General features: G+C 59.6%; 108 protein-coding genes and 1 tRNA gene. 42 read left to right on the top strand and 67 right to left on the bottom strand.

Annotation, left to right across the window (positions count from 1 at the left end):
* The first annotated feature begins 108 nt into the window (after positions 1-108).
* Together HH303_RS18885 and HH303_RS18880 are read left to right on the top strand one after the other, a co-directional pair.
* Positions 109-366 carry a hypothetical protein gene (locus HH303_RS18885; protein WP_169626960.1) on the top strand — a complete coding sequence of 86 codons (258 nt, stop codon included), beginning with the start codon at positions 109-111 and terminating at the stop codon, positions 364-366.
* A 40-nt stretch (positions 367-406) separates the two neighbouring features.
* Complete coding sequence (locus HH303_RS18880) at positions 407-1,150, top strand: DNA/RNA non-specific endonuclease (protein ID WP_169626959.1); 744 nt, start codon at positions 407-409, stop codon at positions 1,148-1,150.
* Positions 1,151-1,160: 10 nt separating this feature from the next.
* On the opposite strand, the gene HH303_RS18875 is transcribed toward HH303_RS18880, so the two are convergent.
* The gene (locus HH303_RS18875) at positions 1,161-1,409 is read right to left on the bottom strand and encodes a hypothetical protein (protein ID WP_169626958.1); all 249 of its coding nucleotides are present in this window, start codon (positions 1,407-1,409) and stop codon (positions 1,161-1,163) included.
* 115 nt (positions 1,410-1,524) lie between these two features.
* Here HH303_RS18875 and HH303_RS18870 point away from each other — a divergent pair, with 115 nt between their 5' ends.
* From HH303_RS18870 to HH303_RS18855, 4 genes are all read left to right on the top strand, one after another.
* Positions 1,525-1,713, top strand: coding sequence for a hypothetical protein (locus tag HH303_RS18870; protein ID WP_169626957.1), 189 nt, complete (start codon positions 1,525-1,527; stop codon positions 1,711-1,713).
* Positions 1,714-2,156: 443 nt separating this feature from the next.
* The gene (locus HH303_RS18865) at positions 2,157-2,393 is read left to right on the top strand and encodes a hypothetical protein (protein WP_169626956.1); all 237 of its coding nucleotides are present in this window, start codon (positions 2,157-2,159) and stop codon (positions 2,391-2,393) included.
* An 89-nt stretch (positions 2,394-2,482) separates the two neighbouring features.
* On the top strand, positions 2,483-3,709 hold the full coding sequence (locus HH303_RS18860; RefSeq protein ID WP_169626955.1) for a tyrosine-type recombinase/integrase: 1,227 nt from the start codon (positions 2,483-2,485) through the stop codon (positions 3,707-3,709).
* A gap of 253 nt (positions 3,710-3,962) precedes the next feature.
* Positions 3,963-5,009: a hypothetical protein gene (locus HH303_RS18855; RefSeq protein WP_169626954.1), complete on the top strand. Its 1,047-nt coding sequence runs from the start codon at positions 3,963-3,965 to the stop codon at positions 5,007-5,009.
* Positions 5,010-5,399: 390 nt separating this feature from the next.
* Here HH303_RS18855 and HH303_RS20370 read toward each other — a convergent pair whose 3' ends face one another.
* Positions 5,400-5,744, bottom strand: a complete 345-nt coding sequence (locus HH303_RS20370; protein WP_227421945.1) for a GIY-YIG nuclease family protein — start codon at positions 5,742-5,744, stop codon at positions 5,400-5,402.
* A gap of 401 nt (positions 5,745-6,145) precedes the next feature.
* Positions 6,146-6,892, bottom strand: coding sequence for a FadR/GntR family transcriptional regulator (locus HH303_RS18845; RefSeq protein WP_169626952.1), 747 nt, complete (start codon positions 6,890-6,892; stop codon positions 6,146-6,148).
* Positions 6,893-7,166: 274 nt separating this feature from the next.
* Between HH303_RS18845 and HH303_RS18840 the strand changes: the two genes are divergently transcribed.
* Both HH303_RS18840 and HH303_RS18835 read left to right on the top strand, forming a co-directional pair.
* Positions 7,167-8,270, top strand: coding sequence for a dimethylsulfoniopropionate demethylase (locus HH303_RS18840; protein ID WP_169626951.1), 1,104 nt, complete (start codon positions 7,167-7,169; stop codon positions 8,268-8,270).
* Between the two features lie 161 nt (positions 8,271-8,431).
* Positions 8,432-9,682, top strand: a complete 1,251-nt coding sequence (locus HH303_RS18835) for an Hsp70 family protein (protein ID WP_169626950.1) — start codon at positions 8,432-8,434, stop codon at positions 9,680-9,682.
* On the opposite strand, the gene HH303_RS18830 is transcribed toward HH303_RS18835, so the two are convergent.
* Complete coding sequence (locus HH303_RS18830; protein ID WP_169626949.1) at positions 9,679-10,590, bottom strand: LysR family transcriptional regulator; 912 nt, start codon at positions 10,588-10,590, stop codon at positions 9,679-9,681. The genes HH303_RS18835 and HH303_RS18830 overlap by 4 nt on opposite strands.
* Before the next feature lie 87 nt (positions 10,591-10,677).
* Between HH303_RS18830 and HH303_RS18825 the strand changes: the two genes are divergently transcribed.
* Entirely contained in the window at positions 10,678-11,460 is a 783-nt protein-coding gene (locus HH303_RS18825; RefSeq protein ID WP_169626948.1) for an aspartate/glutamate racemase family protein, read from the top strand.
* Between the two features lie 11 nt (positions 11,461-11,471).
* Here HH303_RS18825 and HH303_RS18820 read toward each other — a convergent pair whose 3' ends face one another.
* From HH303_RS18820 to atpD, 9 genes are read right to left on the bottom strand one after another with little or no spacing between them, the layout of a single operon-like run.
* Positions 11,472-12,323, bottom strand: a complete 852-nt coding sequence (locus HH303_RS18820; protein ID WP_169626947.1) for a F0F1 ATP synthase subunit gamma — start codon at positions 12,321-12,323, stop codon at positions 11,472-11,474.
* 1 nt (position 12,324) lies between these two features.
* Positions 12,325-13,857 carry a F0F1 ATP synthase subunit alpha gene (locus HH303_RS18815; RefSeq protein WP_319637470.1) on the bottom strand — a complete coding sequence of 511 codons (1,533 nt, stop codon included), beginning with the start codon at positions 13,855-13,857 and terminating at the stop codon, positions 12,325-12,327.
* Positions 13,838-14,581 (bottom strand): F0F1 ATP synthase subunit B, encoded by a 744-nt coding sequence (gene atpF / locus HH303_RS18810; RefSeq protein WP_169626946.1) that lies wholly within the window; start codon positions 14,579-14,581, stop codon positions 13,838-13,840. Before atpF ends, HH303_RS18815 begins: the two co-directional genes overlap by 20 nt.
* On the bottom strand, positions 14,581-14,829 hold the full coding sequence (locus HH303_RS18805; protein ID WP_169626945.1) for a F0F1 ATP synthase subunit C: 249 nt from the start codon (positions 14,827-14,829) through the stop codon (positions 14,581-14,583). Before HH303_RS18805 ends, atpF begins: the two co-directional genes overlap by 1 nt.
* Positions 14,830-14,848: 19 nt before the next feature.
* On the bottom strand, positions 14,849-15,517 hold the full coding sequence (atpB, locus tag HH303_RS18800) for a F0F1 ATP synthase subunit A (protein WP_169626944.1): 669 nt from the start codon (positions 15,515-15,517) through the stop codon (positions 14,849-14,851).
* Positions 15,517-15,816: an ATP synthase subunit I gene (locus HH303_RS18795; RefSeq protein WP_169626943.1), complete on the bottom strand. Its 300-nt coding sequence runs from the start codon at positions 15,814-15,816 to the stop codon at positions 15,517-15,519. The genes atpB and HH303_RS18795 overlap by 1 nt, the downstream gene beginning before the upstream one ends.
* On the bottom strand, positions 15,813-16,118 hold the full coding sequence (locus HH303_RS18790) for an AtpZ/AtpI family protein (RefSeq protein WP_169626942.1): 306 nt from the start codon (positions 16,116-16,118) through the stop codon (positions 15,813-15,815). Before HH303_RS18790 ends, HH303_RS18795 begins: the two co-directional genes overlap by 4 nt.
* A complete protein-coding gene (locus HH303_RS18785) occupies positions 16,115-16,558 on the bottom strand; it encodes a F0F1 ATP synthase subunit epsilon (protein ID WP_169626941.1) in 444 nt (147 codons plus the stop codon). Before HH303_RS18785 ends, HH303_RS18790 begins: the two co-directional genes overlap by 4 nt.
* Positions 16,555-18,009: a F0F1 ATP synthase subunit beta gene (atpD, locus tag HH303_RS18780; protein ID WP_169626940.1), complete on the bottom strand. Its 1,455-nt coding sequence runs from the start codon at positions 18,007-18,009 to the stop codon at positions 16,555-16,557. The genes HH303_RS18785 and atpD overlap by 4 nt, the downstream gene beginning before the upstream one ends.
* 199 nt (positions 18,010-18,208) lie before the next feature.
* Here atpD and HH303_RS18775 point away from each other — a divergent pair, with 199 nt between their 5' ends.
* Positions 18,209-19,948, top strand: a complete 1,740-nt coding sequence (locus HH303_RS18775; RefSeq protein ID WP_169626939.1) for a PHA/PHB synthase family protein — start codon at positions 18,209-18,211, stop codon at positions 19,946-19,948.
* On the opposite strand, the gene HH303_RS18770 is transcribed toward HH303_RS18775, so the two are convergent.
* On the bottom strand, positions 19,930-20,751 hold the full coding sequence (locus HH303_RS18770) for an AraC family transcriptional regulator (RefSeq protein ID WP_227421943.1): 822 nt from the start codon (positions 20,749-20,751) through the stop codon (positions 19,930-19,932). The two genes, HH303_RS18775 and HH303_RS18770, sit on opposite strands and share 19 nt — an antisense overlap.
* Positions 20,752-21,004: 253 nt before the next feature.
* Here HH303_RS18770 and HH303_RS18765 point away from each other — a divergent pair, with 253 nt between their 5' ends.
* The 4 genes from HH303_RS18765 to HH303_RS18750 are packed head-to-tail and all read left to right on the top strand — an operon-like array spanning position 21,005 to position 25,017.
* Positions 21,005-22,483: a glutamine synthetase family protein gene (locus HH303_RS18765; RefSeq protein ID WP_169626937.1), complete on the top strand. Its 1,479-nt coding sequence runs from the start codon at positions 21,005-21,007 to the stop codon at positions 22,481-22,483.
* 12 nt (positions 22,484-22,495) lie between these two features.
* Positions 22,496-23,830: an aromatic ring-hydroxylating oxygenase subunit alpha gene (locus HH303_RS18760; RefSeq protein ID WP_169626936.1), complete on the top strand. Its 1,335-nt coding sequence runs from the start codon at positions 22,496-22,498 to the stop codon at positions 23,828-23,830.
* Positions 23,831-23,833: 3 nt separating this feature from the next.
* Positions 23,834-24,427 (top strand): aromatic-ring-hydroxylating dioxygenase subunit beta, encoded by a 594-nt coding sequence (locus tag HH303_RS18755; RefSeq protein ID WP_169626935.1) that lies wholly within the window; start codon positions 23,834-23,836, stop codon positions 24,425-24,427.
* Positions 24,428-24,474: 47 nt separating this feature from the next.
* On the top strand, positions 24,475-25,017 hold the full coding sequence (locus HH303_RS18750; RefSeq protein ID WP_169626934.1) for a DUF2478 domain-containing protein: 543 nt from the start codon (positions 24,475-24,477) through the stop codon (positions 25,015-25,017).
* On the opposite strand, the gene HH303_RS18745 is transcribed toward HH303_RS18750, so the two are convergent.
* Together HH303_RS18745 and HH303_RS18740 are read right to left on the bottom strand one after the other, a co-directional pair.
* On the bottom strand, positions 25,003-26,100 hold the full coding sequence (locus HH303_RS18745) for an arginase family protein (protein WP_169626933.1): 1,098 nt from the start codon (positions 26,098-26,100) through the stop codon (positions 25,003-25,005). The two genes, HH303_RS18750 and HH303_RS18745, sit on opposite strands and share 15 nt — an antisense overlap.
* Positions 26,100-27,308, bottom strand: a complete 1,209-nt coding sequence (locus tag HH303_RS18740; protein WP_169626932.1) for a M24 family metallopeptidase — start codon at positions 27,306-27,308, stop codon at positions 26,100-26,102. Before HH303_RS18740 ends, HH303_RS18745 begins: the two co-directional genes overlap by 1 nt.
* Before the next feature lie 116 nt (positions 27,309-27,424).
* Between HH303_RS18740 and HH303_RS18735 the strand changes: the two genes are divergently transcribed.
* Positions 27,425-28,333: a LysR family transcriptional regulator gene (locus HH303_RS18735; RefSeq protein ID WP_169626931.1), complete on the top strand. Its 909-nt coding sequence runs from the start codon at positions 27,425-27,427 to the stop codon at positions 28,331-28,333.
* A gap of 129 nt (positions 28,334-28,462) precedes the next feature.
* Entirely contained in the window at positions 28,463-29,470 is a 1,008-nt protein-coding gene (sbmA, locus tag HH303_RS18730; protein WP_169626930.1) for a peptide antibiotic transporter SbmA, read from the top strand.
* A gap of 42 nt (positions 29,471-29,512) precedes the next feature.
* On the opposite strand, the gene HH303_RS18725 is transcribed toward sbmA, so the two are convergent.
* From HH303_RS18725 to HH303_RS18690, 8 genes are all read right to left on the bottom strand, one after another.
* Positions 29,513-30,337 carry an acyl-ACP desaturase gene (locus HH303_RS18725; RefSeq protein WP_169626929.1) on the bottom strand — a complete coding sequence of 275 codons (825 nt, stop codon included), beginning with the start codon at positions 30,335-30,337 and terminating at the stop codon, positions 29,513-29,515.
* 160 nt (positions 30,338-30,497) lie between these two features.
* Positions 30,498-31,688 (bottom strand): ABC transporter substrate-binding protein, encoded by a 1,191-nt coding sequence (locus tag HH303_RS18720; protein WP_169626928.1) that lies wholly within the window; start codon positions 31,686-31,688, stop codon positions 30,498-30,500.
* An 87-nt stretch (positions 31,689-31,775) separates the two neighbouring features.
* Positions 31,776-33,146 (bottom strand): branched-chain amino acid ABC transporter permease, encoded by a 1,371-nt coding sequence (locus HH303_RS18715; protein WP_169626927.1) that lies wholly within the window; start codon positions 33,144-33,146, stop codon positions 31,776-31,778.
* Positions 33,146-34,171: a branched-chain amino acid ABC transporter permease gene (locus tag HH303_RS18710; RefSeq protein ID WP_169626926.1), complete on the bottom strand. Its 1,026-nt coding sequence runs from the start codon at positions 34,169-34,171 to the stop codon at positions 33,146-33,148. Before HH303_RS18710 ends, HH303_RS18715 begins: the two co-directional genes overlap by 1 nt.
* 3 nt (positions 34,172-34,174) lie before the next feature.
* A complete protein-coding gene (locus HH303_RS18705) occupies positions 34,175-34,879 on the bottom strand; it encodes an ABC transporter ATP-binding protein (RefSeq protein ID WP_169626925.1) in 705 nt (234 codons plus the stop codon).
* Positions 34,876-35,685 (bottom strand): ABC transporter ATP-binding protein, encoded by an 810-nt coding sequence (locus HH303_RS18700; protein ID WP_169626924.1) that lies wholly within the window; start codon positions 35,683-35,685, stop codon positions 34,876-34,878. The genes HH303_RS18705 and HH303_RS18700 overlap by 4 nt, the downstream gene beginning before the upstream one ends.
* Positions 35,686-35,845: 160 nt before the next feature.
* Positions 35,846-36,370 carry a hypothetical protein gene (locus HH303_RS18695; protein WP_169626923.1) on the bottom strand — a complete coding sequence of 175 codons (525 nt, stop codon included), beginning with the start codon at positions 36,368-36,370 and terminating at the stop codon, positions 35,846-35,848.
* A 30-nt stretch (positions 36,371-36,400) separates the two neighbouring features.
* Entirely contained in the window at positions 36,401-37,687 is a 1,287-nt protein-coding gene (locus tag HH303_RS18690) for an MFS transporter (RefSeq protein WP_169626922.1), read from the bottom strand.
* 163 nt (positions 37,688-37,850) lie between these two features.
* Between HH303_RS18690 and HH303_RS18685 the strand changes: the two genes are divergently transcribed.
* Positions 37,851-38,297 (top strand): GNAT family N-acetyltransferase, encoded by a 447-nt coding sequence (locus HH303_RS18685; RefSeq protein WP_169626921.1) that lies wholly within the window; start codon positions 37,851-37,853, stop codon positions 38,295-38,297.
* A 40-nt stretch (positions 38,298-38,337) separates the two neighbouring features.
* On the opposite strand, the gene HH303_RS18680 is transcribed toward HH303_RS18685, so the two are convergent.
* From HH303_RS18680 to HH303_RS18655, 6 genes are all read right to left on the bottom strand, one after another.
* Entirely contained in the window at positions 38,338-38,727 is a 390-nt protein-coding gene (locus HH303_RS18680) for a tautomerase family protein (protein ID WP_169626920.1), read from the bottom strand.
* A 52-nt stretch (positions 38,728-38,779) separates the two neighbouring features.
* On the bottom strand, positions 38,780-39,196 hold the full coding sequence (locus tag HH303_RS18675; protein ID WP_169626919.1) for a MarR family winged helix-turn-helix transcriptional regulator: 417 nt from the start codon (positions 39,194-39,196) through the stop codon (positions 38,780-38,782).
* A 78-nt stretch (positions 39,197-39,274) separates the two neighbouring features.
* A complete protein-coding gene (glmS, locus tag HH303_RS18670; protein ID WP_169626918.1) occupies positions 39,275-41,104 on the bottom strand; it encodes a glutamine--fructose-6-phosphate transaminase (isomerizing) in 1,830 nt (609 codons plus the stop codon).
* Between the two features lie 21 nt (positions 41,105-41,125).
* Positions 41,126-42,481 carry a bifunctional UDP-N-acetylglucosamine diphosphorylase/glucosamine-1-phosphate N-acetyltransferase GlmU gene (gene glmU, locus HH303_RS18665; RefSeq protein ID WP_169626917.1) on the bottom strand — a complete coding sequence of 452 codons (1,356 nt, stop codon included), beginning with the start codon at positions 42,479-42,481 and terminating at the stop codon, positions 41,126-41,128.
* Between the two features lie 156 nt (positions 42,482-42,637).
* On the bottom strand, positions 42,638-42,853 hold the full coding sequence (locus tag HH303_RS18660) for a hypothetical protein (protein WP_169626916.1): 216 nt from the start codon (positions 42,851-42,853) through the stop codon (positions 42,638-42,640).
* Between the two features lie 95 nt (positions 42,854-42,948).
* Positions 42,949-43,842 (bottom strand): DUF3108 domain-containing protein, encoded by an 894-nt coding sequence (locus HH303_RS18655; protein ID WP_169626915.1) that lies wholly within the window; start codon positions 43,840-43,842, stop codon positions 42,949-42,951.
* A 216-nt stretch (positions 43,843-44,058) separates the two neighbouring features.
* Here HH303_RS18655 and HH303_RS18650 point away from each other — a divergent pair, with 216 nt between their 5' ends.
* The 4 genes from HH303_RS18650 to HH303_RS18635 all read left to right on the top strand — a co-directional run bounded on the left by HH303_RS18650 (position 44,059) and on the right by HH303_RS18635 (position 50,063).
* Complete coding sequence (locus HH303_RS18650) at positions 44,059-44,442, top strand: hypothetical protein (protein ID WP_169626857.1); 384 nt, start codon at positions 44,059-44,061, stop codon at positions 44,440-44,442.
* A gap of 86 nt (positions 44,443-44,528) precedes the next feature.
* Positions 44,529-44,603, top strand: a tRNA-Val gene (locus HH303_RS18645).
* A 309-nt stretch (positions 44,604-44,912) separates the two neighbouring features.
* Entirely contained in the window at positions 44,913-46,109 is a 1,197-nt protein-coding gene (locus tag HH303_RS18640; RefSeq protein WP_169626914.1) for a hypothetical protein, read from the top strand.
* 144 nt (positions 46,110-46,253) lie between these two features.
* Positions 46,254-50,063: a hypothetical protein gene (locus HH303_RS18635; RefSeq protein WP_169626913.1), complete on the top strand. Its 3,810-nt coding sequence runs from the start codon at positions 46,254-46,256 to the stop codon at positions 50,061-50,063.
* A 307-nt stretch (positions 50,064-50,370) separates the two neighbouring features.
* On the opposite strand, the gene HH303_RS18630 is transcribed toward HH303_RS18635, so the two are convergent.
* A complete protein-coding gene (locus HH303_RS18630; protein WP_169626912.1) occupies positions 50,371-51,033 on the bottom strand; it encodes a hypothetical protein in 663 nt (220 codons plus the stop codon).
* A 76-nt stretch (positions 51,034-51,109) separates the two neighbouring features.
* On the opposite strand from HH303_RS18630, the gene HH303_RS18625 reads away from it, so the two are divergent.
* From HH303_RS18625 to HH303_RS18615, 3 genes are read left to right on the top strand one after another with little or no spacing between them, the layout of a single operon-like run.
* Entirely contained in the window at positions 51,110-52,330 is a 1,221-nt protein-coding gene (locus HH303_RS18625) for a CBASS cGAMP synthase (RefSeq protein WP_169626911.1), read from the top strand.
* Positions 52,327-54,018: a ThiF family adenylyltransferase gene (locus HH303_RS18620; RefSeq protein WP_169626910.1), complete on the top strand. Its 1,692-nt coding sequence runs from the start codon at positions 52,327-52,329 to the stop codon at positions 54,016-54,018. Before HH303_RS18625 ends, HH303_RS18620 begins: the two co-directional genes overlap by 4 nt.
* Entirely contained in the window at positions 53,954-54,493 is a 540-nt protein-coding gene (locus HH303_RS18615; RefSeq protein WP_227421939.1) for a Mov34/MPN/PAD-1 family protein, read from the top strand. Before HH303_RS18620 ends, HH303_RS18615 begins: the two co-directional genes overlap by 65 nt.
* A gap of 72 nt (positions 54,494-54,565) precedes the next feature.
* Here HH303_RS18615 and HH303_RS18610 read toward each other — a convergent pair whose 3' ends face one another.
* Together HH303_RS18610 and HH303_RS18605 are read right to left on the bottom strand one after the other, a co-directional pair.
* Positions 54,566-56,167 carry a recombinase family protein gene (locus HH303_RS18610; protein ID WP_169626908.1) on the bottom strand — a complete coding sequence of 534 codons (1,602 nt, stop codon included), beginning with the start codon at positions 56,165-56,167 and terminating at the stop codon, positions 54,566-54,568.
* A 949-nt stretch (positions 56,168-57,116) separates the two neighbouring features.
* Complete coding sequence (locus HH303_RS18605) at positions 57,117-60,494, bottom strand: CHASE domain-containing protein (RefSeq protein ID WP_169626907.1); 3,378 nt, start codon at positions 60,492-60,494, stop codon at positions 57,117-57,119.
* Positions 60,495-60,631: 137 nt separating this feature from the next.
* Between HH303_RS18605 and HH303_RS18600 the strand changes: the two genes are divergently transcribed.
* From HH303_RS18600 to HH303_RS18590, 3 genes are all read left to right on the top strand, one after another.
* The gene (locus tag HH303_RS18600) at positions 60,632-61,045 is read left to right on the top strand and encodes a response regulator transcription factor (protein WP_169626906.1); all 414 of its coding nucleotides are present in this window, start codon (positions 60,632-60,634) and stop codon (positions 61,043-61,045) included.
* Between the two features lie 178 nt (positions 61,046-61,223).
* On the top strand, positions 61,224-61,643 hold the full coding sequence (locus tag HH303_RS18595) for a response regulator (RefSeq protein WP_169626905.1): 420 nt from the start codon (positions 61,224-61,226) through the stop codon (positions 61,641-61,643).
* A gap of 122 nt (positions 61,644-61,765) precedes the next feature.
* Positions 61,766-64,348 (top strand): hybrid sensor histidine kinase/response regulator, encoded by a 2,583-nt coding sequence (locus HH303_RS18590; protein WP_169626904.1) that lies wholly within the window; start codon positions 61,766-61,768, stop codon positions 64,346-64,348.
* 3 nt (positions 64,349-64,351) lie between these two features.
* Here HH303_RS18590 and HH303_RS18585 read toward each other — a convergent pair whose 3' ends face one another.
* The 6 genes from HH303_RS18585 to HH303_RS18560 all read right to left on the bottom strand — a co-directional run bounded on the left by HH303_RS18585 (position 64,352) and on the right by HH303_RS18560 (position 69,552).
* Positions 64,352-64,735 carry a response regulator gene (locus HH303_RS18585; RefSeq protein WP_169626903.1) on the bottom strand — a complete coding sequence of 128 codons (384 nt, stop codon included), beginning with the start codon at positions 64,733-64,735 and terminating at the stop codon, positions 64,352-64,354.
* A 221-nt stretch (positions 64,736-64,956) separates the two neighbouring features.
* Positions 64,957-65,334, bottom strand: coding sequence for a response regulator transcription factor (locus tag HH303_RS18580; protein ID WP_169626902.1), 378 nt, complete (start codon positions 65,332-65,334; stop codon positions 64,957-64,959).
* 154 nt (positions 65,335-65,488) lie between these two features.
* Positions 65,489-66,928 (bottom strand): TraI/MobA(P) family conjugative relaxase, encoded by a 1,440-nt coding sequence (gene traI / locus HH303_RS18575; protein WP_169626901.1) that lies wholly within the window; start codon positions 66,926-66,928, stop codon positions 65,489-65,491.
* Between the two features lie 3 nt (positions 66,929-66,931).
* Positions 66,932-67,264 carry a plasmid mobilization protein gene (locus tag HH303_RS18570; protein WP_169626900.1) on the bottom strand — a complete coding sequence of 111 codons (333 nt, stop codon included), beginning with the start codon at positions 67,262-67,264 and terminating at the stop codon, positions 66,932-66,934.
* A gap of 7 nt (positions 67,265-67,271) precedes the next feature.
* Complete coding sequence (locus HH303_RS18565) at positions 67,272-69,395, bottom strand: zincin-like metallopeptidase domain-containing protein (RefSeq protein ID WP_169626899.1); 2,124 nt, start codon at positions 69,393-69,395, stop codon at positions 67,272-67,274.
* Complete coding sequence (locus tag HH303_RS18560) at positions 69,385-69,552, bottom strand: hypothetical protein (protein WP_169626898.1); 168 nt, start codon at positions 69,550-69,552, stop codon at positions 69,385-69,387. Before HH303_RS18560 ends, HH303_RS18565 begins: the two co-directional genes overlap by 11 nt.
* A gap of 42 nt (positions 69,553-69,594) precedes the next feature.
* Here HH303_RS18560 and HH303_RS18555 point away from each other — a divergent pair, with 42 nt between their 5' ends.
* Positions 69,595-70,095 carry a hypothetical protein gene (locus HH303_RS18555; protein WP_169626897.1) on the top strand — a complete coding sequence of 167 codons (501 nt, stop codon included), beginning with the start codon at positions 69,595-69,597 and terminating at the stop codon, positions 70,093-70,095.
* An 80-nt stretch (positions 70,096-70,175) separates the two neighbouring features.
* Here HH303_RS18555 and HH303_RS18550 read toward each other — a convergent pair whose 3' ends face one another.
* From HH303_RS18550 to HH303_RS18510, 9 genes are read right to left on the bottom strand one after another with little or no spacing between them, the layout of a single operon-like run.
* Positions 70,176-70,442: a helix-turn-helix domain-containing protein gene (locus tag HH303_RS18550; RefSeq protein WP_169626896.1), complete on the bottom strand. Its 267-nt coding sequence runs from the start codon at positions 70,440-70,442 to the stop codon at positions 70,176-70,178.
* Entirely contained in the window at positions 70,439-72,313 is a 1,875-nt protein-coding gene (locus HH303_RS18545) for a type IV secretory system conjugative DNA transfer family protein (RefSeq protein ID WP_169626895.1), read from the bottom strand. Before HH303_RS18545 ends, HH303_RS18550 begins: the two co-directional genes overlap by 4 nt.
* Entirely contained in the window at positions 72,310-73,272 is a 963-nt protein-coding gene (locus HH303_RS18540) for an ATPase, T2SS/T4P/T4SS family (protein ID WP_169626971.1), read from the bottom strand. The genes HH303_RS18545 and HH303_RS18540 overlap by 4 nt, the downstream gene beginning before the upstream one ends.
* A complete protein-coding gene (locus HH303_RS18535) occupies positions 73,272-75,419 on the bottom strand; it encodes a hypothetical protein (protein ID WP_169626894.1) in 2,148 nt (715 codons plus the stop codon). The genes HH303_RS18540 and HH303_RS18535 overlap by 1 nt, the downstream gene beginning before the upstream one ends.
* Positions 75,420-75,421: 2 nt before the next feature.
* Positions 75,422-76,495: a TrbI/VirB10 family protein gene (locus HH303_RS18530; protein WP_169626893.1), complete on the bottom strand. Its 1,074-nt coding sequence runs from the start codon at positions 76,493-76,495 to the stop codon at positions 75,422-75,424.
* Positions 76,495-77,481, bottom strand: a complete 987-nt coding sequence (locus HH303_RS18525) for a TrbG/VirB9 family P-type conjugative transfer protein (RefSeq protein WP_169626892.1) — start codon at positions 77,479-77,481, stop codon at positions 76,495-76,497. The genes HH303_RS18530 and HH303_RS18525 overlap by 1 nt, the downstream gene beginning before the upstream one ends.
* Positions 77,478-78,218, bottom strand: a complete 741-nt coding sequence (locus tag HH303_RS18520; RefSeq protein WP_169626891.1) for a VirB8/TrbF family protein — start codon at positions 78,216-78,218, stop codon at positions 77,478-77,480. The genes HH303_RS18525 and HH303_RS18520 overlap by 4 nt, the downstream gene beginning before the upstream one ends.
* Positions 78,206-78,388, bottom strand: a complete 183-nt coding sequence (locus tag HH303_RS18515) for a hypothetical protein (RefSeq protein ID WP_169626890.1) — start codon at positions 78,386-78,388, stop codon at positions 78,206-78,208. Before HH303_RS18515 ends, HH303_RS18520 begins: the two co-directional genes overlap by 13 nt.
* A gap of 2 nt (positions 78,389-78,390) precedes the next feature.
* Positions 78,391-79,422, bottom strand: coding sequence for a type IV secretion system protein (locus HH303_RS18510; RefSeq protein WP_169626889.1), 1,032 nt, complete (start codon positions 79,420-79,422; stop codon positions 78,391-78,393).
* Between HH303_RS18510 and HH303_RS18505 the strand changes: the two genes are divergently transcribed.
* Entirely contained in the window at positions 79,379-80,062 is a 684-nt protein-coding gene (locus tag HH303_RS18505) for a hypothetical protein (RefSeq protein ID WP_169626888.1), read from the top strand. The genes HH303_RS18510 and HH303_RS18505 overlap by 44 nt on opposite strands.
* 10 nt (positions 80,063-80,072) lie before the next feature.
* Here HH303_RS18505 and HH303_RS18500 read toward each other — a convergent pair whose 3' ends face one another.
* The 8 genes from HH303_RS18500 to HH303_RS18470 all read right to left on the bottom strand — a co-directional run bounded on the left by HH303_RS18500 (position 80,073) and on the right by HH303_RS18470 (position 87,479).
* Positions 80,073-80,804, bottom strand: a complete 732-nt coding sequence (locus tag HH303_RS18500) for a hypothetical protein (RefSeq protein ID WP_169626887.1) — start codon at positions 80,802-80,804, stop codon at positions 80,073-80,075.
* Positions 80,801-81,403, bottom strand: coding sequence for a hypothetical protein (locus HH303_RS18495; protein WP_169626886.1), 603 nt, complete (start codon positions 81,401-81,403; stop codon positions 80,801-80,803). The genes HH303_RS18500 and HH303_RS18495 overlap by 4 nt, the downstream gene beginning before the upstream one ends.
* Positions 81,385-83,751 (bottom strand): VirB4 family type IV secretion system protein, encoded by a 2,367-nt coding sequence (locus HH303_RS18490; RefSeq protein WP_169626885.1) that lies wholly within the window; start codon positions 83,749-83,751, stop codon positions 81,385-81,387. The genes HH303_RS18495 and HH303_RS18490 overlap by 19 nt, the downstream gene beginning before the upstream one ends.
* A gap of 323 nt (positions 83,752-84,074) precedes the next feature.
* The gene (locus tag HH303_RS18485) at positions 84,075-84,260 is read right to left on the bottom strand and encodes a hypothetical protein (RefSeq protein ID WP_169626884.1); all 186 of its coding nucleotides are present in this window, start codon (positions 84,258-84,260) and stop codon (positions 84,075-84,077) included.
* A gap of 143 nt (positions 84,261-84,403) precedes the next feature.
* The gene (locus HH303_RS18480; protein WP_169626883.1) at positions 84,404-84,826 is read right to left on the bottom strand and encodes a hypothetical protein; all 423 of its coding nucleotides are present in this window, start codon (positions 84,824-84,826) and stop codon (positions 84,404-84,406) included.
* Positions 84,823-85,551 (bottom strand): nucleotide-binding protein, encoded by a 729-nt coding sequence (locus tag HH303_RS18475; protein ID WP_169626882.1) that lies wholly within the window; start codon positions 85,549-85,551, stop codon positions 84,823-84,825. The genes HH303_RS18480 and HH303_RS18475 overlap by 4 nt, the downstream gene beginning before the upstream one ends.
* Before the next feature lie 12 nt (positions 85,552-85,563).
* Complete coding sequence (locus HH303_RS20365) at positions 85,564-85,896, bottom strand: TraK family protein (protein ID WP_406611459.1); 333 nt, start codon at positions 85,894-85,896, stop codon at positions 85,564-85,566.
* Between the two features lie 902 nt (positions 85,897-86,798).
* Positions 86,799-87,479 (bottom strand): TetR family transcriptional regulator, encoded by a 681-nt coding sequence (locus HH303_RS18470; RefSeq protein WP_169626881.1) that lies wholly within the window; start codon positions 87,477-87,479, stop codon positions 86,799-86,801.
* Between the two features lie 131 nt (positions 87,480-87,610).
* On the opposite strand from HH303_RS18470, the gene HH303_RS18465 reads away from it, so the two are divergent.
* From HH303_RS18465 to HH303_RS18445, 5 genes are all read left to right on the top strand, one after another.
* Entirely contained in the window at positions 87,611-88,489 is an 879-nt protein-coding gene (locus tag HH303_RS18465; protein ID WP_169626880.1) for a shikimate dehydrogenase, read from the top strand.
* 58 nt (positions 88,490-88,547) lie between these two features.
* Entirely contained in the window at positions 88,548-89,558 is a 1,011-nt protein-coding gene (locus HH303_RS18460; protein ID WP_169626879.1) for a DctP family TRAP transporter solute-binding subunit, read from the top strand.
* 73 nt (positions 89,559-89,631) lie between these two features.
* Positions 89,632-90,153, top strand: coding sequence for a TRAP transporter small permease (locus tag HH303_RS18455; RefSeq protein ID WP_169626878.1), 522 nt, complete (start codon positions 89,632-89,634; stop codon positions 90,151-90,153).
* On the top strand, positions 90,153-91,427 hold the full coding sequence (locus tag HH303_RS18450) for a TRAP transporter large permease (RefSeq protein WP_169626877.1): 1,275 nt from the start codon (positions 90,153-90,155) through the stop codon (positions 91,425-91,427). Before HH303_RS18455 ends, HH303_RS18450 begins: the two co-directional genes overlap by 1 nt.
* Positions 91,428-91,431: 4 nt before the next feature.
* Positions 91,432-93,324: a bifunctional sugar phosphate isomerase/epimerase/4-hydroxyphenylpyruvate dioxygenase family protein gene (locus HH303_RS18445; RefSeq protein WP_169626876.1), complete on the top strand. Its 1,893-nt coding sequence runs from the start codon at positions 91,432-91,434 to the stop codon at positions 93,322-93,324.
* Positions 93,325-93,375: 51 nt separating this feature from the next.
* Here HH303_RS18445 and HH303_RS18440 read toward each other — a convergent pair whose 3' ends face one another.
* Together HH303_RS18440 and HH303_RS18435 are read right to left on the bottom strand one after the other, a co-directional pair.
* Positions 93,376-96,486, bottom strand: a complete 3,111-nt coding sequence (locus tag HH303_RS18440; RefSeq protein ID WP_169626875.1) for an efflux RND transporter permease subunit — start codon at positions 96,484-96,486, stop codon at positions 93,376-93,378.
* The gene (locus HH303_RS18435) at positions 96,486-97,562 is read right to left on the bottom strand and encodes an efflux RND transporter periplasmic adaptor subunit (protein ID WP_227421938.1); all 1,077 of its coding nucleotides are present in this window, start codon (positions 97,560-97,562) and stop codon (positions 96,486-96,488) included. The genes HH303_RS18440 and HH303_RS18435 overlap by 1 nt, the downstream gene beginning before the upstream one ends.
* A 125-nt stretch (positions 97,563-97,687) precedes the next feature.
* Here HH303_RS18435 and HH303_RS18430 point away from each other — a divergent pair, with 125 nt between their 5' ends.
* From HH303_RS18430 to HH303_RS18415, 4 genes are all read left to right on the top strand, one after another.
* Positions 97,688-98,323, top strand: a complete 636-nt coding sequence (locus tag HH303_RS18430; protein ID WP_169626873.1) for a TetR/AcrR family transcriptional regulator — start codon at positions 97,688-97,690, stop codon at positions 98,321-98,323.
* 75 nt (positions 98,324-98,398) lie between these two features.
* Positions 98,399-99,703 (top strand): beta-ketoacyl-ACP synthase II, encoded by a 1,305-nt coding sequence (gene fabF / locus HH303_RS18425; protein ID WP_169626872.1) that lies wholly within the window; start codon positions 98,399-98,401, stop codon positions 99,701-99,703.
* A gap of 299 nt (positions 99,704-100,002) precedes the next feature.
* A complete protein-coding gene (locus HH303_RS18420; protein WP_169626871.1) occupies positions 100,003-100,818 on the top strand; it encodes an oxidoreductase in 816 nt (271 codons plus the stop codon).
* A gap of 74 nt (positions 100,819-100,892) precedes the next feature.
* Positions 100,893-102,299 carry an MATE family efflux transporter gene (locus tag HH303_RS18415; RefSeq protein ID WP_169626870.1) on the top strand — a complete coding sequence of 469 codons (1,407 nt, stop codon included), beginning with the start codon at positions 100,893-100,895 and terminating at the stop codon, positions 102,297-102,299.
* Between the two features lie 35 nt (positions 102,300-102,334).
* On the opposite strand, the gene HH303_RS18410 is transcribed toward HH303_RS18415, so the two are convergent.
* The 6 genes from HH303_RS18410 to dctP form a co-directional block, all read right to left on the bottom strand.
* Positions 102,335-103,060: a ribonuclease activity regulator RraA gene (locus HH303_RS18410; RefSeq protein WP_169626869.1), complete on the bottom strand. Its 726-nt coding sequence runs from the start codon at positions 103,058-103,060 to the stop codon at positions 102,335-102,337.
* 11 nt (positions 103,061-103,071) lie between these two features.
* Complete coding sequence (gene araD / locus HH303_RS18405) at positions 103,072-104,805, bottom strand: L-arabinonate dehydratase (protein ID WP_169626868.1); 1,734 nt, start codon at positions 104,803-104,805, stop codon at positions 103,072-103,074.
* A gap of 11 nt (positions 104,806-104,816) precedes the next feature.
* A complete protein-coding gene (locus HH303_RS18400; RefSeq protein ID WP_169626867.1) occupies positions 104,817-104,984 on the bottom strand; it encodes a hypothetical protein in 168 nt (55 codons plus the stop codon).
* A gap of 11 nt (positions 104,985-104,995) precedes the next feature.
* Positions 104,996-106,312 (bottom strand): TRAP transporter large permease, encoded by a 1,317-nt coding sequence (locus HH303_RS18395; RefSeq protein ID WP_169626866.1) that lies wholly within the window; start codon positions 106,310-106,312, stop codon positions 104,996-104,998.
* Entirely contained in the window at positions 106,302-106,823 is a 522-nt protein-coding gene (locus HH303_RS18390; RefSeq protein WP_169626865.1) for a TRAP transporter small permease subunit, read from the bottom strand. The genes HH303_RS18395 and HH303_RS18390 overlap by 11 nt, the downstream gene beginning before the upstream one ends.
* Before the next feature lie 87 nt (positions 106,824-106,910).
* Positions 106,911-107,948, bottom strand: coding sequence for a TRAP transporter substrate-binding protein DctP (dctP, locus tag HH303_RS18385; protein WP_169626864.1), 1,038 nt, complete (start codon positions 107,946-107,948; stop codon positions 106,911-106,913).
* 163 nt (positions 107,949-108,111) lie between these two features.
* Between dctP and HH303_RS18380 the strand changes: the two genes are divergently transcribed.
* Both HH303_RS18380 and HH303_RS18375 read left to right on the top strand, forming a co-directional pair.
* On the top strand, positions 108,112-108,843 hold the full coding sequence (locus HH303_RS18380; protein WP_227421936.1) for a GntR family transcriptional regulator: 732 nt from the start codon (positions 108,112-108,114) through the stop codon (positions 108,841-108,843).
* A 370-nt stretch (positions 108,844-109,213) separates the two neighbouring features.
* A complete protein-coding gene (locus HH303_RS18375; RefSeq protein WP_169626863.1) occupies positions 109,214-109,636 on the top strand; it encodes an SbtR family transcriptional regulator in 423 nt (140 codons plus the stop codon).
* On the opposite strand, the gene HH303_RS18370 is transcribed toward HH303_RS18375, so the two are convergent.
* The 3 genes from HH303_RS18370 to HH303_RS18360 form a co-directional block, all read right to left on the bottom strand.
* Positions 109,633-110,460 (bottom strand): transglutaminase-like domain-containing protein, encoded by an 828-nt coding sequence (locus tag HH303_RS18370; protein WP_227421935.1) that lies wholly within the window; start codon positions 110,458-110,460, stop codon positions 109,633-109,635. The genes HH303_RS18375 and HH303_RS18370 overlap by 4 nt on opposite strands.
* 591 nt (positions 110,461-111,051) lie before the next feature.
* On the bottom strand, positions 111,052-111,405 hold the full coding sequence (locus HH303_RS18365) for a hypothetical protein (RefSeq protein ID WP_169626861.1): 354 nt from the start codon (positions 111,403-111,405) through the stop codon (positions 111,052-111,054).
* 273 nt (positions 111,406-111,678) lie between these two features.
* Complete coding sequence (locus HH303_RS18360; protein ID WP_227421934.1) at positions 111,679-112,359, bottom strand: Crp/Fnr family transcriptional regulator; 681 nt, start codon at positions 112,357-112,359, stop codon at positions 111,679-111,681.
* Positions 112,360-112,555: 196 nt separating this feature from the next.
* On the opposite strand from HH303_RS18360, the gene HH303_RS18355 reads away from it, so the two are divergent.
* Together HH303_RS18355 and HH303_RS18350 are read left to right on the top strand one after the other, a co-directional pair.
* Positions 112,556-112,789 (top strand): hypothetical protein, encoded by a 234-nt coding sequence (locus tag HH303_RS18355; protein WP_169626859.1) that lies wholly within the window; start codon positions 112,556-112,558, stop codon positions 112,787-112,789.
* A gap of 195 nt (positions 112,790-112,984) precedes the next feature.
* Positions 112,985-113,968, top strand: coding sequence for an aldo/keto reductase (locus HH303_RS18350; RefSeq protein ID WP_169626858.1), 984 nt, complete (start codon positions 112,985-112,987; stop codon positions 113,966-113,968).
* Positions 113,969-114,162 lie beyond the last annotated feature (194 nt).

Genomic DNA, 114,162 nt, shown 5'->3' with positions numbered 1-114,162 from the left:
GAATGGACGAGTGGCGAGCAAAGCAAGTGCTGGGCTTCACCAAGGCAGAACAGCGCCGGACAATTTGCAAAACTACAGTCTACCTTAAGGAAAAGGAAAGCCGCCCCTATGACCCGTATCGTGCTCCTCGCGTTTGTTGCCCTCACCCTTGTCGGTTGCGACAAGAGAATCGCAACGCAAATGAATGACGGAACTATCGAATTGAAATTCATGGATCCAGTCTTAACCGGCGCGAACGTCGCTATGCAGAACCTCCACCAGGACGCTTTGGAACGGTGCCCAAACGGATATGAAAAGCTATCCGATAGGACTGAGAAGGACGCGGCCAACAAGACATGGTTCGTCTGGACCGTGCGCTGCAACTGAACCTCGATCCTAACGCCACCATTCAATGAAGGGAAAGCCGATGCGACATATGGTTATGGGGGCACTAGTCGGGCTTGCCTCGATTGTAACGGTACCGGCACGGGCGGACACGATCCTCCTAGAGTATCCCGGATTCACACTCTGGTACGATTGCGCGCTCGGTGGAGCCGTTGCGGCGCGGTACGAGATTGGACCCGATACCGGCTCGCTTGAGCGCGACCACGCATTTTTCCTAGACGAAAATCTGCCGGATGACTGCAAGGGCCAAATCAGCACAGACACTTATGCTTCGGTCCCGAACGCCCCCGACGATTACGACCTGGGCCACCTTGTACCGGCCAACCACCTGGACGACAGGAAGGACGCCATAGCCGCGTCCAACGTGATGACGAACATAACGCCGCAACAGTCGTCGTTTAATCGGACAGGCGCTTGGCGGAAAACCGAGAAGTTAATCGAGTGTTGGCGGGACGAAGCGGACAAAGGACCGCTGGTGATCTGGATCGCCGTAGTTTGGGGAAGCGACGAGGACAACGATTATTTCGTCAATTCGCATGGCATCGTCACTCCTGACCGCTTCATGAAACTGGTCCACAGGCCCGTGACCGGCGAGGCAGTCGCTTGGAACTTTCCGAACGCTAAAATCCGATCCGGCGACGCGTCCACTTACCTGACCACGCCTGCCGAGGTGATCCAGGCGCTAGGTGTGCCGCTGCACCTGCGCGGCATCGACATCGACAAGAAAACGACGGCTTGGCCAGATCCAGGATGCGACCAAGGTTGATGCGTATCGCTTAGGTCTGATCAACTAAGACGACTTCATTCAAACCGTATGCCTCTGCGAACTCCGTAGCGGCCTGTATGGCGTCGGCTTCTATATCGTACCGGCCAAATTCTGGTTGAAGAAAGACAACCTTTCCGTCACGCGCTACGCTACCTGTTAGGTAATGCGTTACACGTTGATCTGACGGCGCGATGTATTTCACAACAGTTGCATGATCAGTGTCATCGCTTGGAATTTCCGTTGCGCGCCTGATATCCATTTTCTGCCCCTTTCAGTACGCATTGTGATCGTTACTGATACGACCATTTTAAAATTGCTGCCCTTCGGATACCTGATTCGTTGGAGGGCTTCGGCTTTTCCGATATTGAATATCAATGGATACGAAAGACATTTACCGAACCGCAAAGCTCTTGATCGATCAGCACGGCGAAAACGCCAGCGTCGAGGCAGCATTGAACGCGGACCGCTTGCTCGACGGGGGCGATTTCGAGGGGGCCGCAGTCTGGCGAAGGATTGTCAAAGCCATTGCCGATCTACAAGCCGAGACCGGGACGATCCATTAGGATCACTTAACCTACCATAGAGCACCCGCCTTCTAAGCGGACGGTCACGAAACGTCACTGACCGTCACTGGCATTGATCGCCACGCCTCATTTGTTCTATCTTAGTTCCGAATTAGCGCTTGGACGAGCGCACCCTATCGGACAAGCAAAATGATCAACTTGGGCGACATCATGGATCGAGGCATGTCGGTTCTCATAATTTGCGTGAATTGCAAGAAGCCGACCGGATTCGATCCGGAGAAATGGGTTGGGCATCGGCGAATCCACCGGGGCACGACCCTGGCCGCACTTCAGAAGCGGTTGCGCTGTCAGACCTGTGGCCGATCTTACCCACTCGTCAAGCCGTCGCTTAGGTACGACGCCGACGGCCGGATTCTCACAGACCTTGCTCAGTTTGAGCGACTGAACTTTTTGGAACTTCATGAAGGAACGGAACTATAGCGATGCGCTCCAACGACAGCCTCCCAGAACTCACAGACCGGCACATCGGCATTCTCAAGATCGTGCGGGGCGATGGGCAGTGCCCGATTTGCCACGAGGATCAGATCAGGGATGTGTCGTTCTTCGATCGGAAAGCAATGCTCGAAGCGGGATGGATCGTCCGCGTTCGCGCGGGCAATTTCCGGGGGTGGAAGATTACCGGCAAGGGGTTGGAAATCTTGTCGCACACTAACGAATGAAGTCGGCAGTCGCGCCGCTCGACCGCAACAATATTGACGCATGGATTTTTTGCAACATATACTGATGCAACACATCAGGAGCAAAGAACATGGCGTCGATACGGAAGCGCAGTTGGGAAACCCGAAAGGGGGAAACCAAGGAGGCGTGGGTGGTCGATTACTTCGATCAGCACGGCAAGCGGCACCTGAAAACCTTCACGCGCAAAAAAGACGCGGAGGCGTGGTCTATCGAGGCCCGCCATGAAGTGAAGCAGGGAACGCACACCGCTGCGTCTGAATCTGTGACCGTCCGCAAGGCGGGGGAACTATGGTTTGAGACCTGCGAGGAATCGAGGCTAGAGCGCTCCACCCTTCACCAATACCGGACCCACCTCGATTACCATATTTATGAGCGTCTGGCCGACACAAAGCTGTCCGACCTCAACACGCAAACAGTCAGAGAGTTTGAAACGTGGCTTCACAAGAATGGCCGTAGCGATGCGCTGGTACGCAAGGCGCTTTCCAGTCTCGGCAGCATCTTGGCGGACGCCCAAGACCGTGGCCTAGTGTCCCGCAATGTCGTCAGGGAACGCCGCCGCCGGAAGAGAAACGGCGACAGGCAACACGAAAAAATCTTGGCCGGAAAGCACTTCCCGACACAAGAAGAGGCGCGCCTTATTCTGGCGGCTGCGAGCGGGCGCTGGAGGCCCCTGATAATTGCGGCGATCTTCACAGGGATGCGCGCAAGCGAGCTTCGCGGCCTAACATGGGACGACGTAGACTTTGACGCTAGCGTGATCCATGTACGGCAGCGAGCAAGCCTGTATAACGAATTGGGCGCACCGAAATCGAAGGCCGGACGACGATCTATCCCGATGGGTAGCTATCTCGCGAACACCTTACGGGAATGGAAACTGGTATGCCCCCGGCGAAACGTGAAGAAAGACGCCGACGGAAACGTGACCGATCCGGGGCAACTGTTCCTCGTTTTCCCGAACGGTGCGGGTAACGTCGAAAACCATTCGAACGTCTACCGGCGCGGCTTCGCGGCAACGCAAATCGAGGCCGGAGTGTCGGTATCCAAGGTAGACGACGACGGCGCGCCGATCCTGGATGACGACGGACAGCCGGTCATGGAGGCGAAGTACGGCATTCACGCATTTCGCCACTACGCCATATCGACTTGGATCGATCTAGGCTATCCGCACAAACGAATTCAGGATATCGCGGGACACGCCACTCTATCGATGACTATGGACACCTACGGGCACCTGTTCCCCAACCCGGAAGCCGACGCGGACCTAGCGCACCGAGCGGAAACACGGTTGATCGGATGATTGCGACACAGATGCAACACATCACTAATAAACTGCTGTTTTTATTATATATATAATTGCATCATAATCCATGTGTCCGGGGTTCGAGTCCCTGATCCGCCACCATCCTCCCCCTAAATCATTGATATTGACGGAAATGCCCTGATACCCAAGCGTTTCCGGCCTCCTTGCCTCAAATTTAGGGAAGAAGGCGTCCAGAAATATAGGGGCTATTCACTTCTCGCAGACGAAGGCGGGCGACGCACAGATCGAAATGAAAGCACTTTTCCGACTTTACGAGTCAGATGGTTTTGCAAACACGGCAACAGTCTTCGATCTTATTGCAGGATCAGGCAGGGAGCCGCGCCAGACAAAAGCGCTTGGCTATGTTTTGAGCAAGTCGCCGGCATTGCTAAGAGCACTGCTGCGGATCTCGAGTGTGGCACGTGTAGTCAAAGGAATTGTCGGACAGAAGAATCCAAAGTTCGATCAGATCATTGTCGATGCAGAAATGATCGGATTAGACAACACGGGCAAAATCAGAGCGGATCTCGTTGTCCGCTTCCTGCGTGGACATGCTCCGGTTTTTGCACTCGTCATCGAAGCAAAGACAGCTAAGGGATCCAACGCGTCTGACGACTCGATTATTAATCAGGTCCGAAGATACGTAACGCCAGGCGTTCTTACGGCCGTAAAAGCCTTCCCGGTCGTTCCAATTGCCCTGACAAGAACGAAACGAATTCTCCCGGATATCGCCTCGGTGACTTGGAACGATATACGCCTGATTGCTCATCAACATGCGCCCAAAGACCAATTGGTCGGCGAGTTTTTACGGTTTTTGCAGAGGATGGGAAATGACATGCAATTCTATGAACGCGAAATTCTTAGCGTCCCAGCCGGTGGCACTGCGAAGGCCATTGAGGAAACCTGTATTCATGCGTGCCCAGATACGCCGAGCTTTAGCTATAAAACACCGCTAAGGATCGCTTTTCGCGAAAAAGGCGGAGGAGCAATGAGCAAACTATATCGAGTGCTCGACATTATCTCGTTCGATCCGCTTGATCCGGTCGCACGTAGCTCCGTGTTCGAAAGTTCTTTGTCAAACGACGAGAAGGAAAGACTAGCTCATTACCTGGAGGCGCGTGATGTTGAGTTTGGCTGGGGAGATCGAGGGGCTCCATTCCGCTTTTACATCCTTTCGACTGACGACATCATTCATCTGCCTCATTCGCCGCGGCCCGTGAAAAACATCCAGGGGCATATGTACTTTCGACTGTGCGATGTCCTGGATTCAGAGAAACCCGTCGTTCAGAGTGCTTGAAGGCTACAAGTTCAGTTGAGGAAATGGCTACAAAATGGAGAACTTTCACAGACAGAAAATTATAATAAATCATTTTTTATCAAATATTTATTATTTACCCTGTTCGAGTCCCTGATCCGCCACCATCCTCTTCTAAAGTCAGTAGTTTAGCGCGGAACCACGCGATTGCTGTGTCGTTGTTACTCGCATCCGTATGTTTCCAGCTCCTTGCGGGCGTTTCCGCCGGATTACATCGACTTCCCAATACGATTGCGCTATCTATCCGAAGCAAGTGTTGATGTGGCCGCGTCCTTAGCGTCACCACTGGGCGGCACGGTCGGCGCGGAGTCTGGAAGCCCCCCAAGATAGTTTGCCCCTTACCGCCGAGAAGGCCTTCCAAGGACGCAACATTCAGGTTCTGATCCCCATTCTGTTGCCACACGGCTGCAACTTCTCAATCAGGTATTCCTCGAGACTGGGCGCTTCATACGCATGGTCGAGGGCAACCGTCAGAACATAGTGCGCTTTAGGAGACCACGCCTCGGTAGTCTTCGGAAGACCGCGTTTACGGGTTGGGTCTGTTGGGTCCACCTTGAAATGCTCACCTAAACGTTTCCCAAAATTTATCGTTTTACCGATGTATAATAGTTTGAGATCACGGTCGAATATTGCATAGCAACCAGGGCGACCATTGTTAGGCCATGTCTGATCAAAATTGCATTGGATGTCCCAAGGCTCGCTCCAACGCAAATTCATGTTTCCGTATCGTGTCGAATATTCGTTAACGCGGAAACGAAAGTCGCGAATTGTAGCCACTATCCGGGTCATTTGCGATGAATACTCTTCGATCTCTAAATAGGCGTTCACCAAGTTAACGTTTCGCAGGCACTAAACATTTCTGGACGCTGACGAGCGAAACAGCCCCTTAGTGGCAATAATAACACGTACTGACCACCAAGGTACGACGGCACCGTGGCGAGTGGCACGATAAGCGCAGTGTAAGACACTCCCCGCTGCCCGAACGTCCGCTACCCGACTTGATGAGGTTACCCCCCCTCGGAACGCTCACCAGCACATGCCGTCGCGTGAAGGTTATAGCATGAAGAGGCTAGCGGTGAGTAGCTTAGTTGGATTTTCTACCAGTGCCGCTACGCCGTCTATCGCCCCGCCGCCGCGCGTTTCGCCAAGGCGTCGCGGCCGAGCTCCAGCGTGTAGGACTGCAAGGCGTCCAGGGCGGATTCCGCCGCCATCGCGTCGGCGGCTTCCAGGGCGTCGGTCAGGGCCGTGTGCAGAGCGACGATGCGGCTGCGCGACCTTGTGGAGAAGGTTATCATATTCATCAGCGGCTGCATCGCCTCCACCGAGCCCGCGAGGTGATAGGACAGGACCGGATTGCCCGCCCCGTCGACCAGGGCCCGGTGCAAGGCGACGTCGGAGGCGCAGAAATCCTCGTCCGTCAGGGTCGGGTCCTTCTGGCGGTCGATTTCGGCGCGCATGGCGGCAAGGTGGGTCGCGTCCCGGCGTTGCGCCGCCAGCGCGATACAGGCCCGTTCCATGGCGAAGCGGGCCTCGCAGGCCACGTCGAAGCGTATATCGTTGATGGTCAACAGCAGGGTGGAGGCGGTGACGTTCTGGGCCTGCGCTTCCTTATAGGACAGACGCCGCACAAAGGCGCCGCCAAAGGCGCCGCGTTCCGTGCGGATCAGGGATTGCGCCGCCAGCCGTTTCAACGCCTCCCGCACCGTCGGACGGGACACGGAAAACTGCTCCGCCAGTTCCGCTTCGGACGGCAGGCGTTCATCCGCACTCAGGTCACCGGACAGGATTGCATCGCGGATCGACTTCGCGATCTGCGCCGACAGATCGGTCGTTTTCGCACGTGCTGATTTTTCATTGTCAGGCATTTAAATCTCTGTCACTTAATTGTCTGGCATTTAAATGTCAGGCATTTACAAAATCCTTACACGGCCAACCGTGCAGGATCAAGCTGGGGAGGTGCAGCGCACAATGACATACCGCGAAATCGGCGTTCCCTGCGCCTGTACTCCAGGGGCCTGTACCCCGGGCACCTAACGGCCCAGCCCCGTCTTCCCGAACACCCGAAACTCCCGCAACCGCATCGGTCCCTGTGCGGCGCCCGTCGTGCCCGGCCCGTGCCAACGAATGGATTGAACCGCCATGCAGGCTCTCTCTCCGTCCCGCCGTCTTCGCCGCACCCCGTTCAGCGACGGGGTCGAAGCCGCCGGGGTCTCTGCCTATACCGTCTACAACCACATGCTGCTGCCCACCGTGTTTCGGTCGGTGGAGGAAGACTATCGCCACCTGAAGGACGCCGTTCAGGTCTGGGACGTCGCCTGCGAACGCCAGATTGAGCTGCGCGGCCCCGATGCCGGTCGGTTGATGCAGATGCTGACGCCGCGTGACCTGCGCGGCATGCTGCCGGGGCAGTGCTATTACGTGCCCATCGTCGACGAAACCGGCGGCATGCTGAACGATCCCGTCGCGGTGAAGATCGCGGAAGACCGCTGGTGGATTTCCATCGCGGACAGCGACCTGCTGTATTGGGTGAAGGGCATCGCCTATGGCTATCGCCTCGATGTGTTGGTCGATGAACCCGACGTTTCGCCCCTCGCCGTGCAGGGGCCGAAAGCGGAAGACCTGATGGCAGCCGTGTTCGGCGACGCGATCCGGTCCGTCCGCTTCTTCCGGTTCGGCAAGTTCCCGTTCCAGGGGCGCGATCTCGTCATCGCCCGGTCCGGCTATTCCAAACAGGGCGGCTTCGAAATCTATGTCGAAGGCGGCGATATCGGCATGCCGCTGTGGCACGCCCTGTTCGAGGCGGGCGCGGCCATGGATGTCCGTGCCGGATGCCCGAATCTGATCGAACGCGTGGAAAGCGGGCTGTTGTCCTATGGCAACGACATGACGGACGACAACACGCCGCATGAATGCGGGTTGGGCAAGTTCTGCGACACCTGGACGGCCATCGGCTGCATCGGCCGCGACGCCCTGCTGCGCGTGGCCAAGGAAGGCCCGGTGCAACAGATCCGCGCGATTTCCATCGACGGACCGAAGGTTCCCATCTGCGACCGGCATTGGCCGCTGATGGCGAATGACAAGCCGGTCGGGCGGGTTTCCTCCGCCGCGTGGTCGCCGGATTTCAACACCAATGTCGCCATCGGCATGGTCCGCATGACCCATTGGGACCCGGATACGAAACTGACCGTCCTGACGCCGGAAGGGCAGCGGGACGCGACGGTCCGGGAGTCCTTCTGGAACTGATCCCGCATAATCTGGATGAACGAGCGGCGGCAGGGAAACCGGCCGCCGCTTTTCTTTTGCCGAAAATTTCAAAAATAGGTGGCCATCTTGGTGTCGATTACGTCATAAGGGCGCCCCTCGCCCCTCCATGCCGTCCATACCGTCCAGGGATGCCACCCGCCATGACCTCTTTTGTTGCCGGATTGGATTTCGGAACGTCGAACTCCGCCATCGGGATCGCGACCGCGACGTCTCAAGAACTGCATCGCTTCGCCGGCGGCGCTCAGGCGGTTCCGACCGCCCTGTTCCACGACGACGAGGAGATGGTCCTGGTCTGCGGCCGGGAGGCGGAGGAACGCTTCCTGGAAGGCTATGAAGGCCGCTATCTGCGGGCGCTGAAGAGCATTCTGGGCACCAGTCTGGCATCGGAATCCACCCGCATGGGCCGGAAATCATGGCCCTTCAAGGCGCTGCTGGTCCGCTTCATCAAGGAACTGAAGGACAGCCTCGAAAAAGCGACGGGGCAGGAAGTCACGCACCTCGTCGCGGGCCGTCCCGTCCGCTTCGTCGACGAAAGCGACGAAAGGGATGCGGAGGCGGAATCCCAGTTGCGAGAGGTTCTGACGGAATCCGGCTTCACCGACATCGAATTCGTCTACGAACCCGTCGCCGCCCTGATCGACGCGGAAGACCTGATGGACAGCCCCGAAATCGTGCTGGTCGCGGATATCGGCGGCGGCACGTCCGACTTCACGCTGGCCCGCCGCGAACCCGATGGGCGGTTCGAGGTTTTGGCCAATCACGGTGTGCATATCGGCGGGACCGACCTGGACCGGCAGCTATCCCTGAAAGCCGTGATGCCGCATTTCGGCTATGGCACGGAAATGCGGTCCGTGACCTCCGACACCATCCTGCCGGTGCCGCCCGGATACTATTCCGACCTCGCGACATGGCAGAAAATCCACTTCTGCTACGCCCCCGCCATTGTGCGGGAGGTCCGGACCGTCCAGCGCCAGGCACTGGAACCGGAAAAACTGGGCCACCTGCTCACCATCCTGGACCAGCAACTGGGCCATCGTCTCGCCAACGCCGTGGAACGCGTGAAGATCGCCTTGAGCGACGCGCCCACCGCTCGGCTCGGCTTTACAGATATACGCGCCATACCGGCCATCGACGTGGATCAGGCGGCGCTATCGCAATATTTCCAAACGCCCCTGTCGCGCGTGGCGCAGGCCGCCCGCGAAACCCTGGCCATGGCGGATATCGACCCGGACAGTGTCGGGCATATCGTCCTGACCGGCGGATCGACGCTGCTGCCCGATATTCGAAACGCCCTGACCGCCTGCGTCCCGAAGGCGCAAATCGTGCCGTCGGACCCGTTCATTGCCGTCGCCAGCGGCCTGACCAAGGCGGCGCGCCGGTCCTTCCTTTAATTTCCCCTGCCGCGCAACCCGTCGATCAATCGACGTTCGAAATCCGACGGTACGTGGCTTTCGTTCAACACCATGCCGAATGTCCGCACCAAGCTCCGGTCGGCGAAAGGCACGGCGACGAGGCCGGGCAGCAGGCAGGCGCGGGCCGCATCCTCCGGCACCAGGGTAACGCCCAGCCCCTGCCGGACAAGCTGGAAACCGGTGACGAGTTGGCGAACCTCCGCAACGACATCCGGCAGGCGCCCCACCGTCTCCGCCACGGCGGACAGCCAATCATCCGACGTCGTGCCGATGGGGAAGCGCACGACCGGGGTCGCGATCAGGGTTTCCGCATCGATCGCCGCCGACCGGGACAGCGGATCGTCCGCCGACACGACGACGCAGGCCCCGTCCTGACGCAGCGGCTCGAACGTTAGGCCCGGCGACGGGGTGAAGACGCTGGAAATGCCCAGGTCGATATCCCCGGCCCGAATTTTCAAAAAGGCCTCCGCGTCGTCGATTTCCGACACGTCGAGGATGTGATCGAGAAAGTCCGTCCGCAGCGCCTTGAAGACCGGCGCGATATGAAGCGCGGCAAAGCTGGCCGGACTGGCCACCCGAACGATCCGCCGCGTCCCCTGATTGATCGACGCCAGATGATCCAGGATCGCCTCGTTCCCGGCCAGAAAGCGGCGCAGCGCGGGCAGTAGAGCCGCCCCGCCCGAGGTCAGACGGATGCCTTCCGCATCCCGGGCCAGGAGAGGCAGGCCCAGTTGATCTTCAAGCTGCTTCACATGTTGGGAGACGGCAGGCTGCGTCAGCCCCAATTCCTGCGCCGCGGCGGAAAACGACCCCTGCCCGACGACGGCCAGAACACTGCGCACCCGCCGAACCGACAATTCTTCGCGCCGGGACCGTCCGATAAGCATTTAGGCCACCTCATAACAAAACATGATTTTTCTTAATTTATCTTACTAATCATTATGCGCCTAGGCCATAATTTGAGGAGTTAACCGATGCCCCTGCACGACCCCGCCATTCGCGACATCATCGCCCGCAAGGACCGGCGGTGCTACGGCATGGGCCTCGGCATCATCATATTGGACGATGTCTATCCGGGATTTCCGGGCGATGTCCGCAATGCCAGCGCTTATCCCTTCCCCATCCAGTACGAAGTCGCGGAAGGCGTGGATATCAAGGGGCTCGTCCGTGGCGAGGAGAAGGAAGCCTTCCTGGAGCCGGTGCTGAAGGCCGCCCGCAAGCTGGAGCGCATGGGCTGCCGCGCCATCGCCGCCGAATGCGGCTATTTCGCCTGGTTCCAGGAACAAATCGCCGAAGCCGTCGATATCCCCGTTTTCGCGTCGAGCCTGCTGCAGGTACCGCTGGCCCAGACACTCATCGGGCATAAGAAAACGGTCGGCATTCTGGTGGCGGAAGGCGACCGCCTGCGGGACCGCCACCTGACATCGGTCGGCGTCGCGCTGGACTCGAACTATGTCGTGCGCGGGGCGAAGGATGACGGGAAATGTCCCGAATTCGATAATCTGTGGACCAAGGATCTGCGCCCCGATCTGCCCACCGCGAATTACGACATGGCCGAGGCCGACATCGTCGCCGTCGCCCGGAACTTTGCCGACGCTCATCCCAATATGGGCGCGATGGTTCTGGAATGCACAGGATTCCAGCCGTTCGGCCGTGCGATCCAACGCGCCATCGACATGCCGGTATTCAGTTGGTCCACGCTATTGGACTATGCCTATTCCATCGCCGTCCACCGTGACTTTTACGGCCACGTCTAAAAGGTGCGGACTTAACGTCGACCGGGGCCGGACACCGCCTCGCTTCCCACAACGACGTCGAGAAGTTCGGACGTAATCGCCTCCTGCCGCAAGACACGCTCATCGCGATGCAGGCCGTTCAATTTATCACCGATACTGCGGTCCGCCGATTCCATGACGCGTAATCGCGCACCGTTCTCGCTGGCCAGTGATTGCATGACGGCGCGTGTGATTTCCGAAAAAAGGTATTCGTCCGCAAGCCGCTCCAACAACAGGTCCGGGGCCAGATGGTGCATCGGCGCGCCGCTCGCGCCCGCGCGCGTCAGAACCGCCGGGTCAATTGGCAGGATCGTTTTCACAACGACTTCGTAATTCCCGCCGGGCCGATATTCGGCATAGGCGATGCGGGCATGGGCGGCATCGCTCAAAACCCGGGCTGTATGCCGGGTGACGCCCAGGACGCTGGCGACATCGATCGCCATGGGGAACGACCATTCGGGGGCGATCCCGCGTTCTTCCGCCAGCATGGCGCCGCGACGCCCGACAATGGCCAGACGCGCATTCGGCCGGTCCGCAAGTTCCGCCGCCGCCCGGTCCAAAAGACGTTCATTGAACGCCCCGACGAAGCCGTGTTCGGCGCAGATGACGATAACGACATCCGCCGCCCCCTGACCCGACGGCATATCGCGCCCGGATAGACCGGGGGAAAGCGCCAGTGCCTCCGCAATCGCGCCTTCCACCGCCTCGACATACTTGACGATGCCGGGTAAGGCGCCTTGGGCCTCCTGCACATGGGATGCGGACATCGCGCGCAAGGCACGGATCAAGCCGCCCAGGTCTTCCAGGCTGCCGATCCGGTCCTTGATGCGCGACAATTGCTCCATGTCAGGTCCCGCCTGCCCTGGGCCGATCAGCCAGAAACGCCTTCAACGCGGCAGTAAGGTCCGTTCGGTCCTGATCCGTCAATTCGCCGCTTTCTTCGATCCGCGCGCGAATATGCGGACAATGATCCGTCAGCCACGGGTCCAGGTCGGCCTTCACGCCCGGCACCGACGTCACGGGCAAATCGTCCAACAGGCCTTCGTTTAACGCCAACAAGGCCGCCACCTGCACCGATAGCGGGATCGGCTTGTATTCCGGCTGGGCCAGCACCGCACGGATGCGCCGACCATGGCCGATTGTCTTCCTGGTTCGCTCGTCCATCATCGCGCCGAACCGCGTAAAGACCTCCAATTCCAGGAACTGCGCATATTCCAGACGTAGTTTTTCCGCCATCTTCTTCATGGCCCTGGATTGGGTTTGACCGCCGACTCGCGATACGCTCATCCCCACACTGACGGCAGGTTTCTGTCCTTCGTAAAACAGCTTCGGTTCCAGATAAATCTGACCGTCGGTGATGGAAATCAGGTTGGTCGGGATATAGGCGGTCAGGTTTTCCGCCTGTGTTTCCGCGATGGGCAGGGCCGTCAGCGACCCACCCCCCAATTCTTTGGACAGTTTCGCCGCACGTTCCAGCAACCGTGCATGGGCATAGAACACATCGCCGGGATAGGCCTCCCGCCCCGGCGGCTTGCGCAGCAACAGGGACAGTTGGCGATAGATGATCGCATGCTTCGTTAGGTCGTCCACAATCAGCAGCGCATCCTGCCCCTTGTCCCGGAAATATTCCGCCATGGAGCAGGCCGCATAGGGTGTGATCCATTGCGCACCAGGGGGCGCATCCGCCGCGCCGACTACGAAGATGCAGCGATCGATCGCGCCGTGACGGCGCACGGCATCGACAATCTGGTTCACCGTCGATGCCTTCTGCCCGATACAGGCATAGACACAGATCACGCCGGTATCGCGCTGATTGATCACGGTATCGACGGCAATCGCGGTTTTGCCTGTCTTACGGTCGCCGATGATCAATTCGCGCTGTCCCCGGCCCAGCGGGATCATCGCATCCACCACGGTCAACCCGGTCATCAGCGGCTGCGTCACCAATTCGCGGTCAACGACGCCCGGTGCCGGCCGTTCAATGGGATCGTAGCGCGCGGCCTCAATCGCCGCACCACCGTCCAACGGCTGCCCGGTCGGGTCGACCATGCGCCCCAGCAGTCCCTCCCCAACCGGCACGCGGATAATCTCCCCCGTACCCCAGACCTTGTGACCGGCACTAATCGCCTCCGACCCGCCCAGCAGGACACAGCCGACGCTGCCGTCCTCCACCTTGAAAGCCAGCCCCAGCGTCCCGTCTTCGAAACGCAGAACCTCGTCCAGTTTCGTACGCGGCAGGCCCGATACGGTCGCAACACCGTCACCGATATGTTCAACCACGCCGACATGTTCCAGCACGGCACGACCTTCCAACCGGCTCATCCGGTCCTGTGCCTGCGGCAACCAGTCGCTCAGGGAGTCACGAAACGGCGTCGTCACCTTGCAGAATCCTTCCGGCCTGATCCAAATGGTCGGCCCAGCTGAATTTCAGGGTCGTATGCGGGAAGCGCAGTTCCGCCCCACCGATCAACGACGGGTCGGTGTCGAAATCGATCCGGCCATCCGGCCCGAGCGCCGCTGCGATCATCGCGGTCCAGGCTCCCGTATCCGCCACCGGGACCGCCGTCACCACCGTCACGCCCTTCGTCAACGCGGCGCGCATCTGATCGCGTTCCTCCGCGGGCAGCGCTTCCAATTGTGTCTTCATGTGATCCAAACAGGCATTGGCCAGCGCCGCCGCATCGGACTGAGCCAGGATTCCGGCAGCGAGATTCGCCGCCAGCTGCCCGATTTCCCGTTTCATGCCGGACAGCGTTTCTTGCCGTTCCCGATCTATCGCCGCCTCTGCAGCCGCCACAATCCTAGAGGCCTCCGCCCGTGCCTTATCCAAAATCTCCGCACGGTCAGCCTCGGTCTGCTTTTGCGCGGCTTTCAGCACTTCGTGCCGTTCGCGTGCCAGAGCGTCCCGTTCGGCGGTCAAACGGTCTTTTTCCGCGTCGGCCTCGGCCTCCTTCGCGGCGGCCTTCGCCAGCGCGTCTTCTGCAAGGGCCCGGCGTTTGGCGATGACATCCTTCACGGGCCGGTACAGAAACCGCTTCAGCAGCCAGACCAGCACCAGGAAATTGATCGCCTGTAGGGCAAGCGTCCACCAATCGATCTGCATCAGCCGACAAAGGGATTGGCGTAGAGAAGCAGCAAGGCGACAACCAAGCAGTAGATCGCCATGGTTTCGATCATCGCCAGCCCGACGAACAACGTGCGGGACACGGTGCCTGCCGCTTCCGGCTGCCGTGCGATGGCATCCATCGCGGCGGCAACCGCCCGCCCCTCGCCCAGCGCCGGGCCGATCGCGCCGAAGGCGACGGCAAGCGCGGCGCCCAGGACACTGAACACTTCAACCATATTTTCCATGATGGATCGGACTCCTTCGTCAGTCTGCCTCGCCCGACACGGCGGCGCCGATGAACACGGTTGCGAGGATGGTAAAAATATAGGCCTGGATGACGCCGATCAGGATGCCCAGCAGCATGAACGGCACCGGCAGCAACAAGCCCGCAAGGAAGACGACGATGGCCAGCACGAATTCATGGCTCATCATATTACCGAACAGCCGGATCATCAGCGAGAACGTACGCGTGAATTCCGCCAGGATATTCAGCGGCAGCAGGATCGGGTTCGGCTTTACATAGCGTTTCAGGTAATTGACCGGCCCCAGGCTACGCAGCCCGAAGGCATGGGCCGACAGGAAAACGATAATGGCCAGGGCCGCCGGTGTTTCCAGATGCGCTGTCGGCGGCTTCAGCCCCGGTATCACGGCGGACAGATTGGCGACGACGATGAACAGAAACAGGCTGCCCAATATCGGCAGATAGGGCCATGGGTCACGGCGCAAGACGTCGCGGATCTGGGTTTCCAATGCTTCCACCGCGATTTCCAGCACCGCCTGCAAACCGCCGGCATGCACCGTAGCGCGGCGCGTCCCCAGCCAGGACAGAAGCGTCAACAGCGCCATGATCGCCCAGGTCGTCACAACGGCGCGGTCGATCGGCACGGGGCCGATATGGAACAGGATATCCGGGGCCAGTGGGTTGATATCCATCACGCCCCCGTTCCACGTTCCAAACGGCGAATGAAACCCTGCACGGCAAAGCGCGCGATCATGAATCCGACCAGCGCGGCCAGCAACGGTCCCGCCCCGATCCGCGCAAAGGGATAGAAGACCGCCAAAGCCAGCGCGACACGCAGCAGGAACAATCCGATCATCCGCCCGGCAGACGCATCCGCCGTATGCAGTCGGACGCTTTTGTACAAAACCAGGAAATAGACCACGCCCAAGGCAAGTCCCGCCCCTAGATAGGGCAGAAAACCGAGGATAGCCGCCAAGGTCGTGTCCGTCATTTCGATTGCATCCTGTGCCAGGCAAGATAGCCACCGAAAGCCGCGCCCAAAAAGATCAACGCCCCGGTAAAGGTGATCCCCGTTCCGAAGGCATCATCCAGCCAACGCCCCGCCGCGACACCGATCAAGGTCGGCACGACGATCAGCCAGCCCAGCGCGCCGATCATGGATATATTCTGCCATATGGACCGCTCGCCATCCCGTTCCCATTGTTCCGACCGCACCGCGCGCCGTTTGACCGCGTCCTGCAATTCCGTGCGCCCGCCATTGGTGGCGTGATCCTTTTTGGGCTGTTGCGTCATTCCGCGTCGCCCCCCGGATGCAGCGCGCCAGGTCCAATTGGCCCTCGGTTCGCGGTTAGGTAATGCTGCACCTGACGAATCGCAGCGAGATGCATTCGGGTCGTGGAGGTACGGCTGCGTTCTTCCGCCTCGTCCTCTTCGCGAAAACGTTTCAGAATGCTGACATCCAGACGATCCAGGGACACGTCGCCAACCGCATCCCGCGTCGCGATTTCCACAGTATCGCCGTCACGCACGGTCATGATACCGCCGCGCACTGCAATGAAGTGATCGGTATCGGTCCCATTACGCCAGACGACGACGGACACGGACAAAACGGTCAGGAAATCCGCATGCCCCGGCAGGATGCCGAAAGCCCCGGTTTCGTCCTCTGCGCGAATATAGGTTACGTCGTCCCGGTCGAGGATCACAGACATCGGCGTGGTGACCAGCAGCTTCATGATGCGGCCTTCACCGTATCACCGACACCGCCGTCGGGCAGTGCCCCGATCATATAAAGATCGCTTTCCGGCATTGCATCGGCATCGCCGCGCAAGATGGCTTGGCAGTCTTTCAGTGTATCGTCCAGCGATACCGACACGCCTTGCATTCCGGTAAACTGGGCCGTTACCGCGAAAGGCTGCGTCAGGAAACGGATCAGGCGGCGTGCCCGACCGACCGCTGTACGGTCGGCGGCGCTCAATTCCTCCATCCCCAGCAGGGAGATGATTTCCTGAAGCTCCCGATAGTGTTCGATAAGCCGCCGAACCTCTTCCGCCGTGTCGTAATGTTCCGCACCGATCAGGCTGGGATCCAGCAGCACGGACGACGACCCCAACGGATCGATGGCCGGGTAAAGCCCCTGGGCCGCCATATCGCGGCTGAGCACGATCGAAGAGTCGAGATGGGTGAAGGTTTCCGCCACCGCCGGATCGGTGAAATCATCTGCCGGGACATAGACGGCCTGGATGGACGTGACCGATGCATTCCGGACGGAGGCGATGCGTTCCTGAAGTTCCGCGATTTCGGTGGAGAGCGTCGGTTGATACCCGACACGCGACGGCAGCCTGCCCAACAGGCCGGAAACCTCACTTCCCGCCTGCACGAAACGGAAAACATTGTCGATCAGCAGCAGGACGTTCTGATCCAACTGATCCCGGAAATATTCGGCGATGGTCAGGGCCGACATGCCGACCCGCCAACGCGCGCCCGGTGGTTCATTCATCTGGCCGAAGACAAGGGCCGTCCGCGCCAAAACGCCGGACCGTTTCAGGTCCTGCCACAATTCGTGTCCTTCCCGCGACCGTTCCCCGATCCCGGCGAAAACGGAAATGCCGGAATGGTGTTCGACCGTGGATCGGATCAATTCCATGATCAGCACCGTCTTGCCGACACCGGCCCCGCCGAACATCGCCGCCTTGCCGCCCTTCACCAGCGGGGCAAGCAGGTCGATCACCTTGATACCGGTCAGGAACATGTCCCGCCCGGCGGTCCGATCCCCGATCTTGGGGGCCTTACGGTGGATCGGTAGGCGCGGCACATCGGCGGCGAAGGCAGGGCCATGGTCAATCGGGTCGCCGACGACATTCAAAAGACGGCCCAACACGGACTCCCCCGCCGGAACCCGGATAGGGCTGCCGGTATCGCGGGCAATCATGCCGCCGCCGAGGCCCGCGGTTTCCTGCATCGCGACCCCGCGGATACGGGTCGGGTCAACATGCTGCTGCACCTCGATCGTCAGGCGGCGGTCGCCGTCCATGTCGATTTCAACTGCATTTTCGATGGCGGGGAGCCGCCCCGCGGGAAACACGATATCCACGACGGACCCGCTGACCGCGACGACATGCCCCACCCCGTCAACCGCGTCGGCATGATCGTCCGGCACATCGCCAGACCCTTGATTTTCCGGCATTTCACCCATTGCATCCGACCAAAACGGAATATACCGACCGTACAAGCCCAAGCTGCACGCAACCCGAACCGTTGACCCGTATCCGGGTCGTGACGATATACCTTAACGTACCGGTATTAGACTGCGTAGCGCAAACCCCGTCGATCAGAGGACATACTGTCGCGGGGTGCATCCCACCGGGTTCGGATTGGAAACCACCATGGACGACGACACTTCCGACGCGCATCAAATTTATCCGTTCGATCGCTTCCTGCACGCGGCGGAAGCCCGTGCCACGTCGGGGATTTCCCCGGCCTCCGTCATGTCGGCCTATCTGGATTGGGCGGTGCATCTGGCCAATTCGCCGGGCAAACAGGCCCGGCTTATGGAAAAGGCCCTGCGCAAATCGGTGAAGTTTTCCGCCTATCTGCAACGCGCGCTGACGCGTCGCCAGGAAGGCCCCTGCATCGATCCACTACCGCAGGACCGGCGCTTCCAAGCCGACGATTGGCAGCAGATGCCGTTCTGTGCACTGTATCAAGGGTTCCTGCTAACCCAGCAATGGTGGGATAACGCCACCCATGGCGTCGCCGGGGTGACGCCGCATCACGAAGATGTCGTCTCCTTCGCCGCTCGTCAGATGCTGGATGTCTTCGCACCGTCCAATTTCCTGGCCACCAATCCCACGGTCCTGCGCCGAACGATGGAAGAAGGCGGCATGAACCTTGTCCGGGGCACACAAAACTTCCTGGAAGATTGGGAACGTACGGTCCTGCACCAGCCGCCGGCCGGCACGGAAAAATTCAAGGTCGGCGAGAACGTTGCCGTCACCCCCGGCAAGGTGGTCTACCGGAACCGCCTGATAGAGGTGATCCAATACGAGCCGACGACCAAGAAGGTCGGCGCCGAACCGGTCCTGATCGTGCCGGCCTGGATCATGAAATATTACATCCTGGACCTGTCGCCCGAAAATTCGATGGTGAAATATCTGGTGGATCAGGGCCACACGGTCTTCATGATTTCCTGGAAGAACCCAACGGAGGCGGATCGCGACCTGGGATTCCACGACTATATAGACTTGGGCGTGATGCGGGCCCTGGACGCGGTGCGCGGCGTGACGGGCGGCGTCCCCATCCACACCGTCGGCTATTGCATCGGCGGGACCTTGCTGACGATCGCCGTTGCGGCCCTGTGTCGCGACGGGTCCGACTGGATCAAGTCGATGACCCTGTTCGCCGCCCAGACGGATTTCACCGAAGCAGGCGAATTGATGCTGTTCATCGACGACAGTCAGGTCGCCTATCTGGAAGACCTGATGTGGGATCGCGGCTATCTGGATGCCCGGCAGATGGCGGGCGCTTTCCAGATTTTAAGGTCGAACGATCTGATCTGGTCGAAGGTCATCAACGAATACCTGATGGGCGAACGCGCGCCGATGTCCGATCTGATGGCCTGGAACGCGGATGCCACACGCATGCCCTATCGCATGCATTCCGAATATCTGCGGTCCCTGTTCCTGAAAAACGATTTCGCGGAAGGCCGCTACTATGTCGGGGAAAAGCCCGTGGCGCTGACCGATATCCATGTGCCGGTCTTCATCGTCGGGGCGGAACGCGACCATGTCGCCCCCTGGAAATCCGTGTACAAGTTCAACCTGCTGGCGGATACGGACATCACCTTCCTGCTGACCAGCGGCGGTCACAATGCCGGGATCATCAGCGAACCCGGCCATCCACACCGACATTTCCGAATATCGGAAAAAAAGGAACACGAACCTTACGTGACGCCGGACCAATGGTTCGAAAACGTGCCGGTATCGGACGGGTCCTGGTGGCCGACCTGGGACGCGTGGCTGACCCAACAATCAAGCGGTTCCGTCGATGCGCGACCCGTCGGCAACGCGGATGCCGGATTCGCCCCCGTCTGCGACGCGCCGGGCCGTTATGTGATGGAATCCTGACGCGTTTCCGCGAGGCCGGTTTCGATCGGAATCGAACTGCGGCGGAAAGCGTGGGGCGACAGCCCGATTTGCGCCCGGAAGAACCGCGTGAAGTTTCCCGGCGTCGCGAAATGCAGGCTTTCGGACAGGTCGCCCAACGGCATCGCGCTGTCCGTCAGCAAGGCAATGGCGCGTTCCATCCGCGCCGCGCTGCTGACCCGTGTGGGGGTCATGCCCGTGCAGTGCTTGAACAATTCAAAGAAGCGCGGACGGGACAGCCCGACCTCTCGCGCCACGGCATCGACCTGTAGCGGGCCGTCATAATGATACAACATGCCCATGGCGCGCCGAATGCGGTAATCGAAGGCCGGACCGTCGCGTGCGTCGCGCACGGCCCCCGCCGCACATCGACGCAATTCGCCGACAAGGGTAATCAAAACGTCGGAAATCGCATCGACCGACGGCAAGCCCGTGCCGTCCCGCGCCGTCGCCAAGGTCAGCCGATACAGCTCGCTAACGGCTGTCCGAACCTCTGTGGAACGCCGAATGACGGATGCGCCGAAGAATGCACCCGGTCCGCTTTCGGCTGACCCGACGCCAACCCGCGACAGCCATTCCGGTTCAAGATAGAGCGTCAGAAAACGGGTTGGTCCGTCCGCCCGGCGATAGGTCCAGGAATGCGGTTCCCAGGCATTGACCAGCACCGCTGTATCGTCGGTCACCGGGCAACGTCTATTCCGAACATGAAACGCAGTGTCCGCGCCATCCAGTTTTAAAATGACGTGCAAATGCGGATGAACATGGGTGGTCAGCGACGAATCCATTTCGGTTACGCCGATCCGTCCGAATGCGCCAAACACCGTCGTTATGGGATGGGACATCCCGAACCGCCCTTTTCATTTTCGACCGTCGAGACGGTACCACGCCCCTGTCACACAGCAAGTTTCCCCACCGAATTGCCGGGCTGTTCATTTGAAAAACAGACTTTCGGCTAAAAAATCGGGCCTTCGGCTATCGGTCGCGGCCCATCGCGGGGCTATGCTTTTCGATAACGGAAGCCCATCGGGAAGGATCATCATGCAGGACGGTTTCATCGCGCGTCATGGCTTATGGAGCGACGCGCAGCAAGCAGCGGCGGAATTGGCGCTCGCCCGGATCCGGGATGCCGATATCCGGCTGATCCGTCTTGTCTGGTGCGATACCCATGGCTGGACCCGTGCGCGCACCGTCACGCCCTCCGCCTTCCGGGCCGCCCTTGCGGACGGTTACAGCATCGGCGCGGGCAGTTGGAGCCTCGACGCCGCCGGCGGTCGCGTCTTTCAGACCTTCACCAAGGGCGGCGGCATGGGATTGCCGGAAATGACCGGATCCCCCAACCTGATCCTGGTGCCCGACCCGGAAACCTTCCGTCCCCTGCCCTGGGCACCCGGCGTGGCGATGATCTTGTGCGACGACTATTTCCGGGATGGTCGGCCCTTCTTTTTCTCACCCCGGCACCTGTTGCGACGGGTATTGACGTCGGCGGCTGATCGGGGCGTCGCCCCCGTCATCGGGTTGGAGGTCGAATGGACCCTGATGCGGCGCATGAACGGCGACGGAGACGACGCCGTCAACCAGCCGGGACGGCGCGGCGCGCCGCCGGCAACGGCCCCGGTGGAACCCGGATTTTCCTATGATTCCGAAACCTATCTGGATCGCGTCCAACCGTTGATCTCCACGCTTGCCGATCACTATTCGGCGTTGGACTTGGGGTTACGGTCCTTCGATAACGAATTGGGCGCGGGCCAGTTGGAATGCACCTTCGACCCCAAACCGGCCTGGAACGCAGCAGCGGATTTCCTGATCTTCCGCAGCGCCACGCGCCAAATCGCCCGCCGAGAAGGTTATTTGGCGAGCTTCATGACCTTCCCCGACGGTCCGGGCCTATTCCCCAGCGGATGGCATTTGCATTTGTCGCTGACCGATGCGGAAACCGGCCGGAACCTGTTCACGCCCGACGGTGACGCCGCGCTGTCCCCGACGGGCATGTCCTTCCTGGCCGGACAATTGGCACACGCCCGCAACGGAATCGCGTTTTCCGCCCCCACGGTGAACGGATATCGGCGGTTCAGGGCGAATTCACTGGCACCGGACCGGGTCGCCTGGAATGTCGAACATCGAGGCGTGATGCTGCGGGTTCTGGGCGGCGCGGGCAGCACCGCGACCCGCATCGAAAACCGCGTGGGCGAACCGGCGGCGAACCCGTATCTAGCCATGGCGGCTCAGATCGCTGCCGGTTTGGATGGGATCGCGCGCGCCCTTCAACCCTTCCCGCCCGATGACGAACCCTACCAGTCCGACCGCGAGATGCTGCCGACGAGCCTGTCGGACGCATTGGACCTACTGGAAGGGTCAGACTTTTTCCGGGATGCCTTCGGCGACACCTACCTGACCTATTTCCTCCGCATGAAGCGCGCGGAAATCTCCCGCTATCAGGCATTCCTGTCGGAAACCGGCACGGACCCGGATGCCGGTGTCACCGACTGGGAAACCAACGAATATTTCGACGCGTTTTAAGGACTCGACGCCATGATGGAACTCGATTTCGACACCCTGATCCACGAGAACAAGGTACACCGATCCCTGTATACCGACCCGGCGATATTCGACCGCGAATTGACCCGCGTGTTCGGCGGAACCTGGGTCTATCTGGCCCATGAAAGCCAGGTACCGGACAGAAACAGCTTTTTCCGCACCAAATTGGGTCTGCGCCCCATCATCGTCGTGCGCGATTCCAAGGGGACGATCCGCGCACTGTACAATCGATGCACCCACCGGGGTGCCACGATCTGTCGCGCAAAACAGGGGAAGGCCCGAAATTTCAGTTGCCCCTATCACGGCTGGTCCTTCAACAATTCAGGCGCGCTTCTGGGCGTGCCGTGGAACGACGGATATGCCCATGACCACAAGGCGGAAGATCGGTTCAATCTTGCCCAGGTGCCCCGTGTCGCCGTCTATCGGGGGTTTATCTTCGGCACGCTGAACCCCGACGCGCCCAGCCTTGAAGAGCATCTGGGGCCGGTCCGGAAACCGATCGACGATTGGTTGGACCGCAATCCCGGCGGCAAGGTCGTCCTGTGCGAAGCGAACCGGATGCGGTTCAAGGGCAATTGGAAACTCGCCTACGACAACAGCGCCGACGGCTATCACGTCGTGTTTTCGCATCGCTCGCTGCTGATGATGGAAAACCGGTTCGGCGACGACGACCCGAAGGGCATGTCCTTCTACAAGCAGCGCCCGGACGACGGGCCGGTGCGGGTCCACTATTTCGGCAATGGCCATCATTTCAAGGACAAGCGCCCCGCCCTGCCCGACCGGCCCGGCGCGGTATGGGAAGTCGAGGGCAAACACCCCGGCATGGAAGGGTACGAGGCCGAAATCCGACAGCGCTACGGCGACAAGGCGGATGGTTATCTGGACCTCGCGGCGGGTATTCCTATGAATATCAACGTCTTCCCGAACTTGCTGATTCTGGGCAATCATATCCAGGTTCTGGAACCGCTATCCCATGATGAAACCGCCACGACATGGTACGGTACCGCCGTTGTCGACGAGGACGGATCCCTGGATGGCGCGGATAGGATGATCAACGCCTTGCGCATGCGCACGCAGGAACAGTTCCCCCTGTTCGGGGAGGTCGACGACCTGACCAATTTCGAGGAAATCCAGGCCGGTCTGGCGGCGGAAGAAGACCCCTGGGTCTATATGGATCGTGGCTTGGGCTTGCCCGACCGATTCACCGTGGAAGACGGCGTCATTTCAGGCCCCGCCACGGACGAGGTGTTCATGCGCGAATATATGAAGCACTACAAATCGCTGATGAAGGCCGACCCGACTTTGACGATCTCACGGGGGGAGGCATAAGCGATGACCAATCAGAACACCGACCCGTCCACCTCCTCCTACTACGTCACGGATGCCTTTTACGAAGGCTTGATGCGCGATTTCGACAGTTGGGACGACGACGCCCTGCGCATCGACGAAGGGCCGAACCACGTCCGCGCCAGCGCAATGCTGAAGCGAGAGGCCCGCTATCTGGACCAGGGACGCTATCAGGACTGGCTGTCCCTCTTCGCCGCCGAATGTGCCTATTGGATTCCCGGTACATGGCATCGCGGCGACCCGCGCCGGGAGATCGCCTTTGCCTTTCATGATCGCCGGCAATTGGAAGACCGGGTCTACCGCCTGGAAACCGGTTTCGCCTGGTCGCAGACGCCCGCCAGCCGGACCAGCCGTATGGTATCGAATATCGAGGTCTTCAGCACCCGAACGCCCGGCATCTTCATGGTCCGTTCGAACTTCCACACCACCGAGTTCTGGAACGGGGAGATGCGTTTCTGGATCGGCAATGCCGTCCATCGCCTGTACACCCATCAGGACGGCACCATGAAAATCCTGGCGAAACAGGTCAATCTACTGAACTGCGACGAGAATATCCGGAATCCCAGCATTACCCTGTGACGCCGCTGAAACTTGCCCGTGACCGCAGGGACGCCTAATTAGGGGGCATGACGAACCACACTATCGACACGCCCATTCTCGCCGGGGTCGTCTTCCGGACCAAGCAGCCGGTGGACGCAGCGATTGAGGCCGCCCGCATCGCGTTGACGGATCGCGGTGTCCGGGTCGATGGCGTGCGTCAGGACCGTGTCCACGATCCGGAAACCGGACGGCAGACGCTGATCGTGCGCGACCTGCGCGATACCTGGTCCCTGCCGATCCTGGAACCCAGGGGCGACGCGGCGACCGGATGCCGCCTGGACCCGCACGCCATTGCCGACCTATCGGTCCGACTGGACACGCTGTTCGACCCGTCGCCGGACCTCTTGCTCGTCAACCGCTTCGGGCGCGCGGAATCCGAAGAACGCGGCTTGCGCGATGTGTTCGAAAAAGCCGCGCTGAACCACATCCCGCTGCTTGTCGCGGTGCGGGAGGATTACGTCGAAAGCTGGCAATCCTTCCACGGTGGCATGGGCACGGAATTGCCCATGGATTGCGACGCCATCCTGGCATGGTGGGACCGCCTTTCGATCGCATCAGCCGCCGAATAGGGGATGCCGCCCGATCAGGTCGGCCACCGTATCCAGCGCCCGTTGCCCGTCCGGCGGATAGTAGGACAGCGGATCGCCCAGGTCCAAATCTACCCCGATAAATCCAAGGGCTGAGGCATAGGCGCAAAATCCGACATGGCCGATATTGTAGCCGCCTTCCTGCACCGCCAGCAGCTTGCCGTCGCACAGTTCCCCCGCCGCCTGCGCCGCCAGGGAGGCAAGGCCATGGAACCCGGCCATGCTGATCAGTTGACGCCCGTTCGGGTCGAACTGCCCCGCATCGTGACCGTTCGACACGATGATCAAATCCGGCTGAAAGTCCCGCAGTTTCGGCAGGACACAATCGCGCATGACGGCAAGATAGGTTTCGTCGCCGCTGCCCATCGGCAGGGGCAGGTTGACGTTGTACCCCTGCCCTGCGCCGGTGCCGGTTTCATCGACCTCCCCCGTTTGCGGATGGGTCGGCCCCCAGGCGCCGTGGTTCATATGCAGGGAAATCGTCAGAACATCGTCCCGGTCATAGAAGCCGGATTGCGTCCCATTGCCGTGATGGACGTCCCAATCCAAAACGCCGACCCGCGCACAGCCTGCCGCCCTTGCGTGCTCTACCGCGATCCCGACGCAGTTCAGGAAACAATAACCGTCGGCCACATCCCGGTCCGCATGATGCGACGGCGGTCGAACCAAGGCATAGGCTTTGCTCGCTTTCCCTGACAGAACGGCATCCAAGCCTTCCAGAACCGTCCCGGCGGCGGCGCGCATTGTGACCATGCCGCCCTTCGGGAAATAGGTCGTGCCGCTGGCCCAAACACCGTCCGCGTCCCATTCGATCAGGCGGTCCAAATAGGCCTGTGTGTGATAGGTCAGAATCTCCGCATCGGTCGCCTTGCGTCCCGGATACCAGGCGAACCGATCCGCCGACGGTCCCCGTTCCAGCACCGATTTAATGTTTTCGATCCGCTGCGGACTTTCGGTGAAGAGAGTCTGGTTCGCCAGCAGGGGCGACGGCGCGCGTTCGAACAGTCCCATCGGCGGGCTGGTCGACAGGACATCCTCGTCAAAGAAGACCGCCAGATTTTCCATCACACGGTCTCCAACGTACGCGGCAGGCGGGACATAACCTCAAGCCCCGTTTCCGTGACGATCAGAGTGTCGATATAGGCGACGCCCGTCCCGCCGGCCCAGCCTTCGGTGTCGTCGAACTGCCCTTCCATGTTGAAGACCATGCCCGGCACCAGTTCCAGGTCGGGAATGCCGTGGCGTGGGCCGACCCAGAATTCGCCGACCCAGTCGGGCGGCATGGCGATCCCCTGAGTATAGCCGCCGACGAACCAGATGCCCTCTGTAATCCCTTGGGCGGCGGTGTTGCGGTTACCGACGTCCTGGACCTTCGACCACATGTCGCCCGGCTTCACCTCCGCCACGATGGCATCGATCGTCGTCGCCGACCGAGCCATCAGATCGTGCCAGCGCGGATCGACCGTCCCAACCGCGAAGGTCCGGTTCAGGTTGACGTGATAGCGATGCAGCGACGCACAGAAATCGATGAATACCAACTCGTCCTGCCCAACGCGGCGATGCTGGGCGGGGCTGTGATGGGTCCCTGCCCGCACGCCCGACCCGATCATCGTGCGCAAGGCCGGTTCGGATGCCCCGGCCTTCAACATGGCATAGGACAGGGCCGCGTGGATTTCGGTTTCCATGACGCCCGGCGCCAGGATATCGCGCGCCGCCGTCATGCCGATATCGGCGATTTCCGCGGACCGCCGCATGACGGCCACTTCCAACGGCGATTTGTACAGGCGTTCCTGTTCCACGATCAGCGATCCGTCGCCCGTATCGATCCCGGCATCGTTCAGGATACCGACCAGTTCCGCCATCACGTCGCCATGCGGCACATAACTCCATGGCTGAACGGCCAGTTTCTTGCCCTTCAATCCGGCCTTCAACGCGCCGTCCCGGATCAACCCGCCGTCAGCCTGCACGCTTTCGCGGGTCATCCAGGTGATGTTGCGGATTTCCGGCGTCGTCTCCACCAATGTGCGATGCCCCGGATAATCGAAAAAGGCGACGTCGCCGCCATCCGCCGTCAGGATGCAACTGGTCAGGAACCGCAGATGAAACCAAACCATGTCATAACCGGTCAGATAGAAGATATCGGCGGGCTTGGTTACCAGGATTGCGTCATACCCTTCCGTCGATAGGCGTGCCGCGACTCGGCGGCGGCGATCTGCGTATTCTTCCGGCGGAAAAGGCTGTTCCCAATCGGCGACAGGCGTCGGACGCGGCATTACGGTTTCCTTCTTCAAGAATGCGGTGATTTCCGGAAAACGATATCCAAACGGGATTTGCGGTAAAGCGCGTAATATTCCAGATTTCCACAAATAAAATTTGCAGGAATATCAGCATGCGCCGACGAATGCCGCCCCTGACCAGTCTCGCAACCTTCGAAGCCGTCGGCCGGAACGGCAGTCTGACCCTGGCGGCGGAGGAATTGGGCGTCACGCACAGCGCGGTCAGCCACCAAATCCGCAATCTGGAATCCCGGATGGCGGTGCCGCTGTTCCTTGAGAAAGGAAAGCGCCTGTCCCTGACAGCGGAAGGCAAGCGCCTGCTGGACACCCTGTCCGGGTCTCTGGACGAATGGCAATCGGTGATCGAAGATTTTCAGCGGCGCGGTAAGGGCCACGGCCTGAAAGTCGCCACATCCACCGCCATCGCCAGCGCCTCCATTCCCGAATACGCGGCGGAATTCATTCAGGCGCATCACCTGGACGAATTCACCTGGGTCCCAATCGACCAAATCGACGACAGCGTCGATCTGATCATTTCCTGGCGGGATATTCGAATGGCAGGCGATTTGGACGTTACCCATATCCATACGAATTATTTCATGATCTGCAGTCCTAAACTGATGCACGGATCGCCCCCGCCCCGGTCCCTGCGCGACCTGTCCGATCATGTCCTGCTGCACGGCGATTACGATCAGGCGGACTGGCGGCATTTCCTGTCGAACCTGGATCAGGGGCGGTTGCAGCCCAAGGCCAACATGTTTCTGGGCAATACATTCGTCGCGCATCAGGCGGCGCGGAACGGCTGCGGCATCGCCATCGGGGACGAGATCATGGTGGACCGAGACCTGCGGGACGGGTCGCTGATCTGCCCCCTGCCGCTATTCGTCCCGGCGCCCGCGCCGATCCGGGTCATCACACCCTTTCACAGCCGAAACAACCCTATCGCCCAGGGCTTCAAATCCTGGTTCATCCGCAAGGTGTCGCAGTTGAAAATGGATTTGCGGATCAACGCGACCACCTGATCGCGACGCCCGTCGCCGGATTGTGAACGCCGCCACGCAATCGCCTTCTTCTGATACCTTGAATTCGGTGGGTTTTCCGCCAAACTCCCACCCAGCTTCCCAATTCATTCCGAAGAAAGCGCAATCCCTATGTTTCGATCCTTTTTCCTTAACCGGGCCTGGGCGGTTTGGTCCTGGCTCGGCATGGCCGTCATTGTCGGCGGCACCTGGTATCAGGTCGAAGTCGACGTTCAGATCAACGAATGGTTCGGCGGCTTCTACGACATGGTGCAGAAAGCCTTGGGAGAACCCGGGTCGATCAGCCTCGACGAATTCTACGGGTTCCTGTTCACCTTCGCGCGGATTGCCGGGATATATATCGTCATCGCCGTTTTGTTGAGCTTCTTCACGAAGCACTGGGTCTTCCGCTGGCGTCAGGCGATGAACAACTTCTACATGGAAAACTGGCAGAAGCTGCGCCATATCGAAGGCGCCAGTCAGCGCGTTCAGGAAGACACGCGGCGATTCGCCACCATCATGGAGAGCTTGGGCAGCAGTCTGCTCGACTCCCTAATGACGCTGATCGCTTTCCTGCCGATCCTCTGGGAATTGTCGAAGCCGATCAAGGAATTGCCCGGCATAGGCGAGGTCGAACATGCCCTGGTCTATGTCGCCGTCATCTTCGCCCTGTTCGGAACGGCGGTTCTGGCGGCGGTCGGCATCAAGTTGCCGGGTCTGGAATTCAATAACCAGAAGGTCGAAGCCTCCTATCGCAAGGAACTGGTCTATGGCGAAGACGACGCGGCCCGCGCCGACCCACCGACGGTTCAGGAATTGTTCCATCACGTTCGGAAGAACTATTTCCGGCTGTTTTTCCACTACATGTATTTCGACGTTGCGAAATGGTCCTACCTGCAATTCGGGGTTCTCGTCCCCTATATCGCGTTGGCCCCGACCATCGTCGCGGGGGCGCTGACGCTGGGCGTCATGCAGCAGATCGTCCGGGCCTTCGGGCGGGTCGAAAGCTCGTTCCAATTTCTGGTGCGAAGCTGGGGGACGATCGTTGAGTTGATCTCCGTCTATAAGCGCCTGCGCGCCTTCGAGGCGGAAATCTACAAGGACGATCCTCGGGATGAACTGGCCCGGCAGCAGGTCTGATCGGATAGGAACCCCCTTCCCGGAAACGGGAAGGGGGTTTGATTAGGCCGCTTCCTGCTGCTGCGTCGCGCGGGCGCGTTTGTCGACGAACCAATAGACGCCGTTCGTCACCACGCGGTTGATCCAGCCATTCGGTTTCACACCGACGGCCTTGAGGATCATCGAACTGCCGCGTCGCAGGATTTCCCGGTCCATATAGGGATAGACCTGGGCGAAATAGGCGTCCGCGCAGGCCTTACGGTCATAGGGCACGCTTTCGTCGACATTCGCGGCATAGAAGGCATAGGACAATTCGTCGTCCGCCACTTCGGTAAACCGGCCCACGCCGACCTTCAGGCGCGCCAGACGGCCGACATTTTCCTTTTCCAGATAAGGCCGCATCGTGTCGTAGAAAAGGCGATAGTGCCGGAACTCATCGGCGGCGATATTACGGCTGATCTGCTTCAGGACAGGTTCGTCGCAGGCCTTGGACAGGGCCGTGTAGAAAGTGGACGTACCGGTTTCCACGATGCAACGGGCGATCAATTCCCCCGCGCAGCTACCGCGCACGGAGGCTTCGACGTCGACCGGGACGGCATAGCCATCCGTGAAGCGTTTGAAGGCATGTTGGAAATCGAAACTGGAATCCGCCATATGCGCCCATTTGGCTAGGGCCTCGCCATGGCGCACTTCCTCCACGCCCCATTGCGTGGCCTTTTCCTGAAAATCGGGATCGCCCGCGAAGACGTTGTGCAGATATTTCGTGTAGGTGGACCCATTAAATTCCACCAGCGCGGCGGCCTTCGCGATGCGCACAAGGCGCGGGTCGACCCGATCCGGGTCGAAAGCGTTCCAATCAATATCGTCGAGAGTCCAAGAAGCAGGCATTCCGTACCACCATCTATTTACCCTCCCCGACCGCAATATGTAGATTCGGTCCGTAGCCTGCAAGTCATTACCATGACATAAGAAAAAGGCCCGGATACGATATCCGGGCCTTCCCCCAATTCAATACGGCCCCCCTAAACGGAGGGAACCCCCGTCGGTCTTAGCGGATCTGAACGGTCGTGTACTTGCCGCCTTCGACCAGCAGTTCCTTGTAGGAACCGGCTGCTTCGCCCGGTCCGATCAGTTCGACAGCCGTCGCGCCGACATAGTCAACGTCGCCGCCGCTGGCGATGATTTCCAGCGCCTTGGCCAGTTCACCCGGATAAATCGGTTCACCCGGCGCATTGGCGACGTCCAGCATCTTGTCCTTCAGCGCGGCGCTGTCGGTGGACCCGGCGGCCTGCATGGCCAGCAGGATCAGCGCGGCAGCGTCGTAGCTTTCGGCGCGGAACGGACCGTCGCCGTCGACACCCATGGATTTGGCGACTTCCAGGAACTTCGCCGCACCCGGAGAATCGGTGCCCGGCAGCGTGCCGACGGTGCCGTCGATGCTGTCGCCGAAGTTTTCCAGCAGCGATTCGGCGGTCATGCCGTCCGCAATCAGGAAGGAGCCGAAGGCGCCCGTGTCGAGGGAGCTTTGAATGATCCCGCGACCGCCCTGGTCGACATAGCCGAACACGGCAAGGACTTCGGAACCGGACGCGGCCAGCGCGCCGACCTCCGCCGAATAATCGGCCTTGCCGTCTTCATGCGGAACGACGATCGACACCTTGCCGCCGGCGGCTTCGTAGGCCGCCTGGAAGGAATCGGCCAGACCCTTGCCATAGTCGTTGTTCGTGTAGGTAACGGCGATTTCCTTGATACCGCGATCCATCGCGATGTCGGACAGAACCTGCCCCTGACGCGCATCGGACGGGGCCGTGCGGAAGAAGTAGCCGTTGTCTTCGATGGTCGACAATGCCGGGGACGTCGCCGACGGGGAAACCATGACGATGCCCTTCGGCACGGCGACGTTGTTCGCGATGGCGCCGGTCACGCCGGAGCAATCCGCGCCCATGATCGCGGCGATGCCTTCAGAGGTGATGAGGCGTTCGGCGGCGGCCTGTGCGGCGGCGGAATCGACGCAGGTCGAATCGCCCCGGACGGACACGACGGTCTCACCGCCCAGCAGCTTACCGCTGTCCGAAACTTCCTTCATCGCCAGTTCGGCAGCATCGGCCATGCCCGGCGTCACGGATTCGATCGGGCCGGTGAAGCCCAGGATCACACCCAATTTCACTTCCGCCTGGGCCGCACCGGAAAGACCGGCGCTCAGCGCGAGAATGCTGGAAGCAAGCAACACCTTTTTCATACTCTCTACTCCCTGTTTCGGCGGTCCCACCATGAGCCCGCCAGCACCTGTTTATTCCACCGTTTTTATACCGGGATGGGCACGGGGCTAACGCCCGACGCGCACCGGTTCCGGCAGAATGCCTTTCGGACTGAACCGCATCACGAGCAACAGCACAAGTCCCATTAAGAACGGACGCATATGGGCGGCGGAGTCGAGGAGATGCAGCCTGACCGGGTTGTCCTCCGCCAGCGGCGAGGTCACCAAATCCAGGAACCATGCGCCCGCCGGTTCCGCCTGCACCCAGGCGAACCAGATCAGGAACGCGCCAATGACCGATCCATGATTGTTGCCGGATCCGCCGACAATAACCATCACCCAAATCAGAAACGTATAGCGCAATGGGTTGTACGTACCCGGGGTCAACTGTCCGTCCAGCGTGGTCAGCATCGCCCCCGCGATCCCCACCACGGCGGCGCCCAGGATGAAGGTCTGCAGATGGCGTTTGGTGACGTTCTTGCCCATGGCTTCCGCCGCGACCTCGTTATCGCGGATGGCACGCATCATCCGGCCCCAGGGAGAATTCAGCGACCGTTGCGCCAGCCAGAACAGGATCAGCAGGACGACGGCAAACAGCGCCATGAAGCACAATTTCACGAAGATTCCGGAATCGTACTGCACGAAGTCGCGCAGGGCCTGCGCCCGTTCGTCCCCGGTCAGAGCCTCCAGCGCGCCGGAATGGATGCGTTCGACCCAAGAAATGAATTCCGGCGATTCCTGCAGATCGATTTCCCGCGGCACCGGACGATCCAGCCCGGCGACATTCTTCACGCCGCGGCTCAACCAATCTTCGTTCTTGATGACGGCGATCACGATTTCGCCGATGCCCAGGGTGGCGATGGCCAGATAGTCGGCGCGCAGCCCCAATGACACCTTACCGATACCCCAGGCGACCAGCGCCGCCAGCAAACCACCGACCGGCCAGGACAGCAGGATCGGCAGGCCCAGCCCGCCCAGGAATCCGGCGCTCGCCGGATCGACCTTTTCGATGGCGTCCGTCGCTTCATCGAAGAACAGGCGGATCAGGAAATACCCGATCAGCACCGTCCCGGTCAGGACCCAGCGCCGTTTCCATCCCGGCGTCATCAGCGTCATGACACCGAAAATCGTCGCGACCAGGGTGACCAGCAAGGCGACAGTGATCGCGAGGCCGGTCCCGCCGACGCCCCAGGCTTCATAGATGGGTGCTTCGGATATCAGCACCCCGGCCAGCCCGCCGACTGCCGTGAACCCGACGGTACCCGCGCTGAACAGCCCGGCATATCCCCATTGGATATTCACGCCCAACGCCATGATCGCGGAAATCAGGCACAGATTGATCATCACCAGCGTGACCGACCAGGATTGCAGGAACCCGGTCAGAATCAGCAGCAGCGCCACGGCGGCATAGGACAGGATCGTGCGGTTCTTGAGGGACATCACGTGATCACTTTCCCACGGAAGATACCCGTCGGCCGCACCAGCAGCACGACAACCAGGATGAGGAAGGAAATAGCGAATTTGTATTCGGTGGACAGGATTTGCAGCAGCCCTTCCGGTTCCCATCCGCCATGGGTGAGATACAGCGCCACCTTCTTATAGGCGTAGGTCAGCATGACCTCCGAAAAGGCGACGATGAATCCGCCGACGATGGCTCCGACGGGCTGCCCTATACCGCCGACGATGGCCGCCGCGAACATCGGCAAGATCAGTTGGAAATAGGTGAACGGCTTGAAGCTCTTGTCCAGGCCGTACATGGTCCCGGCAATGGTCGCCAGGGTGGCGGCGATGATCCAGGTGACGGCGACGACCTTTTCCGGATTGATGCCGGACAGCAGCGCCAAATCCTCGTTGTCGGAATAGGCACGCATCGCCTTGCCCATCCGCGTTTTCTGCAGGAACCAGAACAGCGCGATCACGACGATGATGGAAATCAGCACCGTCAGTCCCTGGGACACCTTGATCGTGATCCCTTCCGCCAGACCGGTCATTTCCTTGAATTCGCGGGCGTTGATCAGGAACCGCGCCCCATCGGCAAAGCGCTGATCGTCCGGCCCGATGACGAAGCGAGTCAGCCCGTTCAGCAGATACATGACCCCGACGGAAGCCACGACATAAATCACCGGTGCGACCCTGCGTTTGCGATAGAATCGATAGACGGTCCGATCGATGCCCAGGCTCATCAGGATGGCGACGGCAATCCCGATCGGCAGGGCCAGGAACGCCGTGGGGACCGGATCGATACTGACCCCCATCGCTTGCAGCCAGAAGGTCACCAGCACCACAACCATGGTGCCGAAGGCCATCTGGTCGCCATGGGCGAAATTCGCAAACCGCAGGATGCCGAAAACCAGGGTGATGCCCAACGCGCCCAAGGCCAATTGCGCGCCATAGGACAGCGCGGGCACGAAGACGAAATTCGACATCAGGGCCAGGGCGTTCAGAATATCGACGAAATCCGGCATGGCTCAGCCTCCCAGGAAGGCGCGGCGGACTTCCGGGTCCGCCAGCAGCGCCGCGCCGCTGTCGGTATACCGGTTCTCGCCGGAAACGAGGACATAGCCGATATCGGCGATTTCAAGGGCCTGGCGCGCGTTCTGTTCAACGATAAGAACGGCAATGCCGGTCCGTTTGATCGCGATCATACGATCAAACAATTCGTCCATCACGATGGGCGACACACCCGCCGTCGGTTCGTCCAGCATCAGCACGCTGGGCTGCATCATCATCGCGCGGCCGACGGCGACCTGCTGCCGCTGCCCGCCGGACAGTTCGCCCGCATATTGTTTGCGCTTTTCGGCAAGGATGGGGAAAAGATCGAAAATCTCCTCCATCGTGCCGGTGAAATCGTCGTGTCGCAGATAGGCACCCATTTCAAGGTTTTCCTCGACCGTCATGCCGGCGAAGACGTTGTTCGTCTGCGGGACGAAGGCCATTTCCTTGGCGACGCGGTCCTGGGGGCTCAACGCCGTGATATCTTCCCCGCCCAGGGTTACAGCCCCTTCGCGCAGGTTCAGCATGCCGAACAGTGCCTTCATCGCGGTCGACTTGCCCGCGCCGTTCGGCCCGACGACGACCGCGATCTGGCCCTTGTCGACCTCGATCGTGCATCCGTTCAAAATGTCCGCGCCGCCGTATCCGCCGCGCATATCCTTCCCGACGAGATGACTCATGCGCCGGCCTCCTCACGCGCCGCGTGGGCGGCTCGCTCGGCCTCCCGATCGCGCCCAGCGCCAAGATAGGCTTCGATCACCGCATCGTCGGCCATGATCTGATCCGCCGTGCCGGAGGCCAGGAACTTCCCTTCCGCCATGACGATGATGGGATCGCAGAGCCGCGCGATGAAATCCATATCGTGTTCGATCATGCAGAATGTGTAACCCCGTTCCTGGTTCAGCCGCAGGATCGCGTCGCCGATCTCGCGCAGCAGGCTGCGGTTCACGCCCGCGCCCACTTCGTCCAGCAACACCACCTTCGCATCGACCATCATGGTGCGGCCCAGTTCGACCAGTTTCTTCTGCCCGCCGGACAGGTTGCCCGCCAGTTCCTCGGCAACGCGGCCCAGATTCAGGAATGCGATAACCTCGTCCGCCTTGGCGCGGATTTCCTCTTCCTGCTGCTTGACCAGTCCGGGACGGAACCAGGCGTTCCACAGGGTTTCGCCCGCCTGATCCGGCGGCACCATCATCAGGTTCTCCCGCACCGTCAGATGGGTGAATTCGTGAGCAATCTGAAAGGTGCGCAGCAGTCCCTTGGAAAACAGGTCATGCGCGGTCAGGCCGGTGACGTCTTCGCCATCCAGAAAAATCTTGCCGGAAGTGGGGGGAAATCGACCTGCGATCAGGTTGAAGAAGGTGGTTTTCCCGGCCCCGTTGGGACCGACCAGTCCGGTAATGCTGCCTTTGGCGATTTCCAGACTAACGCCGTCTACAGCGGTCAGCCCCCCGAACCGCTTAACAACGTTTTCAGTTTTTATCATTCAGCCCCGACCATTGGATTGGTTCGATTTTTCGTGCGGTCTCCTAAGCCACGCCGTCCCCTATTGCAACGCGCGGAGCCGAAAGGACCGATCCGGTACCGTATTGTTTTGTAACCGGCAGAACAAGAATATTGATCGCGCGTCACGCCGGATCGACAGATCAGTTCAAAAGTTGCTTCGGCGCGGAGCCCCTGGTGGCGATTTCCGCCTGCATCCCGGCATGGGCCGACAGCGCCCATTGCGCCTTGTCCGCCGTCTGCCGCAGCATATGGACGACGGCGTGCAGTTCCTTCTCCCCCAGCTTCAGGCGCACCCCGTCGGGACCACCGCCCGTCAGGGTCAGCAGCACCCCGCCATCCTTCAGCGCGGATACATTCACCTTCTTCACCAGCAAAGGCCCGTCGGCGGGAAACGGTTCCAGTCCTTCCTCGTTATACGGCGTCTTGAAATTCGCTTGGGCAACGGCGGCGTCGCGTCGGAATTCGGTCACGGCCTTGCGCTGATCGACCGGCTGCGCCTCGATCCCGTTCAGATGTTCGAAAATCTTGCCTATGGATGCCAGGAATTGCAGCGACATGCGCCGCGTGAACCACATCCGCGCGTCCTTGTCCGTCAACCGCGCGCGCATGAGGATTCGATCCTCATCGGGTTGATAGGTACAGGAAATCTGAACATTCGATGCCATTGGGGAAGCCTAGCCCAGTGAACCGCCCGGTCAACCGGTGATTTCGGGGCGCGGCGCGTCCTCAGCACCATCCCCCGACTCTTCCTCTTCTTCGTCATCCGTCTCCAACGTATAGACGGATTGGGTCGATCGCGGGACGGGCGCGAAATGCACCCGCGTGTCTTCGCCCGCGACACGGTGCAACATCGCCCGGTACAGCGCGAACAGGGCCAGGACGCCCAGCGTTCCAGCGATCATCACGAACAGGCTGCCTGCCCCCCAATGTTCCATCACCGGCCCCAGAATGATCGGCCCCAGCGCCGCGCCCCCGCCATACAGCAACAGCAATCCGCTGGACACCTCGACCATTTCCCCGTTCGGTGCGAAATCGTTCGAATGCGCGATACAGAGGGCATAGATCGGGAACATGACACCGCCATGCAGAATCGCCAAGGCGAAGCCCAGACTCGGATGCGGCGCGTCCCAAAAGGCGAGCCCCAATCCTGACCCCACAGACAGTGCGGCGCACAGCGCGATGACGAAGCGCCGATCCGTTCGGTCGGACAACCAGCCCACCGGCCATTGCAGAACCGTTCCCCCTGCCATGAATGCGCCCATGAACAGCGCGATATCCGCAACCGACAGACCGCGTTCATGGGCGAAGACCGGCCCGAATGTCCAAAATGCCCCATCCGCCAGCCCGAATAGAATGCATCCGACAAAGCCCGTCGGCGATAGGCCGTAGAGCCGCGCGATGCGCAGCTTCGCCGTCGGTATCGGGTCCGGTTCCTTAACCGGGGTCAGCGACACCGGCACCAACGATACGGCGACAAGGATCGCGACCAGTGAGAATACCGCCAGACCGTTTTCGGGATAAATCACCAGCATTTGCTGCCCGGCGATCGTCGTCAGGTTGCCGATGATGACATAGAGCGATAGGACTTTGCCGCGAATCTTGTTCGTCGACTGTTCGTTCAACCAACTTTCGACGACCATGTATACGACGGAGGTACACACGCCCCCGACGGCGCGCAGCACCACCCACAGCCAGGCATCGACCAGTAGCGGAAACAACAAGGTCAGCGCCGCGATCATGGCGGCGAACCCGGCAAAGGCGCGGGCATGGCCGACGCCCTTCACGACGCGCGGCCCGACCAGACATCCCACCGTGAAGCCGAAGAAATAAGCCGACCCCATGAATCCGATGGTCGTTTCGGTGAAGCCTTCAAGCTGCGCGCGAACGGGCAGCACGGTGAGCATCAGACCGTAACCGAGGAACAGCAGCCCCGCCCCCAGCAGAATGGTGGCGATCGACCGCGCCCGTGCATCGAACAACATGACCAGAACTCCCCCGTCAGGACCGGCAGGGTAGAGATATTCGGTCTCTCCGGGAACTGAATTCCCTTCAACCGCCCCTCAACCGTCTCATGGGTCGTTTTGTTTGACGGTACGACGGGCGATCGGTTCTATGGCCGCGATCGCAGTTGGAAAGAACGGAAACATGCTGACCATTCGACGTGCGGAATTGGCGGACGTCCCTGCCCTCGCCCGCCTCTACACCGCCTTTTATCGCGAAGATGCAATCCCGACACCGGTCGACGACATTACGGAAAACCTGACCGTCATGGTTCAGGACGACCGTGCCGGGATCTGGGTCGCCGAAGCAGACGACGTGCCTGTTGGAATGAGTTCCGCGACCGTCACTTTCGGCGTGGAATTCGGCTGGGCCTGTGAATTGGAAGACCTCTATGTTGTTCCGTCCTATCGCGGGTTGGGCGTGTCGCGGAAGCTGCTGGACGCCGCCCAAGACTGGGCAAAATCGCGCGGTGTCCGGACGGTGATTCTGGTTATCACCCCGGATGCGGAAAACGATCAGGGCCTGACAGAGTATTACCGGAAGCTGGGCTATGTGGATTCAAAGCGGATCACGATGTACCGGGAAATCTGAACGGGCGACGCGCCGGGTTGCCCATCGCCCGCTCAACGTCTCAATGATGGAACCGATATTCCTGGGTTTCGCCGCCATACCCGTATGATGTCGCGCGGACGTCATGAATTTGAATATAGCTCTTGTCATTCAAGTTCCCGAGCAGCCGATTGAACCCGTCGAAAACCTGCCGGATATAGGCCGCCTTTTCCGCCTTTGTGTTGGTTTCATCCGTTATCCGAATATCCATGAAGAAGCTGGCTTGCCGTGTCTCTGACAACGGACGCCCCGCCACATACCAGTCTTCCGCATCAACGAAGTCGATCGCAATCGCCGTATCGTCAGGTTTCTTCTTCAACACGTCCCGCGTCGCGTCCATCAGCAAGGACACGATCGCGTCACTGATGGTCCGGGATTTGGGGACGCTCACTTTAACGGTCAGGATCGGCATCTTTCATCTCCATTAGTTAGGTATGCAACTATCTACTCAAAAAAAGGGACCGTCAGTCGATGGCCGCATTGATCCCCTTAATGTTGGTGACGGTCGTTTCAAACGCCTCATTTCCCACAAGGTGCTTCAGTTTCTTCGTTACCGCTGCGCTTGTTTCGTTCAGCTCGGCATTGAGGGCCTGAGCCTTTTCCGTCGATACCAATTCGAAACTGCGGCCGTCCGCGGACGTTTGCTTTCGGTCAACCAGCCCCAGCTTCTGCAAACCATCCACCGACCGCGAGCAGGTCGCCTTGGATATGTTCATGCGATCCGCAAGGTGCGTATGCGTGATCGGACCTTCCGCCAAGACGACCCGCAGCATAAATGCCTGTGACGGGGTCAGCCCGAACGGTTTGAACGCCCGGGTCCAAATTCGGTCGACCTTTCGGGCAAGCGATGTCGTGTTGAAGTAGAGGCAATGTTCAAACATGGGCGCACTATGCGTCCATTTAGTTCGCTATGCAACTAATTTCGTTCGCGGGAACCACAAGCCGATGCGTCACCGGCGTTATTCTACCGTGACGGCTTTCGCCAGATTGCGCGGCTGGTCGACATCGGTGCCCTTCCAGACCGCCGTGTGATACGCCAGCATCTGCACCGGAATCGTATAAAGGATCGGGGCGACGAAGGGATCGACCTTCGGCAATTCGATACTGGCAAAGGGTTTCGCCATCTTGTTCATCTTGGCGATCCCGTCCCCATCGGACAGGAAAATCACCTTCCCGCCACGGCTGATCATTTCCTGCACGTTGGATGCGGTCTTTTCGAACAGCGGCCCGGACGGGGCGATCATGACGATCGGCACGTCTTCCTCAATCAGGGCCAGGGGCCCGTGCTTCATTTCACCCGCCGCATATCCTTCGGCATGAATATAGGAGATTTCCTTGAGCTTCAGCGCGCCTTCCATGGCGATCGGATAGGCCGACCCGCGGCCCATGAAGAAGACGTCGCGGGCTTCGGCCACGGTCTGCGCGATTTCGCGGATATAGTCGTCGTGGTTCAGCACCTCCGCCGCGCGGCCCGGCACTTCCGACAGCGCGGCGGCCAGCGTCGCCTCCCGCGTGCGGTCCAGATGACCGCGCGCCTTCGCCGCCGCGATGGCAAGGCAGGCCAGAATGGTCAATTGGGTCGTAAACGCCTTGGTCGATGCCACGCCGATTTCCGGGCCCGCCTGGGTCAACAGCACCGCATCGGATGCCCGCGCGATTGTCGATTCCGGCACGTTGACGACGGACAGGATGCGCTGCCCTTCGGATTTGCAGTAGCGCAGAGCTTCCAGCGTATCCATGGTTTCGCCGGACTGGCTGACGAATAGGGCCAGACCGTTTTTCGGCAGCGGCGGGCTGCGGTAGCGCAGTTCCGACCCGACATCCACTTCCACCGGCAGCCGCGCCAGGCCCTCAAACCAATATTTCGCCACCATCCCGGCATAGGACGCCGTGCCGCAGGCCCCGATCGTGATCTTCGGCACGTCGGTCCAGTCGAAGGGCAGGTCCGGCAGGGTGATCGTCTGGGTCGCCGGGTTCAGCACGGAATGCAGCGTGTCGCCGATCACGGCGGGCTGTTCGTAAATTTCCTTCAGCATGAAGTGGCGATAGTTGCCCTTCCCGATCAGCGCCCCGGAAACGGCAGTTTCCACGACCTTGCGCTCGACTGGATTGCCGGCAGTATCGAACACTTCCGCGCCCGTCCGGGTAATAACCGCCCAGTCACCTTCCTCAAGATAGCTGATGCGGCGCGTCATCGGCGCCAGCGCCAGGGCGTCGGACCCGAAAAACATCTCGCCGTCGCCGTAGCCGATGGCAAGCGGGCTGCCGCGCCGTGCCCCGACCATCAAATCCGGGTATCCGGCAAAAACCATCACGAAGCCAAAGGCCCCTTCCAGCATCGGCATCGTCTTGGCGACCGCTTCCTTCGGCGTCATGCCCTGTTCCAGGAAATCGGAGACGAGATGGGCGACCACCTCCGTATCGGTTTGACTGGAAAAGGTAATGCCTTTGCCGGACAGGCTGTCGCGCAGTTCCTGATAGTTTTCAATGATACCGTTATGGACGATGGCGACGCGGTCGGTGGCATGCGGATGGGCATTTTCTTCCGACGGCACCCCATGTGTCGCCCAGCGGGTGTGCCCAATCCCGGTATTGCCGGACAATGGAGATTTTTCTAGAACATCGGCCAGATTGGATAGCTTCCCTTGCGCCCGACGACGGTCGATCCGACCGTCCACCAGCGTCGCGATCCCGGCCGAATCATAGCCCCTGTATTCCAGGCGCTTCAATCCGTCGATCAGCAGGCGCGCGGCATCCGCAATGCCCAATATTCCGATAATTCCGCACATAAACCTGTTTCTCCGCTTGGATCAGCTTTTCTTCAACGCGGCCTTCGCCGCCTTCAGGCGTGCCCGCAATTTCGCGGCGACACCTTCCAGGACACGTTGCTCGCCACGCGCGACCGCCAGGGCGTCCGCCGCCACGTCTTTGGTAATCGTCGATCCGGCCCCGACATTCGCCCGGTCGCCGATGCTGACCGGCGCAACCAGGGAAGAATTGGACCCGATAAAGGCCTCCTCCCCGATCTTGGTGCGATGTTTCAGATAGCCGTCATAATTACAGGTGATCGTTCCCGCGCCGATATTCGCCGCCGCCCCGACATCGGCATCGCCGATATAGCTGAGGTGATTGGCCTTCGCCCCCTTCGCGAAGACGGCGTTTTTGACCTCGACGAAGTTCCCGATCTTCGCCCCTTCACCGATATCGGCACCGGGCCGAATCCGGGCAAAGGGACCGACCGTCGCGCCCGCGCGCAAGATGCAGCCTTCGAAATGACTGAACGCCTTGATCGTCACGCCGTCTTCAACCGTGACGCCAGGGCCGAAAACGACATTGGGTTCCACCACGACATCGCGCCCCAGAACCGTATCCCAGGAAAAGAAGGTGGATGCCGGGTCGCGCAAGGTCGCGCCGCCGTCCATCGCGGCACGGCGCGCCCGGTCCTGCCAAAAAGCCTCCGCCGCCGCCAGGTCGGTCCGGGAATTGATCCCCATCAGCTCCGATTCCTCGGCCAGGATATAGCGGCAGGTCAGGCCGTCGCCGCGCGCCACCGCGACGATATCGGTCAGGTAATATTCGCCTTTCGCATTGTCGTTGCCGATGCGGTCGACCAGCGCGAACAGATGCGCCGCCGAAATCGCCATGACGCCGGAATTGCACAGACGGATCGCCCGTGTCGCGGCATCCGCATCCTTGAACTCGACAATGGCTTCCAGCCCGCCATCCGCATCCGTGACCAAACGGCCATAAGCGGCGGGGTCTTCCGGTTCGAAGCCCAATACGACGACATGCGCGCCCTCTTCCCGCGCCGCGACCATACGGGCCACCGTCTCCGTCCGGATGAACGGCGAGTCGCCGAAGGACACGACGACGGTCCCCTCGTCGAACCCGACAAGGAGATCCCGCGCCTGCTTCAGCGCATCGGCGGTGCCCAGCCGGTCGACCTGCACCGTGGTCGGAACGGGCGCCACGGCCTTCGCGACGGCATCGGTTTCCGGTCCGACGACGACGGCGATCCGCTGCGGGTCCAGCCCCTGAACGGATGCCAGCGCATGACCGACCAGCGGCTTACCGCCGACTTCGTGCAAGACTTTGGGAAGATCGGACTTCATCCGCGTTCCCATGCCAGCGGCAAGGATCACGGCGGCGACCGGTTGTTTGGGCATGAATTCGACCGATTGATTGTGGATTCGTCTATGGCCGGGAAACTGCCACACAGCGCCCGAACGGCCAAGTCACAAGGTGTTACCGGAAATTACCAAATGTTGCGATGCGTTACGCTTCGTTTCAAAGCGTTTCAACGGGCGCCGACAAAGGGGACGTCAATTTCGACCCATCAACCCGTCGATCATCGCCAGGGCTTCCAGCCGCTTGTCCTGCGGCAACCCCTGCAAGCCGTCATTGATGGCCAATTGCATATCAAGATCGAATTCCCCACGCTTCCGACCCGCCCGAACAAGGCTGTCGGCCAAATCCCGCCCAACGATATCGGCCAGGACGCCGCGCAGATGATTCAATCGATCGTTCGTCGTTTCCATACTCTCTCTCCACACACCCTCTCTAGGTAAAACCGATTCCTTTCGAAAATCTTACCAATTGGTCGGTGTGTGTTCCCCGTGCCCAGAATGCCCGATCATTCCCCTTCGTCATAGAGAGAAATCGTCTCTTCCCCCATCCGCGCCTCTGTCAGATGAAGCAGGATACGACCGGATTTCGTCTGCACCTCGACCCGGACCGGCACCGGCGGGAAACCGGGCGACGGGCGGCCGACCCAGACCACACGATCGGGTTCGGACTCGCCAGCTTCCGGCTCCGTCTTGATGCTCGGATCGGTTCGAAAACCGCCGATCCGGTCGACCGACAGGCGGCAACCCACGGCCTCCCCGGCGAAGATGGAATAGCTGCTTTCCTTGAAGAACTGCGCGGCTTCCGGTTCGACCGCGACGTCATAGCGCCGACTGCCGTCGAAAATCGGGAAGGCGCCCTTACAATCGCCGCCCGTGGACAGGGTTTCGGAGAGCGAAAGGGCGACGGAAATCGGATCGACGCTGCCGTCGATCATACCGATGGGAATGGGTGTGACCTCATCCGGTTCGGGCGGTGCGGTACGCTGCACCCGGATCGTACCGTCGGGCCGGAATCCCAAATCGGTGCTGCGCTCCGTGCCACGCCAAACACCACTATTGTTATGTCGTACAGGGCGAAAGAAGCCGGTCGCGTCCACCGCGCCTTCCGACCGGGCTTGACCGCGCCAGCCGGTGAACCAGTCAAAGATACCGCGCGCCTCGGCGCTGCTCTTCACGGTGTAGCTTTCGGGGGCGCGTTGGATAAACGCGGTGCCGGACGCAACGTGAAACCCGCTGTAGTAGGCTTCATACCTCAGGGAGAGATCATAGGTCGGCCCAGACGTTTCCGATGACGCGGCGACCGCCCCCTCTCCTGAAACCGCGACGAAAAATCCCACCAGCCCAAAGACAAGAGCGAAACGACGGTAATGGGGATTATGCCGGTCACTGTAGCGCAACACTGCCCCCTCCTCCTTACATCCGAAACCTTGATAGGGTCGGAATCCTGCCCACATATCATCCTACGTTAAATGAATGTGGATGGGCTGGGCATCAGATCAAGGATGGTACGCATGCAAATGCAAAATCTAGGCTTACGCTCCCTCACAGCACTCTGTGCGCTCTCCCTCATGATTTGCGGACTCATTTTGGCTGAGCCTGCCCTCGCGAAATCGGACATGGCGAAAGATGGCGACAACAAACCCGCCCAAGCGTCGGCGCAACAGTCCGATTCCGATAATGGAACAGGAAACGAGGTTTTGGACACAGTGGTCGACGCGACCAGCCGTGCATTGATGGAAGACTATTTCCAAGACCATCCACAACCGCCGAACGCCCTGCCGCCAGGGATCGCCAAGAATTTGAAACGCGGCAAGCCGCTGCCGCCCGGAATCGCCAAACGGAACCTTCCGGCGGATTTGTCCGACCGTCTGAAAAAGAACGGCAGCACGATCGGCGACGTGTTGAATGCCGTAATCGTCGGAGACGATGTCGCCGTGATCGACGCCGCATCCGGCGTTATCGTGGAAATCCTGAAAGACCTCGCCCGCGGCCGACAATAGGAAAAACTTCCAGGGTGGGGACATATGCGGAGAGCCGCTTGACAGTCCCCGGCCCACGGAGTATCCGACGGCTCCCCATTCGGGACGGGCGGTTAGCTCAGCGGGAGAGCACTCGCTTCACACGCGAGGGGTCACTGGTTCAATCCCAGTACCGCCCACCACTACCTTTTCCTGATTCGCTGTGGGATCGATTCTATGGTCCCACGGGTGGCGGCGCAACCCCCTAACGAGAGGGGATTGCGGATATACGCTTAGGACGCGAATAAAATCCGGATAAAAAAGAGCCGAAAGCCCTGCAAGGCCCCGGCTCTCTTTTCGTCAGCGATCAGAAGCCCAAAGCCCCAGCTCACTGCGAAATCTCAACAATTTCGACGCTAAGGGGCTTCTGACCGCCTGTCAACGGGAAACGGCTGTTTCCCGAACGGATTTGCCTTGCCTAAATGCGCTCTCCGCGCCCCGGGAGGATATGAATGTATCACCCGGCGCTGTCCCGCATTCAGCGGCTCCATGCCGCTATGGATGCACGGGAAATCAACACGCTTGTCGCCTGCCGCGAGATCGCCGGCTTGGCGAAGGAATTGCAGGAAACTGATCCAGAGGCCTTCTCCCGATACGAGACATTGGCGGAAGAACGACGGGCCAGACAGTATCGCGACTACGAATTACACCCGGCCAACAACGGCCAAGATCTCCTGAAGCCGGCCGGCAAAGCTGCGAAATCGGCAATCAAGCCGCTACGCAACATCTACAGTGATGCTTCCGAACGCCGGCGTTCGAGCGCCGATGCCCGACGCTGGTGCATCGAATCGGGGATTTGGACGATCCGCGATCTGACCGATACGCAATCCCGCGTCTTGGTCGAACTCCTAAGGGAATGCCTAAAGGCTAAGCGCAAGGCAACATACCTGACCCATGATCAACTCGCGGATCGGGCCGGCTGCTCCCGCAGCTCCGTGAAAACGACGATTCGTCTGCTGGTCGAACGCAGCCTTATCTTCGTCCGTCGTGAGCGGATCTCAGCACGCAAAAACGCACCAAACCTTTATCTACCCTGCCGTCAGATCGTTCAGGCGCTCGGCCCATATGTGTCGCCGACGATGAGTATAGGGGGTCAAGAAGCCGCCCCCCTTGGTTTAAGAGATAATAAATCTCTTAATCCTACAGAGAATCCTACGCCATCGCAGAAAGCCAATAACCGTAGGATGGTTAACGGCAAGAAAGAGGGCAGTTACAAATCGCCACCCAGACCTTCCTTCAACGCCGTGGATCGCGATATCATCATCCAAGCCATCCCCCTACTCGACGGCAAACCGATCTCCACAATCACTGCCGACGGTGAACTGCACGCCAGGATCGACATGATCCGCGCCGTATTGCTGCCGAAAATCTCCACGGCGCAATACGCTCAAGCGCTCCGAGAGCGAGGTGCCGGCGGCGCGATTGCGCTACTAGCGACGGCTATGAAGTGTTTCACCAGGACAACCGATCCTATTCACTCCCCTGTCGCCTATTTCAGAGGCACCGTGAGCCGGAAACGACCGATATTTAATCCGGCCGAATCCCTTCGATCAACGATCCAGAGCCATCAGGATTGTGACCACAAGAAAGAAATCGCGGCGGTGTTTGTCGAACGAATACAGGCATGGAAAAAGGGACCTCTTCAATGAGGGTACCCACGTCATCAGATCAACCGGCCTCCGGCAATCCCGGCGCTGTTCAGTTATTTATAAATGCGAAACCTGTAATCAAAAGATAGTCTACTTAACAATGCACATTGGCATTTGCGATGTGAATAATTGAGGGAATTGCAAATGGTTTCCGCGTTGAACGTCACTGCCGAGCAGATACATGGAATCAAGTCATCAGAGCAGTTGGTCAGATTGCTGAGAAGACTCCTTCACGCAGAAGCACGCGCCAACAACATTGCTAGAAGGGGAATAAACGTCCCCGCTCAAATTACAGTCTCTGACAAAGGTGAAGATGCTCGGATCGAGTGGAGAGGCGGGCCAAATGATACGGACTACCTACCGGCCCGCGTCAGTATGTTTCAGTCCAAAGCGACCAGAATGACCGACGGGAAATGTAAGTCGGAAGTAAAAAATAAAGATGGAACACTCAAAGAAGCCATTGGTGAATCGCTGGAAGCGAATGGAGCCTACATCATTTTCTGCACTGATAAATATGTGGGTGACACGCTGCGCGAGCGAGTAAATGCCGTACGAGAAGGAATTGCCACTGCATCGGCAAACAAGTACCCGGACGCATTAATTGAATTTTACGACGCGAACAAAATTAGTGATTGGGTCAATTCTCACCCCTCCGTCGCTATTTGGGCATTGGCGGAATTGTTCGGCCGGCCGGTCACAGGACTCCAATCTTGGAAAAGTTGGTGCGAAAATCCTGATCTCGAAGCGAATACCTATGAATTCATTCCTGGTCGTTCAGCAGACGGCTTAGTGGATCTGAACAACGTTATTCGAGATGTACCTTTGCACTTGGCGTCTCCCAGAGCCGTTGCGCGCATCGTCGGTCTTTCCGGCCTGGGCAAAACACGCGTGGCTCTTGAAATGTTCCGCCCTCCTGATGAAGGAACCAACACCATGCGCGAAGCGGAGGTGGCAAGCATTGTGTATGCTTCAACCGATATCGGTGCAGAAAACCTAAGCCTTCTATTCAATCATTTCCGCAATGAGAACGTCGATGGCATCGTTATCGTCGATGATTGCGACATAGAACTTCATCATAATTTGGCCCGAGTTGCCCAACATCCCGACAGTCACTTTTCCCTTCTAACGTTGGATTTTGATCCGAAATCGGTGAGTGGTGACGCACGCGTCGTAGAACTTCGAAGATTTGACAACGATACGATAAAGAGCATTCTCAAGCAGGCGTATCCTGGCCTACGAGACCCTGATATCGATAGGATTTGCGCGTTCGCCCAAGGTTTTCCTCTGATGGCCGTCCTTCTAGGCAAAGCGGCACTTTCGGACATCGACGAAGTTGTTACTCTGAAAGATGACGTCGTTCTAAAACGCATGATCTGGGGCCGTGACGAACCGGACGCCCAAGGGCATAGCGTCATCGCGGCGTGTTCCCTTTTTGACAATCTCGGCGTCTATGGTCCTTCCAAGCGAGAACTGGAGTTTGTCGCACAGTCCATATGCAACACCAGTTTCTCGGACTGCTTTCAGTGGGTTCAACGCTTCGAGCGCCGTCAATTGATTCAGCGTCGTGGCGACTTTGTCCAAGTGCTTCCAAAACCTTTGGCTCTAAGGCTCGCAGGAGAACGATGGGCTGAGATTCACCCTGATGATGCGAAGAGTTGGTTTGGTGGAGCGATGCCCGAGCGCCTGCAAGCGATGCTCTGCGATCAACTTGCAAAGCTCGATTTCCATCCAAGCGCGAAGGCCCTTGTTGAAGAATTGTGCGGGCCGACTGGCCCTTTCTCCGATCCGGAGGTGCTGAACACTGAGGCGGGTTCACGGTGTTTCCGGTCACTAGTTGAGACGAACCCGCAAGCAGCCCTCAATGGAATTGAAATCGCGTATGGCAGTTGGACGCCTGAACAGTTGCTCAATGTAGTAGATGGTCGCCGAAATCTAATTTGGGCGTTGGAGAAGCTCTGCTTCCGCCGAGAAACCTTCCATTCCGCAGCAACACTTCTATTGGCGTTTGCAGCAGCGGAGAACGAATCATGGAGCAATAATGCGACGGGCCAGTTCGTTCATTTGTACCAACTTGTCCTCTCCGGTACTGAAGCGAACGGAGATGAAAAACTGTTAGTGATCGACGAGGCCTTGTCATCCAATGATCCGAGATATCTGGAAATCGCCGTTCAGGCGTTGGGTCACGGCCTCACCCTCTGGCATTATTCGCGCACCGGAGGAGCCGAAGAACAAGGTAGCGGCAAAAGGCTTCAGGACTGGTATCCGACCCGCGACGATGCTGACCGGTACATTCGGAACATCCTATCACGGCTCACAGACATCGCTTGCGGACATACAGATTTTGCCGAGAAAGCGAAAAACGAGATCGCCACGAGAATCCGAGAGCTAGTGAGCCGAGGGTTTGTGGATGAAGTTTCTTCATCTGTTGAGAGTATTGTCGAGCGCCACGGCATACATTGGCCGACAGCTTTGGAACAAACCTATGATGTGCTGCAGTTTGACGCCGAAGGTATGGTGCCCGAATTACGCAAAAAAGCCGAGTCGCTGCACAATCGACTACTTCCCAGGTCCCTAGAAGACCGTCTTCGGTTTTATGTCACCGACTTGCCCTGGGACTTCATACTGGATGACGACGGCCAGAAAGATGTCGACAATGAGATAAAAACTCTTGCTAACGAATGTTCTCAAAACGTCGACCTGACGCTGAAATTGCTTCCTGCTTGGCTCGTAGGCTCTCACAGACAGTTTTTTGCATTTGGACGGCACCTCGGCGAAAATTTTCCTGAGCCGGAGAGGCTTGTCGGCGAAGCCTTAACGTTCTTGGAGAATACTGACGATCAAGAGACATCCGCATCGTTCCTAGGTGCTTTCCTGGCTGGCATCCACCCTATCAATCCGGCTCTTGCGGAGCAAACCCTCGATACGGTGTCCGAGAGCCCAAAGCTACAGCATTTCCTCGTTGACCTGACCCGGTTCATGCCGATCGGAGTCCGCGAGATTCGGCGGATCGTTTCGAAGATTGAATCAGGAGGTGTCTCGCCGTCTGAGGCCCAGCTACTTGCATATGGTTCTGTGCTCGCGGACCTCGCCCCCGAAGAGATCACCCCACTTCTTGAGGCTCTCTCTCAACTTGACGGCGACGGACATTGGACCGCACTTTTTATAGCTACGATGTACTTGCATGGAGATAGGAAGGGACGCTTTCATGCACTCCGAGAGCAAGTCGAAAATCTGTTGCGGCTGCCAGACCTGCTGACAGGAGAGCATCGCTCGACATCTGACGATCACCATTTCGAAGTGCTAGCAACACTTGCGTTAAATGGCGCCCCCTCAACAAAAGATCTGGCCCAATACCTGGCAGCAGAGATTATTCGCCTCTGCAAGCGAAAGAGTTTTTCCTACGGTCGGGATCATCTCGTCGGCAAACTCATGAATTTGCTTTTCGCGAATTATCAAAAAGACGTGTGGCCTTTGTTTAAGGCCGCGATAGCCGAGGACGACCCCCTAGCACACTTCCATTTGGAGCACGTGTTAGGCGCCGGATTCGACAAAGGAGAAGGCAAGATAGGCGTGCTTTTATCCTTGTCTAACGACGTGCTTCTAGAGTGGTGTAGGGAAGAGCCCCAATCCGCTCCGGCATTTCTGGCGAAAATAGCCCCCTTGCTTGAACAGAATGGCGAAGAGTTGGACTTCACACCACTGATGGCAGCAGTTCTCGAAGAGTTCGGTGATCGGAAGGACGTTCTGAGCGCGGTCAGCGGCAACATGTACACGTTTTTTCATGCTGGAAGCCTTGTGCCATATTTCCAACAGTACGTCAGACCGATGGAACAGCTTCTCAGCCACAGGCACAAAGCTGTTCGGGAGTTTGCCAAGAGACAGATAGCTTCGCTACGAAGCAATATAGAATCAGAAAAGAAGCAAGATGAAGCTAATGACTTCGGTATCTTCTAGGCCATCTACGACACTCAACTATCCCCTTTTCTTTTCGGGCGGAATCTATGTGGGATATGAGACTGTTTTTATTTTCCATCCATGTGACACGGAATTCCCGGCATTTTTCGGGAATTCTCATAACTATTTGAAATCACGAGATATTTCTCGGAAGGGCCATGGATAGCAAAAAGCTTCGCCGGATCGGGGCTATTCAGTGCGGCTGATTTTAGCCTGCAATTTAAACTTGATTGCTGTGAAAGAATTCAGCATTCGATCACAGCACCATAACATCTGGCCCAGCTCCGGAACAGTAGGTCAATGTGAACTACACCCGGCACAGTCGAATCCGTCCCGCCGTATTCAAACCCAGATGCCAGTTTCGGTCGGTCCAGTAGTTTCCTTCCAGCACTGTCGGCCTGCGCTCCAATGGGACGATGACGCGGGCCGCGCCAAGGTGACGGTTGCTGTCGGTATTCTTTGGCGCGGGTACTTGGCTTTCATAGATATAAAACAAAACCGGCCGGCGCTCTCCGGTGTTCCGTCGCAGCGAACACGCCACCGTTTCGGAAGTCAGGTAGCCGTCGCCCATCGTCAAGCTCATATCGATACGGGTCAGCCGTGCCGTGATAGTCGCCCTGCCGACCCTGTTAAACAGCGCAACGTCGCCGTCGGACGACGCCTCCGGTTCACGACCCTCGTTGCGAGCCTTGACGACCGACCAGTTCGAGGAAATCTCGATCTCGTATTCGCCGTCGATATTCGGGAACAACCGCCACATACCCGGCAGGCGGCACAGCTTCGTAAATAGCCCGGTCTGGCCGATCACAAATACCAGCGCCGAGACCGCGATCACGGAGATCGAAGCAGCCGAAACATAGGGCATACCTGGCAGCAGGCCGAAAAAATCCGTAGCCAACGCAATCGCCAAGGCTGCGTTGATGTAAAGCATCGCCTTCAAAAATTTAGCTAACCCAATGGAATCAAACATCTCGAATACTATCCTTGAACAAACTGAGAACCCACACTATATATAGTATCATAGTAATTGAAATGGAACCTTTGCAATGCGCGGCACACTTAACGCCCACAAAGTGTTCATGGGCACCGCCCTTCGGCCCGGTTACCTTAAGGCCCTTGACCTTGAAGAGAACCGGGAGCAATTGCTCCGTGAGGCCCGGGACGATATTCGCCAAGCCCTTCGCGAAGGCATGCCCCAATGGCAGGGACTCGCAAAAGCCCAAAGCCTGGTCGAAAGCCGCTACATCGCACACGCTTCACAGCTGCCACCGCTACGGCCACGTTTCCGCATGCAGGGGAGCGCAGTCTACCAGACCCTCAACGACCCGGCCCATAAGCCTCCGCAGGAAGTGGACCACGACGACGGCACTTTTCTGCCGACTTCGTTCGTCGATGGCGGCGGCACGGTCAAACCCTTGCTGGCCGCCAAGGGTTATTTCAAAGTCGTTGAAGCAATTCTTGCGCCCCTTTGCGAACGTAAAGGCTGGAAGCTGGTAAACACTAAGCCGACCTGCGTCCGGGTCCTCATCGACCCCGAATCCCATATCGACCTTCCACTCTACGCCATCCCCGATCAGGAATTTGTGGAACTCGCCGAGGAGAGTGCCCGCGCGATGCTGGCCGAGGGCGTAACCAGCGCGGACAGCGACATCGAACTGGCCAAGCACGTTTACATGAACCTGCCCGAAGACCGCATCATGCTCGCCCACCGTGACAACGGCTGGATCGAGTCTGACCCGCGCGAACTGGAAGACTGGTTTCTCGGCGCCATCCGCGATCATGGTGAGGTGGTCCGTCGGATTTGCCGTTATCTCAAAGGCTGGCGTGATTACCAGTGGCCGAAGGACGGGCCGTCATCCATCACCCTGATGGCCTGCGTGGTTACCGTGTTCGACGACCTCAACGGCACGCTCCCGAAAAACCGTGACGATCTAGCCCTTCAAGCCGTCTCCCACCGGCTCGAAGAACTGTTCTCACAGCCGATCGCCAACCCGGTGCTACCGGACCAGATTCTCGATGAGAGCTGGTCCCCCGAAGAGCGCATCGACTTCAAGTCACATGCCGCCAAGCTCAAGGCGGTGATCGACGGTGTGCTGAACGGCACGTTCCACAAGCAGATAGCTCTTTCTCTGCTTCAGGAAAGGTTCGGCGACCGCATCCCTAACGATGAGCTTCTCATCGAGATCGATTCGGAGGAACGTGAGGTGCTGGCTTACGAGCCCGCCAAGGTTGCCGCGCCATTTGTGCCCCGCACCACGTCGGGATGAGCGACGAAGCCCAGCGCGCCAAAGACCTGCTTCGCACGCTCGCACACAAAGGGTTTAAGCGCGACCGCTCGGAAACGAAGGCTTACCGATACACCGGCGGTCTGAAGGCCGCTGGGCGTGACGTCTCTGTCAGCATCACCTTTCCCGACCTTGAATTCACCCGCCTGCCGGAGTTGATCCTTCTCAATCCCGAGCAGGAAGCCCCGCACGTAGTAGCGCACCTAACGGCTTCCGGCGGCTTTTGTTTTGCACGTAACGAGGACCTGATTTTAGACCGTTACGATGTAGGCGGCACAGCCCTAATGTGCCTGGAACTTGCCCGTCGTGGCCTTGAACGCGCCCTCACCCACAAGCATCTAGAACAGGAGATCGCGCAGGAATTTCCTCAGCACTGGCTCGGTATGCCGTTCTATTACGACATTGCCGCCACCGATCACATCCACGCGACGCTCTATTATGTCCCGCGCAATCGAGAGCCTAATCTCGTCCTGCTGACCGATCGCGTAGACGTGCTGAAGCGCCTTGTTTCGGACGAAGCCGCCCGACGAAACGTCATTGCTTCTTCACGCCCCGCCTTTGTGTTCTGCTCGAACACCGACCTTACCTTTGGCCGCGATCACCGCCAGCCGCTAACGCTCGCGGCATTCATCGCCTGGCTGGAAAGCGTATTGCCGAACACAGGAAAGCGAGCCATCACCGAGTTAGCCGGCCGATTTCCGGACCACCTCGTGTCGCTTTTCGTCAACGCTCCCAACGGCTGCGTCGGTATCTTGGTGGACGCGTCCTTACCGATTCTCAGGGGTGCCCAGCGCCAGCAAGGACTCGAACGTATCGCCATGGCCAATGCCGCGACAATCGGCGTGCAACGCTATAGTGGCACACGGGTCGACCTCCCATTCATCTTCAGGAGGAACTTGAACAGCCACCCTCCCCTCACCGACAAACGCATTGCACTTGTCGGGTGCGGCACGATCGGCAGCCATTTGGCGAAGTTCCTGGTCCAAAGCGGCGCCGGACACGATGACGGCACGCTTCTTCTACTGGACAATCAGACGCTCGAACCCGGCAATGTCGGACGCCACTACCTTGGCACGACCAGTATCGGGGACAGCAAGCCCGGAGCGTTGAAGGCCGAGATATTGCGGCAGTTTCCAGAGACAAACATCCTGCCCATGACCGCCGATGCCGTGGGTTTTCTTGAAACCCTTGCCGGCTACGATCTGATTGTAGATGCCACCGGCGAGGAAGCGCTCTCGATGACGATCAATCACCATTTCGTCGCGCATCGCTACGACCATGAAACGGCCCCCGACGTGCTTCACGTCCGCCTGTTCGGCAATGGTGCGGCAGCGCAGGCGTTGCTTGTGGATGGGCCCAACTTTGCATGCTTCAAATGTCTCAAGCCGGACCACAGCGGCAACTGGCGCTTCAGTCCTCTCAAATCCGGCGTTTCCGCCGCGCAAATGGTGGCGGCCTGCGGCGAAGGTCAATACATCGCATACGGTGTTGCAGCCCCGGTTATGGCAGCGGCGCTCGCGCTTCAGCTTATACTCGATTGGAAAAATGGTACGCCGACGCCAAGAATGAGGACGATCAGGATTGAGAAAAAAGACACCCAGGAGGTTGCCGACAAAAACCCGGACCGGTCGCCACGATGTCCCGTCTGCGGCAATCATCAAGCCGAATGAGGAATTCGAATATGCCTTGTTGCGCTACGAGGTCGGCGACTTCTTCGATTCCATGCGAGCAAGTTGCGCCGCAAAACCGGAACGTGGCGGCATTTTAATCGGCTCCTACCGCGGTCCGCATATTGAAATCACCGAATATACCGAGCCCGGCTCAAAGGATATTGCAGGCCCCTCATCCTTCAAGCGCATCGATGAGCACCATCAGCGCGCGGCAACGAACGCTTGGAAACGGTCAGGCAACACCGCCACTTTTGTAGGAGAGTGGCACAGCCATCCTTCCGGGCCACCCCATCCTTCCGGCCTTGACCGCCAGACCTGGAAAGCCGTCGTCACACGCCTGAACACGCCGTGCCTCTTTGTCATCGTATCGCCGACAGCATGGCAATTGTTTCGTGTCCTCGGAACAAAGCCGTATGCAGACGTAGTCCCTATGACGGAAATTGAGCACGGAACTACGGGTATCGTTTACCGCTAACTCACATGCCCTCTTTGTCTCGATCACAAATAGCCGCCCGACACCAGCTTTCCGCATACCACGTTAAGTCGCTTAACTGCAATCGAACCCCGAGATATCCGGCCAGACCTCCGCAACTTCGTGGAAGAAACTCCCCCAGCCGTACTTCTTGATCCTAATTTGGACATGCTCCCCGTATCGCTGCGTCCGTACAGGCGTCAATGTGATGGCTTCCACTAGAGAGCTAAGAAGTCGCCTCGTTTGCCTCGCGTATTTAAGATTCGAAAACTGAGCCTCTAATCTGTTCAAAGCTGTCATCAATATCCCCCGAAGTGCTGCATCAGAGCTTGGAACGGCCGGCGGCCGAATGATCGTTTCCAACTCGGCGATGCTCTTTTCCAGAAGCACAAGCCGATCGGCCGTACTGTTCGGGTTCACCCCACGTTCGATTGCGTCGAGAAGTCGATTTTGTCGACCTCTCAGTGACTTCAGATTCGATTGCGCGTCCTGATACGCGTTCCAACCCGGCGTCAGTTCGCTTCTGAGTTTTTCAGTCCACGCCCCCTCATCTTGAACTCGTTCGAATAGAAACTGAAAGAGCAGCTCCTTGATTGTCTCTTCCTTGGTTCCTCTGTTGTTGCCGCAACGCCCGTGATCGAAGCGGGCGACATTGCAGACATAGCGGCCGGCATTCGCGACGCCTTTCTTGCCGCCGCATTCGCCGCAAACCACGAGTGACGTGAGAGGGCGTTTATTCGGCCGCAGGCCTGTTTTTCCGATATCGGTGTCTTCGGCTTGCGAAAGGTATCGCTCGTTCCGACGACGCGCAGCACGGTCCCAGAGCTCGTCAGAGATGATCTGAAGTTCCGGAACGAACCGGCGCTCCCATTCCTGTCTCGGTTTAAGAACATGGCGGGATTTTCCCGTCTTCGGATCAACGACCTTTCTCGTTCGATTGTAGACAATCCAACCACGGTACATTTCGTTGTTCAGGATGCCCTGGCCGCGCGAGGGTGCACCGGTGATCGTGTTCACGCGCCACATCTTGCCGGACGGGCTCAGAATGTGATCCCAATTGAGCGACTTAACGATTTGTCCTGTCGGGACGCCGGCGGCGAACTCCTCGAAGATTCTTAGGATGACGGCCGACTCTTCAGGATGAATGGACCGAAGGCCCGTTTCGTAGCTGCCTCGATCGTCCAACACCCCTTTGACGACGCGATAACCGTAACTAACACCGGCTGGCACACGGCCCTGAGCTAGGCGACTGCTATGAGCTCTTCGGACCTTCTCACGCAGATCCTTCAGGTAAACGGCATTCATGGTTCCCTTGAACCCGATATGCAGCTCGCCGATGTCCCCCTCATGCGCCGTGACGATCGCGACATTGTTGTTCTGAAGCGTTCGATAGATCAGCGCGATATCGGCCAAGTCGCGGGACAGGCGGTCCAACCCTTCCGTCACAACAAGATCCAAACGACCGCCCTCCGCTTCCTTGAGCAGCGCCCCAAGGCCTGGCCGCAACATCGTCGCCCCGGAGATCGCCGGATCGGTGAAAACGGCGTGAGCATCATCCAGGCCATATCGATGGGCTAACAGCCCTCTGCAAAGGTGCACCTGGTCGTCAATTGACGACGGATTTTGCAGATCCGATGAGTATCGCGCATAGATCGCGACCCGGAGCGGTCGAGACATATGAACACCTTGTTTCACAAAGGAAAACGAGCCGATAGGATTACCGGCTCGACCGAAGGAAACAACCCTTAGCGTATAGAATCTGACGATGCACTCGCTAAATGGTTGCTTTTATTCCACTTTGTCAGAAATTGTCATTTCTTGCCGAAAATTGCCGGAAAGACTCGGGAATTGTCGTTTGTTGTCCTGTCGTAGGTCGGCAAGATAGGTGAAGTGGTCCCACTTCACGAACCTGCGTATTCGCGGCTTCGCCGCTCAATGCGATCATTGTTGAGTTTTTTAAAAATTTCACTCTAAGGAAAGTTGGTCTGCGAAGATGGAGCGCCCTTCAAAGCCCCCCCATCCGCACGCCAAGAGCTTCTCTAATCAGAGCCTTTCAACACACAGGAGGCCCAAAAAGCGACATATATTAACTCCGCTGCTAGGCTCCACATCCCGAATGCGACTCGATCAAGCTCCGCATCGAGGAACCGCTGTTTTGCCGACTTCTCGCCGACCACGAAGCGAGAACCATGCCGCAAAAAACCAACATCGGCCCGGCAATGAACGCTCGCGACAGGTTGTTCGATAGAACAGCTACAGACACGGCAATTCCAACCAGCGGGACACCCAAATTGAAATCGGACCGCGACACCAGCGGGGGCGAGCTCTGGCATTGGTCAGCGCATGGTGTATGCGCGCCGCAATGCGGCCTCGCAAACAGCGCCCCATTAACGAAGGCGCCTTCAAACTTCGTGCTTAATACTTTTGAAAACTTGCCGGTCGCGGATATCGCAACACCATAGCCGTTCCTTCTTGATGGATCGGCCCATACCCACCTCGATCACAATTCGAGGCTGCGGGTATCCAACAAATAAAAAAAAGCTTTATTGACTGCCGAGTTTCGTCCCCCTCTTCCACCATACACTTACCAGGGAAATTTTGTTGGTCGCAGCTTCGGCCGAGGTCGCTAACTACCCACGAAGCCACTCGCCCTACGCCTCATCTCTTCCTCATGCTGCATCAAGATCGATTGCAGTTGCTCAAATCGGAAAGGCTTCGGCATATAGGCGTCAAATCCAGCTGACATTCCCTTTTCGGCGTCACCTTCCATTGCATTCGCCGAAACCGCTATGACTCGAATGTCCTTGAGCTGCTCGTCGTCGCGAATTTCCTCCAAGATATCAAAGCCGCTCATACCAGGGAGGTTGATATCCAAGAAAATCAGATCTGGAATTTCCCGACGTGCAATTTCAAGCCCTTCTATTCCGTTGCGCGCCTGGAAAAAGTCGACGCGGTCGCCGCCGGCCACGATGATGTAGTTCTCGAAGAGCATGCGATTGACTTCGTTATCCTCAACGTAAAGAATCTTCATCGGAAGTTCGAGCCTTTGTGGTGCCTCTTCGGCGTCGGCACGGTGGGCATTGCCGTATAGCTCCTCGTCGATCGATGCGGTTTGCAAGTCGACCCAGAAGGTGGAGCCCGTTCCCTCCTCGCTCTCGAAATCGATCGTCCCGCCCATCAATTCGACATAGTTCTTTACAAGCGCCAGCCCAATTCCGCTGCCCTCAATGGCGCCCTGCTCCGCTCCCATTCTGTTGAACGGTTGGAACGCCCCGGCTTGCCGGTCCGCCGGTATACCACGGCCATTGTCCGTAACGGTAATTCTCGTGATTCCGTCGTCGCCTTTCGTGAAGGAGAATTCAACGCGCCCACCCCTCTTGTTGTACTTGATAGCGTTGGAGCCCAAATTGAGCAGCACCTGCATAAGTCGGGTCTTGTCCGCGAGAACATAGCCCGACGCATCCGTTATATTGCGCTCGGACACCTCGACGCCGTTACGTTCAGCCAGCGGCGTCAGGGAGGCGATCACGGACCTCACCGCCGACGTGACATTGACGGGCTCGGTCGATACCGAAACGCGACCAGCCTCGATCTTGCTCAACTCCAGAACGCCGTCCATCAGCTTGAGCAGATGTTCCCCGCTTCTGTGAATCAGCCCGACATACTCGGATTGTTTCTTGTTGAGCACGCCGAAATGATTGGATCGTAGGAGATCCGAAAAACCCAAAATCGAATTCATGGGCGTTCGTAGCTCGTGGCTCATGGATGTCAGAAATGCGGATTTTGCCCGCGTAGCATCTTCGGCCACGATCCGAGCCTGTCGCTGCGCCTCCTCGGTAGCCTTCAGCACCGTTACATCGAACACGAGGGAATAAAATCCGAAAACCTGATCACCATCCGTATCTGGCAGGAAGTGCAGCAAGACATTGCGGTGCCCCAACGTCTTGTGGAGCAACTCCGTCTCCACAACGCTCTTGTTCCCTTTGAACGCGTCTTCGATATAGGGCCGGTAAATCTCAAGGCGCTCCTCGGGCATCATTTCCGACAGCAGTTTCCCTTGAACCTCCCCGGTGGCCATACCTATCCAGTCTTCGAACGCTTTGTTTGCAAACCGGTTTCTTAGGTTTCGATCCCAGTATGAAATCAGTGTCGGCATGGCATCGACGATGTTCCGGAGATCTCTCAGGGCGGAATTGAGTTCCCCTGTCCGTTGAACAACACGCGCTTCCATTTCGGACAGCAGTTCTCGATTTCTCTCTTCGGCGCGATGACGGTCTTCGATATCCGTGTTGGATCCGATCCAACGACCGACGTTTCCGTCCGAATCCAGGATCGGTTCCGCACGTGTGTAGAACAGTCGATAATCGCCATTTTTATCGCGAATACGAAACTCAACGATGAATGACGATTTAGCCTCGACCGCCTTATTCCAGGCCACGATCGTGCGCTCGCGGTCATCGGGATGAACCTGTTCCAGCCACTGGAACCCGATCTGCTCCTCCGATGTCCGCCCCGTATATTCCAGCCATCGGTGACTCAAGAAGTCGCATTCCCCTGTCGCGGTGCATGTCCAAACAAACTGCGGCAACGAATTCGCCAGTTCTTGCCAACGTTGCTGACTCTCCGAGAGGATCTCCATCGCCTTATGTTCGGCGGATACGTCGGTGACACTCGCAACCAGTGAGTTCTTGCTACCAAGTCTGATCGTCGAAAGACTTATTGCTCCCATAAATGACGTTCCATCCGCTCGGGTGATGCTCGATACGATGCGCCGTCCCGGTTGCCCCTCCGAGGGTTTTGAAAGCGGCGCCCTCAGGATGGATTCCAGCTGTTGAAACGTGTCCCTTGTGAAAATTCTGCTCGCGCGCATGCCTTGAAGAGTTCGTCTCTCTCTGGCGATTAGCGAATCCGCATAAGGGGAAGACCGGACGATGACTCCGGAAGCATCGATCGCGATCAATGCCTGAGGTGCCGCATCGAATATCGTATTTGCAAGCTTTTCGTTTTCTTCCTCTATTTCGCGATCTCGCTGCTTCACGCGTAGAAATGTATATGCGGCGAATATCGAAATTGCGCCGATAGACAGAATTAAAACGAAGAGGACGGCAGGATCATGCTTCGTATAGGCCGCACTAAACCCGGGTAGAGTGTGGAAACGCACGTCCCATTCGCGACCAAAGACCGAGATGGTTCTGGATACAATCGATTTGCCGGACTCAAACCCTGGACTGGCGAAGAACTCTCCCTCAAAGCCAACGTCAGAAATCGAAAAGGCCATTTCGTCACGACGCGGTCCGAGGTTCTTTAGAACTTCGCTGACCACCAAGGGCGAGTATGTCCAGCCGACGACAGTCTCTTCTCGCTCGTCCGGTTCTACATCCGGTCGTTCGTAAACCGGCAGCAACAGCAGGAACCCCTGCTTTTTCTCGCCGGTGGCCTGCACCAAGGTGATCGGGGCAGTCAACTTCGGCTGCCCGGTCTTTACGGCTTCCCAAGCCGCCGTGCGCCTATTGGTTTCGGAGCCGATATCGAGTCCGGTTGCGCCCTCGTTACCCTTCAATGGATAGATATATTTAATTAGGAAGCGCATTTCGGAGTTCGGCGAAAGCTCGCGAATGCTAAAATCGACAAAGCCGTCTCGTCGCGCACGCTCGACAAAACCTGCCGCCTGATCTTGGTCGACAATTTCGATATAGCCGATCCCGCGAGCGCCGGGAAACTCGTCCTCCATATCGCGCGATTTCACATAGTCGACGAATACGGAACGAGAAATGTTCCTATATCCGCCAGCCTGAATGACCCCGCGCGCGCCGCGCAAACCATACTGATAAAGCATGAACCGATCCGCAATCAGTTGGCTAAACTCGTTGACGAGTTTGGTAACGCGTTCGCGATCCTCGGCTTCGTTGCTACGCCGAAGCGAAGCGGACGCAACCGAAGCGACGATCAAAAAAAACAAAAGCGACGCCAAGAGGTAAAACCTTTTGGACTCTTGCCCAAACATACGCATCTCCTCCAATCGGGATCGATGATCGTATCAGAGACGGACTTAACAAATCTTCAACACATCCGACGATACCGCTTGGCTCGGTTGAAAATTGACTTATCCGGGATGATCCGCTCTTTTCCCGTTAGAGACGCATGGCATTTCAATCCACCAGAACCGGGTTCATAGTGAAGATACTCTTAGTCGAAGATCTAGAAGCCGATGCAATTCTTTTATCCGACGCCTTGTCGGCGGTTGGCCATTCCGTGGAACACTATGTGAATGGTCGCGAGTTTTGCGACAAGCTGCAGAACCTTGTCTCTGCAAATCCGACGTCTACCGTACTCGTCCTTGATCTGATAATGCCTGAGAAAGACGGCTATGAGGTCATCCGAGAAATCGGGAACGTTGGATTGAAACTACCAACCATACTAATGACGGCGCAAGACGGAGACTATCTTTCAACATTCGAACTTTTGAGCGAAGCCTTCGGCATCCCAATTCTGGCGCATTTCCGGAAACCAGTTAAAATTTCAGAACTGATCGCCGCGATCTCCGACGCGCGGTAAAGGTTAACGGCTCACCTATTCCGCCGACGATTTGGTCACAACCGAATGGGCGGCGCCCAGCCCGAGACGCCTCGCCAATTGTTTCAACCTTTATTGCCGAACCTGTTATGTTTAACGTCCTGGATATGGGCGCTACCGGAGGGGTCTGTGCATCGCCCGAAGAGAAGGAACACATTCCATGCCTCCCGCTTCCTCACTCCACGCCAAACTCAATATCTTGATTGCCGAAGATAACGAACCCTCTCGCCGTCTCTTGCAGGGCATAGTCAACGGCCTCGGCATCCATTCGGTCGTCGCGGTCTCAAACGGCGCTGATGCCTTGCTAGAATTGCAGGAACATCGATACGACATCGCATTCGTCGATGTCAAAATGCCGATCATGGATGGATTTGAACTGGCCGGCCTTGTCAGATCCGGAGCCGCCCCGACGAACACCGATATCCACTTCGTTTTCGTGACCACACAGGCCAATCAAGAGGCGATCAGCCAAGCTCAACGTATTGCCGCATCAGGTTATATCGTTAAGCCGTACACCATCGCCCAGGTTACCGCGAAGCTGAACAGCGTGGCTGAAGCGATCGCCAACACCCGGAATTAACGACATACTTTCCCGTGTTTGGGTGTAAGCTCGGCCGAAGATTGGTTCGGCGTGCACAATTTTCGCCTTCGAAACCGTGCGCAAAGCGACAAATGCCGACCGCATATGCACGGGAGGAAATCGTGCCCTTACATCTCCCCAACGGCAATGTTTTACGCGCCACGGTGCTCGTCGGATTGCTTTGTTTAATATCGATCGCCTGTGTTGCATTTGCCGGGTATCGCGTCTCGACGATTTCAGAGAACGTCGAACACGCGTGGGAGGATTTTATTAATGAATCGGAGAAAATTGATCGATCGCTGCTTAGTATTTCGAACCTTATCGGCTACGGGGGCATCATTCACGACTTCAAAAACTACGTGATCCGACGCGACCCAAAATATGCCGAAAGGCTGCAGGCTAGTTTTACCCAGCTGAACGACGAGTTGTCGAATCTCTCTCATTTGGTCACGACAGAAGAAGAAGAAGGCTATATCCGTCAGGTTCGAACGACCTTTATGGAATACCAAGTTAAATTCGAACTAGCGCAAGCGCATGATACGGATACGGTCGATGAGCTTGACGCCGCCGTCCGGGTATCGGACGAAAATGCCCTATCGTCATTGCAAAAGATGTTTGCGCTCAACTCTCAGCGCCGGCAGGAGAAACTTGCCGAATTGTCGAATGCTCAGGTTAAATTAGATCGTGCTGCCTACCTTAATTACGCCGTTGTCGTTGTTGTATCCGCACTGTCGTTTGTTGTGGTTCTCCTGGTTCAGAGGCGAGAAGATTCGTTGGACCGGGCCAAGCTCGCCCTTCGTCACGCCGACGATCTGTATGACAACTCGCCCGATGCACTGGTTTCCGTTTCAACGGACGGTGTCATCCGACGAATAAACGGTGCCTCCCACCTACTCCTTGGGTATTCTGCGGAGGAACTGGTCGGTGAACATATAGAAATGCTCGTGCCGGCCGAATTGCGAGAGCAGCATGTGGGGCTTCGTAACGCCTTCCTTAATGCTCCCGAGAACAGATGGCTCCGCTCTGCGCGCGATCTAACGGCTGTCAGAAGTGACGGCAGTGAAATCTACGTAGACATAAGTCTTACCAACACAACCGCGCCCGACGGCAAGTTTATTGTGGCGGCTATTCGAGACCGGACAGAAACCCACAACCTGCTGGCCGATCTTCGGCGGATGACGGACGAGGCCGGTAAAGCGAACGCGACGAAATCCGCATTCCTTGCCAGCATGAGCCATGAGATACGCACGCCGTTGAATGGAATTCTCGGCATACTCCAACTTCTAGAAAAGGACCCTCTTGCCCAGCCTGTGGCCGAGAAGTTGAAGATAGCCAAGGACTCCGGACTATTCTTATTGGCTCTGATCAACCAGGTTCTCGATTTCTCTCGTATTGAAGCAGGCGTATTCGAATCGACCGAGGAACCGATCGACCTAACGGCCCTGTTTGACGGCCTGAATTCCATCTTCAAACCGCAATGCGTCAGCAAGGGAATCGATATCGTCCTTGCGATGAAGAGCGATTATCCTCCCCTGCAAGGCGATTTGGTTCACATACAACAGATACTGTTCAACCTGATCGGCAACGCCATAAAGTTCACCGATGAGGGCTCGGTCACAATTTGCCCACACCTTTCCGACCTAAAAGACGGGAAACACCTGCTATCCATCGACGTAACCGATACGGGGTCTGGCATTCGTAAGGAGTCGCAAGCCCGCATCTTCGAACGTTTTGGTCAAACAGCGGAAGGCAAGGCGAAGGGAGGAACCGGCCTTGGGTTAGCCATCTCCCATGAACTGGCAACGACATTGGGGGGAACCCTCACTGTCCGGTCTGAACTTGGGGCGGGTTCAACCTTCACGCTTACATTACCCTTGGCGGCCGGATCTATGGATGATTTGATCGCGCAGAGTCATTCTTCGGATAGCTCTATTTCACCGATGAACATTTTGGTCGCCGAAGACAACAAGGTGAACCAGCTCATCATTCAATCGATGCTTGAAGGTGATGGCCATTTGGTCACCTTGGCTAAGGATGGGCAGGCGGCCGTGGAAACAATACTCGGCAACCCTCATACTTTCGATCTCGTCCTGATGGACATCCAAATGCCAAAGATGGACGGCATCGAGGCGACAAGAACCGTGCGTGCCGCAGGTGTTTCGGAAACGCAGCTACCAATCATTGCCCTGACGGCCAACGTCTTCTCGGACCAGGTTGCATTGTATCTCGCTGCCGGAATGCAATCAGTTCTGATGAAACCCCTCAAACATGCGAATCTTGTTAAAGCACTCCATTACATCGCCAGCCCAGAGAAGGCGCCCGATCAGGTGAGGGATCATTCCAGTACAACTGAACACCCGGACCACGACGAATCAGCGCTCGACGTTAGCGAATTTCTGGAAATGATGAAGGATCTGCCAAAAGATCGCATTCCGGGTCTCATCTCCTCTCTTGAATCGGGAACAAGAACCGTGCTCGCCAGTTTGAGAGACCCCCAACGGTCCCAGATCGAGTTCAAGGCCGCCGCACATGAGATGGGAGGGATGATGGCGAATTTCAGATTCAATCGTGCGGCCGAATACGCTAGAGACCTAGAGATGCACGAAATGCCGATGGACGAGCGCATGGAACTTGTCGAGCGGATCGGCGCCGATATCGACACCGGCCTGAAGCAAATTCGCGGGATCATCGGGTCAGACGCGTAGCATTTACTTCATGCTACGCCGATACTCCAGAATCTCTCGCAGATCCGTGCTTCTGATCGGCTTCCCAAAGCCATCCTCAGCGCCCAACAACTGAGCCATCTTTACATAACTTATAGATTTGTCGCCTTGGCCGGCGATGTCACTGATAGCGACGACAGGAATGATCGTATCCGTGCTTCGCATCCAGTGCAGAACCTCGAATCCGTCTTTGTTTGGCAGGATGATGTCCAACAAAACCAAGCTATAGCGTCCGTGCTGGAGCTTGCTGATCGCCTCGACACCATCCTCGGCTTCTTCGTATGCGACGCCCAGCTTTTCCAGGAAAGAACACAGCAACATTCTGGTCGTTTTGTTGTCTTCAACAACGAGAACCGGATGATAATTCATGTCTGCCCTTCGACCCCCCGCCCAATGCACAACGATATCGACGAGAAGAGGCCAACCCTCCCGGCGCTTTCCCACCCTTGTTTGAAGCATCCAATATAACGAAACTATTTGATTTAATCTACTTTAGCACGATCCCCAGGCGAATGAAGGAACTGTACCATTGCAGCACTATTCAGAGATTCCGCCGTATTTGGCAGTTTGGATGATCTCTGCAAGTTAGATCATCGGCTTCTTGACTTGAGAACGGCTTTAACGCGATCGATCAGACGGTCCCGATCCACCGGTTTGGATTCGTAGGCCGTGCACCCCGCGTCAAACGCTTCGTCCCGATCTTGTGCCGAGCCAAATGCCGAGAGAACAAGAATTGGTACGTCACTGCCAACCGATGCGCCTCTAATGGATCGGATGACATCCCAGCCCAGCACATCGCGCATATTCAGGTCCAGGATAAGGGCATCCGGTAGCGGATTGCTCATTGCTCTCTCGATACCGGCCTGACCGTTATCGGTTACATCAACGGCATAGCCCTCTGCCTCAAGTATCGAGGTCAGAAGCTCGAGCATACGAGGGTCGTCTTCCACAATCAAAATGCGTTGCATCAGTTTCCCTCTATCCGTCAGTCGCCATATCGCCTGACATTCATAGCACGAGATCGCCATCAGATCACCGTAACGACCGGCAGCAAACTGCAATGCGCTGTCTTTTGACGATTCTCATATGGAGAACAAACGCCTACGCCTCTATTCTCTCCGACTACCGATCCGCCCCTCGGTCCATTCCCCTAACGGTAACTTTAGAAATCCGCCAAATATTCCGCCCCCTCATTCGTGCTCCAGCTTGGCGGATCGATGTGTCGAACGCAGCCTTTTCTTGATCAAGAGATATTGAGATCGGGTCACCTGGTTTAACTCTCCCTGCTGCAATCGCCCGCGCCAGATCCTTGCCCCAGATCGTTGCCGGCGACTGATCGCCCGTCCGGATCGTGACGAAGTAAGTTTCCGGAGCCCCCTCCTTGTGTCGGTACGGGGCGGTGCCTTGATCTACGAGGATGGTCGTCTCCGACGCTTTGGGCTTTGGCGCCTCTGCAACCGCGTTTGCGGCGGCTCTAGAGGACCTATTTGCAGATCGTTGGGCATCTGTGCCCAGCAACAGATCCAGCATGCCTCTGTGGGTCATGATCAGCGCCATCGCGAGCGGATCGTTCAGTGCGTCGGCGTAGAGAAACGTTTTCCAGTTCCGATAGAGCGTTCCGACCAAGCTTGGCGCCTTCGCCTGGCGACCGCGCATCGTCGCATATTGCCGCCACATCGGCCCCATACCCGGCAGACGCTTCGACGGCCGCAATCGGTCGAACCAGCTCATCTTGGACGGCGACGTGTGTCTGGACGGCTCGAAGGCGCCCAGCTTCTCCTCCAGAGCCTTCCGGGAAAAGTTCCGGCCGAGCGTGCTGGCCTTGATCCCCTTCCCGCCTTTGAGCGTCAATAGCGCTAGACCATTACCGCGCTTGGCGAAGGCGAGACCCTCCTTCGCGGCGAGATCCTGGAGTTGCGCCCAGGTCTTCGCCTTGCCGAAGGTCTCCGCCAGGCGCTCGCGATGTTCGAGGATCTTGCGCTCCGTCGAGGCCTCCCAGGTCGTCGCCTCGTAATCGCGTGCCTTGGGCGTCAGCAGCCGCTCGATCGGGTCCTTGTCCTGTTTGATGCCGGGCTGAAGGCCGTATTTCTTCTCCATCTCCCGACAGGTCCGCGCGAGCGCCTTAAAATCCTGCTTCGGCTCGTGGATCGTCAGCTTCTCCGGGTGAATCTTCGAATAGGCTATATGGATGTGATAGTGATCCGTATTGTCATGCGTGCCAGCAACACACGGATGATCCTCGAAGCCGAGCGCCCGAGCGAAGTTGCGCTCGACATCCTTCAGCGCCTCGAGGCCGGGCTTTTCGCCGGCGGCGAAGCTGACGACGAGGTGGTAGGTCTTGTCGGCCTTCGAGCGGGTGTTGAGGCTATGCGCCGCCATGACCTCCTTCACCGCGAGGTCGAGATCCTCGAGCTCTGTGCCGGCGTTGGCATTGACGATCCAAAGATGATCGAGCTTCTCGTTCCCTTCCTTGGCGGCCGCAATGTAATAGGCGCGTTTGGAGAAGGGCGGCGGTTTGTCCGCCGCCCTCTCCTTCTTCTCCATGACCTTGTGGGCAATCATCGCCTAAAGCAGCCGAACAATGGCTTTCATCTGCTCCTGCATCAGCCGGATTTCTGAGATGAGGCCTTCAACCGAACACTCTTCTGTAGGAGTTTCCACACGCCATCCGTCGTCATCGAGCGCCAGGCGCAGCAGGTTACCCAGCCGCGCCTGGTCCGCGTTCACCTTCAGGAGATCGCGGATCGTGTTCGCCCGTTCCGGCGCCGGCACCGGCATACCGGTGACGATCCGCCGGATATAATCGGAGATCGAGAGGTTGGCGGCGCCGGCCTTGGCGACCAGCTCCGCCTTTTCCTCGGGCTCCAGATAGCACTTGGTTAGTATCTTCTTTCCCATGGCGCCGTCACATCGCCAGGGACTGGGCGCGCCCCGCCGTCTTGCGTTCCCCCGTCTTGCGCTCCGGAGACCGCGAGCGCGGCCGGCCGATTACCGCGTCGAAGATATCCTTCACGACCGCCTTGCCGGCGCTCCGCGCCTTGTCATTGAAGTCGGTCATACCGGCCTCGCGCTCCGCCGGCGTCAGACCCGGATTGACCGAGATCCCGCCGACAGCTTTCGCCGCCTCCTCTCCCTTCCGGAGACCGACGTTGCGGTCGTTGGCGTGGTCGTCATCAGCGGCGACGAAGATCCGCGTTTCAGGGAATATCTCCCGGATCGTCTCGGCGACGGCGCGCAAATTGCCGGCGTCGAAGGCGACGACGACGGGAAGGCCGGTCGCCTCGTGGATCGTTGCCGATGTGGAGTAGCCCTCGCCGATCACGACCGGGCCTTTCTGCTCGATGTCCCCGATCGTGTGAAAGAGTCCCGCCTTGCGGCCGCCCTTCAGGAAGCGCTTTTCGCCATCGGGCGAGATCCTCTGAAAGTTCCACATCACCCCATTCTCGTCTCTCAACGGAACAAGGAGGTCGCCTTTGTCGTCTTGGTGCATCCCATACCAACCGACTTGCTTCGCCATGAGATAGGGATGTGATCGATCCCCCCTCGAGGACTGGTTCCAAATCCCCCGCGCCTCCCGAGCGACCTCCTGCTGCCGGGCCTCCAATTCCTTCTCCCTTTCCTGCCGGCGTTCCTCGGCCGCGCGGCGGGATCGGTCGATCTCCTCTTTCGACAGGGTGTTGCCGGTCGCAACCCATTTGAGGGGTTTCTCGCCGGTCTTGAAGTTCATCGCCTGACCGTTGGGCGCTCCGTCGAGGAAGCCGCGATAGGAGCCGGATTTCTGGCCGGGCTTGTCGCCCTCGACCGGGACACGATGCCACTCGCCGTCCATTTGGGCGGCGCCGTCGACCAGGAGGCCAGCGTCCTGCAGGAAGACGGTGAACTCCTCGATCGGATTGAACTCGGTTCGCGCCTTGTCGGTGGGAGTGTCCCACCGGGCCAGCTTGTCGATATCCACGCCCTCCGGCGCGTACCAGGATTTGGCGCGCTTGTCCCATTTGGCGCCGGCGGCCTTGGCGGCCTCCTTTTCCTCGAAGGGGACCGTCAGGAAGTGACGGGTCTTGGTCTCCGGTTCGGATGTCTGCATGGCTAGCTCCTGTCGCGGGGATTGATCTCGGCCCTGCTGGGCGATGCGCTCCAGCTCCTGCCGGCGATCCGGCTCCATCACCCAGGAGCGGATGATCTCGGCATCCCGGGCCGCGCGGAACAGCACGTTGCGATCGTCCTTGATCGCCTTCAGCCAGGAGCCGACATAGCCGGCATGGCGCTCGGGATAGTGTCCGAGCGAGAGATCGCGGCCGACCATGTAGGCCGACATCTCGGCACGCAGCTCCTCGACCGCGTAGGTCTCGGAGCCGAAGGGACCGAACTCCCGCGCGAGCCGGCTTTCATGCCCGCTGGCATGGCCCAACTCATGCAGCGCCGTCGCGTAATACTCATAGGCACTCGGGAAGGCTGCCTTATGCGGCAGATGGATGCGATCCTCCCGCGCCGTATAAAAGGCGCGGTCGGCCTGGTCGTGACGGATCTCGACGCCGCCGGATGCCAACACCCGCTCCGCCTCCTCGACCGGCTCGAAGCGGATCGGCGGGGCCTGGAACGGCTCGATCCCATCGATCTGGTCGGCGTTGAAGACATTGGCATAGAAGACCTGCGGCCGATCGAGGCGATACTCGACCGTCTGAGGCTTGCCGGTCTCGTCCAGCACCGGCCTGCCGTCGCCGTCGAGGAGAGCGCTGCGCTCCGTCCATTTCCAGTATTCGACGGAGGTGGATTTCTCACCCTTGCGCACCTGAGCGCCCATCTCCTGCGCCTGGCGGTAGGTCAACCAACGCGGATCGACCCAGCCCTGAAGTTCCAGCCACCAGGCATTGATGCCGCGATAGGGCTTGTTCGAGACCGGATTGAACGGCGCCGAGATGCCGATATTGGGCTCCCAGGGTTTCTGCCAGGAGGCCTCGCCCTGCTCGATCAGGCGCGTGAACTCTTCGGCAACCGTCTCACGGAAGGGTTTGCGCGTGTCATTCGCCATCGGACGGCCCCCCGGACTCGCGCGCCGTTTCTTCGTCGAGTGCGTCTTCCTCGAATGCCCCCATGGCGTCCGCCGTCTCCGGATCGACCGCGACCGGCAGGCCTTTCAGCGTCAGCCGCTCGATCGCGGCGATTTCGTCTTTGGGATCTGTCGTCATACCCTCTTCCTTTTCCGTTTTGTTTGTTCTAAATGTGTTCTCATGAGTGATCTAAGAGCCGTCCCGATCGACATCCTGCGCAAGGCACGCATTCTGGTGGCGAAGCCGGACCATCCCGGCAGCGGCGTGCCGGCGCTCCGGCGCGAGGTCCTGGCGGGATTGGACAAGGCTATCTCGGGCGCTGCGCCGCAATTGGCTGGTCCGCTGCCGGCGCATTCCTCCCACCCCCCTCACAGCGCGTCGGACACCGACAACATCACGCTCGGCTTTCTGATCGATAACGTCCTGTCGATCATGGTGATCTGCTCCCGCTGTCGGAAGCCGCACAACATGGACCCGGAAGTCTGGGCGAAAGCTAAGAAGTACAGCCGGAACACCCGGCTCGGACGCCTTAGAGAGGCGCTGTACTGCGATGCTTGCCGCCGTGCCGGCCTCCCTAAATCCGTCCTCGTTCTCCCGGGCGCGAAGTACGACGCGGAAGGGCACATGCTGACCGATTTGGCGCTGTTCACTCGTGGCCAGGAACTCCGAGAGTTGTTCTAGCCGAAGCGGGAAGGCTTGGGCCTTTGCGTTCTGACAGCTCCGATCGCGACCCGAGCCGGTCATCTCATTTCGACCGTCGCTCACGCTTCATCCCTTTCCTGATTAGTGATCGCGGTGAACTTGATCCCGTCGAGGAACCAGCGGATTTCAACACCGAGCCGGTCGGCGAAGGTCCGGAGATCGGCGTTGCGCATCTTCCGGAAGCCGAGCTCGTAATCGCGAAGCGTCTCCACAGCGACGCCGGTTTCCTCGGCAAAGGCCTCGCGGCTCAATCCGGCCTCCTCGCGCCGGAGCCGCAGCCGCGAGCCGACCGCATAGTCGATCTCGCTCATCATGCGTTTGGTCATGCTGTCCCTCCCCCGTTCAACGCCTGTTCGTAGCGATCGACCGGCGACAGGGTCGCAGCCGATGACAGGGGCGCCGGCGGCGCGGCCGGTTCCGACGGCGCCGCCTCCTCGATTTCCACACCCGGCCCGTGCGCCGGCATGCGGGCGCGTCGCAGCAATTCCTTGTCCTGGAAGTAAAGGGTCTGCCGGCCGAGGATCGGCGGCGAGCCGGCCGGGAAGATCAGCATGTCGCCGGCACGTTTGGCGTTGCCCTTGCGATCCTTCTCCAGCCCGCGCAGTTTCATGCATTCGTCGACGGTCAGAAGCGGTCGCGTCGTCTCCTGAAGGCTTTCCGAGACGCTGCCGATCGCGACGCCCGGATTGCCCGACCGGGAGCGCTTGCGCTGCACGACGGTGGTGGTGCCGGCCATTTTGGAGAGGGTCTCGGCTGTCTCGACCTCGTTGGGCGCAGCGGCGATCCGGATATGGCAGTTCGCCGTGATCGACTCGTCCCGGCCGTATTCCTTCCGGAGTTGGCGCAGGTCCTGGATGATGATGAAGGCCTTCAGCCCGTAGCCCGCCATGAAGGCGAGCGCCCGTTCGAAGATCTCCAATTTGCCGATCGAGGTGAACTCGTCGAGCATCAGCAGCAAGCGGTGCTTGTAGCCCTTCAGGCTGCGCCCCTCGCCGAACTCCATTTCCGAAGTGAGGCGTCGAAGGAACTGGTTCATGAGAATACGCGTCAGCGGCCGCAGCCGGTCGATATCGGAGGGCGGGATGACGATATAAAGCGAGGCCGGGTGCTCGCCGTTCATCAGATCGTCGAGCCGGAAGTCGCTTTCCTCGATATTCTTGGAGACGATCGGATCGGCATAGAGCGCCAATTGCACGGCGGCTGAGCTGTGAACGCCGGAACGCTCCGGATGCGCCTTGATCCGCATCTTCGACGCGCCGCGCTGTACCTCGTCGTCGATCCAGTTCGCACCGTGACGGAAGGCGATCATGTCTTCCAGGAATTCCTCAAAATTGTCCTCGCTCGTGCGCTCCGCCGCATCGATCGCCACGGCCGACATGAAGCGGTTCACATCATGGAGATTGGCGCGGCGTCCGGACTCGCGCCGAACCCGGAACAGAACATGCAGGATGACGACGGAGAGCCACTCCCAGCCGGACTGCATCCAAAAATCCTTCAGCCCCTTGCCGTCCGGATCAATGATCATGGAGGCGATGTTCTGGCAGTCCTCAATCACATGGCGGGTATCGGCGCGAACCTCCTGGAGCGGGTTGTAACGCACCGAGCCTTCCGTCGCGGTCGGTTCGAAGCGCAGGACGCGCTGTCCGATCGAGGCGCGGTAGCCGGCGGTCAGCGCATAATTCTCGCCCTTGATATCGAGCACCAGGACCGAGTCCGGCCAGGTCAGCAGCGTCGGGATGACGAGCCCCACCCCCTTGCCCGAGCGCGTCGGCATGAAGGCCATGACATGCTCCGGCCCGTCATGGCGCAAGGTCCGGATCTTGCACCAGGTTTTCCAGCCGCCGACCACGACGCCGCGTGGCGAGAACAGGCCTGCCCTTCGGATATCCCGAAGCTTTGCCCAGGCAGCCGAGCCGTGCAGCGCCTTGGAGTCCCGCCCGCCATGCAAAGTCGCGGCAGAGGCGCGCGACGCGAGGACCAAAACGACAAGAGCACCGAGGATCATGCCGCCACCGGCATAATAGGTTGGATGAAGCAGTTCCGCCGGCAGACCGCCGGTCCGGCGCAACACCTGCCAAAGCCATTGCCACCATCTTGCATCCTGCCATTGGAAGCCGATCGCGACTTGCCACCGCCACAGGATGAAGGCGGCGCCCAACAAAGGCAGGCTCAGGAGAGAGAGACGGATCGCGATCATGCGCCAATCTCCTTCCCGTCCTTCAGGACGAAGCGATCTTCGATCGGCTCGTAGATATCGGTGATGCGACGGAAGCCGGAACTATCGCGTTTGATCTGAACCACCACATCGACCAGTTCGGAGAGGAACTCCGGTACGCGCGGCATGGTCTCTCCGGACCAGGCGATATTCTGATCGAACTTGCGATGGATCGCCTGATGCGGGCTCTCCGCATGGATCGTGCACATGAAGCCGGTCACGCCGCTATTCAGTGCGGCCAGGGCCGCAAAGGCGTTCTGCGTCGAGATTTCACCGAAGACGATGTGATCCGGCGTCGCGCGCATGAGATGGTCATAGAGCTGCCGCCAGGTCTGGAGACCGGTCGAGGTACTGCCGCCCTCCTCCCGGGCCGCGATCAGGCCGACGCCGTCCCAGAAGCGGCCGAGCGACAATTCCGGCGTATCCTCGACCCCGATCACGCGGCGATGATCCGGAAGGCCGGCCAGCAGCATGTTCAACAAGGTCGTCTTGCCGGTATTGGTGGCGCCGGAGACGATCAGGTTCCGCTCCCCTTCGACCGCCTCCGTCAGATAACGAACCACCGCCGCCGACGCGCCGAGCTGTTCCCAGGTCGGCGTGAAGGGATGCTTGCAGCGGATCGCGAGCGACAGGCCGGACTGGACGGACGGGCCGACCAGGCATTCGAAGCGATGCCCGCCCGGCAGCACACAGGAGAGCTTGGGCCGGTCCTCTCCATTAAAGCCCAGGCCGTGAAAGTTGCCGAGGGATCGGGCAAGAGCCTCGACGGCCGCAAGCGTCAGTCCATCGTCGCTGACCGCTTGCTTGCCCATCCCGCGCCGATCGGTGATGACGATACCGGGCTTGGTCATGCGGATCTCGACGGTCGCCGGATCGTCATAATGCGCAGACAGCGGCGCCAGGGTCTCGCGCAGCAGCGGGCTGATCGCGATGTTGCCCATCACCAGCCCTCCGCCTGATTCCAGGATATTTGCTCCGGGCCCGTAAACGGGCTTGAGGGCGCTTCGTTCGCATCCGTCGTTTCCGGAGAGGAATACGCATATTCTGCCGTGGAGTGCTGCTCGACGGTCATCCCGTCATCACGGCTTAGTTTCCGAACGCCGCGATAATAGTGCGTGTGGGTATAGCGCCATTCAGATTGTTCACAGACGGAGTAGGAATGCCCGTCGCCGCCATCGACATAGTTTTTCCAGAAGGTGCAAACCTGGCGTCTCGTATATGTCGACGGATTGCTGGTCGTCCAAACCGGCGTCTGAACGACCGAGGAACAGGAATTCTCTGAGTAGGGCGTGCCGTCACCGATCGGCTTCTTGTAATCCGTTCCGTCCGGACGCTCGTGGATTTCGTAAACGGTTGTCAGCCGCAGCGCATCGCAGCCGGCGTATTCCGTCTGTCCGTTCCATTCCGTCACACTGTTCTGGAAGACATAGGGCTGCTGCACAGCGCCGTTCAGCACCGTGGCCGTCGTGATGTCATAGCGGCCCGAAGCCGGTTCGATATAGACCGTCGTCAGCGGCAGCGCATAGAGCTGATCGTCATGGTTCTGCCAGCCGTTGGTCTCGTGCTGATGCGGCACTGCCGCCGACACAACGGATTCTTGGCACTCCGTCACCGGGACCTGTTTCCCGTCCTGAACGAAGTAATACCGATCCTTCGGATAGGACCAGCCGCCGGCAACGTCATGGCGCCAAAGCGCCGGGTTCGCGCACCCCTCTTCCGTCCGCGTAATCGCCTTATCCGCATCCGGCGTGCAGTCGGTGATGAAGGTCGGAATGTCGCCAACCGTGATCCGGATCTTCTTCTGCGCGGAGATCGGTTGACCGTCTGCATCCGTTACCGGGCTGCACAGGCTCTTTCCGCTGCCATCGACATAGACCGATTGGTGCGGATAGACGGTATCGGTATCAACGCAGCCGCCGTACTGGTATTGAAGGCCGTCCAACTCGTAGGTCCAGGCGGCTTGTTGAACGCTTTCCTTGGCGTCCCAATCCGGGCGTATGCCGCAGACTGTCGTGCTCTTGACCAGATCGACAGGGGCCTTGGTCTCGGAGGCCTGACAGCCCCGCGCTTCGACATCCTTGTTTACGTGATTGACGTAGACGAGCTTCTCTTGAGGCGTCGCCTTCTCGGTACTCACATTAATATCGATCGGACAGGCGACCGGTACGATATCGAAGACCAGATCCGCATCCTTCAGGCAGTCGTCGCCCACGTCCTGGCGGTTCCCGCCGCCATCGACATAATAGGGCTGGTACTGCGCCGTCGCCTTTAGCGTCTCCAGGTCTTCGTCATACGTACAAGCGGCATAGCTGCGCTTGATTGGATAGCTGACACCGCTATCGGAGCATTCCGTCTCGGAACTCACCACGCCGTCAATCAGGGTCAGCCGTTTGTTCTGAACCTTCGCGAGTCCGCTTTCCAGATCGACGTCAATCAAACAGCCTTCCGTCGAAACCATTGTGGTCTCAACCGGATCAGAAGCTTCCGCAACGGTGACCGCAGCCGGCGTTGTGTAAGTGCCCGCTTGATCGTTCTGAGACTTGCTGCCGCCGACCTCCTTTGCACCGTCGTCATTCGCCGAGATGACCTGTTGCGGCTCCTCTTCCGGCGCATCTTCTGAATTCTCCGCCAGTCGGCGCAGGGCCGAGACCAGCTCCGGCCCGTCCCCCTTGATGGTGACGGATTGCGTGTTGAGTTCCGGATCTTCCAAGTCGAATTGCGCTGCAAACTTCTCCGGCGTCAGGGCTTCCTGCTTCTCGCCCTTGGCAACGCCGGTCAGCACCACTTGGGCGATTTTCTGGCCCTCGACATCGACATAGCGCGCAAAGCCTTTGGCCGTGACGCCGGTTGCAAGCCCCGGCTCGGCGCCCGGCACCGAGACCAGGCTTAGATCCACTGCGACCGGTTCCCCCGCCGCCAACGGAACGACCGCCGTCGATCGTGCAACGATATCCACGAGCTGCGTGAGACTGTCTTCCGTCGCCCCATCCGCTGCCGTCACGGATTGATCCGGAACCGTCTGCGCCAGGACCGGCGCCGACAGGTAAAGGGAGGCCAGCACGGCCGCCATGAGATGCCGTTTCATCATTCTCACCCTTCCACTTTCTTGAGATACCAATCGAATTGCGGACGAATGGTCACCCGCGTTCCCTGAGAGACCGTCACGATGGGTTTGAGATCGACCGTCTGTTCCAGGATCGAGGCGGTGATTTCCCCGAGTTTCTGGCTCAACTCCTGCCCGCCGGCATCCGCGATACTGGAAATCGCGTTGCCGTCGTCGGCCGTCGCGGTCGCGGCGCTTGCCAGTCGCACCGCGCCCGAAATGCCGGTCAGGATGAAGGCCGTCCCGTATTTCTCCCAGAACCGGGTATCGACTTCGCCGGTTATGCCGCCATGACCTTGCACGTCGCCGATCCGTGAGTTGATTTCGAAAAGTTCCGCCCGGTGCCCGGCGATCAGAATGCGAAAACAGTTAAGCGCGATCCGGGTTTTGCCGATCTCGTCGGGTCCCTTGAAGCGGCAGATCAGCCGAGAACCCTTGGGGATCAGGATATTCCGGCCGTGATAACCGAATACATCGCGTGTCGTTTGAACGACGACTTCGCCGCCCTCGTCTGAATCCAACTGGCTGTTGATACCCATTTCGAGGTTCCCGGTGATGTATCGATCGACCGCGATCTTCCGGGAATTGTCTACCGGCCCCGTCGAGGTCCGGTGTTCGGCCTGATATTGCTCCTCCGGCTTCGGCGTTGCCGGCGGCGAGATCGACGCCAGGGGGTCGGCTCGAAGCGCTCCAGGTCCGGCGGAGACAGTCGGCGCGGAGATCCGCACCAGGTCCGCGTCGGAACCCTCGCGGCGAGACAGGGCGGTCATCAACGCCAATCGATACGGATTGGGCGCGGGCGCCTCGACCACGACCGGCGCCGGAGCGGGCGGCGGCGGTGGCGCCGGAGGCGGCGCTGCCTCGCGGATGACGATCGGCGGGAAGTTCGGTGCCGGCGCTGGCGCGGGCGGCGGTGGCGGCGGTTCGGGCGGCGGCGGATCGGTGAACCCCCACAAGCCGGCATCGTTCTCCGGCATCGGCACAGTGCCCGCCGCAGGCGGTTCACCGCTGCACATACCGCCCAGGGTCAATCCGAGGGCAAGGGCCGCTTCGCACAGCATCACGAAAGCCCTTCCGGATACCGGACGCACATGAACTTGGTGCCGGATTTCAGTGTGATGAGCCGCTGCGTGCTCTCGATGATGTAGGTGGCGCCCTCGATGCGGGTGTTCACCAGTTCGTCGATGCCATCGACCGTGACATAGGCGGTCGGCAGTTCGACATCCTTCCACTTCGAGCCGAAGCGGATATAGGTGAAATAGTCGTCCCGGAAGACCGTCTCGGGCTTCAGCTCTTCGTCGCCCCACAGCTCGTACTCGCCCCAGCCGCGCAGCTTGTCCGGATCGAACTTGGCCTCCTGGACGTAATCGCCGGGAACCGTCCCGGGATCGGTCTGCTTTAGACCCTGTACGGCGTCCGCGAGGTCCGACGCGCCCGCCGTCGTGGCAATCGACCCGGCTTGCGTCAGCGATGCCGCAGGCCCGACAATATCCGGGCCGTCCTTCTCGATACCGCCGACCAAACGAACGACGAAGTCGGTGATATTCTCCGAGTTGAAGGCCTCGGCCCGCAGATAGAAGGGATAGACCGCGCCCGACGTACCGTAGACGACGAGGTTGGTATCCATCCCCATCGTCAGCGGCTTCACCGCGATCAGTCGAGACGAGCGGGCTTCCACCTTGAACGCCGCACTGTCTCCGAGATCGGCCGCCTTGAACATCTCGCCATCCGGCAGTTCCAGGACAGTGACCATCTGTTCGCGGAGCCGAACCTTGTAGGTGCAGCGCGCACAGGCCTTGTATTCGAAGACGGCGCTACCCTCCTCGCTTCGGCTCCATGCCTCTTGAATCTGACCGCCGATCCGCGCCCGGCGCATCGCGCCGAATTGGCCTTCGGCCTGTTGCTCGGCCTGACGGACCACATCATCGGAAACCGGCATGGGCGGCAGGTCCGAGGCCGGCGGCGGCGTGAACGGCGTTTGCGCCAGGGCCGGGCCAACCGGCAGGCACGACAGAAGGAACGCAGCAGCGAGAAGATCGCGCTTCATGAATTTGCCCTTTCTTTGAGGGAGAGATCGAGGACCGTGATTCCGAGCGGGTTTTCGAAGCGATCCGCTTCGCGCACGGTGTGCGGTCGGGTTGTCATGGCGAGGTAGGCGCGGATCTTCTTCGTCTCTACGACGTCGCCCCGGCGCGTGTCGGTTTGAACGAGATCCACGGCGTATTTTCTTTTGTTGTCGTCGTAGCTCTCAATCAGATCGACGCTTTCCACCGTGATCGACCGCGTGAGGCCGCTGTTGATCGCGTCCTGGATCGCGCCGCTGTCGATCCGCTCTTTCTTGAACGCTTCATAGAATTTGTCGTCCGTCATGACGAAGGCCTGGCGCAGCCGTTCGGTCTGCGTCACGGCATCGATCTCCAGAAGGGCGCGCACGTACCACCGCGCCTTCTGTTCCATCAGCAGCGCGAATCCATCGACATCCTCGGAAATCGGCTCGATCCGGATTAACTGGTTCGAGACGGAATCGTTCCGCACCAGGGCGATTTCCGTCGTCTTCAACGGGAAGAGATGCGAGAGCGCCGTCAATGCCGTGCAGAGCCCGAGGCCCAGCACCACATTTGTCCCGGCGGAGATCCGCAACATCCAGGCAAGGCGGCGATGCGCGACCTCAAAACTGTATGGATCGGCCCGGCGCACGGCTTCATGTCGAGGCGGTTCTTCCGCCGACCGGCGACGGCGCCGGAACAGGCCGGGACGACGACCGGAAAAGGTTAGCTCAGCCATTTGAACCCAGCCCCGTCATAGTCGATCGGCGCGCAGGCGCAGGGCGAGACCCGCATCCGGTCGGCCCCGTCCTGATCGTTTGTCGGCATCTCGGTTTTGGTGGTGGCTTGGCAGCCCGCGATGGCCACCAGGGACAGAGCAACCACGGCAATTCTCAAAAGCCGGTGCATGGTCATTCTCCTTTCAGATTGTTGAAGCCGCTCTTCAATTTGTCGCGGTAGGACTGCGCGATCTCCGCCGCCCGAAGCGCGACCGCGCCCGCAGGCGTTGCGCCGAGCGCCTTTCCGGCGAAGAACGCGGCGTTGGACCCTACGGCCCCGGCAGCGCCGCTTGCCGCACCCATTGCGGCTTGCGATGCCGGCGCACTCTTAATGGCTTTCCCGGCGGCAAGCGCCGAGGCCGAGGCCCCGGCGGTGATGATGCCGGCACCGGTATTGGTGAGAGCGGATTCCGTGATCGAGTTCGCGATCCCGGTTGCCTCGGTCATGAAGGCCGTCCCCATCCATCCGAGCGCCACGGCAAGGATGAAGTCGGGATTGGAGATCGAGGCCCAATCGCCCACATCGGCGCCTTCGGCCCCGACATTGAGGGCGGTGACGCCGTAGAGCATGACGGCAAGAGCGGCCGTCGCGCCGAACAGCACCATGAAGGACGAGATCACCGTCTTGATGCCTTTGACCGCCATCTCGCGGCCCCAGCCGAAGCCGAAACCGAGCATCATGTAGGGCGACAGCGCCGACAGCATCATGATCCGGAAGATCGCGATCACCACATGGCTGAAATACACCACGAGAACGATGCAGTAGGGCAGCAGGAGCAAAAGAGCGGCCAGGATCATCAGCGGATTGGTGATCGACCATTCCCCGGCGACATCCCAGGCCATGTAGATGATTTGCAATAAACCATGCTCGGCGGCCGTTACGAGCGCCTCCATGCCCGCCCCGAGACTTCCACCCGCTTCGATTGAATCGCCATTGGTTTGACCGACGAGCAGCGCGACGCTTGCCGCCGCCCCCATCATCTTCAGAGAGGCTTGATAAATCATATTTACTAGCCCTGGACCCTGGCCTCCGAGGAGCACGGATGCTACAATCACGAAGATAAATTCCTGCGCGATTGCCAGCGGGTTTTCTTTACCGATGGAGAGCTTGATGCCCTTGATGACGACCCACACACCGACGATTGCCGTGAAGAGCAACAGCATCGGCGCGATCAGCGCTTCGCTGAGGTCTTGGGTGAAGGAATTCGCCAGTTCGACGTATTTCGTTACGATCGGGACGAGGAGACCGACGGAACTTCCACTGCTGCCGGGTGCTGCCATTATTCTATTCCTCTTCCTTGGGATGGGCTCTGTCGGCACGGCGCAGGCTGCGACCATCCAACGGACGGATTTTTTTGATTTCAAAGCGACGCAAGAGTTCTGGAACACGGTCAGAGACCGCGATGGTCTGGAGCGCGCTTTTGCACCGCTCGACCCCGCAGAGCGCTATGACGAATGGGAAGCATTGAGAAAGAGTGATCCGGCGGCCGCCCAGCAGTTGCTCGACAACTACGACCACGGAGAGGATCTGCCGAAGCTCCACGACCTGTTCTTGGCATATGAAATGTGGAACAACGCTTACCGGATGTATCAATACGCCCGCGATGGACGAGGCATGTCGTTCAACAACATCCACACAATGCTCGACTGCGCGTCGGTCGCACGAATGGCGCGGCTGTTTACCAACGACTGCAATGATCTGCCGGATTGGCGTGAGCCGCAGAACGTCGCGCGTGACGAGGCCCTGGCGCTCAAAAAACGTAACAGCATGAAGAAGACCGGCCTTTGGAAGTGGGACGACTGACGCCATCGGCTCACTCCTCCTCTTCCACGGCGATGATGCTATCGACCGGGACACCGGCCTTCATGATGAAGGCCGCCTGGAGCTTGAGCATTGTCGCGAGGATCTGATTCTGTTGCGCCAGGCCGCGAGCGATCATCACCTGCCCTTGCGGGATGAGGTTTAGTCTCTCGTTGGACTGCCGCGTGGCCTTGACGTTGCGCTCGTGTTCGTCCGCCGCCTCGTTCAGCTGAAGCGCCGTGTCGGCCGCGATATCGCCCTGCGCGAGCGCCTTCGACGTGATATCGACCAGGATGTTTTCGCGGCGTTGCTCAAGCTCCTTGCGAAGCTTTTGCCGTTCGCTGTACCGCAAGCCACGCTTCGTTTCAGGATCGACCCAAAGCGTTTGCCGGTAGGCCGATGCCGCCTCGCAGATCGACCCGAAATTCACGTCCTCAAAACTGAGGGACGGCATCAGTTTGGACAAATCGGGGACCAGGCATTGCGCGTCTTGGCGCAGCTGGGAGCCGACCTTTGCCATGTTGAAGATCGGCACCGCGATTTGCCCCGCCTCGCCGATCGCGTTGATCTGCGCCTGAAGCTTGTCGTTGAACGCTTGCAGCTCTTCCAACTGCTTCTTCATTTCGCTGAGCTGCTGAGTTGCCTTTTCCAAGGCCGAGGCGTCGATCACCGGATACTCGGCCCCGGCCGGGATCGAGACGGTTAGCAGAGCCGCCACGGAGCCGTATTTCAGGAACCGCCTCACGCCGCACCGCCCTTCCCGAACACGGCTTCCGTCGCGGTCAGGATCGCCGGCGGAACCGCCGACTTGTGGCCGTAGCGCATCAGCGCTTGCACCATCGTCGCAGCCGACCGGCATTTGAGAGGATCGATACCCTGTCGTTCCGCATGGAAGGCCCAAAAATGAACGGCGGCCGCTTCGAAGGCGGAGAGCCAATTGCGGCTCTCCTCGTCCCATTCGGGCATGAGGATGTAGACCGGCATCTCCGGGGTCGCGCGATGCAGGATAGAGCCAGGCGCCCGCAGATCCTCCACTGTCGTCAACCCGGCGACGGATGACAGGCCGCGCGTTTCCCCGGGCCGCGTGTCCGGAAGGTTCCGATCCGGCCAGGCGCGCATGGCCTCCGCCGTCGCTAGCGCACACTCCCGCTTCGTCGCGGCAAGATTGCTGCTGAGATCCGCGTAATAGTCGAGCGCCAACGGTGCCAGGGTATCGGCCGCCATGAGCGCGAAGGCGAAGATATCCGGCGGCGCCTCCGTCAGCGCGCCGCTGTTCAACCAATCCCATGCGGTCGCATGCGGGCGAACGGAATTATCTGACGGCGTCACAGGTAGCGCGCCCATGCTTCACCCCACTTTTCCTTGAGATCGTTGAGACGTTGGACCGAGGACGGTCCGGAATCGTAAAACCGCGTCACGTCGCCGAGCGTGCCTAGATCGACATCGACGATCGCGCTTTCCTCGAACCCGGCAGCGGCGTCCTGTTTGACGACGAGCACGCGGCGTTGCCCCGGCGCCGGCGGTGTCAGGATGAAACCGATCTGCTCGCTGTTCAGATTGAAGCGTTGCAGCGCCGTCAGGTTGGCCTTCGGGTTTGGGGAGAAGATCGTGGTCGCGGTATTCTCGACCACGGCATCGGCCACACCGCTTTCGAACAAAGCGGTAGGGTCCTGGAAGGCAACGCCGATCGCGCCGTTCAGCTTGCGGATCTCGCGATACCATTCCGCGACGAGGGTCTTGAATCCCTCGTTGCGCATCAGGTTCGCGGCCTCGTCAATGAAGACATTGAAGCCGCCGACATCGCCCAACTGGTTATGCGCGGCCATTTCGATGGCGGAGGCAACATGCGTGACGATCGGCGGTCCCAGGACCGGATCGCGCAATGCTTCGTTCATGTTGATGCCGACCAGGAAGGACTGACCGAGGAAGCCGCTCAGACTGTCCCGGGGCGCATTGAAAATATGCGCGTTCAGACCCGCATTCCCCTTCCCGTCCGTCACCCATTTGGACATGGACCGACGCAAGCTCGACCGCTTGCGAAAGGCGAATTCATAGATCGCATCAAGCGTGCGTTCCGGCGGGGCCAGTTTGAAGGCGAGCTGGACGGCATGGGCCAGGTCCGCCTCGTCCTCGTCGTCGGTACTCTCCTCGCCGATCAGGGATTTGAGGGCGAGATAGATCCGCTTCCGGTTCGCGACCGAATCCGCCCCGACATCGAGCGGGTTCAGCGCCAAGGTATCGTAGGACTGATAGACACCGCCGAAGGCCTCGATCATGAACCGCGCGCCTTCCTTGCTGTCGAAGACGTAAGACCGCACATCAGCGAACTTGGCGAGCCCGCCCAGCAGATGCATGATCAGAGTGGACTTGCCCCCGCCGCTTGGCGCGAAGACCAGATAGTTCCCGATCGAGCGGCGCTTCTCCGCGACATGGAACTGAAAGGCATAGGCCTGGCCGGAGGCGGTCTGGAACAGCCGCACCGGCCGATCGCCGTAGGGGCTCTTCTCAAGGCCGATGGCCGCATAGTGGAAGGGCCAAATCGCCGCGATCGGGCTGTCGAGCAGCCGCAACGGCCGCAGCAGATGATCGTTGCCGGGAATGCGGTTGAACCAGACGACCGGCGCCCCCTTCGTCTCCAGGGAGTAGACGACGCGGTACCGGCCGAAGACGCTCGCAATCTCGTGCACCAGGGCGTCAAGGTCTTCCGGCGTGTTCGCGCGAGCGATCACCTGGAACTGAGTGTTCCAAACATTGGCCTCGCCGTTGTTCACAAGTTCGATCGCCGCCCCAAATTCCGCAGAAGCGGACGGATTGCCGATCAGGCCGAGATCCAATTCCCGCTTCTTGCGGCCCATAAACCCCAGTTCGCGAACAGGCGACGCCGGGCGGCCGATTTGCGAAATCTCGATATCGCCGGGGATCGCCAGAATTGCCCCGACGATCCTGCCGCTCACCGCCTCGGGCCAACCGCGCACCGATAGGACTTTGTGGAATTTCTGGGTCGGGACCGCCGTCGAAATTCGTCCTGTGCTCTTGTCCGGATCGAAATCGGATGCCGGCAGCGACCCGGAGAGGCTTTCGGAGATCGACGGGAGGTCGCGGCGCAAGTCGCCGCAGACCAGGAAATTGACGAAGCCGGTAAGAGGGCACGGCGCGTTGTCGCGTTCAGCTCGTTCGACCGGCTGCGGCCGATAGACACCGAGCCCGATCGGAACCTTGCTGCTCCCTTCCAGGAGCTTGCGATATTCCTTCGACCCGATGACGAGGAACCAATCGATGAAGTAGCTTTCCCGATAATGACGCCGCTCCGCCTCGCCGATCTCCGCCAGGGTCTCGGAGGGCCAATCGGACTCGAAGGCAATATTTCTCTGTCGTTTAACCCCGAAGATCCGGACCGACAGGCCGAGTTGTCCCAACTGGTGCAGCATCGCGTTGCGACCCGCCATCAGCACGTCTTGCTGTTCTAGCGTCTGCGCATCGTAACTAACGCCGGTGATCCGGAAGGCTCTGAACAAGTATCCGGACTTGAGGCGCACCGTCACACCGTCGGGCTCGATGCGATCGAGTTCCAACTCGTCGGCGAGCCAGTCATGCTCGACCGAACCAAGAACCAGATTGCGGCCGACGCGCGTTGATAAAGCGCCGGCACCGACCGCCAAAAGGGCGGTTGTCGCGATCTCCTGCCAGATCATCGCTTCCGCCCCCGTCTCTTCTTTGTCGGGACGCCACCGGCCAACAGTGGCCGGCGGTCCTTCCCCTTCCAAAATTGAACGGGTAAAAGCGTGAGCGTTTCGAAGTGGTAGTCCTCCCGATTGCGTTTCCAAACCCACAGGAGCGCAAGCGCCGTTAGACCGAGCCAGGATATGTAGCCGTACACCACCTTGTGCATCAGCACGCTAACCGCCAACACAGGGACAGGCGCCCCAAAGGCCATTGCCCCCATCTTGAAGGGCATGCCGAAGACGGTGAGCGGCTTCTGAAACGATGTCAAAACGGCTGCCGAGGCTTTCATGGATCACCCCAGCAGCGCGCGGATCGCCGAGGGACCGGCGACGATCATCAACCCGCCGATGATCCGGAAGGCCAGTTGCTCGAACTGGAGCTTACCGGTCGCGGTCGCATAGATGCCGTTGGCGATGATGCCGATCCCGACGATCACCGCGCCGATATCGACAAGACCGATTTCCAGATCCCCAAACAAATCCGTCGCCGGCTTAACCCATTCCGAGCTCTGCGCTCGCGCAATGGTGGAACAACCGGCAGAAGCGAGCGTGGATACCGCTCCTGATAGTACGACACGACGTAGTTGAGACGCCGAAGATGAGAACGTCATTGTGAAAACTCCTATTTGACCAATTGCAGGAAGAAGAAGAGGGAAAGCGCGGCGGCACCGCAGGTGACGAGCGACAGCGCGCCGACCGCCCAGACGATCCGGCGCATACCGGCCTTCGCCTGATCGGCAATACGCGCCTGTTCCGAGATCTGCGCGATCTTGTCCCGCAAGCTCTCAGTCAAGGTCTCGGACTGGAACGTCTCGACCGTCTCGGAGAGGGTCGCCGAGAGTTCCCGGATGATCTCGCCGACGCTTGATCGCATCGCCTCGTGATGCCGGTCGAGCATCGCCTGGTAGTCGTCGAGGAAAGCGGAATGGATGGTGTGCAGCACCATCACCGGATCGTCCTCGCCAACTGTCACGCCGTGAACCTCCCAGATCCGCGTGCGCAGATCCGCAAGGCTCATTGGCATATGCGGTGCCGTCCCGCTCACAGCAGCGCCCTTTCCATTTCGGAGAAGACGGCCCGGGACACCGACTTGAGGCGCTGGCGCGCCATCAGCCCGAAATCCGGGTTGGAGACCGCCTCGTCATAGGTAAGCCGGGATTTGAGCATCGCCTCAATGTCGGCGCCGAAGGTCTCCTTGCGGAGCTGAGGCAACCGCACGAGCGCGGTCAGGCGATCGGCGCATTCCTTGTAGAGCTGGAATTTTTCGAAGGTCTTGCCGCCCTTCTCGATGCGACCGAAGAACTCGTTCAGCCAGACCACGATCTCGGCATCGGGGAAGTACGAAAGGATATGTTCGAGGCCGAGCACGGTATCTTCAAGCGCCTGGCCGCCGGTGACGACGGAATGCAGCCGGATCGTATGCCCCTCGGCCTTCAGGAAGGCCGGCACGTCGTTCTCGACCATGTAGGCGACGAGTGGCAGGAATGTCGAAGCGCCGTTGTCCACGACGACCACCGCATCCTCCGGCGCCGTCGCGATCAGTTCGATCAGGGCGTCGAAGTTGCGCGGGTTCACCTCGTCCGCCGTCTCGCCCAGGCGCAGGCTCTCGACGCCGAAGGCCTTGTAGCCGGCGAAGGTCTTGTTCACCGGATCGGTATCGACGCAGAGCGGCGCCCTGCCCTGGCGCAGATAGAACTGCGCCAGATTGGCGGCGACGTAGGATTTGCCGACGCCGCCTTTGCCCTGAAGGGTCATGTTTACGAGTGCCATGGAGGGTTCCTTCTAGATCTTCGCCTTCTTCGCCGGATCGAAATCCGGACGTCGAATGGCAAAAGGCGCCCCGTCCGCCGGTTGCTGCGGCGGGGGCGTGGATTGACGGGAGTGTTGGGGATTGGAAGCAGCGTGGAGACGTGTAGGAGACGCATTCACGCGGACAGGCCGGGCGTCACGCTGGAGGCGCGCCACCTGTCTGTAAAACTGTCTCCAGGAAATTGTTATTATGCCGCGCTCGAACAGTTCGGCGTGGATGTCGACAACGGTACGCCCAGCACCAAGCTGGCTTAGTATCTCCGGAGCAACCGCGAGGACTTCGGATTTCCCCTTGTAGCGTCTCACCGACTCTGATCCCACTTCTACTTGACACCAAGAGCCGTTCCGGCCCAGGGTCTGTTAGAAGCGAATCAGCTATTTCGGTTTCAGCTTGAACGGGTTGTACCGCCCACCACTACCTTTTACTGATTCTCTGTGGGATCGATTCTATGGTCCCACGGGTGGCGGCGCCCCCCTAACAAGTGGGGATTGCGGATATACGCTTAGGACGCGAATAAAATCCGGACAAAAAAAGAGCCGAAAGCCCTGCAAGGCCCCGGCTCTCTTTTCGTCAGCGATCAGAAGCCCAAAGCCCCAGCTCACTGCGAAATCGGCAATCAAACCGCTACGCAACCTCTACAGCGACGCGGCCGAACGCCGTCGCCTAAGTGCGAACGCTCGCCGTTGGTGTATTGAATCCGGGATCTGGGCGATCCGGGACCTGACCGACACGCAGTCCCGAGTCCTGATCGAACTCCTGCGCGAATGCCTGAAGGCGAAACGCAAGGCGACCTACCTCAACCATGATCAACTCGCGGAGCGCGCCGGCTGCTCTCGCAGCTCCGTCAAAACAACGGTTCGCCTGCTCATCGAGCGCAGCCCCATCTACGTGCGCCGCGAGCGGATCGACCCCCACCAAGTTTCGAGTAAATTAGATGGCTCCAAGTAGCCCCGTGGTAGCCCGACAATAAAAAAGACCTAGCGCGTGTGAGGCTAAGCCGTCGATAAAATTGGTTGCGGGGAGAGGATTTGAACCTCTGACCTTCAGATTAAGAGCCTCAGAAACACGTACGGCCTAATCGGGGTCGAAGACTGTTTCCACCGTCTTGACGCAACGCCGGCCGACGATCCCGGTTGAAACGATTCCGAACATTTAGCCCCCGCCCGAGGAATGCGTGCGACAATCGGCTTTTCTCTAGAGCCGATTGTCAGGAGATCGGATTCGAGGGAACGACCATGCGCCGAACGGAGTCCGCGACCCAGGTTTCCAAACCGTCCTGACCGGCGGTGCTGTTCAATGCATCCCCAAAAATAAGGGAGAAGGTTGCGCGGTTGGAGACGTTGAAGAAACTCATGGCGCTGATTTGCCAATGCACGGTCAAGGGATCCGCATCCGGCCGGAATACGCCCTCGGCCTTTCCGCGTGCCAGGATTCGTTCCAACTGGGAGATGGCTCCTCGGTTCAACTCACGGATCGTGTCGGACTGGGCGAGATATGTGCCGTGATGGATGTTTTCAATCATCACCAGACGAATGAAATCGGGGCTTTCGCGATGATGCCGGAAGGTGAAGCGCACGAGCTTTTCCAGCGCCGGCAGAGGGGCCAAATGATCGAGGTCGAGCTCGACTTCCTGCTGCCGCACCTTGCGATACGCCTCCTCCAGGGTGCGGCGGTACAGGCCTTCCTTGTCCCCGAAATAGTAGTAGATCATGCGCTTAGACGTTTCGGTCAGCGAGACGATTTCGTCCACCCGCGCCCCGGACAAGCCATTGCGGGAAAACACTTCCTGCGCCACGCGCAGGATATTTTCCTGAACCGCCTGCGGGTTTTGTTTCCAGCTGCTGCGCCGCGCGTTTTTCTTACTTTCCAGCGTGCCTGTTCTCGGCATTAGCATCCTCCCGTTTGATGCGCAGTGTAACGATTTAACCGATCAGTACAATTCCCCTTGACCTATTTAACCGCCTGGTACAATTTGCTGCCAGGAAACGACGTAAGCCCCGTTAGAGGGTGGGATAGGCAATGCTTCAACACGCGAACACGACGGACGTTTGTGCCGATACGGTGCTGACCGGGCTGATTGGCCGGGGCATCGGGCAGTCGCGTAGCCCCGCCATGCATGAAGCCGAAGGCGCGGCCAACGGCCTGCGCTATGCCTATCGTCTGTTCGACATGGACAAGCCGGACATGGCGAACCTGTCCCTGGCCGATGTCCTGGACCGCACGGAAGCCGAAGGCTTCGCCGGTCTGAACATTACCTTCCCGTTCAAGATCGAGATCATCGACCATCTGCAGTCGCTGTCCGACAACGCGCGCAAGGTCGGCGCGGTCAACACCGTGGTGTTCCGCGACGGCAAACGGTACGGGCATAACACGGACCTATGGGGTTATGCTGAAGGGTTCCGCACCGGAATGGCCGATGTCGCCCTGGACCGTGTCCTGTTGCTGGGCGCTGGCGGGGCCGGGGTCGCCGTCGCGAACGCCCTGTTCGATCTGGGTGTGAAATCGCTTTGGATTAACGACACCAACGACACAAGGCGCACCGATCTGGTTTCGGCCCTAGCGGATCGGTACGGCGCCGACCGCGTATCCGGCACCGACGGCGCGGACCTTTCGTCGCTGAACGTCGACGGTTTGGTCAACGCCACCCCGGTCGGTATGGCGAAATTGCCGGGATCGCCGTTCCCGAAAGACCTTTTACGCCCCGACATGTGGGTATCCGACATCGTCTATTTTCCGTTGGAAACGCAGCTGCTGGCAGATGCCCGTGCCGCTGGTTGCCGCGTTCTGCCGGGCTCCGGCATGGCCGTTTATCAGGCCGTGCGTGCGTTTGAACTGTTCACGGGAATAGCGCCCGACGCGGCGCGCATGAAAAGGGTTTTCGAATCTCTCGGCATATAGAAGCCGGGTAAACCGTCGGTCACAAGACCGGCAAATCAGAAAATGAGGGAGGAACTCGATGACTTTCAACTTTACCACCATCCTGACGGCGGGCGCGCTCGCCATGGGACTTTTAGCCGCCCCGGCTGCCGCGCAGACCGTGCGTTTCGCCCATGTCGATCCCGACGATTGGCAAAATTCCAAAAAGGGCGCCGCCGCGCATATCTTCAAGAATATCGTGGAAGGCGAAAGCGACCTTAAAGTCGAGCTCTTCCCCGCCGGCGCGCTCGGCAACGAGGGCGAACTGGTTCAGCAGGCACAGGAAGGCCTGACCCAGATCGTCATGGTGTCCGGCGCGATGTCGAAGATTTGCAAGGCGGCATCGGTTCTGGACATTCCTTACACCTTCCCGTCGGCGCCGGTTGCCTGGGAAGTGCTCGACGGCCCGTTCGGTCAGGAACTGGCGCAGCATTGCCTGGAGCAGACCGGGCTGCGGACCCTCGCTTACGGGGAAACCGGCTTCCGCAACTTCACCAACAATCAGCGCGAAATCCGGACGCCGGCGGATATGGCGGGCCTGAAGTTCCGGGTCCAGCCGATCCCGCTCTATGTTGAAATGGTCAAGGGCCTGGGCGGCGAGCCGACCCCGATCGCCTGGACGGAACTGCCGAACGCGCTGTCCACCGGCGTGGTCGACGGTCAGGAAAACCCGGTCGGCGTGATCTACAACAACGGCCTGCATAAGCTGCAAAAGTTCATGACCCTGGACGGCCACGTCTATGCCGCCGACTTCCTGGTCGTAAATGACGAATGGTTCCAGTCGCTGGACCCGGCGACGCAGGGCGTTGTCGCCAAGGCCGCGAAGGTCGCGGGCATGATGGGCCGGTCCATTCAGCAGTGGAACACGGCGTCCGGCGTGAACAACGTCCAGGCCGAAGGCATGCAGGTCTATTCCCCGACGGCCGACGAACTGGCACAGTTTCGCGAGAAAGCCCAACCGGCGGTGAAGACCTGGCTTGCCGGTGAGCTCGGCGACGAAGCCGTTTGGATTGAAAAGCTGGACGCGGCGCTGGCGAACGCCGCCCAGTAAGGACTACCGCGCGGGCGGACCGGATCACCCGGCCGCCCGCGCTTTCTTTTCGCCGTAAGGAGAGTCCTCGGGAATGGCCGCGATACAAAAAGCATTCCGAACCTTGTTCGCCTGGGGATCCGGGATTTCCATGGCTCTCGTCTTCGGCATCATCTTCGTCAATTCCCTGCGCCGGTACACCATCGGCAAATCACTGGAATGGGGCGAAGAACTGCCGATCTATCTTACGATTTACGGGGTGATGTTCGGCCTGGGCTATGCCTACCTGCAGGACCGGCATATCCGCTTCACCGTTTTGACCGACTTTCTGACCAATCGTCAGCGTTTGATCCTGTTCGCCGCCAGCGATGTGATCACCGCCGTCGTCGGCGTCCTTTTGACCCGGGCCGGGATCGTGTTCGCGACCCGCCGTGGGGAGATTGAAGCCTCCGGCCTGATCGGCACCGCAAAGGACCTGGCCGCCGCGACCGGTATCGACGGGTTCGTCGCGCTGGGTCAGATGGGCACCTATCAATACGCCATCGCCGTCGGCGGGGCGATCCTGGCCATCGCCGCCGTCTTGCGACTTATTTCCCGGCTTCGGGAATTCCGGTAATGGTATACATCATCCTCGTCGCCGGGCTGGTCTTCGGTGTTCCCATCGCGGTCGCGATCATGGCCGCCCTTCTGTATTTCATGGCGATGGGCGACCTGCCCTATCACATCCGCATCGTCGCATCGGAAATGTTCAAGGGGATGAATTCCTATCCCCTTCTCGCCATCCCGCTGTTCGTTCTGGCGGGGGAGTTGATGAACGAAAGCGGCATCACGCGGCGCATCATCGCCTTCGCCAACGCCCTGGTCGGCGGCATGCGCGGCGGTCTCGCCCAGGTGAACATCTGGGCCTCCGTTATCTTCGCGGGCCTGTCCGGGTCCGCCGTCGCGGATACCTCCGCCCTTGGCCGGGTCTTTATCCCGGAAATGGAACGCCATGGTTACAGCCGCGCCTATGCCGCCGCGCTGACCGCCGCATCTTCCGTCATCGGGCCCATCATTCCGCCGTCGATCCCGGTCATCATCTATGCTCTGATCGTCTCCGGCGTTTCGGTGCCCGCCTTGTTCCTGGCCGGGATCGTGCCGGGCCTGCTACTGGCCGGGTTCCTGTCGGTCTATGTCGCCTTTTCGATTTCGCCGGGTCAGATTTCCGACGCGCCCGAATTGTCCGGACCGAACCGGCGCGCGGCCCTGTTGGGCGGCTTGCTGCCCTTGCTGATGCCGGTCTTCGTCGTCGGGTCGATCCTGCTGGGCGTCGTCACCCCGACGGAGGCCGCGAGCTTCGCCGTCGCCTATGCCCTGATTGTCGGCCTGTTCGTCTATCGCAAGATCAAACCGGCGGCCCTGCCCCGAATCTTTTCGGAAGCGATGCGCGACAGCGCGGTCATCCTGATCATCATTTCGGTCGTCGCGGCGGGCAACTGGCTTTTGACCTATAACCGCGTGCCGAACATGCTGACTGACTGGGTCATCGGATCGGTGGACAGCAAGACCGCCTTCCTCTTCGCGGTCATCATCCTATTCCTGTTCGTCGGCCTGTTCCTCGAAGGGATCGCGGCGATGCTGGTCCTGGTGCCGATCCTGCACCCGATCGCGGTGTCGATGGGCGTCGATCCGGTTCATTTCGGCATCATCGTGATCTTCAACCTGATGATCGGCCTGATCACCCCGCCGATGGGCCTGTGCCTGTTCGTGGCGGAAGGAATAGCGGGCGTCGGCATGGCCCGATTGTCCCGCGCGATCATGCCGTTCTTCGTGGTGGAAGTCGTGGTCCTGCTGATCCTCACCTTCGTTCCGGACATTGTCACTTTCCTGCCGCGCCTATTGGGATACTGACGCCATGAAAACCTCCATCGCAACTGTTTCTATCTCCGGGAATTTTGAGGAGAAGCTCACCGCGATCCAGGAGGCGGGCTATGACGGGTTGGAGATTTTCGAACAGGACTTCATCGCCCATGACGCCGGCCCTAAGGAGGTCGGTCGCATGGTTCGGGATTGCGGGTTGGACATCCTGCTGTTCCAGCCCTTCCGCGATTTCGAAGGCATGCCCGCCCCGCAACGGGCCAAAGCCTTCGACCGGGCGGAACGGAAATTCGACCTGATGCAGGCCCTGGGGACGGATCTGATCCTGATTTGCTCCAACGTGTCGCCCTTGGCTCTGGGCGGGATCGACCGCGCCGCCGACGATCTGGCGGAATTGGGGGAGCGTGCAAAGGCGCGCGGGTTGCGTATCGGGTATGAGGCCCTGGCCTGGGGTCGCCATGTCAACGACCACCGCGACGCCTGGGAAATCGTGCGCCGGGCGGATCATCCGAATGTCGGCCTGATCCTGGACAGCTTCCATTCCCTGGCCCGAAAGATCGATTCCGACACGATCCGCGCCATTCCGGGGGACAAAATATTTTTCGTCCAACTGGCGGACGCGCCGTTGATCGACATGGATCTACTGTACTGGTCCCGACATTTCCGCAACATGCCCGGTGAAGGCGACCTGCCGGTCACCGATTTCATGACCGCCGTCATGTCCACCGGCTATACCGGGCCGATCAGTCTGGAAATATTCAACGACCAGTTCCGAGGCGGGAATACGAAACTGATCGCTGAGGACGGTTATCGGTCGCTGATCTTCCTGATGGACACGGTCCAACGCCAATCACCGGACCTGGCCGTCGACATGCCGCCCCTGCCCGCACCGATCAGCGTTGCCGGCACCGCGTTTCTGGAATTTTGCAGCCGGGGCAAGGAAGCGGAGGCGCTGGAGCGTCTTCTGGAAACGCTGGGCTTCCACCGCGCGCGTCACCATGTGTCGAAACAAGTGACCCTGTGGAAGCAGGGCGATGTGCATATCCTGGTAAACCGCGAGACGGAAGGATACGCCGCCAGCGCCTACGCCATGCACGGCACGACGGTTTGCGATATTGGTATCGCCGTGTCCGACGCGGGCGCGACGATTGAGCGAGCGACCCGTTTGGGTTCGACACCGTTTCATCAACCGGCGGGCCCGGGTGAACTCGACATTCCGGCCATTCGCGGTCTGGGCGGCAGCCTGCTGCATTTCATCGACGACAGTTCTGGCCTTGCCGATCTGTGGCAGGTGGATTTCAAACCGGTCGAGGACGCCACCACCGCCCCCGATGCGGGCCTGATCGCGGTCGATCACATCGCCCAGACCATGTCCTATCAGGATATGTTGAGCTGGTCGCTGTTCTATACGGCGCTGTTCCGGATGAAGAAGGCGACGATGCTGGACGTCATAGATCCCGACGGGCTGGTCCGCAGTCAGGCGATCGAGGCGGAAGGCAACACACTGCGTATCACCCTGAACGGCGCGGACACGCACCGCACCCTGGCGGGAGAGTTCCTGGCAGACAGTTTCGGCGCGTCCGTCCAGCATATCGCGATGAGCACATCGGACATTTTCGAAACGGCCGAGCGATTGCAGGAACGCCAGTTCCAACCGCTACCGATTTCCACCAACTATTACGACGATCTGGCCGCGCGGTTCGACATCGACACGGCCCTGCTGGACCGAATGCGTCTGGCCAATATCCTGTACGACCGGGACGAGGGGGGCGAGTTCTTCCAACTCTATTCCCCACCCTTCGCCAACGGCATGTTTTTCGAAGTCATCGAACGCCGGGGCGCTTATGGCGGCTATGGCGCGCCGAACGCCCCGTTCCGCATCGCCGCCCAAAAGCGCTTCCTGCGACCGAAAGGCATGCCTAGAAGATGACACCCTACACCGCGGTCAAACCGGTTTTCCGAAAATGACCGCCATTCCGGTTTACTCCGCAGCCGTCGGCACGATCGCCCCTGAGTCTCCCATGGACCGCGTGCCCGTGACACTCTCAACCGGCCTAATCCGGAACCATGCGGCATAGAGCGCCGGAAGGAATAGCAGGATCAACACCGTGCCGGCCGCCGTGCCGCCGATCAGAGTATAGGCCATCGATCCCCAGAAGACGGAATGTGTTAGGGGGATGAAGGCCAGAACGGCGGCAAGCGCGGTCAGAATCACCGGCCTCGTGCGTTGCACCGTCGCCTCGATGACGGCGTGGTAATCGTCGAGGCCGGCCGCACGGTTCTCCTTGATCTGCTCGGTCAGGATCAGCGTGTTGCGCATCAGGATGCCGGCCAGTCCGATCAACCCCAGGATGGCATTGAATCCGAAGGGCTGGTTGAAGGCGAGCAACGCCGGAACGACGCCGACGAGGCCAAGCGGCGCCGTCAACATGACCATAGCCATCATCGAGAAGGACCGCACCTGAAGCATGATAATGATCAGCGTGGCGGCGATCATGATCGGGAAGATCGTCGCCAGCGCGGCATTGGCCTTGGCGGATTCCTCGATCGAGCCCCCCATCTCAATGCGATATCCTGGCGGGAGGGATTCGATCAGCGGCTGAAGAGCTTGCATGACCTCCTTCGAAACCTCCGGCGGCTGTGTCTCTTCGTTGATATCCGAGCGGACCGTGATAACTGGTGTTCGATCGCGGCGTTTCAGGATCGGCTCTTCAAGGCGAATTTCGGAATGACCGATCTGGTCGAGTGGAATCGAGCGGCCGTCGCGGGTCATCAGCGAAAAATCCGCCAGACGCGCGGGATCCAGCCGCTCATCGCCGGCGCTACGCGCCACAACAGCGACGTTGCGGATGTCCTCGCGAACCTGGGTGACGGGAATACCGGTTAGGAGGAATTGGAGCTGCTGGCCGACCTCGGCCGGCGAAAGGCCGATGAGGTTCAGCCGATCCTGATCGGGAACGAAGCGCAGCACGGGCGCACGGTTTCCCCAATCGCGATTCGCCTCCCGCACATCCGGGACGCTCCGCATGATGTCGAGCGCCCGTTGGGAAATGCTGTAGAGTTGCGTAGGATCGGGTCCCATGATCCGGAATTCAACGGGAAAGACCGACGGCGGGCCGAAGACGAATTGCGTGACGCGCACGTAAGCTTCGGGAGCGAGTCCCTCGGTCACCACTTCACGAAGCTTGTGTTTCAAGGCTTCCCGCGCTTCCGCGTCGGGTGTCAGCACCACAATTTTGGCAAACGCGGGATCCGGTAATTCCGGCGACAGAGCCATGAAGAATCTCGGTGCGCCCCGACCGACATAGCTGGTGACGATTTCGGTCTCCGGCTGTTTGTCAAGCCACTGCTCGATTTTCTCGACCGCAGCGATCGTTGTCTCGATGCCGGCGCCTTCCGGCAGCCGAACCTCGACCAAAACCTCGGGGCGATCGGATGTCGGGAAGAACTGCTGTTTTACGCTCCCCATACCGAGGGCGCCGAACATGAAGGCGGCACCGACGACGGCGCAGGTCAGGAACTTGTGACGCACGGCGAGTGTGATGAGTCCTCGCAGGCGCCGATAATTGGGCGTGTCGTAAATCGCATGGTGGCCGCCCTCGATCGGCTTGATATCGGGCAGCATCTTGACGCCGAGATAGGGCGTGAAGATCACCGCGACGACCCAGGAAACGATCAGAGCGAAGCCCACGACCCAGAAGATGTTGCCGGCGTATTCGCCGGCCGTCGAGGCTGCGAAGCCTACGGGCAGGAAGCCGGCGACCGTCACCAGCGTGCCCGACAGCATCGGCGCCGCCGTGTGGCTCCAAGCATAGGCCGCCGCCTTGATGCGGTCCATGCCTTCTTCCATTTTCACCACCATGATCTCGATGGCGATGATGGCGTCGTCCACGAGAAGACCGAGCGCGAGAATAAGGGCGCCGAGCGTAATCCGATCGAAGAACCGGCCAGTCTCCAGCATGATGAGGAACACGACGGCAAGCGTCAGCGGAACGGCCGCCGCCACAACAATGCCGACGCGCCAACCGAGACTGAGCAAACTCACCAGCAGCACCACGCCGAGCGCCATCGCGAATTTCATCATGAATTCGTCGACCGCATGCGTGATGTTGACGGCTTGGTCGGTCACCTTGTCGAGCGTCATCCCGAGCGGCAGCGTTCGGGCTATGGCCGACGTCCGTTCTTCCAGCGCCTTGCCGAGCGCGAGACCGTCCCACCCTTCCTGCATGACGGCTGCAAGTTCGATGGCGGGTTCGCCCTGGTTTCGGATGAGGAATGTCGGAGGATCCTCATATCCCCGGCGTACCGTCGCGATATCGGACAGCTTCAAGGTCCGTCCCCGGGCGACGATCGGCGTGTCGGCGATCGTCTGAACACCGTCATACGCACCGTCGACCCTGATGAAGACCCTCGGCCCGCGCGTGTCGATTGAGCCGGCCGGGGTGACGGTGTTCTGCCGTTGCAAAGCGGCGAGGATATCCTGTGCCGACACGCCGAGAGTTGCGAGCTTGACATAGGAGAACTCCACGAATATCTGTTCGGGCCGTTCACCGAGAATGTTGATTTTCTTGACGCCGGGAACGTGCAGGAGGTCCTGGCGGATCGTTTCGGCCTGCCGGACCAGTTCGCGCATCGGCATGCCCTTCGCTTTGAGCGCATAGAGGGCGAAACTGACATCCGAATATTCATCATTCACAAAGGGGCCGAGAACGCCCGACGGTAGGTTGCGGGCTTCGTCCCCCAGCTTCTTGCGGGCCTGATAAAACTCTTCCTGCACGGCGGATGGCGGCGTGCTGTCCTTCAGCGTAACCGTCATATACGCATAACCTGGTCTGGTCGTCGTCTCGACCCGATCGTACCAAGTCAGTTCCTGAATCCGCTTTTCCAACGGTTCGGCGACGAGATCCTGCATTTCGCGCGCCGTCGCGCCCGGCCAAGCCGTAGTCACCGTCAGCGTCTTGATGGTGAAGCTGGGGTCTTCCGCCCGCCCGAGCATGACAAAGGCATAGGCGCCGGCGGCGACGAGCAGGAGGATGAAGAACAGGGTAGCCGACCGTTCGCGAACGGCGAGCGCGGAAAGGTTCAGAGTCATCACTTAGCCCCACCGCTTTCGGATTCCGCCCTGACCTGCGCACCGTCCTGCAAAAGATGGGCGCCGAGAGCAACGATCGTGTCGCTGGGAACCAGACCGGTAACCACGGCGGTTTCGTCCGTGATCCGAACCAACCCGACCGGTCGAAAACTCACGGTCGACGTGGTATCGTCAAAAACCCAAACGCCCGTTTTCTCCCCATCGTCGAGCAACGCCCCCAGAGGCACTTGGTATTCCGACGCATCGTCTCGGCTTTCAAGGTGAATGGTTACGGTCGCGCCGAGCGGCGCCTCGGCAGCCTCTCCGTCGAGCACATAGCGGGCTTCATAGGTGCGCGTTTGAGGATCGGCGGAATCCGATAATTGCCGAAGATGGGCCTTGTAGCGATGCTGGTCGGAACCGTACAGGCTGGCTTCTGCGCCGGAGCCGATCGTCGGTCGGATCGTTTCGGGGAGCGCGACCACGGCCTCGCGTGGTCCGGCTTGGGCCAGACGAATTACCGTTTGACCGGCCGCAACCACTTGGCCCGGCTCCGCGAGGGTTTCGATCACCGTCCCGTCCATATCCGCCAGCAGCAGGGAATACGTCGCCTGGTTCTCGGCAACCCGTGCCTCTGCCTCGGCGGCCGCGACCTGCGCTTGGGCGATATCCAACGCCGCCTTCGCCTGCTCGTAGCGCTGCTGGCTCGCAGCCAGTCCATTCTTGAGAAGAGCCGCGTAACGCTTTTCGTCCGCCCTCGCCGGGACCAGTGCCGCCCGCGCCACCGCAACGGCATTCCGCTTCGCCGTCAGCGCCAGTTGCAGGTCCGTTTCGTCCAGGCGCATCAGCAATTGCCCGGCTTCAACCCCCTGACCGGCATCGACAAACCGTTCCATGATTTTCCCGGACACCCGAAAACCGAGACCGCTCTGAACCCTGGCCCCGATAACGCCCGTGAAACTGCGTTCCGCGCCCGTAACCCGGATACCCGTGGTCAGCCGGACGATTGGCGGGTCCTGCCTTGGATCGCTCACGGCAGACGCTTCTTGTTGCGGAATGGAGAGGACGACAACCGGGATTGCCCCCAAGGCTGCCATGAGGGCACCCCCCAACAGGAGTAAGCGTCTCTTCTTCATTTCCGATGCCTCACACCAAAATAGATTGCGTTCGACCTCTATATAAGTTAAATAGATTACGTTCGCAATCTAAAAGGAAGATAACGATGCGGGTGAGTCGCGATCAAGCTGCGGAAAACCGACAAAACGTCATTGACGTCGCAAGCCGCCTGTTTCGGGAGCGCGGATTTGACGGAATTGGGATCAAGGATCTGATGGCCGGCGCCGGAATGACCCAAGGCGCTTTTTACAAGCAGTTTCAATCGAAAGAGGACCTGGCGGCTCAGGCGTCAAAACGGGCATTGGAAGACGCCGTTAACCGATGGTCGCGCGCCATAACCGAAAATCCCGACGACCCCATCGGCGTGATCAGCGCGATCGTCGAATTTTACCTCAGCCCCGAGCATCTCGGGGAAAAAATGAACGGCTGTCCGATGGTCGCTTTAGGAGCGGATGCGGCGCGACAGGGCAGTGACGTAAAGGCCTCGTTCGAATCCGGAATCAACGTTCACCTCGACATCCTCGAGAATTTGATTGCCGAGACCGGCGATGAAAAGCCTAGGGACACGGCCATGGCGATTCTTTCAATGATGATCGGTGCAATGACACTGTCTCGCGCCGTCAATGATACCGGTCTGGCCAAGAACATCCTCACCGCAAACGCAGCCCAGATACACAAGATATTCCTGTTTGAAAAATCGGGAACGCCGCCCGCTGCCCAGGACGACCTGCCAGGATCGTGAGACGCAATGCAGCACAGAAGCCGACCGTACAGCGCGAAACGCACTGACGGCATATCAAACGTGATAGGAGAGTAAATGCGACGGATTGTAGTCACTGGCATGGGCGCGGTTACGCCGCTTGCGTCAAATGTCGAAGCGACCTGGTCGCGCCTCCTGGATGGTCGTTCCGGCATCCGCAGACTTCCGGACGAAATGGTTGGAGACCTGCCCTCGAAGATTGGTGGCGTGGTTCCGTCGCTGGCGGACGATCCAGATGTCGGTTTCGATCCCGACACCGTCCTTTCACCAAAAGACCAACGTAAGGTCGATCGTTTCATTCTCTTCGGCCTCGCTGCCGCGCAGGAGGCATTGGCTCAAGCGGGCTGGGCCCCTGCGTCGGAAAGGGAACGCGTACTAACGGCGACAATCATTGCTTCTGGAGTTGGCGGCTTCCCGGCGATAACTGAAGCAGTGCGTACCGTCGACCGACGCGGAGCACGCCGTCTTTCGCCATTCACCATACCATCCTTCTTGGTTAACCTCGCAGCTGGTCACATTTCAATTCGCCATGGATTCAAAGGCGCAATAGGTGCACCGGTAACGGCCTGCGCTGCCGGCATTCAGGCGATCGGTGATGCTGCGCGTATTATCCGGACTGGTGAAGCGGACGTTGCTGTATGCGGCGGCACGGAAGCTTGCATGAACGTCGTGAGTCTTGGCGGCTTTTCCGCGGCACGATCCCTTTCCACAAACTTCAACGAGACTCCGACCTCAGCCTCCCGCCCCTTCGATATGTCCCGGGACGGCTTCGTAATGGGTGAAGGCGCCGGTGTTCTGGTTATTGAAGAACTGAAACACGCACTCTCGCGCGGTGCCAAACCACTAGCGGAACTAGTTGGCTACGGCACGACGGCCGACGCATATCACGTCACCTCCGGCCCTGAGGATGGAGCAGGAGCACGTCGTGCAATGGAAATCGCGATTTATCAGTCAGGAATTTCCCCGCGTGAAATTGGCCATCTGAATGCCCATGCGACGTCGACATCCGTTGGGGATCTGGGGGAAATCAGAGCGATACAAACGGTTTTCGGCACCGATTCTTCGATTGCCGTAAGCGCAACAAAGTCTGCGACGGGACATCTACTCGGCGCCGCCGGCGGACTCGCGGCGATCTTCGCGATATCGGCGCTCCAGGACCAGATTGCTCCGCCTACTCTGAATCTGGACACACCCGACCCGGCCGGAACAGGAATCGATTTCGTCGCGAACCGGGCGCGGCCTTTGGCGACAGACTACGCGATCGTCAACGGTTTCGGTTTCGGTGGCGTCAATGCCAGTGCGCTGTTCCGTCGTTGGTCAGACGATCAGGATGCCGCAGCAGTTGGCGAGCGTCATGCCTGAGTCTGGCGCGTATCGCTCTTTGATTTTTTACTCGTCTCCGCCTGTCATCCGAACCGCATTAGCTCGCCTCAATCCGAACCTCGCGAAATGGTTCAATGCCTCACAGTGGCGAACAGTCTTTTCGCAGAGGCCGTTCCGCCAGCAGCCCATTTTCGTGGCTGATCGAACAGACAGGGCCGTCGGCAATGTGTCTGACCCCGGCCCCGGATCTCCAAAATGTTTAATTCACTCAAACCTGTGACGGCCGGACGAACGCCACATTCGGAGTCACGCACCTACAAAAGAAGGACCTGGACATCATGAACACATCAAATCGCGGCGCCGCCCTGGTGACGGGCGCCTCTTCCGGCATTGGATACGCTACAGCCGAGGCTCTGCAAGCCGCCGGTTATCGTGTCTTCGGGACCAGCCGTCGCGCCGCCGCGACGGGACCCGAGGGGGTTACCATGCTGATCTGCGATGTGGCCGACGATACGTCTGTGACACGAGCGGTCGACGATGTCCTCGCCAAAGCCGGGCACATCGACCTGTTGGTCAACAATGCCGGCGTCGGTCTGTTCGGCGGCGCCGAAGAATCCTCGTTGGCGCAGGCTCAGGCTCTGTTCAATGTGAACGTATTCGGTGTGATCCGCATGACCAATGCGGTGCTCCCGATCATGCGCCGTCAAGGCAAGGGTCGGATAATCAATCTAAGCTCGGCGCATGGATTCATCCCGGCCCCTTACTTCGCGCTCTACGCGGGGACCAAACATGCCGTGGAAGGCTATTCGCAATCGCTGGATCACGAACTGCGGTCGCTCGGTATTCGTGTCACCGTGGTTGAGCCGACCTATACCCGCACCGCTTTCGAAGAACATCTCGTCAAAGCTGATCGATTGCTTGATGCCTATGGCACCGCACGCGCGAGTATGACGGCGGTGGTAAGGGAAGCGATAAAGAAAGGCGACACGCCCGAGATCGTGGCCGAAACTATTCTAAAGGCCGCGACGGACCCGGAACCGAAGCTCCGATATCCGGCGGGAAAACTTGCACGCAAGGTCAGCATGCTGCGCCGCTTTGTCCCCGAATCCGGTTTCGACAAGAGCTTGCGAAAGATGCTCCAGCTACCGGTCTGATCTGCCCGCGGTTTTGATAGCAGCCCCTGAAGGATGCGACTTCGTCAACTTCCCGTCCAGTGAAGGACCAAGCCATGACCAAAGTTCCTCCTGGGGCTGCTAAGACCGGGCCCCGCCTCGCGCGCAAGGTACCGGCCGGCATTCTAACCGGGCCGATCATGCCGACCATGCTTCGCTTGGCGTTGCCGACAATCGCGGTGTTGGTCGTCCAAACGCTTGTCGGGGTGATCGAGACCTATTTCATCAGCTTTCTCGGAACGGAAGCGCTTGCCGGGGTCTCTCTGGTATTTCCGGTCCTCATGCTCATGCAGATGATGTCGAATGGCGGTCTCGGCGGGGGTGTCGCCTCGGCCGTCGCGCGGGCTCTGGGGGCCGACCGGGGGCCCGACGCCGACGCGTTGGTCTGGCACGCGCTCGTCCTCGCCGGCGCTTTCGGCATCATTTTCTCCGCGGCGGTCCTGCTGGGCGGGCCGATGCTTTATCAGGCGATGGGTGGAACGGGACCGGCGCTGACGGCGGCGCTCGCCTATTCGGACATCGTATTCGCGGGCTCCATTCCGATCTGGATCACCGCCTTGCTGTCGGCGGCCCTCCGCGGCGCGGGAAACGTAAAGGTGCCGGCGCTCGTGATTTTCTCCGGCGCCGTGATCCTCATCCCGTTGTCTCCGGCCCTGATCTTCGGCTGGGGACCGCTACCGCCTCTCGGAGTCGCCGGCGGCGGGGCCGCCGTGGTCATATACTACATCCTCGCCGCGCTCATCCTGATCCTGTATCTGCGCTCGCCGAGCAGCCCCGTGAAGCTCGGCATCGGCCGGCTGCACGGCCGCCTGTTCAAGGACATTCTGGGCGTCGGCCTTCTGTCGGCGGTCGGCACGGTTCAGGTCAATCTGACCGTCGCCTTCGTCACCGCCGCCGTCGGCCGGTTCGGTGCGGACGCGATCGCCGGATACGGTATCGCCTCGCGGCTCGACTACATCCAGATACCGGTGATCTTCGGCCTCGGCACCGCCATCGTGAGCATGGTCGGCATCAATATTGGGGCCGGACAGGCGGCGCGGGCGCGGCGCATCGCCTGGATCGGCGGCGCCCTTGCCTTCGGGATGACTGGCACCACCGGCCTCGCCGCCGCGTTTTTCCCGCATCTCTGGATCGGGCTGTTCAGCGACGATGCCCAGGTGCTGGCGATGGGCGCCCTCTATCTGCACACTGTCGCGCCGGTCTACGGCGCCGTCGGCCTGGGCCTGGCGCTGTACTTCGCGAGCCAGGGAGCGAACCGCGTTCTGCTTCCCGTCCTGGCCGGCACCGTCCGCATGATCGTTGCCGCCTTCATCGGCTGGGTGGCGGTCGCCTGGCTGGGAGCCGACCTATCCATCCTATTCCGGATCGTCGCCTTGGCGGCCGTCCTCTACGGCGCGCTCACGGTCGCCGCCGTGTTCGCCGGGGCCTGGGGTCGTCAACGAACGAAGCTGCAGCCGGCGTAAACCGACCTTGCGGGACCGCTAGCGGATGACGGGTCTCAGCGGCCGGTCTTTTTCCGCCAGTCTTCGTACTTCCTGAGGTTGGCCTCCTCGGTCGCCGGATACAGGCCGATGACTGCGGCGCCGGCTAGGACTTCCTCGAGTACGAAATCCTCGAAGCTTTCCATGCCCGTGCATTCATCGGCGATCTCGGTCGCGAGATGGGCCGGAATGACCATCACCCCGTCTTTGTCGCCGACCAGTACGTCGCCCGGGAAAACGGCCACGTCACCACAGGCGATGGGCACATTTAGGTCGAGCGCCTCATGCAGCGTGAGATTCGTCGGCGCCGACGGATTGGCGCAATAGGCCGGCATGTCGAGCTTGCCGATGCCGTCGCAGTCCCGGAAACCACCATCGGACACGACGCCGGCGACGCCCCGGATCGCGAGCCGCGTCACAAGGATCGACCCCGCCGTCGCGGCGCGTGCATCCTTGCGCGCGTCCATGATCAGCACGTGGCCGGGCGGGCATTGCTCGACCGCCACGCGTTGAGGATGAGCAGGATTGCGGAACACGGTGATGGGATTGCGGTCTTCGCGCGCCGGGATGTAGCGCAGCGTGTAGGCGGGCCCGACCATGTTCTCCTCTTTCACGGCGACCGGGCGAACCCCCTGGATGAACTGATTGCGCAGCCCGCGTTTGAACAGCGCCGTTGCGATGGACGCAGTCGAGATCTTCTTCAGCTTGGCACGGGTGTCATCGGACAGAACGGTATCGATCATTCTCAGATCCTTCAGTAGATGTCTGGTTCGCCGGCGGCGCGGCCGAAATCGGATTGCAGGAAGTCGAAATCGCAGCCCTTGTCAGCCTGAGTGACGTGACGGGAAAACATCCAGCCCCAGCCGCGCTCGAACCGCGGTTCGGGCTGTTTCCAGGCTGCGCGCCGACGTTCCAGTTCAGTGTCGTCCACCAACATGTCGAGGCGTCGCTTCGGCAGATCGAGCCGGATCGTGTCGCCAGTACGCAGCAACGCGAGCGGCCCGCCGACATAACTTTCCGGCGCGACATGCAGGACGCAGGCACCATAGGAGGTTCCGGACATGCGGGCATCGGAAATGCGCAGCATATCCCGGTGCCCCTGCTTGATCAGCGCCTTCGGGATCGGCAGCATGCCCCATTCCGGCATGCCCGGCCCGCCCAGCGGCCCGGCATTGCGCAGGACAAGGACGGTATCCTGCGTGACGTCGAGGTTTTCATCGTCGATCGCAGCCTTCATCTCCGGATAGGAATCGAAGACCAGCGCCGGCCCTTCATGGACGCGGAACTTCGGGTCGCAGGCGGCCGGCTTGATGACGGCGCCGTCGGGACACAGATTACCGCGCAGAACCGCCAGCGACCCCTCATGGTAGACCGGATTGTCGAGCGGCCGGATCACGTCGTCATTGAAGACCTTTACGCCCTCGATATTCTCCCCCAGCGTCCGACCGGTCACGGTCAGGACCGACAGGTCGAGGCGCGTGCCGATCTGGCCCATCAGCGCTCGCATACCGCCCGCATAGTAGAAATCCTCCATCAGATAGTCGCTGCCCGCCGGACGGACATTGGCGACGAGCGGGGTCTCCCGGCCGAGCCTGTCCAGATCGTCCAGCCCCAGATCGACACCGGCGCGGCGCGCCATCGCAATGAGATGGACCACCGCATTGGTGGAACACCCCGTCGCCATTGCGACGATGGCGGCGTTTTGAAAGGCGGCGGGCGTCAGGACCCGGTCCGGCGTCAGATCCTCGAACACCATCTCGACGATACGGCGACCGCAGGCGGAGGCCATGCGCTGGTGGTTTGAGTCGACCGCGGGGATCGAACTCGCACCAGGCAGGGTCAGCCCAAGCGCCTCCGCGATGCCCATCATGGTCGCCGCCGTGCCCATGGTCATGCAGGTCCCGGCGGAGCGCGCGATACCACCCTGCACTCCGAGCCATTCCTCGTCGCTGATATTGCCGGCGCGGCGTTCATCCCAGTATTTCCAAGCATCCGACCCGGAGCCAAGGATTTTACCGGCATAATTCCCGCGCAGCATCGGGCCGGCCGGAAGATAGATCATCGGCACGCCGGCGGAAATCGCCCCCATCACGAGGCCGGGTGTCGTCTTGTCGCAGCCGCCCATCAGCACGACGCCGTCCAGCGGATGGGATCGGATCATCTCCTCCGTCTCCATGGCCAGCATGTTGCGGTAGAGCATGGAGGTGGGTTTCGTGAAACTCTCGTCGACCGACAGGGCCGGTATCTCGACCGGCAGGCCGCCTACCTGTTCGACTCCCCGCTTCACGTCCTTCACACGCTCCGGGAAATGCGCGTGGCAGGTGTTGAGCTCAGACCAGGTGCTGAGGATGCCGATGATCGGCTTGCCGAGGAACTCCTCCTCGGCATAGCCGAGCTGCATCATGCGCGATCGATGGCCAAAACTGCGCAGGTCGTCGGGTGCGAACCAGCGGGCGGAACGGAAATCCCTGGGGTCTTTTCGTGTCACGACACCAAAACTCAACCGGTGAAGCCAAAGATGAGCCAACAGACGACGATCGTGAGCACAAGGCCGAACACTTCCGGCCAATTGCCCTGATCGTGCCTGTCGGCCTGCTCTTCGGTCGTGAATGCCAGCGCGGAAATATCCACTTCCCGGCCGCCGAAACTGTCGTCGTCCTTGCTCATAGCGGTTTTCCTCAATCAAACAGACCCGGAAGCCACAAGGCGATCTCCGGGAAGAACAGCACCAGAAACAGGCCCGTCGCCTGGAGCGCGATGAACGGCAGCACGGCCAGGAATATCTCCTGCAGTTCGATGTCCTTGGGCGCGACCGATTTCAGGAAGAAACAGGCGGGGCCGAAGGGCGGTGAGAGGTAGTAGATCTGGATGTTCATCGCGAACAGCACGCCGAACCAGACGGGATCGAAGCCGAGGTCGATCACGACCGGGGCGAAGATCGGTACGGTGATGAAGATGATCGCGATCCACTCCAGGAAGGTGCCGAGCACCATCACGATCAACATCATCACCGCGATGATGAGAAGCGGCGCGATATCAAGGGAGGTCAGCATCTCGCGCAGGAATTCGCCGCCGCCGATCCGGTTGTATATGCCAATCAGCGAGACCGCACCGAGAACCAGCCAGATGATAGATCCAACCGTCAGCGCCGTCTGGCGCATCGCGTCCCGCGCCATCACCCAGGTCAACTCGCCCCGGACGGCAGCCACGACAAGAGCCCCGACGGCGCCAACCGCGGCGGCCTCGGTGACGGTGGCGATGCCGGAATAGATTACGCCGAGAACCGCGGTGATCAGGACGCCCGGCAGCACGATCCCCTTCAGGAACCGGAGGCGCTGATGCAGGGGCAGGCCGGTTTCCGGAATGTCGAAGATCGGCGCCATGGCCGGATTCAGGCGTACCCGGATCAGGATGTAGACGATGAAGAGTGACGCGAGCAGAAGCCCCGGGACGGCGGACGCCGCGAACAGTTTGGTGATCGAGACCTGGGCGGCGAGCCCGTAGACGATCAGCACGACCGATGGCGGGATCAGGGTCGCAAGCGCACCGGCACCGCAGATGATGCCGATCGACAGCTTGCGATCGTAGCCGAGCCGCAGCATCTGCGGCAGGGCGATGAGACCGAGCATGACGATCTCGCCGCCCATGATGCCCGACATGGCCGCAAGCACGACCGCGACCACGCAGGTCTGGACCGCGACCGAGCCACGGAACCGACCGCCCAGTATCGCCATGGAATCGAACAGCGATTTTGCGATGCCCGATCGTTCGAGGACGTTGGCCATGAACACGAAAAAGGGGACCGCGATCAGCTCATATTTGTGGAGCACTTCCCCGACATTGGCCGCCACGATGAAAAAGCCGGCGCGCTCCCCGAAATACAGGATCGCGGTGCCGAGCGATACGGTCAACGTGGTGATGCCGAGCGGAACGCCCAGCGCCATCAGGGTCAGCAGGGAGACGACGATCAGCAGGGTGATGATTTCAATGCCCATGGCCGATGTCCTGGTCGGTCCGCTGCACCCAGCGGGTGATATTCGCGGCAAGCTGGAGCAGGTATAGGACGCAGCCCACGACAAGCAGAACTTTCAGATAGGTCGGCTGGATCGAGTTCATCGCCGTGCCGGAATGTTCCATATGGCGAAGCGCCTTGATCGCCGGATCCCAAAGGGCGAGCATCAGGATGAAGATGGCTCCGGCGGCGATCAGCATCTGAACCAACAGGCACCAGCGCCACACGCGCGGACCGACCAGGATTTCCACCATGGTGATGGCGATGTGTCGGTTTCGCTCGGTGACATAGCCGACGGACAGGACCCAGGCGGTCGCGCAGAGGGTCATGGCGAGTTCGGTGGACCAGACCGTCGGCCGATCGAACCCGTAGCGCATCACGACCTCAAGTGCCGATACTCCGATACAGGCAAACAGAAGTATCGAACATGCCTGCCCGATAAACACGCTCACGCCGTCCATCGCGGCGGCGCAACGGGCGAACAACCGTCGCATCTCGGACCCTCCCGGGAAGAAACTTTGAACCAGGCCCCTCCCGGCACCGGACAAACCGGCGCCGGGAGGGTATACAAGGCGACAGGATCAGTCCTTGAACAAGCCGATCTGTTTCATGTAGGCGAGATTCGTATCCAGCGCTTCTTGGGCCAGGTCGGATTTCTTGGCGAATTCCTCCCACTGCTTGCGCGCGACCTCGCGCAGTTTGTCACGATCGGCCTGCGCCCAGTTGATCACTTCGATCTTGTCGCCGGCGTCGTCGCGGGCGGCGAGCTCGGCATCCTTCTTGGCAACTTCCACCGTCATCGCGCGCATCGCGCTGTACCACCAGTCGCGTAGCGCGGTTTGATCCGTTTCAGACAAGCCGTCCCACTTCGCCTTGTTGATCGTGAATTGCATCGACGGCATGGAATGGATGCCCGGATAGAGTGGGAACGGGGCCACATCATGCAGGCCCGTGGCATCGTTGTTGACGTAAGCGGAGGCATCCGCGGCGTCGACGATGCCCTTTTCAAGCGCGCCGAAAACTTCCGAGAACGGGATCGATACGGGCGACGCGCCGGCCGCCTGGAATACCGCGGCGGCAAGCCCTTCCGGCGAGCGGATCTTCTTGCCGTTCAGATCCTCGAACGTGCGGATCGCGACACGCGCCGGCAGCGCCTCGCGCGAATAGGGCCCGCAGGCTACGACATGGACCTCGCCCGCGGTGAGCGCGTCGGCCGCCTTCTGCATCATGGCCTCGCCGCCGCCTTCCTGGCAAAAGCCGATCATCTGTTCCGGCGTATCGTAGCCGGAAATCAGGTCTCCCATGATCGCGAAGGCCGGCTCTCGGCCCGAGAAATAGTTCACCGAGGTGAAATCGCCGTCCAGCACGCCGGCGGCAACCGCGTCCGGCGTTTCCTTGGCCGGAACGATCGATCCGTTCGGGCTCAGTACGACCTCCACCCGACCGTCGGTCATTTCCTTGATTTTCGGAAGCCAGGTCTCGGTCAGGTACTGGGTCGAGAAGTCGCCCGCGTTGAACGACGTCTGGATGGTCAGCGTCTCCGCCCGGGCGGTGGCGGCAGTGGCGGTAGCGATGGCCGACAGGGATGCGGCGAGAAGCGCCGTCCTGGTGAATGTCATGATGTCCTCTCCCTCTGAATTGTATGCGAGGCCTGATGCCCCGTTTATTGATGTACTAATATATTAGTGCATCGGATGCAAGGGCGATATATCCTTCCGCCACGGTGCCGGGAGGTTGGCGGCACGGTTTGTACGCGCACCGGGATATCACCCGAACAGGGGCATGATGACGAAGAACAATATGATGGTGGCGGATAGTCCAGACGACGACCGACGCGCACGCCTCGTGCGTCATCCGGTCCGACGGGTCTCCGCCAGCCAGCAGATCCACGATTCCCTGCGCGACCGTATCGTGTCCCTGGAACTTGCGCCCGGGCAGAACCTGTCGCGTATCGAGCAGGCGGAATTCTATGGCGTCAGCCAGACACCCGTCCGCGACGCCATGTTGAAGCTTGAAGAGGAAGGGCTGCTGGTCATCTATCCGCAGTCGAAGACCGAAGTGTCGCGGATCGACCTCGACCATGCCCGGGAAACGCAGTTCCTGCGACTGTCGCTCGAACTGGAGGTCACCCGATCGCTGTCGAAGCGGCGCGACCCGTCGATGCTCAAGGCGGCCCGGGAGGCGCTGGCAAGCCAGCAGGCTGCGCTCCGGAGCGGTAAGCTCGACCTGTTCTCCCGCTTTGACAAGAGCTTCCACCGCTCGCTCTGTGAGGCGGCGGGCGTGCCGGACCTATGGCAGTTGATCCAATCCCGGTCCGGCCATATCGACCGGCTCAGAAGCCTGAATCTTCCCGACCCCGGAAAGCCGTCCAGCATCCTTGCCTATCACGAAAAGATCTTGTCCGCGATCGAGGACGGAGACACGCCGCGCCTCGAAACCGCGGTGCGCGAACATCTGTCCGGCACGCTGGCCATGGCGGACAAGATCGCGGAACGGCATCCCGAATTCTTCTGACCCGTCAGCGCGCGAGTCGCCCTCGCACGTGGACCCTGTCTGACCCCCTCCTTATTCTGGCCGGATGCGGTCCGGGGACAGGGTCGTTTCCTCACCGAAAATCGCTAAATTTTTATACTTAGCGATGTCGCCAGTGCCAAACTTGGTTAACAACGTCGCTGAGACGGCGCTGGAGTACCAAATTTTGATAGTTAAGGCTGTCACTGTGCTTGGTTACCGCCCACCACATCCTTTTCCTGATTCGCTGTGGTGCCGATTTTATGGTCCCACGGGTGGCGGCGTCAGTCTCATAAAATAGGCCGACAAGTCAGCAAAAACGGGCAATCAAACCGCGACAAAACCGCCGTCCACCAGAAGCTCTTCCTCTCCGATGAAGCTGCTGTCGCTCGACGCGAGAAGAGTTTCTAGCCGCGGTCTAAGGCGAGCGATTTGTGACTTTTGCGAAAGCGATCCGCGCGCAGATACCGAGCTGACTCCACTACGTGCGATGCGCTCCTATCTCGAACAACTTGCCCAACATACGAACGTCTATCGTGGCCTCGCGACGTCGCTCGGAACAGTTCTACAGATCGGAACGCCAGGCTGTATCGCAGTCGGTGAAAAAGGGCATAGGCTTTTGGAGAATGCCCAAAGTGCGGGCGTCATTCGGCCGGACGTCCGCTTTGATGACATCGTATGCATGGCAATCGCTATCTCACTGGCGACCGAACGGGAAGCGTCACCGAATGGGCACATGGCTCATCTGGTTGATCTATCTATCAATGGAATCGTCTCGGGAATCGTCTCGCGCTAGATCGGTCTCGGTATACCGTCCAAAATCAGGGCCTCACTGTCGGGTCGTGACCGCATCATTTCGGTCAGTTGATCGTAAGATTGGGTGTCATCGACTTGGACGGTCCAAACCCGGAGAAGCGTCAGCGCGTAGTTTCCAAACGCCGTTATCATCGCGACGTCGGCTGCGTCACGCCCGCGCACCATCAGAATCCGGCCGATCCGTGGCGTGTTGTATCTCGGATCGAACACATGCCATTTCCCTTCCAGAAACACTTCGCTCCAGGCGCAGAAATCACCCGGGCTTTCGGCGCTTTCGCCTATGTCGCTAAGATAGCCGCTGGCGTAGCGCGCGGGAATGTTCATCGCACGGCAAAACGTGATGAACAGATGGGCGAAATCCCGACAAACGCCGCTTCGTTCCCGAAAGACATCGAGGGCGGTTTTCATCGGTCTGGCAAAGCGATATCCGAATGTGACGTTATTGTTCACCCAATTCGAAATCGCCTGAACCCGTGCCCAGCCGGGCGCGGCATGGGAGAACATCTCCCAAGCCTTATCCACCAATTCGTCGCTTTCGCAGTATCGACTGGCGGTGAGATACGGCAGCACCTCCACGGGGAGATCCATGATTTCGTGCTGTCTTGCGTTCCAATCGTAAGGATCCGGTGCGCCGCTATCTTCCACGATACAGTCGGACCACAAGGTCGTCGGCCCCGTCGGCGCCTCAATCCTTGCGCATCGGTTGCCGAACATATCGGAAAACTCCTCAATCGTCGCCGGTGCTTCGATATGGATGGCATCCGACCCGAAATGCGGAGCAGCGTTCGATACATGCGGATACATCGAAAGGAGCATCGGCGTCGGTTTGGGACAATCGATCGCGATTTCAAATCCGGTCCTTATCAGCAAATCCAGCGCCTTTCGTTTGTGAAAATTGAAACTGCGTCCCAATCGCGCCGCCTGCACGACTGCCGCCGCAGTTGCATCATAAAGCGCCCCGACGGCCGGACGACTGAGGAGAAAGTCCGCCGCCCCTACGCCAGGATTCCGACCGTTTGCATCGCGGGCAGATACGCTCGCCGGCCCATTCGCTCGAAAATTCGGTTCGGCACTTCAGGCACGTTCGAATCCGAGTCCCGGATTGGGCTATCCCCCCGGCATCGGCCGTCCCGGATTGTTTTGCATGCTCGCTCATCGGCTTTTCCAATCGCGCCCCGCCAGACGGAAATGATCGTCTGTCTTGCAGTCGATCCACTTCCGCCCGCGGTCGCACAACGTCTCTTCGATCCGTGTATGGCCACGGATGGCCCGACGCCCCGTCACGGCACCCGCCGCCGAATTTTCGGCGGCCGATGACGCGGATATAGTCTCACGCCAATCCATAGGGCGGGTCAGCAAGTCCGGGCGACGGCATAACTCAAGGCCCACCGGTCCCTAGGACGCGGTCGCTTCAAGGGCCTCGACACAAGCCTTCGCCAATTCTCGGTTCGGCGAATCCGCCCCCGGCATCGTCGCCCAACCCGTTTCCATCAAGGCTTCGCGCTGTTTGTAGGATGCGAGCCCCTGCAGCTTTTCGAGCTTCTGGGCTCTGTTGATGTCTTTCCGGGAAAGATCCACGCATACCGGGACCAGGGCTGCGACGACCTCATTCTGGGCCATCTCTTGCGCCATTCTGTCGGCGCTGCTGCCCGTCATCCATCCGCCCCAGGAAAACCCGCCGATGGATACGATCACGCCGCCGACGACAGCGCCGTAGAGGGCCGGTTTCAGCCATTCGGGAATGTTCATTTTTAACTCCTCCAGCGGGAATAGTTCCGCTTCGTTTGCATGAATGAAGATTGATAGCGCGCGATCGGACGATCGCGCTGCTGTCGACGCCTTTCCGTTGCAGGTTCATCCGAAAATGCCGCGTTCGGCACCGACCGTGTCAAAAGTCGGCTAGAAGCCAACTATCAAGAAGTACGCGGTATTTCAGCCAGCCGTGCTGATGTAGATTAGCGTTGGGCGGATCGTATCGCGGCAGTGCCGCCGGAATGGACCGAAATCATCGCCGTCGCGACGCTATTTCAACAGGGGGCCAGGCTGATCCAGATAGGCCGGATCGAATCCCGCAAATTCCGTCAGGCGTTCATAATCCTCGAAGGCGACATAGCCGTCCTTCACCGCAACCAGCCCCTCTTCGCGCAATTGCCTTAGCACCCGATTGACATGCACCGCCGTCAGTCCGAGCGCATCAGCCAACAGATATTGGGTAAGCGGACAGTCGAATCCGGCTCTGCTTCCCATTCCGACGAGGCTGAGCCGCGCACCGAGTTCCAGCAGAAAATGCGCCATACGCTCAACCGCGTTGCGCCGTCCGATCCCCGCGAGATGTTCCACGACCATCGCTTCGTCGCGCGATGCCGCCCACAATACCGCCGCCGCAAGCCTGGGTGTGCGTTCGAAAACCCCCAATAAATCGGACAGCAATACCTCGGAAACCTCGATATCGGTCACGGAGACGACGCTGTGATCCGAGACATGCAACAAGACGCTCCGCAGTCCGAGAAAATCTCCCGGAACCTGAAAATCGACGACTTGGCGCTCGCCGTCCTGAAGTATTTTGTAGGAACACGCCCATCCGGCGGACAATACATATGCCGCCTGCCCCAACTGGCCCTGTTGGAAAACATCGCGTCCGGCCGCTATTTTACGCCGCCGCTGATGCAGGGACGCCAGAACGGCGCTTTCAGCCTCCGACAAGGTAATGAACGCACTTAATTTTCTACTGAATGGCCCGTGTTCGAAGTCGCTCAAATACACACTCCAACATCGGTGAAAATTCAGAAATCTCGCCCGCAACTGATGTCGATCAGCTACGCAGGAAGCGTATGAGCGAATATGCAGCGGTCAATTCGGCGGCAATGACGCAATCCCGAAAACCAAGGATAACTGGGAAATGCCCGAGAATCGAGATTGTTATGGCGCCGCAGCATTATCGATTTGCGAGGCGCTGCTCCTTGCGATCAAGGACCTCAAGGTATTACCGGAGCATGAGATCGTCGGCCTCCTCGAAGACGCCGCCGCGTCCCATGAATTTGCCGTTCATCCGGATGCCGAAGCCGATATGCACAGGGAAGCGTCGGTTCTGATCCACAGAATTATCGACGGTGGAATTTCCGTGCGACGGTAACACCCCTCTCCAAGATTTGGGACGACCGCAAACCAGCGCGGCAAATACGGGTTGGCTCGTTGGCACTCCGCCCGCCATGACCCTTCAAGACCGTGTTTTCGAGGCGTTTCCCTTGCCATGTGCGGTGACACGGTTATCTGGATAAGGGAACCGGCGCGCATCTGGCAGCGCCGATTGGAAATCGGGGGAGTCGCAATGGAATATGTGAAGTTCGGACGGACCGGTATGGACGTGTCCAAGCTGGTCCTGGGATGCATGAGCTTCGGTACTGCGGATCGCGGCGCCCATGCCTGGACGTTGAGCGAGGAAGAAAGCCGCCCGCTCATCCGGCATGCGCTGGAAGCCGGGATCAATTTTCTGGACACGGCCAATATCTATTCGGACGGAACATCGGAAGAAATCATCGGTCGCGCCATCCGTGACTATGCACGCCGCGACGAGATTGTCCTGGCAACGAAGGTCTTCTATCGCATGCGGCCCGGCCCCAACGGTGCGGGACTGTCACGCAAGGCGATCTTTGCCGAAATCGACGCCAGCCTCACGCGGCTCGGCACCGATTATGTCGATCTATACCAGATCCATCGCTGGGATTATCTGACGCCGATCGAGGAAACCATGGAGGCCCTGCATGACGTGGTGAAAGCAGGGAAAGCCTTGCATATCGGTGCGTCGTCGATGTGGACGTGGCAATTCGCAAAGGCGAACCATATCGCGGTCCAGAATGGCTGGACGCCCTTTATCAGTATGCAGAACCACGTCAACCTTCTACATCGAGAGGAAGAACGTGAAATGCTGCCCTATTGCCGGGATCAGAACATCGCGGTCATCCCGTGGAGCCCGCTGGCACGCGGACGCCTGACCCGACCTTGGGATCAATCGACAAAGCGTTTGGAAACCGATCAGGTCAGCCCAACCCTTTACATGGACTCCGATGCCGGAATCGTCGCGCGCGTTGCGGAAATTGCCGAACGTCGAGACATCCCGATGGCGCAAGTCGCCCTTGCCTGGGTTCTGCAGAAAGACGGCATTACCGGACCGATCATCGGTGCGACCAAGATGAAACACCTGGACGATGCGATTGCGGCCCTGTCCGTCAGCTTGGATGCGGAAGAAATCGCCGCGTTGGAAGAACTCTACGCTCCACGTCCGGTCGTCGGGCTGGCGCCGCCCCCTAAATAGCACCGGAGAGGCTGTTTGACCGATACGGACGATATGCCCGGCCCCCTGTTCACCCCATTGGAACTGCCTTGCGGGGTCGTGTTGAAGAACCGTCTGGCGAAGGCCGCGATGTCGGATTCGCTCGGCGATGGGGCGGGACGACCGACAGCGCGGCAATCCCGCCTGTATGAACGTTGGTCGCAGGGCGGTTTGGG

The organism is Pacificispira spongiicola, assembly GCF_012926505.1.
Taxonomy (GTDB): domain Bacteria; phylum Pseudomonadota; class Alphaproteobacteria; order UBA8366; family Aestuariispiraceae; genus Pacificispira; species Pacificispira spongiicola.
This window is presented reverse-complemented; position numbering and strand designations above follow the sequence as displayed.

What these genes read in the sequence shown, in the direction of transcription:
- HH303_RS18885 (WP_169626960.1), top strand. Translation starts at nt 109, where the DNA reads ATGACCCGTATCGTGCTCCTCGCGTTTGTTGCCCTCACCCTTGTCGGT.
- HH303_RS18880 (WP_169626959.1), top strand. Translation starts at nt 407, where the DNA reads ATGCGACATATGGTTATGGGGGCACTAGTCGGGCTTGCCTCGATTGTA.
- HH303_RS18875 (WP_169626958.1), bottom strand. Translation starts at nt 1,409, where the DNA reads ATGGATATCAGGCGCGCAACGGAAATTCCAAGCGATGACACTGATCAT.
- HH303_RS18870 (WP_169626957.1), top strand. Translation starts at nt 1,525, where the DNA reads ATGGATACGAAAGACATTTACCGAACCGCAAAGCTCTTGATCGATCAG.
- HH303_RS18865 (WP_169626956.1), top strand. Translation starts at nt 2,157, where the DNA reads ATGCGCTCCAACGACAGCCTCCCAGAACTCACAGACCGGCACATCGGC.
- HH303_RS18860 (WP_169626955.1), top strand. Translation starts at nt 2,483, where the DNA reads ATGGCGTCGATACGGAAGCGCAGTTGGGAAACCCGAAAGGGGGAAACC.
- HH303_RS18855 (WP_169626954.1), top strand. Translation starts at nt 3,963, where the DNA reads ATGAAAGCACTTTTCCGACTTTACGAGTCAGATGGTTTTGCAAACACG.
- HH303_RS20370 (WP_227421945.1), bottom strand. Translation starts at nt 5,744, where the DNA reads ATGAATTTGCGTTGGAGCGAGCCTTGGGACATCCAATGCAATTTTGAT.
- HH303_RS18845 (WP_169626952.1), bottom strand. Translation starts at nt 6,892, where the DNA reads ATGCCTGACAATGAAAAATCAGCACGTGCGAAAACGACCGATCTGTCG.
- HH303_RS18840 (WP_169626951.1), top strand. Translation starts at nt 7,167, where the DNA reads ATGCAGGCTCTCTCTCCGTCCCGCCGTCTTCGCCGCACCCCGTTCAGC.
- HH303_RS18835 (WP_169626950.1), top strand. Translation starts at nt 8,432, where the DNA reads ATGACCTCTTTTGTTGCCGGATTGGATTTCGGAACGTCGAACTCCGCC.
- HH303_RS18830 (WP_169626949.1), bottom strand. Translation starts at nt 10,590, where the DNA reads ATGCTTATCGGACGGTCCCGGCGCGAAGAATTGTCGGTTCGGCGGGTG.
- HH303_RS18825 (WP_169626948.1), top strand. Translation starts at nt 10,678, where the DNA reads ATGCCCCTGCACGACCCCGCCATTCGCGACATCATCGCCCGCAAGGAC.
- HH303_RS18820 (WP_169626947.1), bottom strand. Translation starts at nt 12,323, where the DNA reads ATGGAGCAATTGTCGCGCATCAAGGACCGGATCGGCAGCCTGGAAGAC.
- atpF (WP_169626946.1), bottom strand. Translation starts at nt 14,581, where the DNA reads ATGCAGATCGATTGGTGGACGCTTGCCCTACAGGCGATCAATTTCCTG.
- HH303_RS18805 (WP_169626945.1), bottom strand. Translation starts at nt 14,829, where the DNA reads ATGGAAAATATGGTTGAAGTGTTCAGTGTCCTGGGCGCCGCGCTTGCC.
- atpB (WP_169626944.1), bottom strand. Translation starts at nt 15,517, where the DNA reads ATGGATATCAACCCACTGGCCCCGGATATCCTGTTCCATATCGGCCCC.
- HH303_RS18795 (WP_169626943.1), bottom strand. Translation starts at nt 15,816, where the DNA reads ATGACGGACACGACCTTGGCGGCTATCCTCGGTTTTCTGCCCTATCTA.
- HH303_RS18790 (WP_169626942.1), bottom strand. Translation starts at nt 16,118, where the DNA reads ATGACGCAACAGCCCAAAAAGGATCACGCCACCAATGGCGGGCGCACG.
- HH303_RS18785 (WP_169626941.1), bottom strand. Translation starts at nt 16,558, where the DNA reads ATGAAGCTGCTGGTCACCACGCCGATGTCTGTGATCCTCGACCGGGAC.
- atpD (WP_169626940.1), bottom strand. Translation starts at nt 18,009, where the DNA reads ATGCCGGAAAATCAAGGGTCTGGCGATGTGCCGGACGATCATGCCGAC.
- HH303_RS18775 (WP_169626939.1), top strand. Translation starts at nt 18,209, where the DNA reads ATGGACGACGACACTTCCGACGCGCATCAAATTTATCCGTTCGATCGC.
- HH303_RS18770 (WP_227421943.1), bottom strand. Translation starts at nt 20,751, where the DNA reads ATGGATTCGTCGCTGACCACCCATGTTCATCCGCATTTGCACGTCATT.
- HH303_RS18765 (WP_169626937.1), top strand. Translation starts at nt 21,005, where the DNA reads ATGCAGGACGGTTTCATCGCGCGTCATGGCTTATGGAGCGACGCGCAG.
- HH303_RS18760 (WP_169626936.1), top strand. Translation starts at nt 22,496, where the DNA reads ATGATGGAACTCGATTTCGACACCCTGATCCACGAGAACAAGGTACAC.
- HH303_RS18755 (WP_169626935.1), top strand. Translation starts at nt 23,834, where the DNA reads ATGACCAATCAGAACACCGACCCGTCCACCTCCTCCTACTACGTCACG.
- HH303_RS18750 (WP_169626934.1), top strand. Translation starts at nt 24,475, where the DNA reads ATGACGAACCACACTATCGACACGCCCATTCTCGCCGGGGTCGTCTTC.
- HH303_RS18745 (WP_169626933.1), bottom strand. Translation starts at nt 26,100, where the DNA reads ATGGAAAATCTGGCGGTCTTCTTTGACGAGGATGTCCTGTCGACCAGC.
- HH303_RS18740 (WP_169626932.1), bottom strand. Translation starts at nt 27,308, where the DNA reads ATGCCGCGTCCGACGCCTGTCGCCGATTGGGAACAGCCTTTTCCGCCG.
- HH303_RS18735 (WP_169626931.1), top strand. Translation starts at nt 27,425, where the DNA reads ATGCGCCGACGAATGCCGCCCCTGACCAGTCTCGCAACCTTCGAAGCC.
- sbmA (WP_169626930.1), top strand. Translation starts at nt 28,463, where the DNA reads ATGTTTCGATCCTTTTTCCTTAACCGGGCCTGGGCGGTTTGGTCCTGG.
- HH303_RS18725 (WP_169626929.1), bottom strand. Translation starts at nt 30,337, where the DNA reads ATGCCTGCTTCTTGGACTCTCGACGATATTGATTGGAACGCTTTCGAC.
- HH303_RS18720 (WP_169626928.1), bottom strand. Translation starts at nt 31,688, where the DNA reads ATGAAAAAGGTGTTGCTTGCTTCCAGCATTCTCGCGCTGAGCGCCGGT.
- HH303_RS18715 (WP_169626927.1), bottom strand. Translation starts at nt 33,146, where the DNA reads ATGTCCCTCAAGAACCGCACGATCCTGTCCTATGCCGCCGTGGCGCTG.
- HH303_RS18710 (WP_169626926.1), bottom strand. Translation starts at nt 34,171, where the DNA reads ATGCCGGATTTCGTCGATATTCTGAACGCCCTGGCCCTGATGTCGAAT.
- HH303_RS18705 (WP_169626925.1), bottom strand. Translation starts at nt 34,879, where the DNA reads ATGAGTCATCTCGTCGGGAAGGATATGCGCGGCGGATACGGCGGCGCG.
- HH303_RS18700 (WP_169626924.1), bottom strand. Translation starts at nt 35,685, where the DNA reads ATGATAAAAACTGAAAACGTTGTTAAGCGGTTCGGGGGGCTGACCGCT.
- HH303_RS18695 (WP_169626923.1), bottom strand. Translation starts at nt 36,370, where the DNA reads ATGGCATCGAATGTTCAGATTTCCTGTACCTATCAACCCGATGAGGAT.
- HH303_RS18690 (WP_169626922.1), bottom strand. Translation starts at nt 37,687, where the DNA reads ATGTTGTTCGATGCACGGGCGCGGTCGATCGCCACCATTCTGCTGGGG.
- HH303_RS18685 (WP_169626921.1), top strand. Translation starts at nt 37,851, where the DNA reads ATGCTGACCATTCGACGTGCGGAATTGGCGGACGTCCCTGCCCTCGCC.
- HH303_RS18680 (WP_169626920.1), bottom strand. Translation starts at nt 38,727, where the DNA reads ATGCCGATCCTGACCGTTAAAGTGAGCGTCCCCAAATCCCGGACCATC.
- HH303_RS18675 (WP_169626919.1), bottom strand. Translation starts at nt 39,196, where the DNA reads ATGTTTGAACATTGCCTCTACTTCAACACGACATCGCTTGCCCGAAAG.
- glmS (WP_169626918.1), bottom strand. Translation starts at nt 41,104, where the DNA reads ATGTGCGGAATTATCGGAATATTGGGCATTGCGGATGCCGCGCGCCTG.
- glmU (WP_169626917.1), bottom strand. Translation starts at nt 42,481, where the DNA reads ATGCCCAAACAACCGGTCGCCGCCGTGATCCTTGCCGCTGGCATGGGA.
- HH303_RS18660 (WP_169626916.1), bottom strand. Translation starts at nt 42,853, where the DNA reads ATGGAAACGACGAACGATCGATTGAATCATCTGCGCGGCGTCCTGGCC.
- HH303_RS18650 (WP_169626857.1), top strand. Translation starts at nt 44,059, where the DNA reads ATGGCGAAAGATGGCGACAACAAACCCGCCCAAGCGTCGGCGCAACAG.
- HH303_RS18640 (WP_169626914.1), top strand. Translation starts at nt 44,913, where the DNA reads ATGTATCACCCGGCGCTGTCCCGCATTCAGCGGCTCCATGCCGCTATG.
- HH303_RS18635 (WP_169626913.1), top strand. Translation starts at nt 46,254, where the DNA reads ATGGTTTCCGCGTTGAACGTCACTGCCGAGCAGATACATGGAATCAAG.
- HH303_RS18630 (WP_169626912.1), bottom strand. Translation starts at nt 51,033, where the DNA reads ATGTTTGATTCCATTGGGTTAGCTAAATTTTTGAAGGCGATGCTTTAC.
- HH303_RS18625 (WP_169626911.1), top strand. Translation starts at nt 51,110, where the DNA reads ATGCGCGGCACACTTAACGCCCACAAAGTGTTCATGGGCACCGCCCTT.
- HH303_RS18620 (WP_169626910.1), top strand. Translation starts at nt 52,327, where the DNA reads ATGAGCGACGAAGCCCAGCGCGCCAAAGACCTGCTTCGCACGCTCGCA.
- HH303_RS18610 (WP_169626908.1), bottom strand. Translation starts at nt 56,167, where the DNA reads ATGTCTCGACCGCTCCGGGTCGCGATCTATGCGCGATACTCATCGGAT.
- HH303_RS18605 (WP_169626907.1), bottom strand. Translation starts at nt 60,494, where the DNA reads ATGTTTGGGCAAGAGTCCAAAAGGTTTTACCTCTTGGCGTCGCTTTTG.
- HH303_RS18600 (WP_169626906.1), top strand. Translation starts at nt 60,632, where the DNA reads ATGGCATTTCAATCCACCAGAACCGGGTTCATAGTGAAGATACTCTTA.
- HH303_RS18595 (WP_169626905.1), top strand. Translation starts at nt 61,224, where the DNA reads ATGCCTCCCGCTTCCTCACTCCACGCCAAACTCAATATCTTGATTGCC.
- HH303_RS18585 (WP_169626903.1), bottom strand. Translation starts at nt 64,735, where the DNA reads ATGAATTATCATCCGGTTCTCGTTGTTGAAGACAACAAAACGACCAGA.
- HH303_RS18580 (WP_169626902.1), bottom strand. Translation starts at nt 65,334, where the DNA reads ATGCAACGCATTTTGATTGTGGAAGACGACCCTCGTATGCTCGAGCTT.
- traI (WP_169626901.1), bottom strand. Translation starts at nt 66,928, where the DNA reads ATGATTGCCCACAAGGTCATGGAGAAGAAGGAGAGGGCGGCGGACAAA.
- HH303_RS18570 (WP_169626900.1), bottom strand. Translation starts at nt 67,264, where the DNA reads ATGGGAAAGAAGATACTAACCAAGTGCTATCTGGAGCCCGAGGAAAAG.
- HH303_RS18565 (WP_169626899.1), bottom strand. Translation starts at nt 69,395, where the DNA reads ATGGCGAATGACACGCGCAAACCCTTCCGTGAGACGGTTGCCGAAGAG.
- HH303_RS18560 (WP_169626898.1), bottom strand. Translation starts at nt 69,552, where the DNA reads ATGACGACAGATCCCAAAGACGAAATCGCCGCGATCGAGCGGCTGACG.
- HH303_RS18555 (WP_169626897.1), top strand. Translation starts at nt 69,595, where the DNA reads ATGAGTGATCTAAGAGCCGTCCCGATCGACATCCTGCGCAAGGCACGC.
- HH303_RS18550 (WP_169626896.1), bottom strand. Translation starts at nt 70,442, where the DNA reads ATGACCAAACGCATGATGAGCGAGATCGACTATGCGGTCGGCTCGCGG.
- HH303_RS18545 (WP_169626895.1), bottom strand. Translation starts at nt 72,313, where the DNA reads ATGATCGCGATCCGTCTCTCTCTCCTGAGCCTGCCTTTGTTGGGCGCC.
- HH303_RS18540 (WP_169626971.1), bottom strand. Translation starts at nt 73,272, where the DNA reads ATGGGCAACATCGCGATCAGCCCGCTGCTGCGCGAGACCCTGGCGCCG.
- HH303_RS18535 (WP_169626894.1), bottom strand. Translation starts at nt 75,419, where the DNA reads ATGATGAAACGGCATCTCATGGCGGCCGTGCTGGCCTCCCTTTACCTG.
- HH303_RS18530 (WP_169626893.1), bottom strand. Translation starts at nt 76,495, where the DNA reads ATGCTGTGCGAAGCGGCCCTTGCCCTCGGATTGACCCTGGGCGGTATG.
- HH303_RS18525 (WP_169626892.1), bottom strand. Translation starts at nt 77,481, where the DNA reads ATGAAGCGCGATCTTCTCGCTGCTGCGTTCCTTCTGTCGTGCCTGCCG.
- HH303_RS18520 (WP_169626891.1), bottom strand. Translation starts at nt 78,218, where the DNA reads ATGGCTGAGCTAACCTTTTCCGGTCGTCGTCCCGGCCTGTTCCGGCGC.
- HH303_RS18515 (WP_169626890.1), bottom strand. Translation starts at nt 78,388, where the DNA reads ATGCACCGGCTTTTGAGAATTGCCGTGGTTGCTCTGTCCCTGGTGGCC.
- HH303_RS18505 (WP_169626888.1), top strand. Translation starts at nt 79,379, where the DNA reads ATGACGACCCACACACCGACGATTGCCGTGAAGAGCAACAGCATCGGC.
- HH303_RS18510 (WP_169626889.1), bottom strand. Translation starts at nt 79,422, where the DNA reads ATGCTGTTGCTCTTCACGGCAATCGTCGGTGTGTGGGTCGTCATCAAG.
- HH303_RS18495 (WP_169626886.1), bottom strand. Translation starts at nt 81,403, where the DNA reads ATGGGCGCGCTACCTGTGACGCCGTCAGATAATTCCGTTCGCCCGCAT.
- HH303_RS18490 (WP_169626885.1), bottom strand. Translation starts at nt 83,751, where the DNA reads ATGATCTGGCAGGAGATCGCGACAACCGCCCTTTTGGCGGTCGGTGCC.
- HH303_RS18475 (WP_169626882.1), bottom strand. Translation starts at nt 85,551, where the DNA reads ATGGCACTCGTAAACATGACCCTTCAGGGCAAAGGCGGCGTCGGCAAA.
- HH303_RS18470 (WP_169626881.1), bottom strand. Translation starts at nt 87,479, where the DNA reads ATGCCGAGAACAGGCACGCTGGAAAGTAAGAAAAACGCGCGGCGCAGC.
- HH303_RS18465 (WP_169626880.1), top strand. Translation starts at nt 87,611, where the DNA reads ATGCTTCAACACGCGAACACGACGGACGTTTGTGCCGATACGGTGCTG.
- HH303_RS18460 (WP_169626879.1), top strand. Translation starts at nt 88,548, where the DNA reads ATGACTTTCAACTTTACCACCATCCTGACGGCGGGCGCGCTCGCCATG.
- HH303_RS18455 (WP_169626878.1), top strand. Translation starts at nt 89,632, where the DNA reads ATGGCCGCGATACAAAAAGCATTCCGAACCTTGTTCGCCTGGGGATCC.
- HH303_RS18450 (WP_169626877.1), top strand. Translation starts at nt 90,153, where the DNA reads ATGGTATACATCATCCTCGTCGCCGGGCTGGTCTTCGGTGTTCCCATC.
- HH303_RS18445 (WP_169626876.1), top strand. Translation starts at nt 91,432, where the DNA reads ATGAAAACCTCCATCGCAACTGTTTCTATCTCCGGGAATTTTGAGGAG.
- HH303_RS18440 (WP_169626875.1), bottom strand. Translation starts at nt 96,486, where the DNA reads ATGACTCTGAACCTTTCCGCGCTCGCCGTTCGCGAACGGTCGGCTACC.
- HH303_RS18435 (WP_227421938.1), bottom strand. Translation starts at nt 97,562, where the DNA reads ATGGCAGCCTTGGGGGCAATCCCGGTTGTCGTCCTCTCCATTCCGCAA.
- HH303_RS18430 (WP_169626873.1), top strand. Translation starts at nt 97,688, where the DNA reads ATGCGGGTGAGTCGCGATCAAGCTGCGGAAAACCGACAAAACGTCATT.
- fabF (WP_169626872.1), top strand. Translation starts at nt 98,399, where the DNA reads ATGCGACGGATTGTAGTCACTGGCATGGGCGCGGTTACGCCGCTTGCG.
- HH303_RS18420 (WP_169626871.1), top strand. Translation starts at nt 100,003, where the DNA reads ATGAACACATCAAATCGCGGCGCCGCCCTGGTGACGGGCGCCTCTTCC.
- HH303_RS18415 (WP_169626870.1), top strand. Translation starts at nt 100,893, where the DNA reads ATGACCAAAGTTCCTCCTGGGGCTGCTAAGACCGGGCCCCGCCTCGCG.
- HH303_RS18410 (WP_169626869.1), bottom strand. Translation starts at nt 103,060, where the DNA reads ATGATCGATACCGTTCTGTCCGATGACACCCGTGCCAAGCTGAAGAAG.
- HH303_RS18400 (WP_169626867.1), bottom strand. Translation starts at nt 104,984, where the DNA reads ATGAGCAAGGACGACGACAGTTTCGGCGGCCGGGAAGTGGATATTTCC.
- HH303_RS18395 (WP_169626866.1), bottom strand. Translation starts at nt 106,312, where the DNA reads ATGGGCATTGAAATCATCACCCTGCTGATCGTCGTCTCCCTGCTGACC.
- HH303_RS18390 (WP_169626865.1), bottom strand. Translation starts at nt 106,823, where the DNA reads ATGCGACGGTTGTTCGCCCGTTGCGCCGCCGCGATGGACGGCGTGAGC.
- dctP (WP_169626864.1), bottom strand. Translation starts at nt 107,948, where the DNA reads ATGACATTCACCAGGACGGCGCTTCTCGCCGCATCCCTGTCGGCCATC.
- HH303_RS18380 (WP_227421936.1), top strand. Translation starts at nt 108,112, where the DNA reads ATGATGACGAAGAACAATATGATGGTGGCGGATAGTCCAGACGACGAC.
- HH303_RS18375 (WP_169626863.1), top strand. Translation starts at nt 109,214, where the DNA reads ATGAAGCTGCTGTCGCTCGACGCGAGAAGAGTTTCTAGCCGCGGTCTA.
- HH303_RS18370 (WP_227421935.1), bottom strand. Translation starts at nt 110,460, where the DNA reads ATGTATCCGCATGTATCGAACGCTGCTCCGCATTTCGGGTCGGATGCC.
- HH303_RS18365 (WP_169626861.1), bottom strand. Translation starts at nt 111,405, where the DNA reads ATGAACATTCCCGAATGGCTGAAACCGGCCCTCTACGGCGCTGTCGTC.
- HH303_RS18355 (WP_169626859.1), top strand. Translation starts at nt 112,556, where the DNA reads ATGCCCGAGAATCGAGATTGTTATGGCGCCGCAGCATTATCGATTTGC.
- HH303_RS18350 (WP_169626858.1), top strand. Translation starts at nt 112,985, where the DNA reads ATGGAATATGTGAAGTTCGGACGGACCGGTATGGACGTGTCCAAGCTG.